Here is a 113,075-nt window from a genome sequence, read left to right as displayed (position 1 = left end):
CCGCGGTCTCCCTCGTTCCCGGGGCCACGGCCGACGACCGGTTCGCCAAGATCCACGAGTTCTATTCGACGTTCGCGGGCCGCGAACTCGCCGTCGATCACGGGGTCTACACCTCGGAGCAAGCGAGCGGCAGCCGCAACCGCGCGATCGCCTATATGCTGCAGAGTTTCGGCGTTCTCGACGGTGACCCGGACGAGATTCTGGACGTCTACTTCCGGCAGTGCTCGATCGAGGTGACGAGCACGGATCTGGCCAGGATGGCCGCGACTCTGGCGCGTGGTGGCGTCGAACCGGTGACGGGCCGACGCGTGACCACCGCGGCGGTCGTGCAGCGCACGCTGAGCGTGATGACCACCTGCGGCATGTACGACGCCACGGGCGACTGGGTGAGCGCCGTCGGCATGCCCGCGAAGAGCGGTGTCGGCGGCGGCATCGCGGCCGTGCTCCCCGGACAGCTCGGCATCGGGGTGTACTCACCGCTGCTGGACGCCAAGGGCAACAGCGTGCGGGGCGTACAGGTGTGCCGCAGTATGTCGGCGAACCTGGGGCTGCACTTCTTAGCGCACACCCGCGAGTCCCGCTCCACGATCCGCAATGCGTACGACGTCGCCGCGGGCGTGCGGATCTTCGAGCTGCACGGCGACCTGCTGTTCGCGGGGGCCGAGCAGGTGCTGCGCAGGGTGGAACGCGAACGCGACGCGTTCGACGTCGCCATCCTCGAGTTGTCGCGGGTCGACGACATCGACGACGCCGCGCGTCGCATGTTCGCCGGCATGCGCGAGTCGCTCGTCGCCGCGGGCAAGGAGGGATTCGTCGTCGATCCCGACCGGGTTCTGGAGGAGACTCCGACGGAAGGCACGGTCGCCCGGGTGTTCGGGAGCCTCGACGAGGCGCTCCGCGCCGCGGCGACCGCGCCCGGGGTGTCAGGCGGGTAGGGCCAACCGCGTCGGCTCGTCGTGCCCGCGCAGTGTCACCTCGTCACCCAATCGCCAATGTGCACACTCGCTTTCGCCGGCACCGGATATCGCGTCCGCGCTGGCGAGGACGTGACCCGGTGTCTCCTTGGCCAGTTCGCACAGCCGGGCCGCCTCGTTGACGGGCTCGCCGATCACGGTGTACTCGAAGCGTTCCCTGGCCCCGACATTGCCCGCCACCGCCTCGCCTGCGGCCACCCCGATGCCGGCGTCGAACTCGGGCACCTCCTCGTGAATGCGGCGGGCGATCGCCCTGGCGGCGGCCAGCGCCGAATCCTCGGGGTTCTCCAGCCGCACCGGGGCGCCGAACACCGCGAGCGCACCGTCACCTTCGAACTTGTTGACGAAGCCGTGGTGGCGGTCGACCTCCTCGACGACCACCGCGAAGAACCGGTTGAGCAGGTCGACGACCTCGGTGGCGCGTTTGGCCGTGACCAACTTCGTCGACCCGATGATGTCGACGAAGATCACCGCGACGTGACGCTCCTCGCCGCCGAGTTTGGGCCGCTGCTTTTCCGCCTCGGCGGCGACCTCGCGTCCGACGTGGCGTCCGAAGATGTCGCGCAGGCGCTCGCGTTCCTTCAGCCCCTGCACCATCGAGTTGAATCCCCGTTGCAGCTCACCGAGTTCGGTGCCGTCGAAAACGACCAGATCGCAGTTCATGTCGCCGCGCTCGACGTGTTTGAGCGCGGCGCGCACGGTCCGTAGCGGCGTCGCGGTCAACCACGACAGGATCCACATCAGCACGAAACCGAATGCCAACGCGAACAGTGCCAGGATGATCACGGCGACGGTGAACTGCGTCGGGGTCACATTGCGCAGAGCCAGGGTGAGGATCGCTGCCAGCAGGATGCCGAGCACCGGGACCCCGGATCCCAACGCCCACACCAACATCGTGCGGCCCATGATCCCCGCGGCGAACCGGCGCGGCGGGCGGCCCGCCTCGAGCGCCTGGGCGGCCACGGGCCGAAGCGCGAACTCGGTGAAGAGGTAACAGCTCGCCGACACCACGATGCCGGGAAAGCTGATGCCGAGCGCGACCTTCGGGATGAAGTTCACGTCCACCAACCCGTACAGCAGGGTGATCAGCGCGGTGCCCACGCCCCACAGCGCGAGCAGCACCCGCGTGAGCCGCCATGGCGCGTAGAACGTGTTGCGCTGATCGCGCAGGGTTGGTGTGCGCTCCTCGATGGCCCAACGCACGTTGTTCATCACCCGGAGGGTCGCCCAGATGACGCCGACCACGAGCGCGGCCAGGATGTAGGCGGGCGCCACGATCGCGGTGATCCAGCGGACGTCGGGGTCGAAGACGCTGGGAACCGGGAACGTCACGGTGACAACGAGGACCGCGACGCCGATGCCGATCAGGTTGGCGATCACCACGATCGTCGTCAGGATGATCTGGATCCTGATGCGACGCCGATGCTGGCTTTCGGATTCCTTGCCCAGCAGCCATGACCCGTAGTCCGGGGCGTCGGTCAGCCGTCCACTCTGGCGCGTGACCTTCTCCAGGACGCGACCCAGCCTGTGTGCGACGCTCCTATTGGCGGTCATCGTCCCCTCAGCCTAAATTGCCGATCGGCCACCTAAGGTGGTCGGGTGCGTCTCGTGATCGCCCAGTGCAGCGTCGACTACGTCGGACGCCTGACCGCACACCTGCCTTCGGCGCGGCGGCTGCTGCTGATCAAGGCGGATGGTTCGGTGAGCGTGCACGCCGACGACCGTGCCTACAAGCCGTTGAACTGGATGACCCCGCCGTGTCGGCTCACCGAGGACACCTCGGGGCCCGAGACCGTCTGGGTGGTCGAAAACAAGGCCGGGGAGCAGTTGCGGATCACCGTCGAGGACATCGAGCACGACTCCACGCACGAGCTCGGAGTCGATCCCGGTCTGGTCAAGGACGGCGTGGAGGCCCACCTTCAGGAGCTGCTGGCCGAGCACGTCGAGCTGCTCGGTGAGGGTTACACGCTGGTCCGCCGCGAGTACATGACCGCGATCGGCCCGGTCGACCTGTTGTGCCGCGACCCGAACGGCGGGTCCGTCGCGGTCGAGATCAAGCGCCGCGGCGAGATCGACGGGGTGGAACAGCTCACCCGCTACCTCGAGCTGCTCAACCGCGACAGCCTGCTGGCCCCGGTCAGCGGCGTCTTCGCAGCCCAGCAGATCAAGCCGCAGGCGCGCACGCTGGCCACCGACCGCGGCATCCGCTGCCTCACGCTCGACTACGACAAGATGCGCGGCATGGACAGCGACGAGTTCCGGCTGTTCTGATGCCCCGCAAGCGCCCTCATCGGCGTTCCGAGCGTCCGCCGCCGTTGCCGGCGCCCCGCCGGATCGAGATCGGGCCGGACGGCTACGAATACGAGGTGCGCCCGATCGCCGCCGCGCGCGCTACGAAAACGTACCGGTGCCCGGGATGTGACCATGAAATCCGGCCCGGGACAGCGCATCTCGTGGTGTTACCGGCCGAGGAGGGGGAGCGGGCGCTCGACGAGCGTCGACACTGGCACACGCCGTGCTGGGCGCACCGGGGCACACGAGGCCCGACTCGCAAGTGGTCTTAGTGCTCCGCGTCCGCCGCGGGCTCGACGAGCTCGACGAGCACTCCGCCGGCGTCCTTGGGATGGATGAAGTTGATCCGCGAGTTGGCGGTGCCACGGCGCGGCGCGTCGTAGAGCAGCCGCACGCCGTCGGCGCGAAGGCGCTCGCTGAGCGCGTCGATGTCGCTGACGCGATAGGCGAGCTGCTGAAGGCCGGGGCCGCGCTTGTCGAGGAACTTGGCGATGGTCGAGGTCTCGTCGAGCGGCGCCATCAATTGGATCTGGGCGCTGCCGACCGGGGCGCCACGCACCGAGAGCATGGCCTCGCGCACGCCCTGGTCCTCGTTGATCTCCTCGTGCAGCACGATCATCCCGAGATGGTCGTGGTACCACTTGATCGCGGCGTCGAGGTCCGGCACTGCGATCCCCACGTGATCGATCGCCGTCACGAGCGCGCTCGCGAGCGCGGGACGTGCGTCTACGTGTTCGGTGGTCATAACGTAACGGTAACCTTGAGACAGATGTTTGCGGAATGTGTCATGAAACACACATGGCTATACCCACTCTTTGGAGGTAGTAAATGACCACGTCGGTGATCGTTGCTGGAGCGCGCACGCCCGTCGGCAAGTTGATGGGTTCGTTGAAGGATTTCTCGGGCAGCGATCTCGGCGCGATCGCGATCAAGGGGGCCCTCGAGAAGGCCAACGTGCCCGCCTCCGCCGTCGAGTACGTGATCATGGGCCAGGTCCTGACCGCGGGCGCCGGGCAGATGCCCGCCCGCCAGGCGGCCGTCGCGGCGGGTATCGGCTGGGACGTCCCCTCGCTGACCATCAACAAGATGTGCCTCTCGGGAATCGACGCGATCGCCCTGGCCGACCAGTTGATCCGCGCCGGCGAGTTCGACGTCGTCGTGGCCGGCGGCCAGGAGTCCATGACACAGGCGCCGCACCTGCTGATGAACAGCCGCGCGGGTTACAAGTACGGCGACGTCACCGTGCTGGACCACATGGCCTACGACGGTCTGCACGACGTGTTCACCGATCAGCCGATGGGCGCGCTCACCGAGCAGCGCAACGACGTCGACCAGTTCACCCGCGCCGAACAGGACGAGTTCGCCGCGCGCTCGCACCAAAAGGCCGCTGCCGCATGGAAAGACGGCGTCTACGCCGACGAGGTGGTGCCCGTACAGATTCCGCAGCGCAAGGGTGACCCGCTGGAGTTCTCCGAGGACGAGGGCATCCGTGCCAACACCACCGTCGAGTCGCTGGCCGGCCTGAAGCCGGCGTTCCGCAAGGACGGAACCATCACCGCCGGCTCGGCGTCGCAGATCTCCGACGGTGCCTGCGCCGTCGTGGTGATGAACAAGGCCAAGGCGCAGGAACTCGGGCTCTCCTGGCTCTGCGAGATCGGTGCCCACGGCGTCGTCGCCGGCCCGGACTCCACGCTGCAATCGCAGCCGGCGAACGCCATCAAGAAGGCCGTTGCGCGCGAGGGCATCTCCGTCGATCAGCTTGACGTCCTCGAGATCAACGAGGCGTTCTCCGCCGTCGCGCTGGCCTCGACCAAGGAGTTGGGCGTCGATCCCGAGAAGGTCAACGTCAACGGCGGCGCAATCGCCATCGGCCACCCGATCGGCATGTCCGGCGCCCGCATCACGTTGCACGCCGCGCTCGAGCTGTCCCGGCGGGGCTCTGGCTACGCCGTGGCGGCGCTGTGCGGGGCGGGCGGACAGGGCGACGCGCTGATCCTCCGCGCACCGTAAGACCTACGACACCGCGTAGTAATCGGCCCGGCTTTCGGGCACAATGGCGGCCATGACTCGCCTGCTGAACCAGCGCACCGTCGCCGGGTGGTTTCGTTTCGTCGCCCTGCTCGAGGCCGTGAGCTGGGTCGGACTGCTGATCGGCATGTACTTCAAGTACGTCGGCACGCCGCGCACCGAGCTCGGCGTCAAGGTGTTCGGGCCGGTGCACGGGGCGGTTTTCGTGGCCTTCGTCGTGTTCGGAATTCTGGCGGCGATCGCGTTCCGGTGGGCGGCGGGCACCTGGTTGCTGGGGATTGTCGCGAGCATCGTGCCCCTGGCCAGTGTGATCTTCCTCATGTGGGCGGATCGCACCGGCCGGTTGGGGGCCCCCGCGGTCGCGGCCGTCGCGCAACCGGGGCGGCCGGTGCCCGAAACGACGTGACAAACTTATGGACGTGAGTCGTCCACGCCCCTCTATCGCGGCCTCCATGGCCGGTGCGGTTGATCTGTCCGCCCTCAAACAGCGGCCCTCGACGGGTGACGGCGGTGCGTCGGCGCCCTCGGGTGGAGTGGAGGTCACCGAGGCCAATCTCGAAAACGAGGTGCTGGTCCGGTCGAACCAGGTTCCCGTCGTGGTGCTGCTCTGGTCACCGCGCAGCGACGCCAGCGTCCAGCTGGGTGATGCCCTCGGCCAACTGGCTTCCGCCGACGGCGGTAAGTGGTCGCTGGCGACGGTCAACGTCGACGTCGTCCCGCGCGTCGCGCAGATGTTCGGCGTTCAGGCGATCCCGACCGTCGTGGCGCTGGCCGCCGGTCAACCCCTGGCGAGCTTCCAGGGCATGCAGCCGCCGGAGCAGTTGCGCCGCTGGGTCGACTCGCTGCTGAACGCGGTCGCGGGCAAGTTGCCCGGCAGCGGTGAGGCGGAGGAGGCCGAAGAGGTCGATCCCGAACTCGCCCAGGCGCGTTCGTATCTGGACGAAGGCGACTTCGATGCCGCGCGCACCGCGTACCAGGCGATCCTCGATGCGAACCCCAATCACGTCGAGGCCAAGGGCGCCGTCCGTCAGATCGAGTTCCTGCAGCGCGCGACCTCGCAGACGCCCGATGCGATCGCCGCCGCCGACGCGGCCCCCGACGACATCGAGTTGGCGTTCGCCGCCGCCGACGTCGAGGTGCTGCAGCAGAACGTCGCCGCGGCCTTCGATCGGCTCATCGGGCTGGTCAAGCGGACCACCGGCGACGACCGCACCAAGGTGCGGACCCGCCTCATCGAGCTGTTCGACCTGTTCGACCCGGCCGATCCGGAGGTAATCGCCGGCCGTCGCAACCTGGCCAACGCGCTCTATTAGCTCGCGGGAGAACGCTAGTCGGGCGTGTACTCGAACCACAGCGCGGACAGCGGCGGCAGCACCATGACCGCCGACGCCGGTCGACCGTGCCACGGCTCGTCGGTCGCCTCGACGGCGCCGTAGTTGCCGATGCCCGACCCGTTGTAGATGTCGGCGTCGGTGTTGAGCACCTCACGCCAGGTGCCCGCGTGCGGTAGGCCCAGGCGATAGTGCGTGTGCTCGGTGCCGGAGAAGTTGAACACGCACGCCAGCACGGAGCCATCGTCGCCGTAGCGAAGGAAGCTCAGCACGTTGTTGGCAGAGTCGTTGGCGTCGATCCAGCTGTAGCCCTCGGGGCGGGTGTCCTGCGACCACAGCGCGCGCCTGCTGCGGTAGATGGTGTTCATGTCGTGCACCATGCGTTGGATGCCGGTCGAGAAGCTGTTCTCGTCGAGCTGGTACCAGTCGACGCCGCGTTCCTCGGACCACTCGGCGCGCTGGCCGAACTCCTGACCCATGAACAGCAGCTGCTTACCCGGGTGCGCCCACTGGTAGGCCAGCAGGCTGCGCAGGCCGGCGGCCTTGTTGTGGTCGTTACCCGGCATGCGGCCCCACAGCGTGCCCTTGCCGTGCACGACCTCGTCGTGGCTGATCGGCAACACGTAGTTCTCGCTGAACGCGTAGAGCATCGAGAACGTGATCTCGTGGTGGTGGTAGCTGCGGTGGATCGGATCGCGCTTGATGAACTCCAGCGTGTCGTTCATCCAGCCCATGTTCCACTTCATCGAGAAGCCAAGGCCGCCAAGGTTTGTTGGCCTCGTCACGCCGGGCCACGATGTGGACTCCTCGGCGATCGTCACGATGCCGGGGGCGACCTTGTGCACGGTCGCGTTCATCTCCTGTAGGAACTGCACGGCCTCGAGGTTCTCGCGACCGCCGTAGATGTTCGGCGTCCAGCCGCCCTCGGGGCGTGAATAGTCCAGGTAGAGCATCGAGGCGACCGCGTCTACTCGCAGGCCGTCGATGTGGAATTCCTGCAGCCAGTACAGCGCGTTGGCCACCAGGAAGTTGCGCACCTCGGCGCGGCCGAAGTCGAAGACGTAAGTGCCCCAGTCCAATTGTTCGCCGCGGCGCGGGTCGGAGTGCTCGTAGAGCGCGGTGCCGTCGAAACGGCCGAGCGCCCAGGCGTCCTTCGGGAAGTGGGCGGGCACCCAGTCCATGATCACGCCGATGCCGGCCTGGTGCAGCGTGTCGACCACGTGCCGGAACTCGTCGGGTGAGCCCAGCCGTGACGTCGGCGCGTAGTAGGACGTGACCTGGTACCCCCACGAGCCACCGAACGGATGCTCGGCCACCGGCATCAACTCGACGTGGGTGAAGCCGTTCTCGACGACGTATTCGGTGAGCTGCGTGGCGAGTTCGCGGTAGCTCAGGCCCGGCCGCCACGACATCAGGTGGACCTCGAGCGTGCTCATCGCCTCGAAGACCGGGTTCTGCGCGGCACGGCGCGCCATCCACTCGTCGTCCGCCCATGTGTAGCTGCTCTTGGTCACCTTCGAGGCGGTCTTCGGCGGAACCTCGGTGGCGAACGCCATGGGGTCGGCGCGCTCGCTGACCGAACCGTCGGCGCCGTGGATGCGGAACTTGTACAACCCGCCGACCTCGAAACCCGGCCAGAACACCTCCCAGACGCCCGTCGAACCGAGCACACGCAGCTGCGCCTCGTTGGTGTCCCAGTGGTTGAACTCGCCGATGAGGCTGACGCCCTTGGCGTTCGGCGCCCACACCGCGAACGAGACGCCCTCGACGTCGCCGTCAGGCGTGGTGTAGCGGCGCGGGTGAGCACCGAGGATCTCCCACAGTCGCTCGTGGCGACCTTCGGAGAACAGATGCAGATCCATCTCGCCGAGCGTGGGCAGGAAGCGGTACGCGTCGGCCACGGTGTGCACGTGCGTCGCGCCGTCGCCGCCAGGATAGTGCACCTCGAGGCGGTAGTCGGCCAGATCGGTGAACGGCAACGCCACCGCGAACAGCCCGGATTCGATGTGCTGGAAGCTGTATCGCTCACCGCCGACGACGGCGACGACCTCGACGGCGTGCGGCCGATAGGCCCGGATCACGGTGTGGTCGTCGTACTCGTGCGCACCGAGCACCGAATGTGGGTCGTGGTGTTCGCCGGCCAGCAGCCGGTTGAGGTCGGCGGTGTGCGGCCGCAGATGTGGGCTGCTCGCCTGTCGGGTCTGCGTCATCTCGTCACTCCCTACGCAGCAGATTGAGTCGTTGGTCGGCGGGCACCTGCGGCATGTTCAAGACGTGTGCCACCGCGCGCACCGGGTCCAGACGCACGTAATTGGCCTGGCCCCACTGGTATTCGTCACCGGTGATCTCGTCACGCACCCAGAAACGGTCGTAGGGCTCCATCCCGAGCGCGGGCATGTCGAGCCACAGCGTGGCCTCCTCTGGCCCGAACGGGTTGAGCGTGACCACCACCAGCACCTGATCCCCGGTCACGGGATCGAACTTGCTGTACGCCAGCAGCGCGTCGTTGTCGGCGTGATGGAACTTGATCGTCCGCAACTGGTGCAGTGCCGGGTGCAGCTTGCGGATCTCGTTGAGCCGGGTGATGAACGGCTCCAACGATTCACCGTCGGCCAGCGCGGCGTCGAAGTCACGGGGTCGCAGTTCGTACTTCTCGGAGTTGAGGTATTCCTCGCTGCCCTCGCGGACCGGGCGGTGTTCGTAGAGTTCGAAACCCGAGTACACCCCCCAGGCCGAACTCATCGTCGCCGCAAGCACCGCGCGGATCGCGAACATCCCTGGGCCACCGTGTTGCAGGCTCTCGTGCAGGATGTCGGGCGTGTTGACGAACAGGTTCGGGCACGCATAGTCGGCGTGCTCGGCGATCTGCTCCCCGAACTCGGTGATCTCCCACTTCGCGGTGCGCCAGGTGAAATATGAATACGACTGGGTGAAGCCGAGTTTGGCCAATCCGTACAGCCGTGCCGGACGGGTGAACGCTTCCGACAGGAACAGGACGTCGGGGTGCTCGTTCTTCACCTGGCCGATCAGCCAGGCCCAGAAGTTCGGTGGCTTCGTGTGCGGGTTGTCGACCCGGAAGATCTTGACGCCGTGCGCGATCCAGTGCCGAACGACCCGCAGCACCTCTTCGTAGAGCCCGGCCGGGTCGTTGTCGAAGTTCAGCGGGTAGATGTCCTGGTACTTCTTCGGTGGATTCTCCGCATAGGCGATCGCGCCGTCGGGCAGCACGGTGAACCACTCGGGATGTTCCTTGGCCCACGGGTGGTCGGGCGCGCACTGCAGCGCGAGGTCGAGCGCCACCTCCATGCCGTCGTCGCGCGCCGCGGCCACGAACTCGTCGAAGTCCTCGATCGTGCCCAGGTCGGGGTGGACCGCGTCGTGCCCGCCCTCATCGCTGCCGATCGCCCACGGCGAGCCGACGTCATTGGGTGCGGCGGTGACGCTGTTGTTGCGGCCCTTGCGGTGCACCTTGCCGATCGGATGAATCGGCGGAAGGTAGACGACGTCGAAGCCCATGCGCGCGATGCGCGGCAACGCCTTGGTGGCGGTCGCGAACGTGCCGTGCACCGGGTTGCCCTTGGCGTCCCAGCCACCGGTGGAGCGGGGGAAGAACTCGTACCACGCGCTGAACCGCGCCTCCGGACGATCCACCCAGATGCCGTACTGCTCGCCGCGGGTGACCAACTCGCGCAGCGGATACTCGTCGAGCAGGCTGGTGACCTCCGGTGCGAGCGCGGCGCCGGCGCGGGTGAACGGGTCCCCGGGTTGGCGCAGCCGCGCCGCCGCCTCGATGAGCGGATAGCGGTGCTGGCGGGGCACGCCGGCCGAGGCGCGCTCCAGCAGCCGGGCCCCGATCAACAGATCGTTGGACAGCTCCGATTCGCTCTGACCCGCGTCCAGCTTGGCGGTCACGTTCTTGCGCCAGGTCGCGACCGGATCGCCCCAACCGTCCACGCGGAACGTCCACAGACCCGCGCAATCAGGGGCGAACGCACCGTGGAAGACGTCGGGGGTCCGACCGGTCGACATCGGCAGGTGTTGCGGCTTCTTGCGGGGTCCGGCCGTGAGCACGGTCTCGATCGGCACCGCCTCGGTGGTCTTGGCCAGCCCCGGCGGGTCGTCGGCGAGCCGAGGGTAGGCCGTGCCGTGATAGCGCACCACCAAGGTCGCGGCGACCGCGTCGTGGCCCTCGCGCCAGACCGTGGCCGCGACCGGAACGATCTCTCCGACGACCGCCTTGGCCGGATACCGCCCCCCGGAGACGACAGGCGCGACGTCATCGATTTCGATTCGACCGGCCACCTACCACTCCTTCTTCTGGCGCGGCCACCGAAGTGCTCCGCCGGCACCGCCGACGTGGCCGCTGTTCTTCTCGGTCGTGTTCAAGTCAAGTTCAATAAGCCTCGTCGCGCCCTATACCCACGTTAGTGCGCGACCCAACCCGAAGCGGGCGAAGCAGTCCGGCCGCGGACCCTGCGCAACGGCGGATTGTCAGTAATGTTGGGTCGCGTGATGGCCCGATGAAAGCCCTGAGAAGGTTCACCGTCCGCGCGCATCTGCCCGATCGATTGGCAGCGCTCGAGCGGTTGTCGGTCAACCTGCGCTGGTCGTGGGATCGGCCGACGCAGGATCTGTTCGAGGCGATCGACCCCGAGCTGTGGAAGCGGGTCGGATGCGATCCGGTGGGTCTGCTGGGTCAGGTCAGCCCGCAGCGCCTGGACGCGCTCGCCGACGACGAGGGGTTTCTGCACCGCCTCGACGGCCTGGCCGCTGATCTCGACGACTACCTCAGCCGCCCGCTGTGGTACCAGCAGGAGGTCGAGAACGGCGCACAGCTGCCCAACGGCATCGCGTACTTCTCGATGGAGTTCGGGGTCGCCGAGTCGCTGCCGAACTACTCGGGCGGACTCGGTATCCTGGCCGGCGACCACCTCAAGGCCGCATCGGATCTCGGGCTGCCGTTGATCGCCGTCGGACTGCTCTACCGCTCGGGCTACTTCCGGCAGTCCCTGACCGCCGACGGCTGGCAGCACGAGAGTTACCCGGCCATCGACCCGCAGGGTCTGCCGCTGCGACTGCTCACCGACCGCGACGGGCACCCGGTGCTGGTCTCGGTGGCGATGCCCAGCGAACAGGGCCTCGACAACCAGCTGCGGGCCCGGGTCTGGATCGCCCCGGTGGGCCGAATTCCGTTGCTGCTGCTGGACTCCGACGTCCCGGAGAACGACCACGAACTGCGCGGCGTGACCGACCGGCTCTACGGCGGCGACCAGGAGCACCGCATCAAGCAGGAGATCCTCGCCGGCATCGGCGGCGTCCGCGCGATCCGGGCGTTCATCGAGCTCGAGGGCCGGCCCTCGCCCGAGGTGTTCCACATGAACGAGGGGCATGCCGGTTTCCTCGGTGTCGAGCGCATCCGCGAACTCATCGACGCCGGGCTCGATTTCGACACCGCGCTGACCGTGGTGCGTTCGTCGACGGTGTTCACCACGCACACCCCTGTGCCCGCCGGTATCGACCGGTTCCCGGAGGAGATGGTGCGGCGGTACTTCGGCGGCTCCACCGACGGCCCATCGGGGGAGATGTCGCGGCTGCTGCCGGGCCTTCCCGTCGATCGCATCGTCGCGTTCGGCGAAGAGGACGATCCGACCAAGTTCAACATGGCCCATATGGGCCTGCGCCTGGCGCAGCGTGCCAACGGCGTCTCGCTGCTGCACGGCAACGTCAGCCGGCACATGTTCAACGAGCTTTGGCCGGGGTTCGATCCCGAAGAGGTGCCGATCGGGTCGATCACCAACGGTGTGCACGCACCGACCTGGGCGGCGCCGCAGTGGATGGAACTCGGGCGCGAACTGCTCGGCAGCGAGGACCTCAGCAGTGCGCGAGAGCCCGCGGTGTGGGGCCGGCTGCAGCAGGTCGACACCGGGCACCTGTGGTGGATCCGCTCGCAGCTGCGCGAGCAGCTCGTCGAGGACGTGCGCGCGCGGTTGCGTCGTTCCTATCTGGAGCGCGGTGCGGCCGAGGCCGAGCTGGGTTGGATCGCAACGGCTTTCGACCCGAACGTCCTGACGATCGGATTCGCCCGGCGGGTGCCGACCTACAAGCGTCTGACCCTGATGCTGCGCGACCCCGAACGCCTGGAACGGCTGCTGCTCAACGACGAACGACCGATCCAGCTCATCGTCGCCGGTAAGTCACACCCCGCCGACGACGGCGGCAAGGCGCTGATCCAGCAAGTGGTGCGGTTCGCCGACCGGCCCGAGGTCCGGCACCGGATCGCGTTCCTGCCCGACTACGACATGTCGATGGCCCGCCAGCTGTACTGGGGATGCGATGTGTGGCTGAACAATCCGCTGCGTCCGCTGGAGGCCTGCGGCACATCGGGCATGAAGAGCGCGCTCAACGGCGGGCTGAACCTGTCGATCCGCGACGGGTGGTGGGACGAGTGGTACGACGGCGAGAACGGCTGGGAGATCCCGACCGCCGACGGCCTGGCCGACGAGAACCGGCGCGACGACCTCGAGGCGGCCGCCCTCTACGACCTGCTCGAGACCTCGGTGGCGCCGAAGTTCTACGACCGCGACGAGCGCGGCGTCCCGGCGAGGTGGGTCGAGATGGTGCGGCACACGTTGATCGTGCTCGGGCCCAAGGTGCTGGCCTCGCGGATGGTGCGTGACTACACGGAGAAGTACTACGCGCCGGCGGCGCAGTCGCTGCGGCGGACCGTCGAACCGGGTGGTGATGGTGAACCATTCGGCGCCGCAAGGGATCTGGCGCACTATCGGCTGCGCGTCCAGGAGTCGTGGCCCAAGCTTCAGATCACCGACGTCGACAGCTACGGGCTGCCCGACACCCCGCTGCTTGGCTCGGAGCTGACGCTGACCGCCACCGTGTACCTGGCCGGTCTGCGGCCCGACGAGGTCGCGGTGCAAGCGGTGCTCGGCCGCGTCGACGCCGGCGATCACCTGGTCGATCCGGTGACCGTGCCGATGGCGCACACCGGGCCCGCCGACGGCGGCAAAGACGTGTTCTCGGCCACCGCGCCGTTGCCGGTCGCGGGACCGGTGGGCTACACGGTCCGGGTGCTGCCGCATCATCCGCTGTTGGCGGGTGACAACGAGCTCGGCCTCGTCACGCTCGCGTGACGGCATGACGCAAGCGCTCAAGGTCGCCGTCGACGGCCGTCCGTACGGGATCGCGGCCGGGCCCGACGGTGCGATGTGGGTGACGCTGGCCCAGGCACACGAGATCGCCCGGGTGACGGCGACCGGCGAGGTCACGCGGTACCCGGTCGGGCCCGACAGCCGCCCGATGGTCATCACCGCGGGCCCGGACGGCGCGCTGTGGTTCACCCGCAACGACGACAGGATCGGCCGCGTCACCACCGCCGGCGAGCTCAGCGCCGTCGATCTGCCCGACGGCAGCGACCCCTACGGCATCACCGTCGGACCCGACGGTGCGCTCTGGTTCACCGCGATGACGTCCGGGGTCGTCGGGCGAGTCTCGGTCGACGGTGAGCTGACGGAAACCCATCCGGTCGGCGGCGCCCCGTCGATGATCGTCTCCGGCCCCGACAACGCGCTGTGGTTCACCATGAACCAGGCCGGTGCAATCGGCCGGCTGACCCTGTCCGGTGAACTGACCGTGCGCGAAACCCCCACCGCCGCTTCGGGTCCCGTTGGCATCACCGCCACGCACGACGATGCGGTGTGGTTCACCGAGATCCTCGCCGAACGACTCGGCCGGATACCGATGGACGACGCGATCCAGGAGATCGAACTGCCCGGGAAGCCGCACGCGGTGATCGCCGATCCCAGCGACGGCGTGTGGGTGACCCTCTGGGGTTCGAGCCAGCTCGCCCGTGTCGGGGGAGACGGTGACGTCGTGACCATCGACCTGCCGCCTGGCAGCGAACCGCACGGGCTCGCGGTCGACGCCGAAGGCGCCGTGTGGGTCGCGCTGGAGGCAGGTCACGTCCTACGCATGCCCTCCTGACCGGGTGATCGGACCGATTCTGGGAGCATCCGCCCGCGGCTCACATCTCGCGCGGTAGGTTCCGAAGCGTTGCTAACGATGGAGGGTGGGCAGTGGCGGTTGGAATTGTGGTGCGACGAGGTATGACGCTGGTCGCGGTCGCGGGTGTCCTGGGCACTTTGGGGGTTGCACCCGCCTCGGCCGATCCGGAGGTCGAGCCGGTCGTCGCCGAGGTGCCCGCCGAGGGTGCACCGCCTCCGCCTCCGCCCGACGGGGCCGTCGAGTCGACGCCGCCCGCGGTGACCGACACCCCGAACGGGTGGACGTTGACGTTGTCGGCCAGAGAGGAGACGCAGGCGCCGATACCGCCGCTGACGACCGCCCTGTCGTCCCGCGAGTACGTCGTCGGCGGCACGTACCAGGGGTCGCTGGTCGGCTCGGAAGACGGTGAAGCGCCCCAGGGCACGCTCGAGGTCGGCTACGAAATCGGTTGCGGCATCGACATGAGCACGTCGAACGGTGTCTCGCTGACCGGCACCGCCGGTATCAACCCGTCGATCGGCTTGCTCGGCCTCACCGTCGCTCAGGGTTCAGACTTCGGAATCCTGCCGAGCCTCGGCAACAACTTCGGCGGCGGCATCACCGTCGGCCTCAAGCCGGGCCTGGTGAACGTGGTTCCGGTGACGAAGAAGGAGTTCACCGGCACCGACCCGTGGGTGATGGTCAGCGGTTTTCGGGTGAAGATCGACGGCTGCGTCGGCGAGTCGTTCATCCGGTCCTACGCCTATCTGGTGCACTCCACCGACCAGTCCGACGCGGTGCTGGCCTGGTACGGCGTGACCAAAAAGATCTGAGTGCCGCCTAGTCGAAGCGTTTGAAGCAGCGTTCGGTGTCGCCCAGGACACCGACGCGGAAGGCGTCGATGCGGGAGAACCCCGACGGCACCGATTCACCGTTGACATCGCTGGCCACCAAGCCGTTGGTGAGGATGCCCGACACGGCCTCGTCGACGTCGCCGGCCGTGAGCGCCACGGTGTTGCCGTCAGGGGTTGTCACGCTCTTGGACAGTTTGGTGGTCGCCACCCCGGTCAGGCACGCCGTGCGCAGCGCGGCCTCGGCGTTGTCCAGTGCGACGCCGCCGTGTTCGTTCTGAATCGCCTGCATGTAGCGCGACACCAGCACCGAGTAGGCGGTGTTGTCGCCGCTGGCCAGGCCGACCGGATCCTCGATGTCGGGCTGGGCGCCCATCTCTGCGAGCTCATCGAGATCGACCGCGATCGTGTTCGTGGCCGGACAGTAGGACACCGGCGGGCTCGGCCGCGCGTCGGTGCACTCGGCGCGTTCGAAGCTGAGCTGCGGCGGGTTCGCGGGTTTGAAGAGGATGCCCATCGCGTCCATGACCGATCGCACCGACTCTTCGGAGACGGGCCACTCGCCGGTCTCGTCCTCTTCCAGCAGCACCGGCAGATTGCCTCGGCGCTGGCCGATCTCGCGCATGTCGATGCTCGCACACGCCGAGGGCCCGTCGGTGAAGCCGAACTGGAAGGCCGATAGGCGTTCGAACGCCGAACCGTGTTCGTCGACACCCACTTCAGGGTCGTCCTCGCTCAGCAGCGGATCGCGGAAAGCGATGACGGCCGCCAACACGTTGTTGAGCCCGTCGCCTGTCGACAGTGTGAAGCGCGGCGAGTCGCCTTCGGCGACCCAGCGCATGTAGCCACCCGCGAGGCAATCGGCCTGTTGTTCGGAGACCAGAGTCGGGGTGTCGTCATTGGCCAGGCCTGCCAGCTTCTGCACCGCGTGCCCGTACTCGTGGGCGAGCACCATCGTCACGCCCATGTCGCCGAACTCCTGCCGCAGGCTCGGAAGAAGTTCGCCGCGATCCCATCCGATCGTGTTGTCGGTGTTGCAGTAGCCGGCGTTGACCAGACCATAGGTGTCGGTGTCGCAGAATCCGGTGCTGTCGAATCCGTTGGCGTCCCAGGAGTAGACGCGATCGACCGGCTCGAACTGGCCGTCGAAGGCGCTGCCGTAGGCGCCTTCCCAGAATTCCTCGATGTCGCTGATCGCCTGGCGGCCGAGCTCGTCGATCTCGCTGCCGTCGGTGCCCACCACCACGCGTGACGGGCCGCGTGCGTCCGGCCGTAAACCGGTGGGGCCGTCGGTCGCCGGCATGCCCGCGACGCGGAACGGATCGCTGAACACCGAAACGGGTTCGCCCCGTAGCGTGGTCGTGCACCCGGCCATCACAAGCACCGCCGAGAACACCGCCACGGCGCGGACTGGTTTCATGGACGCCGCCTTTCGCGTCGAGGCGGCCTGGGGCGCGCACAATGAAGCGTTTGACAGAATAAGAAAGAATCAGCCCGCGCGTAGACGTTCGAGCGCGGCCCGGACGCGGTGCGAGTCGGTCGTCGCCCAGAACGGCGGCAGCGAGGCCCGCAGGAATCCGCCGTAGCGGGCGGTGGCTATCCGGGAATCCAGCACGGCGACCACACCGCGATCGTCGACGGTGCGCAGCAGTCGTCCCGCCCCTTGTGCCAACAGCAGCGCGGCATGGCTGGCCGCGACGGCCATAAATCCGTTGCCCCCGCGGGCGGCCACCGCCCGCTGCCGGGCCGTCAGCAGCGGGTCGTCGGGGCGGGGGAACGGAATGCGGTCGATGAGCACGAGCGACAGCGACGGACCGGGCACGTCGACGCCCTGCCACAGCGACAACGTGCCGAACAGCGACGTCTCCGGGTCGTCGGCGAACCGCTTCACCAACGCCGATGTGGTGTCCTCGCCCTGGCACAGCACCGGGGTGTCGAGACGGTCGCGCATGATCTCGGCGGCGGCCTTGGCCGCGCGCATCGAGGAGAACAACCCAAGCGTCCGACCGCCGGCCGCGGCGATCAGGCCGGCGATCTCGTCGAGTTGTTCCGCCGATCCCGTGCCGTCGCGTCCCGGCGGCGGCAGATGCGCTGCGACGTAGAGGATCCCGGACTTCGCGTGCTCGAACGGCGATCCGACGTCGATGCCCCGCCACCGGAGCCGCTCTGGCGGCGGCGTCGAACACGGGGCGTCCTCACCTTTCAACCCCCACGCCGAGGCCATCGCGTCGAACGTGCCGCCGATGGTCAACGTCGCCGATGTCAGCACGGTCGTCGCGTTCTCAAAGAGCCTGGCGCGCAACAACCCTGACACCGAAAGCGGCGCGACCCGCAAGACCGTCCGCACGGACCCGCGCGTCTCCTCGCGTTCGATCCACACCACGTCCGTGCGGTCGGGGATGGCCGGGACGAAGGAGTCGATGATGCGCGAGGCGGTGTCGCCGATGTCGGTCAACGCCGTCACGGCTTCGGTCCGCGCGGAGGCGGCCGCCGGGTCGCTGGGCGCGGTGTCGATCGCCGAGCGGGCCCGATGCGCGGCGTCCCGCACCGCGGTCAGGTAGGTCGCCAATTCGTCGTCGAGCACGTCGATGCGGCCCGGTTCGGTGTCGTGGATGGCCGACGACAGCGTCGCCGTCGCCGCCTCCAACCGCTGGGAGAGCTCCTCGTCGATCAGGCGCGCGGCCCGGCGGTGGGCGACGCCGAGCGACGTCGCCGACAGCTCGCCGGTGGCCACCGACGTCACCCGGTCGACCAACTCGTGCGCCTCGTCGACGACGAGCAGGTGGTGCTCGGGAAGCACCGCGGCATCGGAGATCGCGTCGATGGCCAGGAGCGCATGGTTGGTCACGACGACATCAGCGTGGCCGGCTTTCTCCCGAGCTTTCTCAGCGAAGCAGTCAGTGCCGAACGGGCAGCGCGCCACGCCGATGCATTCGCGCGCCGACACGCTGACCTGAGACCAGGACCGGTCTCCGACACCGGGTGTCAACTCGTCACGGTCGCCGGTCTCGGTGTCCGAAGACCAGGCGATGAGTCGCTTGACGTCGCGGCCCAGGGCGCTGCTGGCCACGGGTTCGAACAGCTCCTCCTGCGGGCGGTCCTCGGGCTCAGTGGCGGTCCCGTTGTGGATCTTGTTCAGGCACAGGTAATTTGCGCGGCCCTTCAATAGCGCGAACTCCGGGGCGCGGGGCAGCGCGTGGGACAGCGACTCGGCCAGCCGCGGTAGGTCGCGGTCGACGAGTTGGCGTTGCAGCGCGATGGTCGCGGTCGACACCACGATCGGTTCGTCGGCGTCGACCGCGCGTGCGATCGCGGGCACCAGGTAGGCCAGCGATTTCCCGGTTCCGGTCCCGGCTTGAACGGCCAAGTGCTCGCCGGTGTCGAAGGCGTTGGCGACGGCCTTGGCCATCTCGATCTGGCCTTCGCGTTCGCGGCCGCCCAGACCCGCGACGGCTGTGGCCAGTAGTTCGGTGATGTCCGGCGTGTCTGACGTGATGACCCCCCTACGCGCCGGGCGGGATCAGCCGCGTCGGCACCGCCGGCTCGCCACGCGACAGTTTCAACCCGTCCCAGGGAAGGCTCGTCAGGCCGGCGCGGACCCGGTCGCGGGCCGCATCGAGGGACGGTTCACCTACGGGTTCGCCGCGCTCCACCAAGGGCACCGTCAGCGGTCGCGAGGTGAGCCCGTCGGTGTCGGCGGGCGGGCGGCCGAAGGGGTAGACGACCTCCTCGACGATCGTGCCGGTCTTCTTCGCCAGCCGCATCGCCTGTTTGCGACCGCCGTGCGACTGTTTGTGGCTGCTGCGTTTCTCCACCGGCAGACCGTCCACCTCGGCCAACTTGTAGACCATGCCCGCGGTGGGAGCGCCGGAACCGGTGACGAGCGACGTTCCAACGCCATAGATGTCGACGGGTTCGGCGCGCAACGCGGCGATCGCGAACTCATCGAGATCTCCCGACACGACGATCTGCGTCTTGGTGGCGCCGAGGTCGTCGAGCTGCGTGCGAACCTGACGCGCCAGCACCCCCAGATCACCGGAATCGATGCGCACCGCACCGAGTTCCGGACCGGCGACGTCGACGGCCGCCGCCACCCCCTCGGTGATGTCGTAGGTGTCGACGAGCAGCGTCGTACCCGCCCCGAGTGCGTCGACCTGCGCGCGGAAGGCGGCCCGTTCGTCGGGGCCGTCGGGGGTGGTGTGCAGCAGCGTGAACGCGTGCGCGCTGGTGCCCAGCGCCGGAACGCCGTAGTCGCGTTGGGCCGCCAGGTTGGACGATCCGGCGAAACCTGCGAGGTAGGCGGCGCGGGCCGCGGCGACGGCGGCTCGTTCGTGGGTGCGCCGCGAGCCCATCTCGATCAGTGGGCTTCCCTGGGCCGCGCTGACCATGCGGGCGGCGGCGGAGGCGATCGCGGTGTCGTGGTTGAAGATCGACAACGCCAGGGTCTCCAACACGACACATTCGCCGAACGTGCCGTGCACCGAGAGCACCGGCGAGCCCGGGAAGTACAGCTCGCCCTCGGCGTATCCGTCGACATCTCCTCCGAACCGGTAGTCGGCCAGATAGGCGAGTGTCTTCTCGTCGAGGAAGTCCGCGAGCGCCGAGAGCGTCGCATCGTCGAATTCGAACTGCGCCAAAGCATCAACAAACCGTGCGGTCCCTGCCACGACGCCGTAGCGACGCCCTTCGGGCAGTCGGCGCGCGAAGAGCTCGAAGGTCGTGCGTCGGTGCGCGGTGCCGTCGCGCAGGGCGGCCGCGAGCATCGTCAGCTCATACTTGTCGGTGAGCAGGGCCGGGGATGCGGCGGTCACAGGTGTCACCGTAGTAGCTCGAAGTGCCGGTTATGCGTTGGCTATCCTGAACAACATGGTTACGCCGGCGAAGGCTCGACCGGGGACTCGCGAGGAGCGGGGCGTCAAGTCCGTCGCGACGGAAGACGCCGCCACCGACACTCCGTGGGTGACCATCGTGTGGGACGACCCGGTGAACCTGATGACCTACGTGACCTACGTCTTCCAGAAGCTGTTCGGCTACCCCGAAGCGCACGCGACCAAATTGATGCTTCAGGTGCACAACGAGGGCAAGGCGGTGGTCTCGGCGGGCAGCCGCGAGGCGATGGAGGTCGACGTGTCCAAGCTCCACGCCGCCGGGTTGTGGGCGACCATGCAGCAGGACCGCTGACAGACAAGTGCGTAAATGGAAGCGGGTGGAGACCGCCGATGGCGCACGCTTCCGGTCGGCCATCGCGCCACACGAGGCCGCATTGTTGCGAAGCCTGGCCACCTCGGTCGTGGGGATGCTCGAGGAGCGCGAATCATCCGCGCCCGCAGATGAACTCGAAGAGATCACCGGTATGCGCACCGGTAACTCGACGCCGCCCGACGACGACACGATGAAACGTCTGCTGCCCGACTTCTACCGGCCGCAGCGCGACCACCCGGCCGGCTCCAATGCCACCGAGAGCCTCAACAGCGCACTGCGAAGCCTGCATGAGCCCGAAATTATCGACGCGAAACGTCAAGCAGCGCAGACACTTCTGGATACCATGCCCGTGCAGGGCGGCAAGTTCGAGTTGACCGAGGATGACGCGCACGCTTGGGCCGCGGCGGTCAACGACATGCGCCTGGCCCTGGGCACCATGCTCGCGATCTCACCGGACGGGCCCGACGAACTGCCGCCCGACCATCCGATGGCCGGGCATCTCGACGTCTACCAGTGGCTGACCGTGCTGCAGGAGTATCTGGTGCTGGGATTGATGGGGAAGTCGAGATGAGTTCGATCACCGACGTCGCGGGCATCCGGGTGGGCCAGCACCATCGCCTCGACCCTGACGTGACGCTGGGTTCGGGCTGGGCGAGCGGCACCACGGTCGTGCTCACACCGCCGGGCACCGTCGGCGGCGTCGACGGCAGGGGCGGGGCGCCCGGCACCCGCGAGACCGATCTGCTCGACCCGATCAACTCCGTTCGCCACGTCGACGCCGTGGTGTTGACCGGTGGCAGCGCCTACGGTCTGGCCGCCGCGGACGGGGTGATGCGCTGGCTCGAGGAACAGGGTCGCGGCGTCGCCCTGGAGGGCGGCGTGGTACCGATCGTGCCCGCCGCGGTGGTGTTCGACCTTCCGGTCGGCGGATGGCAGTGCCGGCCCACCGCGGAGTTCGGGTACGCCGCGGCCGCCAACGCCGGAACCGAGGTGGCGCTCGGCACCGTGGGCGCGGGCACCGGCGCGCGTGTGGGCGTGCTCAAGGGCGGCGTGGGCACCGCGTCGACGGTCCTGGACTGCGGCGCGACCGTCGGTGCGCTCGTGGTGGTCAACGCCGCCGGGGATGCGGTCGACACCGCGACCGGCCTGCCGTGGCTGGCGTACCAGATCGAGGAGTTCGGTCTGGTCGCCCCGCCGGCCGACCAGATCGCGGCGTACGCCGACCGGCACCAGGAGTACAGCCCGCTCAACACGACCATCGCCGTCGTCGCCACCGACGCCGCGCTGAGTCCGGCGGGGTGCCGACGGGTCGCCGTCGCCGCGCACGACGGGCTGGCACGCACCATCCGGCCGTGTCACACGCCGCTCGACGGGGACACCGTCTTCGCGCTGGCTACCGGTGCCGTCGAGGTGCCTCCCGATCCCACCACGCCGGCGTCGATGTCGCCGGAGGTGCCGCTGATCACTCAGGTGGGCGCCGCCGCCGCGGACTGCCTGGCCCGCGCGGTGATGGTCGGTGTGCTGGCCGCCTCGTCGGTGGCCGGAATACCCGCGTACCGGGACCTGTTGCCCGGAGCGTTCGAGTAATCGCGAAACTGCATTCCAGCAGCCGTTTACTCGATGTTTCGCTGCTGGAATACAGTTTCGTGCAGAAAGGGGTAGTTGCTGTGCTGGTCATCCGAGCGGATCTGGTCGACGCCATGGTCGCCCACGCCCGCGCCGATCATCCCGACGAGGCCTGCGGCGTGATCGCGGGTCCCGAGGGCTCGGACCGCCCGGAGCGCTTCATCGCGATGACCAACGCGGAGCGGTCGCCGACGTTCTACCGGTTCGACTCGGGGGAACAGCTCAAGGTGTGGCGGGCATTGGAAGACGCAGGTGAGGCGCCCATAATCATCTACCACTCGCACACCGCGACCGAGGCGTACCCCAGCCGCACCGACATCGCATACGCATCCGAACCCGACGCCCACTACGTGCTTGTGTCGACCCGCGACCCGGAGAAACACGAACTGCGGAGCTACCGCATCGTCGACGGCGTCGTCACCGAGGAACCCGTCAAGATCGTCGAGCAGTACTGAAAAGACCTGAGCCCCAAAGGAGTCGTCGCATGTCTGTTTCCGTGTCCATCCCGACCATCCTGCGCACCCACACCGGTGGGGAGAAGCGCGTCACCGCGTCCGGCGAGACCCTCGCGGCGGTGATCAGTGACCTGGAGGCCAACTACTCCGGCATCTCCGAGCGCCTGATGGACAAGGACAACCCCGGCAAGCTGAACCGCTTCGTCAACATCTACGTCAATGACGAGGACGTGCGGTTCTCGGGCGGGCTCGACACCACGATCGCCGACGGCGACTCGGTGACGATCCTGCCCGCGGTGGCAGGCGGCTGATCTTGGCGCGATACGACTCACTGCTCGAAGCGCTGGGCAAGACGCCGCTTGTGGGCCTGCGCCGGCTCTCGCCCCGCTGGGACGAGGAGCCCCATGTGCGGCTATGGGCCAAGCTCGAGGACCGCAATCCGACCGGCTCCATCAAGGACCGTCCGGCGCTGCGGATGATCGAGGAGGCCGAGCGGCAGGGCCGGCTGCAACCCGGCGCGACGATCCTGGAGCCGACGAGCGGCAACACCGGCATCTCGCTGGCGATGGCGGCGCTGCTCAAGGGCTACCAGATGATCTGCGTGATGCCGGAGAACACCTCGATCGAACGCCGTCAGCTGCTCGAGCTCTACGGTGCGCGAATCATCTACTCACCCGCCGAGGGCGGCTCGAACACCGCCGTCGCGCATGCGAAAGAGCTTGCGCTGCAGAACCCTTCGTGGGTGATGCTCTACCAGTACGGCAACGAGGCCAACTCCCTGTCGCACTACGAGGGCACCGGCCCCGAGCTCCTCGCCGACCTTCCGGAGATCACCCACTTCGTCGCGGGCCTCGGCACCACCGGAACTCTGATGGGGACCGGACGGTTCCTGCGCGAACGCAAGCCGGACGTGAAGATCGTCGCCGCCGAACCGCGGTACGGCGAGGGCGTCTACGCGTTGCGCAACATCGACGAGGGGTTCATTCCCGAGCTCTACGACCCGGATGTGCTCACCACGCGGTACTCCGTCGGTTCGTACGACGCGGTCAAACGCACCCGCGACCTGGTCCAGGTGGAAGGGATCTTCGCGGGCATCTCCACCGGCGCGGTGCTGCACGCGGCGCTGGGCATGGCAGCCAAGGCGGTCAAGGCGGGGGAGCAGGCCGACATCGCGTTCGTCGTCGCCGACGCGGGGTGGAAGTATCTGTCGACCGGTGCGTACGCCGGTAGCCTTGATGACGCCGAAGACGCGCTTGAAGGGCAGCTATGGGCATGACCGGGTACCCGGGGACCACACCGTCGCAACCGAGGAAGCGGCCCGCGTGGGTGATCGGCGCCGTCGCGGTCTTCAGCTTCGTCGTGCTGCTGTGGGTCATCGAGCTGTTCGACTCGCTGTCGAACCACCGGCTCGACGACAACGGCATCCGGCCGCTGGAGTCCGACGGCCTGCTGGGCATCCTGTTCGCTCCGTTGTTGCACTCGAACTGGGACCACCTGATCGCCAACACCGTGCCCGCGTTGATACTCGGCTTCCTGATGACGCTGGCGGGCATGTCGCGGTTCATCTTCGCGACGGCCATCGTGTGGATCGTCGGCGGGCTGGGCACCTGGCTGATCGGCAACATCGGCATGCACTGCCCGTACGTCGGGGTGCGGTGCGAGGCCAACCACATCGGCGCTTCTGGGCTGATCTTCGGCTGGCTGGCGTTCCTCATCGTGTTCGGGTTCTTCACCCGGAAGGCGTGGGAGATCGTCGTCGGCGTGATCGTGCTGCTCGTCTACGGCAGCGTTCTGCTCGGCGTGCTGCCGGGCACGCCGGGGGTCTCGTGGCAGGGCCATCTCAGCGGTGCCGTCGCGGGCGTCATCGCGGCGTATCTGTTGTCCGGTCCGGAGCGCAAGGCACGCGAGAAGCGCAAGAGCGTGGCGACGAACCCGTACCTGACGTCGTGAGTCCGGCAGTGTCTGCGGACGCGCCCGTCGGCATATTCGATTCGGGAGTCGGCGGGCTCACGGTCGCCCGCGCGATCATCGACCAGTTGTCCGACGAGAACATCGTCTATGTCGGCGACACCGGCAACGGGCCGTACGGGCCGCTGACCATCCCGGAAGTTCGCGCCCACGCGCTGGCGATCGGGGACGATCTCGTTTCGCGCGGGATCAAGGCGCTCGTCATCGCCTGCAACACGGCGTCGTCGGCGTGCCTGCGCGACGCCCGCGAACGCTACGCCCCGGTGCCCGTCGTCGAGGTGATCCTGCCCGCCGTGCGCAGGGCCGTCGCCGCCACCCGCAACGGCCGGATCGGCGTCATCGGCACCGAGGCGACGATCGCGTCCGGCGCCTACCAGGACGCGTTCGCGGCGGCCCGCGACACCGAGGTGATCGGGGTGGCCTGCCCACGCTTCGTCGACTTCGTCGAGCGCGGCGTGACCAGCGGGCGGCAGGTGCTGGGCCTCGCCGAGGGGTACCTGGAACCGCTTCAGCGCGCACAGGTCGACACGCTCGTTCTGGGCTGCACGCATTACCCGATGCTGTCCGGGCTGATCCAGTTGGCAATGGGCGACAACGTCACGTTGGTGTCGAGCGCCGAGGAGACCGCCAAGGACTTGCTGAAGGTGCTCACCGAACTCGATTTGCTGCGCCCGCACGACGGTCCTCCGGTGCGGCGAATCTTCGAGGCGACGGGCGATCCAGACGCGTTCACCGCCCTGGCCGCACGGTTTCTCGGGCCCACACTCGACGGCGTTCGACCTGTTCAACGTCACGTCGGCGCGCCAAGATGATTTCGGTCGCTCAAACCGGCCATGTTTTCGTCACAGGCCTATCGGGCATGGCAAGCTAGTGAGTGTGCGAATCACCGTTCTCGGTTGCTCCGGCAGTGTTGTCGGACCTGATTCGCCAGCGTCCGGATATCTAGTCTCCGCACCCGATACCCCGCCATTGGTGCTCGACTTCGGCGGCGGAGTGCTCGGCGCGCTGCAGCGCCATGCCGATCCCAACGACGTGCACGTGCTGCTGTCCCATCTCCATGCCGACCACTGCCTCGATCTGCCGGGGCTGTTCGTGTGGCGGCGCTATCACCCGTCCCCCGCGCAGGAGCGCGGGATCATGTACGGCCCCGCCAACACCTGGGCGCGGCTCGGCGCGGCGTCGTCGCCCGAAGGTGGGGAGGTCGACGACTTCTCCGACATCTTCGAGATCCGGCACTGGGTTGACAACGAGGCGGTCACCATCGGCTCGCTGAGCGTGACGCCGAAGCTCGTCTGCCACCCCACCGAGTCCTACGGGATGCGCATCACCGATCAGGACGGTGCGACGTTGGTCTACAGCGGGGACACCGGTTACTGCGACGCCCTCATCGATCTGGCGCGCGGCGCCGACGTGTTCCTGTGCGAGGCGTCCTGGACGCACTCGCCGGAACGGCCCCCGCGGCTGCACTTGTCGGGCACCGAGGCGGGCCGGGCCGCCGCCGAGGCCGGTGTCGGGGAACTCCTGCTGACCCACATCCCGCCGTGGACGTCGCGCGAGGACGTCATCAGCGAGGCCAAGGCCGAGTTCGACGGTCCGGTGCACGCGGTGGTGTGCAACGAGACGTTCGACGTCGTCCGCGCGGCCTGACGGTCTCAAGCGATGGGGTCCGAACCGACCGATAGGGTTGGTTCGTGTCCCAGAGAGAAGACGGCCGGCTTGACGACGAGCTGAGGCCGGTTCGCATCACCCGCGGTTTCACCACCCATCCCGCTGGTTCCGTGCTGGTGGAATTCGGCCAGACGCGCGTCATGTGCACGGCGAGCGTCACCGAGGGGGTGCCGCGTTGGCGTAAGGGCTCCGGAAAAGGTTGGCTGACAGCCGAATACGCGATGCTGCCCGCCGCCACTCACGACCGGTCCGACCGAGAGTCCGTCAAGGGCCGCGTCGGCGGCCGCACCCAGGAGATCAGCCGGCTGGTCGGAAGGTCGCTGAGGGCGTGCATCGACCTCGCGGCGTTGGGCGAGAACACGATCGCGATCGACTGCGACGTGTTGCAGGCCGACGGGGGCACCCGCACCGCGGCGATCACCGGGGCCTACGTCGCGTTGGCTGACGCGGTGACCTACCTGGGCGCCGCTGGCAAGCTGTCCGACCCGCGCCCGCTGTCGTGTGCGATCGCCGCCGTCAGCGTCGGCGTGGTCGACGGCCGGGTCCGCGTCGACCTGCCCTACAGCGAGGACTCGCGCGCCGAGGTCGACATGAACGTCGTCGCCACCGATACCGGAACCCTCGTCGAGATCCAGGGCACCGGTGAGGGCGCGACGTTCCCCCGCTCGACGCTGGACAAGATGCTCGACGCCGCGATGGGTGCGTGCGAGCAGATCTTCGAGATCCAGCGCCAGGCCCTGGAGCTGCCGTATCCCGGAGTGTTGCCGGAGTCGAAAGAGCCGCCGAAGAAGGCGTTCGGAAGCTGACCGAGCTGCTGGTGGCCAGCCGCAACCCGAAGAAGCTGGCCGAGTTGCACCGCGTGCTGACGGCGGCAGGGGTGTCGGGGTTGACGCTGCGCTCACTCGACGACGTGCCCGCGTTCGACGAGGCGCCCGAGACCGGCGCGACGTTCGAGGAGAACGCATTGGCCAAGGCGCGCGACGCGTTTCGGGCGACGGGTCTTGCGACGGTCGCTGACGACTCCGGGCTGGAGGTCGCCGCGTTGAACCGGATGCCGGGGGTGCTGTCGGCGCGGTGGGCGGGTCGGCACGGCGACGACGGGGCGAACACGTCGCTTCTCCTGGCGCAATTGGCCGACGTGCCCGACGACCGGCGCGGCGCGGCGTTCGTGTCGGCGTGCGCGCTGGTGCACGGCGCCGGCGAGGTCGTCGTGCGGGGCGAGTGGCCGGGCAGCATCGTCCGCGAACCGCGCGGTGACGGCGGTTTCGGCTACGACCCGGTGTTCCTGCCGGAGGGCTCTACGCGCACGGCCGCCGAACTCGATCCCGCCGAGAAGGACGCGGCGTCGCATCGTGGGCGGGCGCTGACGGCCCTGCTTCCCGCGTTACGCGAATTGGCCCTGCGAACGTGAGCTTGTGCGCGAGATTCGGCGGGTATTTCGAGCACAAGCTCACGTTCGGCGCTGAAATTTTGTATAGCTCCTCTAAGCGGTAGCATCCCGGGGGTGCCCCGCTCCTCCGTCGAATCCGAAGTCGGCAGGACGCGGCACCCGGCGATCGTCGTGGCGGTGCTCGCCGCCGCGGGCATCAGCGTGTCGCTGATGCAGACGCTCGTCATCCCGCTGATCCCCGAATTGCCCACGCTGCTGAACACCAGCGCATCCAACGCGTCGTGGGTGATCACCGCGACGCTGCTGACGGCGGCCGTCGCGACGCCGATGTTCGGCAGGCTCGGCGACATGTACGGGCCCAAGCCCATCCTGATCATCTGCGCCGTACTGCTCACCGTGGGATCGCTGATCGCGGCGACGACGACTGCGTTGGTCCCCGTCATCGTGGGCCGCGGGCTCCAGGGCTTCGGCATGCCGATCATTCCGCTGGGCATCAGCGTGATGCGTGCCTCGGTGCCGGCGCATCGGGTCGGCACCGCGATGGGGCTGATGAGTGCCTCGCTGGGCGTCGGTGGTGCGTTGGGGCTTCCGCTGTCGGCGATGATCGCCGATCGCTTCGACTGGCACGCGTTGTTCTGGTTCGGCGCCGGGCTCGGGGTGGTGGCGGCGGTGTCGTTCGCCGCGCTGGTGCCACGCCTTCCGTCGGTTTCCGGCGATCGCTTCGACGCGCTGGGCGCGATCGGTCTGGCGGGCGGGCTCGTCACGCTGCTGCTGGGCATCTCCAAGGGCGGGGATTGGGGTTGGACGAGCGGGATGACCGTGACGATGTTCGCCACGTCGATGGTGGTCTTCGCGCTGTTCGCGCTGTGGCAGTTCCGGACGACCGCGCCGATCGTCGACCTGCGGACCACGCTGAAGCGCCCGGTGCTGACGACGAATCTGGCCTCGATCGCGGTCGGTTTCTCGTTGTTCGCGATGTCGTTGATCGGCCCGCAGATTCTCGAGATGCCGTCGGGGGTGGATTACGGGCTCGGGCAGTCGATGCTGCAGACCGGTCTGTGGATGGCGCCCGGCGGTCTGGCGATGATGCTGACGTCCCCGGTGGCCGCGCGGATCGCCGGCGTGCACGGTCCGCGGTTCACGCTGTTCGTGGGGTCGGCGGTGGTGGCCGTCGGCTACCTGTCGGGGCTGTTGCTGATGAACAGCGCGTGGCAGCTGTGCGTGTTCAACGTGATGGTCAGCGTCGGTGTCGGATTCGCGTTCTCGTCGCTGCCCGCGCTGATCAACGCGGCGGTGCCCGTGTCGGAAACGGCGGCCGCCAACGGTATCAACGCGCTGGCGCGTTCGCTGGGCACGTCGATCTCGAGCGCGGTCATCGGCGCGGTGCTCACGGTGATGACCACGACCGTGGCGGGGCAGCAGGTGCCGTCGCTGGGCGGGTTGCGCGTGGCGCTGCTGATCGCAGCCGGTGCGGCCGTCATCGCCGCCCTCACGGCGCTCGCGATTCCGAACGCCGAAGAATCTGAGGAGTCAGAGCCGGACCTGGCGCTGACTACAGACCGTAGCGTTCCTTGATCTCGCGGGTCTGAACCTGCTCGACGATGATGCCGACGAGCGGAATGGTGCCTGCCAGCAGGACACCGACGGTCTTTCCGATCGGCCAGCGCACCTTGACCGCGAGGTTGGCGGTGAAGAGCAGATACACGAAGTACACCCAGCCGTGAACCACCGCGATCCAGTTCAGGCCCTCGACGTGGTAGACGTACTTCATCACCATTTCGTAGCAGAGCGCGATGAGCCAGATGCCCGTCGTCCAGGCCAGCACCCGGTAACCCAGGAGCGCCTTGCGGATGTTTTCGGCGGAGGTGATCGACGGTTCGGTCATGTGGCCGGATGTTCCTTGTCTTTCTTCGCGAGCTCGGCCAGGTAGGCGTTGTACTCGCGTAGTGCGGGGTCGTCGACGTCGTCGTCGAAGCGGGTTGACGCTGCGGGCTTTTGGGGGAGCAGGTCCTCAGGGATCTGGGTGATGTCGCGATTCGTGGGCTGGGGTGGTGCCTCCTCGTAGCGCACGAACTTGTAATACGCGTACACGACGAAACCCGCGAACAGCGGCCACTGCATCGCATAGCCGAGGTTTTGGAAGCTGCCCGAGGCCGACTCGAAGCGAGTCCACTGCCACCACGCCAATGCCAGACAGCCGGCGGCGCCGACGATCACCAGTGCGATGAGCGCCGGCCTCCTACGCCGTGTAGTGGACACCTTCCAACGGTACCGCGCTACCCTTGGACGGCCCATGCGCGAGTGGCGGAATGGAAGACGCGATGGTTTTAGGTGCCATTGTCCTGTGGACGTGGGGGTTCGAGTCCCCCCTCGCGCACTCAAGCCGATCGGCGGTGTCGGCGCCACGATCGTGATCCACGCCTGCGGGTTCAGCCGACGAAGTACTTCTGCCCGCCGCTGGGAATGCGGCCGAATCCGGCTCGCAGCAGTGGCGACAGGATCGCAACCGGCAGGCTCGTCGCCCTCTTCGGCTCGATCGCGAGCACCCATGTGAACCGCGTCTGGCGGCCCTCCGGTTCGACGATGTAATCCTCGGCGAACCGTTTGAACAGCGGCAGCGTCGCCTCGTAAACGTAGAACGACTTCTGATGGCCTTCGTCCCAGTGGAAGAAGCGCTCACGCAGGACGGCGCCGCCTGGGGCGGTGACGTCGCGGGTGGTGCCGACACCGAAGGGGCGTGGTGATGTCCACGTGACGTCCTTGATCGACGGTCCCCACGCGGCGAGCGACTCGTCGGAGGTCAGCGAGCCCCACACCCGCTCCGGTGTCGCTGCGAAGAGCTTTTCGTAGCGGAAGACGTGCGGGGCCGAGACCAGGAAGTCAGCGTCGGCGGAGACGAGGGGATACCAGCGGGCCATAGCTGGCCATCATCGCAGGCGAGCGCCGGAGCGGCTCAATCGTCTCTGCTCTGCTTGCCGAAGCAGACGAGGCTTGCGGTGAAGCTGAACACGGCGACCACACCGGCGGTGGCGGCCAGCGGCGCATCCGAGGCGCCCCAGCTCGCCAGGCCGACCGCGACCGCGATGATCGCGGTGAAGATCAGGAAGAGGCCGGTCGTAGCGAGCGCTTCGGCGGCCGGGTTGTCAGCGGGGGCGAGGGCGCGCTCGCGCATCGAGGTCTCCTGTTGGCTCGCGGGTTACGGTTGCGCAGAGGTTGCCCACTGGCAACCCCCGCGAAACCCGCGCCCGAAAAGACCCGGTTCAGCCCGCCCTTCGGACCGTGAACCCGTTGAGTTCGGCCAGTGATTGCAGTTGCCGCAACGCGAACTGGCGTGACCGGCCGGTGTCGGGGATGTGGATGCCGGCCCACACCCCGACGGCCCCAGGCGTCTCGCACGCCTCCCGCGCACAGAGCCAGCGTCGCGGACATGTCCGGCACACCTCTTTGGCCCCGTCGTCGGCCCCGAGAGCCCATCGGTCGGGGTCCTGGGCGCAGGCGCCGATCGGAGCGTTCTGCAATGCGCCGACCGAAAAGGGGCGAGCCGTCCTGCCGGTCGGCCGTTCGTCGACGGGCATCTTGGTCTCCTCTCGGTCGTGCGGTCCCCGACTCGGCCGACAATACACGTGTATCGTTGCTGGCGACACTTTCGCACTGGCTAGGGTGTGGGGGTGAACTCTCTCGCCTGCGGGTATCGATGACGGCGGTACGGATGGATCGGTACGCCTCCGGTGGTGATCAGCGTCCGAGCGTCGAACGGATCCGTGACGCGGCGCTGAGATGCTTCGCGGACCGGGGCACGTCGGCGACGTCACTGCGCGCGGTCGCTGCGGAAGCGGGTGTTTCGCTCGGATTAGTGCAACACCACTTCGACACCAAGGCGAATTTGATCAAGGTCGTCGACGACCATGTGCTCGGAGTGATGGCCTCCGCACTCGCGAAACCCATTCCCGAACCGCCGGCAGATTCCATCGCCGACATCGGTAACAGGGTGACGTCGCTCGTCGCCGACGAGCCGGATGTGGTGGCGTACGTCGGCCGCGCGCTCACCGACGGCAGCGCGCTCGGGCGAGAGGTATTCGATGCGTTGGCGGACATCGGTGCCGAGCGGTGGCGGGTGCGCGCCGAGCAGAATCTGACCCGACCGGATCTCGATCCGATCTGGGGCACGCTGAATCCGCTGGTGCTGGCGCTCGGGGCGTGGGTGCTGCGCGCCCACATCGAGCGCCATCTTCCCGAACCGCTCGAGACGCCGACACAATTGCGGCGGTGGCAAGAGGCCACTGACTCGCTCCTGCGTGATGGGCAGATGCGCCACCAATCCTGACGTCTACAGCGAGGCACCGCCTACTCGTTTGCGGTAGCTGGTCGGCGTCTCCCCGCAGAACTGCGCGAAGGCCCGGGTGAACGAACTGAGGCTGTCGAAGCCGACGGCCGACGACGTCTCCTGAACCGACTGCCCCGGTGCGGCGAGCAACGCCATGGCCTTGAGCATCCGGGCGTGGAGAAGGTATGTGCGCCAAGATATTCCGACCGAATCCTGAAACAGTCGCCGCAGTGTCCGTTCCGAAACGGAAACCGCCCGGCTCACCTCGTCGGCGCTCACGCCGTCGAGATGCTCCTTGGTGTACGCCATCGCGGCGGCGACGATGGGATGCTCCGAAGTCGGCAGGCTCAGCGGCGCCTCGTGGTCGAGCGCCTCGGCCACCAGGTTGGCCAGTGTCCTGAAGAAGGCGTCGGAAACCTCGTCGCCCCGCGGCCGGTCGATCGGCCAGCGCAACGCGTAGATCATCATCTCGCGGATCAGTGGTGACACTGCGAGGATGCGCGCGCGGTCGCCCGCCTGGGGGATCAACTCGGGATCGAACATCACCGCGACGGTCCGGACGTCAGGGTTCATGGTGGCCTGGTGCTCGAGTCCGACCGGGATCCACGCGGCCTGCTGGGGCGGTAACAGGTAGTGCGCCGAGTCGGTTTCGACTTCGACGACCCCGCCGAGTGCGTATTCGATCTGGTGCACGTCGTGCGAGTGCCAGCCGGTGATGAGCGCGTCGCCTTCGTAGAGGTAGCTGCCGCCGAGGGCTCGGCCGCCCCGCCGAAGATCGATGACGCGTCGACTCGGCCGGGCGATCAGGTTGGCCGGTTCGGTCAAACCTCTGTCCGATAGCGCAGAGACGGTCACGGCGATAGACGGTACTACTGAGGTATGAACGTTGACGACCTGATCCTGGTGAGCATCGACGACCACGTGGTGGAACCGCCCGACATGTTCCTCCGGCATGTCCCGGCGAAGTACAAGGACGAGGCGCCGATCGTGGTCACCGATGACAAGGGCGTCGACCAGTGGATGTATCAGGGCCGTCCGCAAGGCGTCAGCGGGCTGAACGCCGTGGTGTCCTGGCCGGCCGAGGAGTGGGGCCGTGACCCGGCGGGCTTTGCCGAGATGCGTCCCGGCGTGTACGACGTGCACGAGCGCGTCCGCGACATGAACCGCAACGGCATCCTCGCGTCGATGTGCTTCCCCACGTTCACCGGGTTCTCCGCGCGTCATCTCAACATGCACCGCGAGGATGCCACGCTGGTGATGGTGTCGGCCTACAACGACTGGCACATCGACGAGTGGGCGGGCTCCTACCCGGACCGCTTCATCCCGATCGCCATCCTGCCGACATGGAATCCCGAAGCGATGTGCGCCGAGATCCGCCGCGTCGCGGCGAAGGGTTGCCGCGCGGTGACGATGCCGGAACTGCCGCACCTCGAAGGACTTCCGAGCTATCACGACGAGGACTACTGGGGCCCGGTGTTTCGCACGCTCTCCGAGGAGAACGTCGTGATGTGCCTGCACATCGGCACCGGCTTCGGCGCGATCAGCATGGCGCCCAACGCCCCGATCGACAACCTGATCATCCTGGCCACCCAGGTGTCGGCGATGTGCGCGCAGGATCTGTTGTGGGGTCCGGCGATGCGCAACTATCCCGACCTGAAATTCGCGTTCTCCGAAGGCGGTATCGGCTGGATCCCGTTCTACCTGGACCGCAGCGACCGCCACTACACGAATCAGAAGTGGCTGCGGCGCGACTTCGGGGACAAGCTGCCGTCCGACGTGTTCCGTGCGCACTCACTGGCCTGCTACGTCACCGACAAGACGTCGCTCAAGCTGCGCCACGAGATCGGCATCGACATCATCGCCTGGGAATGCGACTACCCGCACTCGGACTGCTTCTGGCCCGATGCTCCCGAGCAGGTGCTCGCCGAACTCAACGCGGCGGGTGCGTCGGATTCCGACATCAACAAGATCACGTGGGAGAACTCCTGCCGGTTCTTCAGCTGGGATCCGTTCAAGCTCACCCCGAGGGAGCAGGCGACCGCAGGAGCGTTGCGCGCCAAGGCCACCGACGTCGACGTGTCGATCCGGCCGCGCAAGGAATGGGCGCGACTCTACGAGCAGAAGCAGCTCGCCGAGGCATAGGTTCGGCCGGCGCGGCTGCCGCGGCATAGGTTCGGCCGGCGTCCTTTTCGCGAGTTCTACGCCAGGGTCGTTACCGCGTGGGTATTCGCGACCCTGGTGTACGTCTCGCAGTGCCGACTGTCCTCACCACATCAGGCCGCGAGCCATTTCCGATGGCGGGATCTGCTCCATCGAGATCAGGCCCGCGGGAGCGCGGCACACCCAGTCGATGACGTTGACGACGCGGGCGGCGGTGGAGACGCAGCCCGCCTCGGTGACGTCGAGGATCGGGTGCGACAGCAGGGTGTCGACCTCGACGCGCGGTTCACCCTCGATGATCACCTTGTGCACGCCGGAGTGGCCCTCCGGCGGATACTCCCAGTCCGGTGCGGCCTCGGGGGTGAGCCGGGTGGTGTGCTCGACGGTGATAACCGGTGAGCCACCGCGGAATCCCTCGGCCGCGAAGCGCACACCGGCCATCCCCCCGGGTTCGACCGTCATCATCTTGCATTCGATGCGACGATCGGTGTACCACGGCTCGAAACGCTCGGTGACATCGTCGAGTTCGACGCACAGGTGTGCGGCGATGTTGCGAACCAAGCCCCCGAACATGGTCGTGATGACCCCCGGCAGGAAGGCCATCGCCGGGTCATCACCCGGCTTGCTGCCGAATCCCATTGCCGTGCCGGTGTATTCGTAATCGTCGTAGTTGCTGTAGTCGAAGACTTCGCGGACGATGACCGACTCTGCCCGCGTCACGAGGCTCAGCGCCGCGAGCACCGCGGTGTCACCGGAGTAGCCCGGGTCGATCCCGTTGACATACAGCGACGAATTGCCCGCAGTACAGGCTTCTTCCAGCGGCCCCCGCAGCCAGTCGTCGGCCTGGCGCGGCGTCACCAGCCATACCATCGATGTCCCGACGACGTTGATCCCGGCGGACAGAAAGCGCGACATCTGCTCCAGGGCCTCCATCGGACGCGTCTCGCCGAGGGCGGTGTAGACGACGCAGTCCGGCTTCGAGGCGATCAGCGCGTCGATGTCATCGGTTGCGATGACGCCGGTAAGCTCGGTCAGCCCACACAATTCGGCGGCGTCGCGCCCGATCTTCTCCGGACTGGCGGCGTGCACTCCCACGAGTTCCATGTCGGGACGACCGATGAGCGCGCGAAGCGCGTGCTGACCCACATTGCCGGTGGAAAACTGGACCACTCTTCGCATTTCAAGCCTCGATCAGTAGTCGGGTATGGGCAGCGGCAGGTTATTCGAGTCGATCCCGCCATCGACGTGGAAGATGGCGTTGGTGGCGTAGCAGTCCTTGGTCGACAGGTAAACGCAGAGCCTACCGAGATCCTCGACGTTGCCGAGTCGATGCAGCGGCGTGAGCGAGAGCATCGTGTCCAGTGCCCCCGGCATCATATCGAGGCCGCTTTGCAGTCCCTCGGTGGCGAACGAGCCGAGTGCGATGGCATTGACGCGGATCTTCGGCGCCAACTCCTGGGCCATCGCCCGGGTGAGCGCTTCGAGCCCACCCTTCGCGACGCAGTACGCGGTCAGCGCGCGGATGCCGAAACGTGCTGATCCCGAGGAGATGTTGACGATGTTGCCGTGTCCGGCCTCGATCATGTGACGGGCGACGAGTTGACTCATGATGAACGCTGACGTGACACACCAGTCGAAGGTGTGCCGGAAGTCCTCGTCGGTGATGTCGAGAAACGACCCGAACGTCGAACCACCCACATTGTTGATCAGGATGTCAATGCGGCCGAAGCGGTCCATCGTCGTGTTGACGACGCGCTCACCGTCCGGTCGGCTGATCGCATCGGCCACCAGGGCAAGTCCCTTACCGCCCGATTCCTCGATGCCCTTGATCGTTGCGACGATGTCGGATTCGGTGCGGGCCGTACCGACGACGGTGGCGCCCGCCTCCGCGAGGACCCTCGCGATACCCTGCCCGACACCCTTGCCCGCACCGGTGACGATGGCCACCTGCCCGTCGAGATTGAATTGTTCCAGCGCCATCGGACTCCTTCCGAAATTGACTGCAGTCAATCACACGTGTCAATACCCGGTCGGTGTTGCTATCGTCGGGTCATGGCCGTGGTGGACAAACCCTCAGCGCGCGAGGCGAAACGCCTACAGACACGCGAGCGATTGATGGGCGCGGCCATTGCCGAGTTCAAGCGTTCGGGGATGGCCGAGGCGGACGTGGGTGCGATCGTCGCCGCCGCGGGGGTCGCGCACGGCACGTTCTTCTTCCACTTTCCGACCAAGCAACACGTACTGCTCGAGCTGGAGCGGCGCGAGGAAGAGCGCATCGCCAAGCAGCTCGGCCGGTATGCCGATTCCACTCGCGGCCTGCCGTCCGTGCTTCAAGAGGCTGTGCGACTGGTCCTGGGACTGGAGCGCCGCCTCGGCGCAATCCTGTTCAAGGACTTTCTTGCTCTGCACTTTTCACAGAGCCGCCCCGCGGACGAGAGTAACGAGCACCCGGTCATCGTCCGAGTCGCGCAGGAGATCGAGCGTGCACAGGAAATGGGACGGGTCGCGCCCGACGTCAACCCCATGAACAGCGCCGTGTTCTTCCTGCTTGGGCTCTATGCGCTGTTGACAACCACGCACGAGTGGCCGACACAGAGCTCCATGCTCGACGACTACGTGGCGCGAACCCTGCGAGGGATCGAAGCCCGCTAGTTGGTTGACTGAGGTCAGTCTTCCTGCGATGCTCGGGAGGCCGACTCTCAGGAGGGTGCCTTGACTCTGCGCACAGATCCCGTCGCGGGCAGCGGTCTGGACGAGCACATGGAGCGCTCCCGGCTGGCCCAGCGCCAGGCGGACAAGTGGTTGATATCCGGAAGCCTGCTTATCGGCACCGCCGCGCTCGGGATCTTCGGTCTCCCGCTCTTCCTGCGGGGCGTATGGCTGCTGCGCAAGGCCCAGCGCGAGGGCCTGTCGGTGCGTCCGATGATCGTCACGCTCATCGGCTATCTGGTGATCATCGACGCCGCCATCAACACGGTGGGCTGGGCGCTCGATCTCGTGGCGAGCCACACCATCCTGGCGCGAATCCTGTTGAACGGCTGGGGCGCGATGTTCGACGCCGGCTACTTCTGGCACTACAACGAGCTGTGGCTCGGCGGCGCCGCCGGACCGGGGGAGAAGGCGATGGAAGTCGGGATGATCCTCACCGTCTTCACGATGCGGATCGCCGCCGGGATCGGCTTCCTGCAGATGAAGCGGTGGGGGCATCAGTGGATGATCGTCACCTGCTGGATGGGCGTGCTCATCTGGTGCCTGTACGTGTTCAACATGACGATGTACGCCGACGTGCGGTACGCGGGCACGATCTTCCCGGTCATCGGATGGTGGCTCTACGACATCTTCTACATCACGCCGTTCTTGGCGATCCCGTACCTGCACACGGTCAACCGCGAAATCTTTTCAGACTGACTCAACTCATTGACTGCAGTCAGCAGATGGACTACAAAGGGGCTTACCATGACCGCTCAGGCCACGCAGTTGGCGCGCGGACAAGGCCGGCACGGGGTGCCGACCGCGGGCGACGCCGTGATCGTTGATTCGATGCCGACCCGACCGGTCGCACGGCGCCACGAGTTCCGCTGACAGTCAACCCGCTCGAGGAGGCGCATACGTGGACTGGATTTGGGAGATACTTCGCTACGTCGCCGCTTGGGGCGGCACCGGACTGATCATCTGGTTCTGGTACTGGATGTTCTCGAACATCGGGACCTTCTGAGGGTTTCGAATCGATGGCCGAACTCTCCGACTCTCACGCCATGGCGGTCGAGCGCAGCTGCGCGGTGACGGCCGTGGCCTTGAGCGGGCAACGCCGCCAAGGCGTGCGCCTCGTCTCCGGGGAGCATCGCGTCTTCGGGCTCAACGCGGCGCTGGATTTCGTCCACGTGCCCTACCCGATCCACCGCGGCTGGACCCGCAGAACCATCACGTGCGGGATTGCGTTGCAGTGCTCGCCGTCGAAGGACAGGATTCTCGGATTCCGGCTGAACGAACTGTCGACGCGCGAACTGCGCGCGCTGACAAGGGTGGAGGGTGGTGTCGCCCTGGGGTGGGTGTCCGAGCGCTGGCCCGGCCTGCTGCCCGAGTTCCGGCGCGTGCTCGGTGATGTCGACATCCTCGACGGTGATCTCGACGCGACCGCGATGCTGGATCGGGCGATCGCGTTGGCACGCACAACAGAACCGCTCGGCGTCGATCCGCTGTTCGGCCGGCTCCCGGTGGTCTACACCGCGCCGCAGAGCGTTTCGGACAGGCTGCGCCGCACGCTCGGCAGGATGCCTTGGACGACATCGGAGAAGCGCTTACCGCGGCCCTATTCCATACCCGTCGGCGGAGACGGCGGGATCCGCAACCCCAACCTCCCGCCGCCGAGTCGGCCACAGGACAACGACCTCGACATCACGCCCGACCATCGGCCCGGCATCCCGTACCCCGAATGGAACGCGTGGACGAAGAGTTTCATGCGCGATCACGTCGCGGTGCTCGAGAAGGCGCACGCGTCGCGCACCCGCCAACCGGAATCGGTATCCACCGAGCTACGCAGGTGGTTCGAGGAGCACACCCATCGCACGATGAAGAACCGGTTGGAAGACGGCTCCGACCTCGACGTCGAGCAGTACGTCAACCACTACATCGACCTGGCCACCGGCGAGGCGATCGAGCCGCGCATCTTTCGCGAGCTGCTGCCCACCAACCGGGATGTCACCACGGCGCTTCTGCTCGACGGCAGTTCGTCGCTCGGCGTGCACGGTGGCCGGATCTTCAAGCTCGAATTGGCCTGCGCCGACGCCCTTTCGCGGGCGATGACACTGGCCCGTGAACGGCACGGCATCTTCGTGTTCACCGGAAACACTCGCCACCGCGTGGAGGTCAGCTGCCTCAAGGACTTCGAGGACCGCAGGTTCGTGCCGCCCGGCCGGCTCGGGTTGGCCACCGGCGGTTACACCCGGCTCGGCGCACCGCTGCGCCATCTGACCAGCCGGCTGCTCGCCCAACCGTCCGAGCGGCGACTGCTCATCGTGATCGGTGACGGCCTGATCTCCGACGAGGGATACGAGGGCCGTTACGCCTGGGCCGACGCTGCGCACGCCGTCGAAGAGGCGAACGACGCCGGCGTGAGCATCTACTACGTCGGTGTCGGGCCCACCCGTGTCGATCCACTGCCGGAGGTTTTCGGTCCCCGGCGCTCACAACGCATCCGACGAATCGAGGAGTTGCCCCGAGTGCTTGCCCACGTCCATCGCGAACTGGTGGCCGCATGAGCGACGCCAGCCAGCGGATAGAGCGGACAGTCAACGGCGATTATTACGCGAACGGCAACGAGATTCAGCTGTTCGAGCAGGCGTATCGGCAACGCCTGCCCGTGATGCTGACCGGGCCGACCGGCTGCGGCAAGACCCGCCTCGTCGAACACATGGGGGTGCTGTTGCAACGACCGGTCGTGACGATCAGCTGCCACGACGACCTGACCAGTTCGGACCTGGTCGGGCGATTCATGGTCACCGGCGGTGACGTGGTGTGGACCGACGGCCCGCTGACGCGGGCGGTGAAGGACGGTGCGATCTGCTATCTCGACGAAGTGGTGGAGGCGCGCCACGACTCGCTGGCGATCCTGCACTCGCTGACCGACCACCGCCGCGCGTTGTACCTCGACCGCGCGGGTGAGGTGGTCAAGGCGCCCGACACCTTCATGCTGGTGTGTTCGTACAACCCGGCCTACCGCAGTTCGCTCAAGGAACTCAAACCCTCCTTTCGTCAACGCTTCGTCACACTGCCCATGAAGTACCTTCCGCCCGAGCGCGAAGGGGAGGTCGTCGTCTCGGAAACGGGTGTCAATCCAGCGACCGCGGCACGGCTCGTGCGGTGCGCCACGGCCATCCGCACCGCCGATGAGGCATTCCACTTCGAGCCGCCGTCGACTCGCGTCCTTGTGACGGCCGCGCAGTTGATCGTCGCGGGCGCAACCGAATTGGCGGCCGCCGAGGCCTGCATCCTCGCACCCCTGTCCACCGACGGTGCCATCACCGACGGTTTGCGTGAAGTCGCCGTGGCCAGCCTGGCCGCCGACGCCCCGAGCACCTCCGGTTAGGAAGGAACCGCCGCCATGGACCAAAAAGAGCGGAAGCGCAAGAAGGCGCTGATCATCCTGCAGATAGTCATCTACGGCTACCTGTTCACGATGTTCGCCATCCAGCTCTACATGTCGTTCGCACGCGGATGGTGGGAATTGTGAATCTGCCGCTGTTGAACCGTCGGTCCAGCGCACCGAAGTCGTCCGACGCGAGCGTCAGCCTCGAGGAACACCACGAGGAGTCGCGGCTGGCCCAGCGCCGTGCCGACAAGTGGATGATCGTCGGCGCCGCGCTGATGGGCATGTGGGCGCCCGGCCTGATCGGCTTCCCCATCTTCATGCGCGGTGTGTGGCTACAACGTCAGGCAGCGCGGGCCGGACTGTCGATGCGGCCGATGATCGTCACGCTGATCGGCTATCTCGTGCTGATCGACGGAATGCTCAACAGCCTCGGCTGGGCGCTCGACCTGGTCGCCAACCACACGTTGATCAACCGCGTGCTGATGGTCGGCTGGGGCGCGATGTTCGACGCTGGATACTTCTGGCACTACAACGAGTTCTGGGTCGGTGGTGCGGCCGGACCGGGCGAGAAGTCGATGGTTTTCGGCATGATCCTGACGGTCTTCGCGATGCGGTGCGCCGCGGCGATCGGTTTCCTCCAGATGAAGCGCTGGGGTCACCAGTGGATGATCATCACGTGCTGGATGGGTGTCCTCATCTGGTGCCTGTACGTGTTCAACATGACGATGTACGCCGACGTCCGCTTCGCCGGGGTCGTCTTCCCGGTCATCGGCTGGTGGCTCTACGACATCTTCTACATCACACCCTTCCTGGCCATCCCGTATCTCCACACGGTCAACCGTGAAATCTTCACCGACTGAACAGGTTTAGGAGCCGAGCCATGACATCGTCTTCGCTCACCCCCGACAGCACCGAAAAAGACAAGGCCGACGATCTGCCACCGGGCACCACGCCCTACTACGCCCGCATGCACCTCTACATCAAGAGGGCGGTGCTGGTCTGCCTGGTCGCATTGGTCATCGAGGGCGCGTTCACGCTGCCCTTCATGGCCGTCTACTACGGCTATCCGACCCTCAGCCTCACCGAGATCTGCAGCGAGCTCCTCAAGGTGCGCTACTCGGATGACACGCTCGAGTGCAAGGTGCCGTACCCGCCGCTGGGTTCCCCTGAGGGTGCGGAGGGCAAGGACACCGCTCGGGACGAATGGGGCATTCAACCGGTGCCGAAGTACAACCGGATCGGCTGGCGCGAGTTGGTTCGCATCCACGAGGAACGGGAAGCGCGCCAAGCCGCGCAGTCGCAAGGGGATCCGGCTCCGTGACTCGAAAACCGCCGGAGGAACACGCAGAGAACTGGGATCTTCGGCACGGGGATTTCAACGACACCGACTTCCTCTACGATGTCTACGACGTGATGCGGCGGCAGGCGCCGTTCGTCCACACCGACACCCCGTTTCTCACCACGATGCCGGACAGTGCATGGGTGGCGGTGCGCTACGCCGAGTGCTACCGCATCCTGCAGGACTGGGAACACTTCTCCAGCAATCCCACTCCGGATGCGGCCGAGGCTTTCGGCGGCGATCTGGTGATCACGTTGGACCCGCCCCGGCAGCAGAAGTTTCGCAAGGTGCTCAACCCGTACTTCTCGCCGGCGCGGATGAAGGCTTTACGGCCCCAGATCCGCGACGAAACCGACCGGCTGATCGACGATTTCATCAGTACCGGTCGGGGTGACCTCGCTCAGGTCGCGTGGCGTCAGCCCGGCATCGTGTTCTTCAAGTACCTGCTGGGGATGCCGGTCGTAGACGTCCCGTTGTGCATCGAACTCACCGACACCGCCCTCAACGGCGCCACCGAGGAAGAGCGCGGACCGGCGTGGGGCGGGCTGTACCAGCACATCCACGACACCGTGAGCGCACGCAGTGACGCGCCGCCCCGCGACGACATGATCGACGTGCTGCTGGGCGCCGAAATCGATGGACAGCCGCTGCCGTTCAACGACGTGGTCGCGAACGCGATGCTGCTGGTGCAGGCCGGACTCGAGACGACGGCCAGCGCGATGTCGTGGGCCTTCCACTATCTCGCCACGCACCCAGACGAACGGGATCGGCTGATCCGTGAACCCGAGATTCTGCCGCGCGCGGTGGAGGAGTTCATTCGCTTCGGCGGTTCGATTCACGGGATCCCGCGCACCGTCGCCAGAGAAGTCGAACTCGGCGGGCGCACCTTCTGCCCCGGACAGTCGGTGATCGTGAACTACGCCTCGGCCAACCGCGACGAGGAGATGTTCGTCGACGCACACCGGTGCATCCTGGACCGCAAGGACAACCGCCATCTGGGCTTCGGCGCCGGTGTGCACCGCTGTCTGGGCTCGAACCTCGCCCGGCTCGAACTGCAGGTGGGCCTGGAACAGGTGCTGACCCGGATGCCGAAACTCGCACTGGATCCGGAGAAACCTCCGGTGTTCGTCGGCAACTCGATCACCCGGGGCTTCCGTTCGCTTCCCGTCGTGTTCGACCCGGCCGAAAATTCCGCGGCATGACATACCGCATCGTCCAGTGGACCACCGGCAACGTCGGCAAGCGCTCGGTGCGCGCGATCGCACTCAACCCGCAGCTCGAGCTGGTCGGCTGCTACGCGTGGTCGAAAGACAAGGTCGGTCGTGATGTGGGGGAGTTGTGCGGTATCGACCCGTTGGGCGTGACCGCGACCAACAACGTCGATGCCCTGCTGACGTTGGAACCGGATTGCGTCGTCTACAACCCGATGTTCGCCGACGTCGACGATATGGTGCGGATACTGGGCGCGGGTGTCAACATCGTCTCGACATCCGAATTCATCACCGGGCATTTCTTCGGCGAGGACCGTGACCGCATCGTCGAGGCCTGCCACCACGGCGGGTCGACCATCTTCGGCAGCGGGATCAACCCCGGCTTCATCCAACTGTTCGCCATCGTGTCGGCCGGCCTGTCCGAGAGCGTGGAGAAGGTGTCGGTGGTGGAGGCGATCGACACCACGATCTACAACTCGCCCGACACCGAAAAGCCCATGGGCTTCGGCTATCCCATCGACCACCCGGAGCTGGAGTCGATCACCGAGAAGGGTTCCGCCATCTTCCGCGACGGTGTTCTTCTCGTCGCCGACGCCCTCGGCGTCCGCCTCGACGAAGTCCGCTGCGACGTCGCCTACGCCCAGACCACCACGGACCTCCATCTTCCCGGAGACTGGCTGATCGAGAAGGGCTGCGTCGCGGGGGTGGACGTCGGGTGGAAGGGGGTCGCGGGTGGCAAGGAGGTCATCGAGATCCGCGGCCGGTGGCGCAAAGGCCAGACACTCGAACCCGACTGGGAACTGGACATGGGTTACACCGTCGAGGTCCGGGGCACGCCGACGATCAAGACCACGCTGAGTTTCCTTCCGCCCGAGGGCTTCGTCGGCGAGACCATCGACGACTACATCATGCTGGGGCTGTCGATCGTCGCGATGCCCGCGATCACCGCGATCCCGGCGGTCGTGGCGGCGCCGCCGGGCATCGCGACGTACAACGATCTGCCGCTGCTACTTCCGCGGGGAGTCCTCAATGTCTGAGCGGACGTCCGAGAAGACCTACCGGGTCATCCAGTGGATGACCGGAGACGTCGGTCAGGCCGGCATCCGGCATTTCGCGCAGTGCCCAATGTTCGACCTCGTCGGTGTGCTGGTGCACAGCAAGGAGAAGGTCGGCAAGGACGCCGGCGAGATCACAGGCATCGGGTCCACCGGCGTGATCGCGACCGACGACGTGGACGCGATCAGCGCGCTGGACGCCGACTGCGTGTTCTACACGCCCGTGATCATGGACATCGACACCGTCTGCGGACTCCTGCGTTCGGGCAAGAACATCGTCACGACCAGCGGCTTCTTCCATCCCACAGACGATTTCCGCGACGGCGGCGACAAGATCCGGGCCGCCTGCGCCGACGGCGGCACGTCGTTTCACGCCGGCGGCATCCATCCCGGCTACGCGGGCGACATCCTGCCTCTCACCCTCGCGCGCGTCGCCAGCAGGATCGACAAGATCGAGGTGTGGGAGGTCGTCGACGTGCTGAGAGACGCCCCGATGGATCACATCGACTGGATGGGTTTCGGCAAGGACAAGGACAATTTCCTCACCGAGCCAACGATTCTCGGGCTCGGGGTACCCTTTTTCGCCCAGTCGATGCACATGGTCGCCGACGGACTCGGTGTAAGTATCGACGACGTGAGCGCAGAGGTCGAGGCGGCTGTCGCCACCCGAGACATCCCGCACGACGAAGGTGCGATACCGCGGGGAACCGTTGCCGCACAACACCACACGTGGTCCGCACGGGTCAACGGCGAACCACTGATCGTGTACCACGCGATCTACGTAACCGGTGGACCCGACCAGCTCGACCCGCCGTGGGACTGGGGTCGAACGCGGTACCGCATCGTCATCGAGGGTGATCCGCCCACCGAACTGACCATGCACGGCCTGGTGAAGCCCGACGGCACCATGGATCATCCGGGTTACACGTGGACCGCGATGGGCGCCATCAACGCCATCCCCGATGTGTGCGACGGCCCGCCGGGCTGGTTGACCCACCTGGACCTCGGCCTGGTGCAACCGCGCGGATTGGTACGGCGATGAGCACCGATCAGTCCACGCTGGGGCTACATCACGTCGTGTTCGCGGTGGCGCCGGAACGGCGGGAAACGACGGTGGCAATGTTCACCGACCTCGGGTTCGACTTCGAAGAGGCCGAACTAGCCGAACTCGGGGTGCGCGTCCATCTGGACTGGAACCGGGGAATCGAGCTGATCAGCCCGGTGCCCGGCTCGACGGCCTCGGTCGCAACCTACGTCAACGAGTTCCTCGACCGCCATGGGGACGGCGTGTACACCGTCGTGCTCAGGGTGCCGGACGCCTCGGCGGCGGAATCCGTCACACAGCGCTACGGCTCGACGACCCGCTTCCGCCAGGGGTTCTCGGGCGAGGGCTCCTACCTCGATGAGATCGATCTGTCGGCCCTCGGGCTCCCACTGACGTTCCTGGCCACCAACGTGCCATGACCGAGACGCTGGGGCTGCCGCACGTCCTGTACGAGGACCTGCCGATGGCAGGGGACCGCGGCGCGGGCTGGGCAAAGCTGCGCGAGCTCGGGCCGGTGCTCTACGGCGACGGCTGGTACTACTTCACGCGCCGCGACGACGTGCTCGCCGCGCTGAGGGATCCGGAGACGTACTCGTCGAAGACCGACTACGACGACATGATCAGCCCCGTGCCGCTGGTGCCGCTGGGATTCGACCCTCCCGAGCACACCCGCTACCGCCGGCTCCTGCATCCCTACTTCAGCCCCCAGACGCTCAGCGCGCTGCTGCCGTCGCTACTGGCGCAGGTGGTCGACATCATCGACGAGATCGCCACCCGCCCCGGCTGCGAGGTGATGGCCGACCTCGCGATCCCGTATCCGTCACAGGTGTTCCTGACTTTGTTCGGCCTCCCGCTCGAGGACCGCGAACGCCTGATCGCGTGGAAGGACGCGATCATCGCCGTCAGCTTGGCGACCGATCCCAACAGCGTGGACCTGACCCCGGCAGCAGAGTTGTTCGGATATCTCACCGAAGCCGTTCGCGCACAGCGGGAAGCGCCACAGACGGGCATACTGTCCGATGTCCTGCACAGCGAGGATGCGCTCACCGACGCCGAAGCGACGGGAATGTCGCTCGTATTCGTCCTCGCCGGCCTCGACACCGTCACCGCCTCGATCGGCGCCGCCATGCTGGAGCTGGCCCGCCGTCCGGACCTGCGCCGGCAACTCCGGGTGGAACCCGAGCACGTCGGCGCCTTCGTCGAGGAGGTGATCCGGCTTGAACCCGCGGCGCCGGTACTCGGCCGCGTGGCCACCCGAGAGGTCACGGTCGCCGGCGTAACCCTGCCCGCCGGTTCCCAAGTGCGGCTCTGCGTCGGCGCGATCAACCGGGATGGAAGCGATCCGCACTCGGGCGACGACCTGGTGATGGACGGCAAGCTGCACAAGCACTGGGGTTTCGGCGGCGGGCCGCACCGGTGCCTGGGCGCCCACCTGGCCCGGATGGAGTTGCGGCTCGTCGTGAGCGAATGGCTCGCGCGCATACCGGATTTCGAGCTCGTTCCCGGCTACTTCCCCGAGATCACGTGGCCGTCGGCAACCTGTTCGCTGCGTGAGCTTCCGCTGAGGTTCGGGTCGGAGAACACCCGATGAGCGTCGGAGCTGCGAGACCGAGCGTCTTCGATGTTGGCCTGCCGACCCTGACCTACGACGTCACCGCGACGCCCCAGGAGATCTATCCGCAGTTCCGGGCGGCCCAGCAGCAGGCACCGATCGCGCTCGGTCCGATCGGACCGGAGGTGCTGTCGTACGAACTGGCGAGGGTCGTCCTGCGCGACCCGCGCTTCGGAATCCCGCAGGGCATCCATTTGTCCGCCCATGGCATCACCTCAGGTGAGCTGTGGGACAGGGTGACTCGCAGCATCCTCAACATGGAGGGGGAGGAGCACCGCCGGTTGCGCGGACTGGTGTCGAAGGCCTTCACGCCACGGGCGACGGCGCGGATGGATCCGACGATCCACACCGTCGTCAACGAACTCATCGACCGCGTCGCCGACCGTGGCCGCTGCGAGTTCGTCGACGACATCGCACGGCCATACCCCATCCCGGTCATCTGTGCCCTGCTTGGCGCGCCGAGGCAGGACTGGCAACGGTTTTCGCGATGGGCCGAGGACATCTTCAAGATCGTAAGCTTCGACTGCGATCTCGCCGCTGAAGAGGCGGCGGTGCTTGCGGCCTGGGACGACTTCGACGGCTACATCGACGAGATGATCGCCCGTCGCCGCGAGGACCTCACCGAGGATCTGCTCTCCGCACTGATCCGGGCCGAGGACGACGGCGACCGACTCGACGCGGGCGAGCTGCGCATGCTGGCCTTCAGCGTGCTCATCGCCGGAACGGACACCACCCGAAGCCAACTCGCGGCGTCCATGCAGGTGCTCAGCGAGCACCCCGACCAATGGGTGCTGTTGCGCGATGAGCCCGGCCTCGCGATGCGCGCGGTCGAAGAGACCATGCGCCACTCACCGTCGATGTGTAGCACGGTGCGCACCGTCGCAGAGGACGTGGCTGTCGGCGAATACACGTTCCCCGCCGCATCGTTCATCATCGTCAACACCTATGCGGCCAACCGGGATCCGGCCGTCTACGACGACCCGACCCGCTTCGACATCACCCGAGACGACCCGCCGCCGATCCTGACCTTCGGCGGTGGCGCCCACTACTGCCTGGGGGCCAACCTCGCACGGCGTGAGCTCTGCGAGGCCTTGACCATCATCGCGCGACGAATGCCGAACCCGCGGGTCGTCGGACCGGCGCCGTGGAAACCGCTGCTCGGTATGAGCGGGCCGACCAGCCTGCCGATTGAGTTCGGCTGATGCGCTACAAGATCGACCCCGACGTGGTGCACGACATCGCGCGTCAGGTGGTCGGACTGTCTGCCGAAGGTGACGAGCTCAGCTCGCGCGCCATCGAACTGCTGGCCGACGCGTACCCCGACCTGATCGATGCCACGCCTGGGCGGTGGGTCGCGAGCAGGGCGGGCGGAATCCTCGGCAAGGTCCGGTTCGTCTACTTCAGCCCGCGGGAGTACATCGTGATCTTCGGCTCTCCGACCGGCACCCAGGGCTTCTCCGGCCGCTACAAGCGGGTGCAGATCCACAAGTTCCTGTTGGCCGGGCGGATCGATTCCTACGACCTCGAATCCGACGACAACACGGCGATGACGCTGCTGCCCGGTGAGCGAACGTGCCTCGGGAGGGGGCAGGCGCGAGGCATGACCATCCACCCCGGCTCGTGGCACATCGAGTACGGGCGCGGCGCAGTGGTCACCACCCTGCCCTTCGCGATGGTCGACACGCTTCTGGTGTCACTCGAACTGGAGTCGGTCCGCCGTTCGACGGTCGAGTTCGCGCGGCTGCTCCGACGACGACCGCGTTTACGCTCCCGGTAGGAAGCAGGCCGATATCGCCGAGATCACCGAAACCGCAACGAGACAGGCGGCGCGCCGCCCGATTCCCCTCCGGCCGCGAAACCCTGTGTGAGCCGCAATGTCGTCAGCAGGAGCGGTGCCACGAGGCCGATCTGCGCATAGGTCGGCAGCAGCCCCATGAGCACCGTCGCGGGGGACACGGCAGGAAAGAACAGCCTCGGAAACACCAACGCCGCCGCGATGCCGTAGATGAAAAATCGTAGAACTCGACCGTTGTTCCGATGAAGCTGTCCAGCCCCACGCGTAACGGGGGACCCGCGAAGTCACCGTCGCTATGCACCGATTGTGTGCCATGCACGACTGCGGTGCACCCGGTTGCGTTGAGTACGACCGCAATCGCCGATGTGGTGTGCGCTATGTGTGGACCGTGGTGCGCAGTGGCTGTCGGGCGGTTTCCCGCATGGTCAGAAGCGTCGCCACGCTGACAGCGGCCGCGGCGATCACATAGTAGGCCGGTGCGATCTGGTTGCCCGTGCGGTCGACCAGCCAGGTCGCGACATACGGCGCGGTGCCGCCGAAAACGGCGACCGACACGTTGTAGCCGATGCTGTAGCCGCTGGAACGCACTCTCGTGGCGAACAACTCGGCGCCGGCGGCCAACGACGCCGACACGAACACCGACTCGAGTGCCGCCAACGCGGCGTGGGCGGCAACCGCAGCGGTGAGCGAGCCCGAATTCAGCAGCAGGAACAGGGGATAGGCGAAGACCGCGAACCCGATCCCGCCCGCGTACAGCAGAGGCTTGCGCCCGATCCGGTCGGACAGCGCGCCGAGAGGCGGTATCAGGATCATCGCCACCATGCTGGCGACAGCGATCGACACGAAGGCATCGACCTTGCTGGAATCGAGTGTTTCAGTGAAATAGGTTGGCAGGTAGGTGAAGACGATGTAGAAGCCCACGTTGTGAATGACCACCAGGCCGGCGATCTGCAGGATGGGCCGCCATGATGTACGGAACGCCTCGCGTAACGGCGAGGACGCGACCTCGCCGTGCTCGCGCAGGTTCTCGAACTCCGGTGTGTCTCTCAGCTGCAGGCGGATGTACAGGCCGACGACGCCGAGCACACCGGCGATCAGGAAGGGGATCCGCCAGCCGTAGGAGTCCATCGCGGGCTCGGACAACACAGTCTCGAGTCCGGTGACCGTCAGCGCACCGAGAAGAAAACCGACGACCACCGACCACACCAGGAACGACACAATGAACCCGCGATGCCGGTCGGTGGCGTATTCGGCGAGGAAGCATGCGCCGCTGCCGTACTCGCCGCCGGCCGAGAAGCCCTGCAGGCACCGCAGGAACAGCAGCAGCAGCGGCGCCCCCACGCCGATCGATTCGTAGCTGGGAACCAGGCCGATGGCCAGTGTCGAGGCCGACATCAGCAGGATCACCAGCGCGAGTACACGTTGGCGGCCGATCCGGTCGCCGAGTGGGCCGAAGAAGAACCCGCCCAACGGCCGCATGAAGAACGCGGCGGCGAAGACGGCGAAAGTGCTCAGCAGCGCGGCGGTCTCGTCGCCCGGCGGGAAGAACATTTCGGCGATATACGTCGCCAACAGCCCGTAGATGGCGAAGTCGAACCACTCGACGGCGTTGCCGATCGACGCGCCGGTAACCGCCGTGCGAATGGTCTGGGAGTCCGCGGTGCGCACAGCCATGCCGCTGTATTCCCCGACGGTTCGCGTCTCTAACCAGCGTCGGTGGCCGGCGCCCATATCTCCGTGGGCGCAGACCGGCCGCGCAGCGTCTCCGACCCCTGCAGCACCCAGCACCGTCGTTCCGCATCGCAGGCACGTTCGAGCGCGGTGCCCGAACACAGCGCCCGCGCGCGGAACTCCTTGGCGCGGTCGGCGAGCCGGGCCGCCTCGTTGACCGCGTCCCCGACGACGGTGTATTCGTACCGGTTCTCCGCGCCGATGTTGCCTGCGAACGCGGGCCCGGCCGACACCCCGATACCGAAGTCGAGCTGCAGGCGCTGCAGGTCGGTGACGAGTGAGCGTGCGGTGGTCAGCGCGGCCGTCGCCGGTTCGTCGACGCGAAGGGGAGCGCCGAACACGGCCAGCGCCGCATCGCCCTGGAACTTGTTGATCAGGCCGTGCCGCAGGTCGACGGCCGCGACGACGATGCGGAAGAAGTCGTTGAGGAGTTCGGCGACCTCGGCCGGCTGGTGGGTGACCGCCAACCTGGTCGACCCGACCAGATCGATGAACAGCACTGCCACGTCGCGTTCGTCGCCCGACAGCGACTCGTTTTCCTCGACCGCGCGGCGGACCACATCCTCGCCGACGTGGCGCCCGAACAGGTCGCGTAGCCTGTCGCGCTCGCGCAGCCCGGCGACCATGCTGTTGAAACCGCGCTGGAGGCGGCCGATCTCGGACCACTCGTACACTTCGACGCTTCGGTCGATTTGTCCGCGCTCGACGTCGGCCATCGCCTGAACGACTTCGCCAACGGGGTCGGAGATCGACATGGAGGTCAGGATCAGCGAGCGCAGGCCGAGCACGACCGCGACCAACGCGAGCACGATCAACGCCAGCTCGATCGCGGCGGTCTTTTCGACGAGCCAGCCGTTGTTCCGCATGATCAACAGCGAGGCGATCGCCACGCCCGGCAGAGCCGTGCACACGGTCCACATCAGCAACAGCCGGGCCCGGACGCCGGGCGCCGTCAATCGCGGCGTGGTGGAATCCGGTGCGACGCTGGCCAATACGGGTCGCAGCGTCCGCAGCGTGAACAAGAACCCGGTGCAGACGGTGGCGATCGCCCCGAAGAGCATGGCGGACCCGATCACCGCGAGCGCTTCGGATCCGGAGTCGAGGTTCAGCGGTACCAGGACGGCGGCGGTGAGGATCCAGGGTGCCAGCGTGGCCGCGGCCTGGCGGCGCATCATCATCAGCGTCGAGCGCCGTTCGGCGGCGGTGGGTTCGCGCCCGGCGCGCAGGTGACGCAGTGGCTGCAGCAGAATGTACGCGGCGCTGAGGCCGACGGTTGCAGTACCGACCGCGAGCAGTGCCGCCGCGGTGAGCACGTTCTCGAGCGTGACGACGCTACGCCCGGCGAGGAGTCCGACGATAGCGATGACCTCGACGGCCGTCAGCAGGTAGGCCGACGCGAGGCCGGCCACATACCGGGTGAGCAGGCGGCGTGGCCTCACCCGGTGAAAGGTATCAGTCGCTCGCCGGTAGCGGCTTGGCTTCCTTGAGAGACAGCGGCGTGGTGCCCACGCTCAGCGTTCCGGCCCCGGCCTTGGTCACCAGGACTTCGGCGCCGTTGTCGTCGACGTAGCGTTTGCCCATCGCGTTGCCGCCGGAGAATTCCGGGTCGATCTGGGCGTCGGCGGACTTCTCGGCGTCCAGGGGCACCATCGGAACACCGCCCGCACGCAGATCGTCGAGGCTGTCCGAGCTGCGCACGACGATGACCTGGGTGTCGCACACTTGGCTCTGCAGTCGCGTGCCGTTCTTGATCATGCTGGGCTCCTTGCTAATTGGTGGCTGTCAACTCCGCGATCAGTTCTCGACGCAGTACCTTGCCGGTCGCGTTTGTCGGCAACTCGTCACGGAACACGATGCGGTCGGGTGTGCGCGACCCGCGTAGCTGCCGCCGCACGTGTTCGCGCAGTTCGTCGGCGTCCGGGGTGGCCGGGCCGTCCGGAGTGTCGGCCGGAACCACCACCGCGACGATGATCTGACCCCACTGCGGGTCCTCGGGCCCCACCACGGCGCAGTCGCGCACCGCCGGATGTTCTACGAGGACGTCCTCGATCTCGGCGGGGGCGATGTTCTCCCCGCCGCGGATGATCGTGTCGTCCGAGCGCCCACCGATGAACAGGTAACCGTCCTCGTCGAGCATCGCGATGTCCTTGGTGGGGAACCAACCGTCGGCGTCGAGCACCGACCCGATCTCGGCATAGCGGCCCGACACCTGGTCGCCGCGCACGAACAGCTCCCCGGTCTCGCCTGCGCCGAGCACCTCGCCGTCGGCATTGCGGATCTGCACCTCGACGCCCGGCACCGGCTGGCCGACCGAGCCGAGCCTGCGCAGGACGGCCTCGTCGGAGGAGGCCAGCGCCTCGCGGTGGTCCTCGGGTCCGAGCACCGCGATGGTCGAACTGGTCTCGGTCAACCCGTAGGCGTTGACGAATCCGACCTCGGGCAACAGCGAAAGCGCCTTGCGCACCAACGGAAGTGGCACCTTCGAGCCGCCGTACGCAAGACTGCGCAGGGTGGGCAGCGACGCGTTCTCCGTCTCGAGGGCGGTGACGATGCGGTCCAGCATCGTCGGCACGACCGTCGCCGACGTGACGCCTTCGTCGCGAACCAACCGAATCCACTCCCTGGCGTCGAACTGTGGCAGGTACACCATCTTTCGGCCGGCATAGAGATTGGACAGCGCGGCGCTGACACCCGCGATGTGATACGGCGGGACGCAAATCAACGCGGCGTCGCCGGATTCGGCGGAATCGAACTCGACCGTGCCGGTGATGTAGCTGGTGAGGTTGTTGTGCGTCAGCTCAACGGCTTTCGGACGCGACGTCGTGCCCGAGGTGAACAGCACGACCCCGACGTCCTCAGGGTCGGCGAACACAGGGACATCGGGGCTGGGCTCGGCCGTGCGCGCGGCGTCGAGGAATTCGTCGGAACCGATGACCTGCTTGCCCGCGCCCGCGACCATCTCGCGGTACTCGGCGTCGGCGACGACGAGCGGCTGGGGGAGGCGATCGATGAGCTCGCGGAGGCCGTCGGCGCTGAGCCGGTAGTTCAGCGGCGTCACCGCGACGCCGCCCCGCGCTGAGGAGAACAACAGCAGCGGCAGCATCGCGCCACCCGTGCCGACGTACGCCACATGGGACGCGCCGGACGCGGCGATGACACCCGCCCCGCCGTCGGCCAACGCACTCAACTCACCAGTGGTCAGCCGCAATTCGCCCGACACCACGGCGGTGCGGTCCGGATTGCTCGAGGCCATCTCGAGCAGCAGTGAGATGCTCATGACTTGTCGACGAAGATATCAAGGATGGGGTCATCCCCACCGCCGTAGCGCGACAGGTCCGTCACGCCGGATTCGGCAAGCAGATCCGAATCGATGAAGCACCTGCCGTTCACGTCGGCCGCGGGGCGCGACAGGACCAACGCGGCGGCGTCACCCATGATCTGCGGATCGCGGGACCGCTCGAGCATCTCCTTGAAGCCGGGTGCGTTGGCGACGGCCGAGGTGGCGATGTAGGTCTCGGGCCACAGGCAGCTGAATCCGATGCCGGTGTCCGCGTATTCGGCGGCCCACCCGAGCGAGAGCAACGTCATCCCGTACTTAGACAACGTGTAGGAGGGATGGGCACCCAGCCAGTGCGGGTTCAGGTTCAGGGGCGGTGCCAGCGTGATCACGTGCGCTCCCGCCGCCTCCGCGCCCTCGGTGCGCGCGGCCGACTTGCGCAGGTACGGCAGCGCCGCCTTGGTGAGCAGGAACGTGCCGCGCACGTTGATGTCCATCATCAGGTCGAACTTCTTGGCGGCCAGTTGTTCGGTGGGCTCCGTGGCGATGGCGCTGGCGTTGTTGACCACGACGTCCACCCCGCCGAAATTCTCGACGGCCGCGTCGACCGCGCGCTGCACGTCCTCTTCCTTGCGCACGTCGCCGACCACCGCGACACCCTTGCCGCCGGCGGCCTCGACCTCCGCGACGGCGGTGTGCACGGTGCCGGGGAGCTTTGGGTGCGGTTCGGCCGTCTTGGCCAGCAGCACGACGTTGGCGCCGCGCCTGGCCGCGGCCAGAGCGATCGCGAGACCGATGCCGCGACTGCCGCCGGAGACGACGAGCGTGCGGTCAGTGAAGGCGGACATGGACCTCCTTTGGCTGCGACCTGAGTCGCCCCACGATGCTAGCGGACCCGGGATGCGATCGGTATTGGCGTTCTCATTTTACGCAAGTGCCATATTCGCTGTGTACCGGGTCTTCGCGGGGTTTCGGTGCGTCCGGACGCCCCCTGCTCGGTGCACGTTTCCGGCGTGCGGTATTGGCATTCTCATTTTTTGCAAGTACGTTATCCGTGATGAGCGAGCCAGTACAGACCCCGTCGGGGCTCCCGCTCGAGCCGGTCTATGGACCAGCGGACAGGGTGACGGAGCCGCCTCCGCCCGGCACCTATCCGTTCACGCGCGGAAACTTCGCGACGGGATACCGCGGGAAGACGTGGACATTCCGCCAGTACTCCGGGTTCGGTACCCCCGAGGAGTCCAACCGGCGCTACCGCTACCTGCTCGATCAGGGCGGTACCGGGCTGTCGGTGGCACTCGATCTGCCCACCCAATGCGGCTACGACTCCGACGACCCCGAGTACGGCGAGGAGGTGGGCCGCGTCGGTGTCGCGGTCGACACGCTGGCCGATGCGGAGATCCTCTTCGACGGCATCCCGCTGGACAAGATCAGCACCAGCTTCACCATCAACGGCACCGCCGCGATCCTGCTCGCCTTCTACGTCGCGGCAGCGGAGAAGAAGGGTGTGCCGCGGGCCAAGCTCACCGGCACCATCCAGAACGACATCCTCAAGGAGTATGCGTCGCGCGGCACCTGGATCTGGCCGCCGGAGCCGTCGCTGCGCCTGATCGCCGACACCATCGAGTTCTGCGCCGCCGAGGTGCCCAAGTTCAACGCGATCTCCGTCGCGGGCGCGCATTTCCGCGATGCCGGGGCCAACGCGATCCAGGAGATGGCGTTCACCCTCGCCGACGGCGTCACCTACTGCGACACGGTCGTCGAACGCGGCCGCATGACCATCGACCAGTTCGCACCCCAGATTTCGTTCTTCTTCTACACCCATGGCGACTTCTTCGAGGAGATCGCCAAGTACCGGGCCGGCCGGCGGCGCTGGGCGACGATCGTGCGAGAGCGCTACGGCGCGACGTCGGACAAGGCGTCGATGTTCCGGTTCGGGTGTGTGGCCGGCGGTGCGTCGCTGTTCGCGCCGCAGGCCCAGAACAACCTGGTGCGGGTCGCCTACGAGGCGATGGCCGCGGTGCTCGGCGGCGTGCAGTCGATGTTCACCGCTGCGTGGGACGAGCCGTTCGCGTTGCCGAGTGAGGAATCGGCGACCCTGGCACTGCGCACCCAACAGATCCTGGCCTACGAAACCGGCGTGACCAAGGTCGCCGACCCCCTGGGCGGTTCGTACTTCGTCGAGGCGCTCACCGACGCGACGGAGGAGAAGATCATCGAGATCATGCACGATCTCGAGACCCACGGCGGGATGGTCCGCGCCATCGAGGACGGCTACCTGCAGGGCCTGATCGCCGACGAGGCGTTCAAGATCCACCAGGAGATCGAGTCGGGCGAGCGGCCGGTCGTCGGGGTCAACAAGTTCGTCTCCGACGAGCCGCCGCCGGAGATCGCAACCTACGAACTCGACGCCGAGGGCCGCGATCTGCAACTCAAACGGCTCTCGAAGGTCAAGGCCGAGCGTGACGCCACCGCGGTCTCCGAATCGCTGGCGGCCCTGGCGCGCGCGGCGGAAGGCGATGACAACCTGATGCACAAGCTGATCGACTGCGCCAACGCCTACTGCACTGTGGGAGAGATGGTTTCGACACTCAAGTCAGTGTGGGGCGAGTTCCAGCAGCCGGTGGTGTTCTGATGGCGGACGCTTCTGCCGCCGGCCCGGTGCGGGTGCTCGTCGCCAAACCCGGCCTCGACGGTCACGACCGCGGCGCGAAGATCGTCGCGCGAACGCTGCGTGATGCCGGCTTCGAGGTGATCTACACCGGGATCCGCCAGCGCATCGAGGACATCGTGTCGATCGCCCTGCAGGAAGACGTTGCGCTGGTCGGGCTTTCGATCCTGTCCGGCGCACACGTGGCGCTCACGACGCGAACGGTCGAGGCCCTGCGTGCGGCCGACGCGGGTGACATCGCCGTCGTCGTCGGCGGCACCATCCCGCAGGGCGATGTGCCCAAGCTGCTGTCCGCCGGTGCGGCCGCGGTGTTCCCGACGGGCACTCCGCTCGACACCTTGGTCGACGAGGTGCGCAAGCTGACGGTGAGCGGGCAGTGACTCGCTCGGCGCCGAACTCTCGAAGGAAGAACTGACATGCGCCTTGGCGTGATGATCGGGGCCGAGCGCGGCGATATGGCGCGCAAGGTCAACAAGCTGGTGTCCGATATCGAGTGGGCCGAGTCCGCGGGGCTGGACACTGCGTGGATGCCGCAGGTGCCCAACGACTTCGACTGTCTGACCATGGTGGCGCTGATGGCCGCGCACACCTCGAAGATCGAACTCGGGACCGCGGTGGTGCCCCTGCAGGCGCAGCACCCGATCGCGCTCGCGCGTCAGGCCCTGTCCGTGCACGCGATGGCCGGCGGACGGCTCGCGCTGGGCGTGGGGCCGTCCCATCACTGGATCGTGCGTGACATGCTCGGCATTCCCTATGAGAAGCCGGCGGGCTACACCCGCGACTATCTCGAGGTGCTCAACGCGGCGCTCGCGGGCCCGGGCGACGTCGACGTCGAGAACGACACCTTCACGGTGCACAACCCGACGGTGCTCGGCGCGGAGAGCCCGCTGCCGGTGTTGGTGGCCGCGCTCGGCCCCGTGATGCTCCAGATCGCCGGGGAGCGCGCCGACGGCACCGTCTTGTGGATGGCAGACGAGAAGGCGATCGGTGAGCACATCGCCCCCAAGATCAACAAGGCCGCCGCCGAGGCGGGCAGGGCTGCGCCGCGCATCGTCGCCGGAATTCCGGTGTGTCTGTGCGCGAATTCGGAGATCGAGGCGGCCAAGGAGCGGGCGAACCGCATCCTCGCCGAGGCCGAGACGTCGCCGAACTATCAGCGGCTGCTGGACCGCGGCGATGCGCGCGACGTCGGCGATCTGTGCGCCGCCGGCGACGAGGACGCGATCCTGGCCCGTTTCCAGCGGTTCGCCGACGCAGGAGTGACCGACCTCTCGGTCCGCCTGTTGCCGATCGGTGACAACCGGGACGAGCTGATCGCATCGAAGTACCGCACGCGCGAGGTCATCGCCGAACTGGCCAAGGCGGTGCGGTGAGCGCTGGCGCACCGCTGGGTTCGATTAGCGGCCCGCCGCTGGCCGGCATCCGGATCATCGAGGTCGGAGTCATGCTGGCCGGCCCGTACGCCACCATGCTCCTGGCCGACCTGGGCGCGGAGGTCATCAAGATCGAGCCGCCGGGTGGTGAGATCTCACGGCAGGTCGGTGACAGCTACTTCGCGAGCCTGAACCGCAACAAGAAAAGCGTCGTCCTTGACCTGCGGTCCGACGACGGCCGACGGCGGCTCGGCGAACTCGTCGCGGAATCCCATGCGCTGCTGGTGAACATGAAGCCGTCGGCGATCAAGAAGCTCGGCCTCACATACGAATCGCTTCGGCGGTTCAACGAACGCATCGTCTGTGTCGCGATGACGGGCTTCGGACTCGAGGGCGGCGACGATCCCGCGTTCGACTACGTCATTCAGGCCGCGACCGGGGTGGCGGCGATGACCGGTCATCCGGATGAACCGCCGACCCTGCCGGGATACTCGTCGGCCGACAACTCGACCGGCCTGGCCGCGGCGCTCGGTCTGCTGGCGCAGATCGTGTCCGGCCGCGGTGGTCAGGTCGACGTGTCCCTGCGCGACGTGATGTTCTCGCAGCTGAACTACCGCGCCTCGGCGTACCTGAACGACGGCGCGGCGCCGTTGCGCTATCCGTTCGGCGCGCACTCGTATTACGTTCCGGCGCAACTGTTTGCGACGGCGGAGGGCTACCTGGCGCTGTTCATCACCCACGACGGGTTCTGGCGCGCGTTCGCGGCCGAAGCGGGCATCGAGGGCTTTCCGACGATGGCGGAGCGCGCGGCCAAGCGCGACGAGGTCTTGGAGGTGGTGGCCGCCGCGCTGGCCACCGACACCGCCGCGAGCTGGGAGGCGCGCTTGCGCCCCTTGGGTATCCCGGTCGCCGCGGTGCGCACGCTGCCTGAGGCGTTGGAGCAGACGCCCGAGGTGATCGTGCAGGCGGGAGATTTCCGGTTGGTGCGCAGCCCGATTCAGATCGTCGGCTATGAGCCGGAATACCGGCCGGCCCCCCGCGTCGATGAGCACGGCGACATCGCGGCTCAGTCGTCGTAGGTCACGCAGATCGTGTCGGTGTCCGGGATCGCTTGGCAGGTGAGGATGTATCCCTCGTCGACCTCGTCCTCGTCGAGAGCGTCGTTGACCCGCATGGTGGCGCGACCCTCGGTGAGCTTGCCCATGCAGGTGCCGCAGTTGCCCGCTTCGCACGAGAAGGGCGGCGACAACCCGGCCCGCCTGGCGCTCTCCAGGAGCGTCTCGTCGGCGACGCGCGTCACCGACACCTTCTTGCGGTCGAGCACGATCGTCACCTGTCCGCCTTGTGCTGGCTGGTCAGGCATCGGATCCGCCGTCATCAACAACTCTCCTGGCATATCGGTTCTAACTGGGCGAGAATATCATTCTCGTTAAATGATACGCTATTCTCAAAGCGAAATCCGTCGCGGACACTAGTGAGGACAGGGTGTGAGTGAGGCGATCGCGCTCGCCTTCGAGCAGCGTGAATACACGCTGTCGCAGCTTGACGCGCTGAGCGCCGGGATGGCCGCCACCCTGAAGTCCCGCGGCGTACGCGCCGGCGACCGGGTCGCGCTGATGTCGTCGAACCGACCCGAGTTCGTCGTGGCGCTGCGCGCCGTCTGGCGGCTGGGCGCCTCGGCGGTCTTGCTCAGCCCGGCGTGGCGGCGCACGGAGATCGAGCACGCGCTGGCGCTGACCCGTCCGGCGCACGCGGTGGGCGATCATCCCTTGCTGGCCGAGATCATGCCGATGCTCTCGCTCGACGATCCGATCGAACCCGGGCAGCGGGAGGTCACCGCACCCGATCCTCAGGCCGACGCGCTGTTCGTGTTCAGTTCGGGTACCACCGGCATGCCGAAGGCCGTGCGCCACACCCACGCCGCGTTCGACGTCGCGGTTCGGCACTGGCGCGATGCTCTTCAGCTGTCGTCGTCGGACCGCCTGCAGATCATGACGCCGCCCTCGCACATCCTGGGTCTGCTCAACATCGTGATGGCGCTCGAGACGGGGACGTGGATCCGGTTGCATCGGCGCTTCGACATCGACACCATGCTCCGGCATATCGAAAGCGACCGGATCACCATCGAGATGGCCGTGGCCCCAATCGCTTTGGCGTTGGCCGCACACCCGGATCTGGAGTCCCACGATCTGTCGTCGCTGCGCTACATCATGTGGTGTGCGACGCCGGTGACCCAGAGCGTCGCGGAGGCCGTGACGGCCAGGACCGGGGTGAAGTGGGCGACGGCGTACGGCGCCAGCGAGCTGCCGGTCATCTCATGCAACGACGTCGACGGCCGACACCTCGACACCGTGGGCCGCGCCGTGCCCGGTGTGCGGGTGCGGGTGGTGTCACTGGACAGCGGTTCGGTCCTCGAGACGGGGCAGGCCGGCGAGATCGAGGTGCAGTCGGATTCGGTGATGGCGGGCTACCTGCCGGAGTCGGCGACGGCGTCGGCATTCGACGACGGGTGGTACCGGACCGGCGACGTCGGCTATCTGGACGACGATGGCTGGCTGCGAATCACCGACCGGTCGAAGGAGATGATCAAGGTGCGCGGCTTCCAGGTCGCGCCCGCCGAGGTCGAGGCGGTGCTGCACGGGCATCCCGCGGTCGACGACTGCGCAGTTTTCGGTGTGCCCGACACGGCCAACGGCGAAGCCATCGTCGCCGCCGTGAAGATGAATGCTTCAGTGCCTGAAGACGAGTTGGCGTCGTGGGTAGGGGAGCGACTGGCGTCGTACAAGGGGCCCAGCCGGGTGATTGTCGTGCCCGAGATCCCGCGGCTGCCGTCGGGAAAGGTTCTTCGTCGAGTGTTGAAGGAGCGTCTGTGGACGTCCGTCTGACCAGTGAACAACAACAGTTGCGGGCCGCCGCGGCGAGCCTGGCCGACGACCTGGGTCCCGGGTCGGTGGCCGACCTCGAGGACGCCACCAGGGTCGCCAGGCTGGAGAAGGCGGTGGACGCCACCGGTTTTCGCACGCTGCGCTCGGACGGGGCCTCCGGTGTCGAGGTGGCGATCGTGGCCGAGGAGTTCGCCCGTGGCCTGGTCGACGTGCCGTTCATCCGGCCGGTGCTCGCCGACGACCTGCGGGCACGTAGCGGGCATGAACCGGCCGTCGCCGAGTCGCCCGAGTCGGTCGATCTGACCAAAAGCCTTGCCGGGGTCGTCGAATCGCCCGCGGAACTCGACGACTTGTCGGAGGAGGACGCCGGTCGGTGGCGGGCGTTGGCGCTGACGGTCACGTGTGCCGATCTGGTCGGGTCGGCCAGGGGAGCACAGGACCTGGCCGTCGAATACGCCAAGGTTCGTGAGCAGTACGGTGCAACCGTCGGCTCATACCAGGCGGTCGGCCACCTGCTGGCCGAGGGCATCGCGCTGATCGAGGGTTCGATCAGCGTGTCGCGGCACGCCGCATGGGCGGTCGACGAACTCCCGGCCGCCGAGGCGATCGAGGCGGCCCGAGTGGCCAAGATCTACTGTGCGCGAGCGGCTTTGACCGTCTGCGAGACATCGATTCAGGTGCACGGCGGCATCGGCAACACCTGGGAGTGCCTGGCCCACGTCTACCTGCGCCGGGTGTTGGCCGCCACCGAGACCTGGCCCGTGAAGTTGGAGGAGTTGTCCATTGGACTTTCGTGACTCACCGGACGAAGCCGCATTTCGCGAGCGGTTGCGCGGCTGGCTGACCGAGCAGAAGGGGAAGTTCCCGACATCGGGCGACGAGTACTGGGCCGCGCAGGGCGCATGGCATCAGGCACTCTACAAAGCCGGGTTCTTCGGCACATCGTGGCCGAAAGAGTATGGCGGACAGGATCTGCCGCCTGTCTACGATGTGATCGTCGACGAGGAGATCGCCAAGGCCGGGGCGCCGGCGCGGCCCAGCCTGGGATACTTGGTGGTCGGGCTGTCGCATCACGGCAGCGAAGAGCTTCGCCAACGGTTCCTGCCCGGAATGATCAACGGCACCGAGCGGTGGTGTCAGGGCTTCTCCGAGCCCGGGGCGGGTTCGGATCTGGCGTCGCTGACCACGACGGCGACCTGTGAGGGTGACGAGTACGTCATCCACGGGCACAAGATCTGGACCAGCTATTCCGATGTGGCCGACTGGTGTCTGCTGTTGGCCCGCACCGACAAGAATGTGCCGAAGCACAAGGGCATCTCGGCGTTCATCGTGCCGATGCACCAGACCGGGATCGAACAGCGGCCGTTGAAGATGATCAGCGGCGTCACCAAGGAATTCGGCCAGGTGCTGTTCGACGGTGCCCGGGTGCCCGCCGAGAACATGGTCGGCGCGCCCGGCGAGGGCTGGAAGCTGGCGATGACCGTCGTCAGCCACGAGCGGGAACCCTCGACGCTGGGCTTCTCGGCGCGCTACGGAAAGCTGGTGCGGCAGTTGGCATCCCGGGTAGACGGATCGGCTCCCGAGGAGCTGGCATGGGCGTGGGTGCAGACCGAGATGCTGAGGCTGCATGTGCGCAGGAGGCTCTCCGAACAGCTCGACGGGTTGACCCACGGGCCGCAGGGGTCGCTGGACAAACTGTTGATGACGTGGGTCGAGCAGTCCGTGGGGCATGCTGCGTTGGCCACCGTGGGCACGAGCGATCCCGAACTGTTCGGCGCCTACATGTACAGCCGCGCGCAGAGCGTGATGGGCGGCACGTCGCAGATTCAGAAGAACATCATCGCTTCGCGCATTCTCGGATTAGGAGTTTGAGTTGTACGACCTACCCCCGGAGATCGACGTCCAGGCCGACGGTGCGCTCCGCATCATCACGCTGAACCGACCGGACTCGCTGAACTCGGTCAACGACGACCTGCACTGCGGGCTCGCCTGGCTGTGGCCGCGGCTGGCCGAGGACCGCGAGGCGCGCGCCGCGGTGATCACCGGTGCGGGACGGGCCTTTTCGGCCGGCGGCGACTTCGGTTACCTTGAGGAGTTGCGCCAGGACGCCGACCTGCGGGCCAAGACGATCCTGCACGGCCGCGAGATCGTGCTCGGCATGGCACGCTGCCGTATTCCCGTGGTGGCGGCCGTCAACGGCCCCGCGATGGGCCTGGGCTGCAGCCTGGTGGCGCTGTCGGACATCGTCTACATCAAAGAGGACGCCTACCTGGCCGATCCGCATGTCCAGGTCGGCCTGGTCGCCGCCGACGGCGGACCGTTGGTGTGGCCGCTGGAGATGAGCCTGCTGCACGCCAAGGAGTACGCGCTGACCGGTGCGCGTATTTCGGCGCAGCGCGCCGCCGAACTGGGGTTGGCGAACCACGTCGTCGAAGACCCGCTGAGCGAGGCGATCGCCTGCGCGAAGAAGATCATGGAGCTGCCTCGCCAAGCGGTCGAAAGCACCAAGCGGCTGTTGAACATTCACCTCGAGCGGTCGGTGCTGGCGGTTCTCGACTACGCGAACACCGCAGAGGAGCAGTCGTTCAAGACCGACGACTTCCGCGAAATCGTCACGCGACTCAACGCGAAGAAAAAGTAGCGCGCGCTCGGCTTGGCGCGAGCGTGCGTGTCTGCTGCGCGACACGCCGGTCATTCTCGGCATTATGTGCACGTTCGGGGAGCTCGAGCGTGCACACGATGTCGCCACCTGGCGCCCTGCTTTACACAGGCACGGCTGGTCATATGCAAACGCGCACCGTCGCGGTGGCGCGACGGTGCGCGAAGTGCTGAACTTTCGCGGCGTGTCGTGTGCAAACACGCACGCTCGCGGATGAAGGGGAAGGGAGTTACTTGGGCGGGAAGCGCAGCGCTCCGTCGAGGCGGATGATTTCGCCGTTGAGATAGTCGTTTTCGACGATGCTCTGCGCCAGCTGCGCATACTCCGTCGACCGGCCCATCCGCTTCGGGAACGGCACTTGCGGACCCCAGTACTGCTCGAGCTGATCGGCGGCCCGCCCATACGCGGGGGTGTTGATGGTGCCCGGCGCGATGGTGACCACACGAATGCCCAGCGGCGAAAGATCGCGTGCGGCATTGAGAGTCATGCCGATCACGCCGCCCTTGGCCGCGGCGTACGGCAGCTGTCCGATCTGGCCCTCGTAACCGGCGATCGACGCGGTGTTGACGATGACGCCACGGGCGCCCTCATCGAGCGGCTCGGACTTCGCGATCTCTGCGGCCGCCAGCCGCATCACGTTGAAGACCGCCGTGAGGTAGAACTCGATCGTCGTCTTGAACCCGTCGAGGGCCAGCGGTGAGCCGTCCTTGCCGATGAGCCGGCCGCCGCTCGCCGGTCCGCCGTGGGTGTCGACCGAGATGCGCAGGGGAGCCAGCGAGGAGGCCTCGGCGATCGCTGCGTTGACGGACTCCTCCGACGTCGCATCGGTGCGGACATAGCGCACGCCGAGTTCGCTTTCGAGCTTCTTGCCCTTGTCATCGGCCATGTCCGCGACCACGACCTTGGCTCCGGCGCCGTGCAGACGCCGAACCGTCGCCTCGCCGAGGCCACCGGCCCCGCCGACCACGATTGCCGAGCTACCCGCGATTTGCATGTGGTTCCCCTTCTTGCAACTGGCACTCTCGGCTTGAGAGAATAGCATTCTCATACTGTCGAGACGGAGTAACCCATGCCTGAAGCCGCGATCGTCACCGCCCTGCGCACCCCCATCGGTACTGCGATGAAGGGGACGTTGCGAGACACCGACGCCTATCAGCTGGCCGAACACGTCGTCGACGCGGCGGCGGGTGAGATCGACGGGTTGACGATCGACGATGTCGTCCTCGGCGAGGGCCTCTACGGCGGCGGCGTGATCGCCCGCCACGCCGCAATCACCGCGGGCCTGCCCTCGGTGCCCGGGCTGTCGAACAACCGGCACTGCGCGGCAGGACAGGCCGCCGTGCAGAGTGCCGCCGCGAGCATCCGCGCCGGCATGGACCAGGTGGTGATCGCCGGCGGCGTGAATTCCGCGTCCACCACACCGCGCTTCACCCGCCGCGCCAGCAGCGCCAAGGACGCCGCGATGCTCGACTGGTTCCCGCCCACCCATCCCGACCGCGCCGACGCGCCCAACATGGACATGTCGATCACCGTCGGCTGGAACGCCGCCGTCCGCGCGGGCGTCAGCCGCGAGGAGATGGACGAGTGGGCGCTCGGCTCGCATCGCAAGGCGATCCAGGCGATCGACGAGGGCCGCTTCAAGGACGAGATCGTCGGCATCGAGACGCCGTACGGAATGTTCGACACCGACGAGCATCCGCGCCGCGACACCAGCATCGAGAAGCTCGCCGCGCTCAAACCGCTGCATCCCGAGATCGAGGGCTTCTCCATCACCGCGGGCAATGCGTGTGGCGCCAACGACGGTGCCGCGGTGCTGACACTGGCCAGCGACCGGCTGGGCCTGCCCTCGCTGGGCACCGTCAAGGCCTGGGCGTCGGTCGGCGTCGACCCCGCCTTCACCGGGCTCGCGCCCGTCGAGGCGATCCCGAAAGCGCTCAAGCGCGCGGGCATTTCGATGGCCGACGTCGACCTGTTCGAGATCAACGAGGCGTTCGCGGCGATGTGCGTGGCGACCGTCAAATTGCTCGACATCGATCCCGATCGCGTCAACGTCAGCGGAAGTGGCTGTTCACTCGGCCATCCGGTCGCGGCCACCGGCGCGCGGATGCTCGTCACCCTCGTACACGAGCTGCGCAGGCGTGGCGGCGGGATCGGGGTCGCGGCGATGTGCGCCGGCGGCGGGATGGGATCGGCCACGGTCATCGAGGTGCCGGCTCCGTAGACTGCCAATCGATGACCAGCTCAGACCGCTTCGCCGAGCTCATCGAGGCGGCGCGCAACGGATCGGCCCGCGCGACCGGCCGGCTGCTCAGCGTTGTCGAAAGCCCCCGGCGCAGCGAGCTTCTCGAAGCGCTCGGACCTGTCGACCTGCCGCGGGTCGTGGGCGTGACGGGTCCGCCGGGAGCGGGGAAGTCGACGACGGTCGGGGCGCTCGTGGGCGCATATCGGGAACGCGGTGAACGTGTCGCGGTGCTGGCGGTCGACCCGTCGTCGCCGTACAGCGGCGGAGCGTTGCTCGGCGACCGGATCCGGATGGCCGCCCACATCAACGACCCCGACGTGCTGATCCGGTCCGTGGCCGCGCGCGGACACCTCGGTGGACTGGCCGCGGCCGTGCCCGCGGCGATCCGGGTGCTCGCGGCGCTGTCCTACGGGTTGGTGGTGCTGGAGACCGTCGGCGTCGGACAGTCCGAAATCGAGATCGCGGCCGTCGCCGATCCCACCGTCGTCATCCTCAATCCCGGCGCCGGCGATGCCGTGCAGGCGGCCAAGGCCGGCCTGTTGGAAGTGGCCGACATCGTGGTGGTGAACAAGGCCGACCGCGAAGGGGCCGACCAGACCGTGCGCGATCTGCGTGCCGAGACCATGGCGCCGGTCCTGAAACTCGTTGCGGCGCAGGGTGAGGGCCTGCCCGAACTCGTCGACGCGATCGAGGCGCATCACCGCTCCGACAGCCCGGAACGGCGCGCAGCGCGGGCCAGGTCCCAAATTTTGTCGCTGGCGCAGACGCTGCTGCGCACCCATCCCGAACTCGACCGGTTGGCCGCGGCGGTGGCCGACGGCGACGACGACCCCTACACCGCCGCCGAGCGCCTCTTCGCCGTACGCGACGAATCCTGAGCCGGCTCGGGTATGTCGAGCATCCGGCGCGACATCCGAATCAGTTGGGCACGAAGGGTTTCGGCGTCGAGATCGGATACGAGCGGGTGCATGACGGCGACGCTGATCGCGCTCGACAGCACTGCGGCGTGCAGGCGCGCCTCCGGTCCGGCGTGCGTGCCCAGCAGCGTGGCGTAGAGCCGTTCGATGAATCGTTGGAACGGCTCGTGTTCGCCCTGCAGCCGGATGATCACGGGGTCGAATTGCAGCGCGCTGACGACGCCACGGCGTTCGATGGCCTGGTCGATCATCCGGTCGAGCAGGATCTCCCGGGATTTGAGCCCGTGGCCGGCCGCCTCGGCGGCTTCCAACGCGTCCTCGAGTCGGCCCATCTCCCGCTCGGTGATCGCGATGACGATATCTTCCTTCGTCTTGAACTGCCGGTACACGGCGGCCTTGGTCACGCCGATCTCGTCCGCGATCATCTGCAGCGAGGTGCCGCTCACGCCGTGCTCGGCGATCAATTTGAGCGCAGCGTCCAGGACTCTGGTCTGCGCAGCGGTGCGGGTGATCGCACTGAATTTCTGCTCCGCCGTGGCCACATCCACGAGGGTAGCCGAGCATTGACCGCTTGGTTGCCGATCGGCTACCGTGCGAGTAGCCGATCGGCAACTAACGTGGAGTGGACGATGAGACGAACTGACGGTGAGTTGATCATGTTGTGGGCGCTGCCCGCGATGCTGATCATCTGGGTGTCCGCGTTCTTCCTGTTTCCCGGTTTTCTGCACCCGATGTCGCCGACCATGTCGGCCGAGGAAGTGGCGGCGTTCTACCGCGACGAGACCGCACGGATCCGTTACAGCATGATCCTGTTCAACTGGTTCGGCGTCGGTTTGATCCCGACGGTGGTCCTCCTGGCGATGCAGGTACGCAAGATGGCCCACCGCACGCCGATCCTGTCCTACTGCCTGATCGCCTGTGCGGGCGGTCCGCCGACGCTGTTCCTGATCGCGAATATGTTCTGGCTGCTGGGGTCCTTCCGGCCCGAGCGGTCGCCCGAGCTCACCCAGCTGCTCAACGATCTGGCCTGGGTCACCTTCACCGTGTTGGTGCCGTACCTCATCGCGCAATGCCTGGTGCTGGCGTTGGCGATCTACTGGGATCGCCAGGAGCGGCCTGTTTTCCGCTCGTGGGTGGCCCACTTCAACCTGCTCATCGCCCTCGCCCTCATGCCGGCGGCCTTCGGGGCGGTGACGTTCGAGGGCCCGGTGGCGTGGGACGGAGTGCTGTCGTTTTGGGTCAAGAACATCGCGATCGCCGTGTGGATCGCGGTGATGGGAATCGTTCTCGCCCAAAACATCCGCCGCCAACGAGCGGAAGTCGCTGTCGCCCCATGAGGACCTCGACAGTGGCGACGACGACGCCACCCGACGCACCGACCGATTCGCGGGTGCGCCGCTTGATCTGGAATTTCCGCTACCACCCCAAGCGGGAGCTGTGGTTCGCGTGGTGGGTGATGGTGGTCTTCTATCAGCTGTACGGCGTGCTGTTCTTCCTCGTCACGCGGGTGCAACCGCCGCCGAGCCCGGACTGGGACACCCCGTTGATCGTCCAGTGGTTCGAGGCGCGCCATCTGGGCCTGCTGACGGGCTTCGGTGTCGTGTTCCTGATCTCGGGCATGTGCGCGCCGATGAACGCCCTTCTGGCGTACTCGATGTGGCGGATGTCGGTGAGCCGCGTGTTCGCCTACTCGTACCTGATCATGTATTCGCTCGCCGCCCTGCCCGGCATGCTGGTGATGGCCATCGCGATGACCGTCGGTGCTTTGCGGCCGGACCGCGACCCCGAACTGATCGTGTGGATGTATGACTTCGCGTTCCTATCGTTCAGCGGAACGATGGGGGTCTTCCTGGTCGGATCGGTGGTCTGGCTGGTCGCGATTCTGCTGGACAAGAACAACGTGTTCCCGAAGTGGTTCGCATATCTGGGGCTGTGCAACGCGCTGACCGAAGTCGTCGTCGCGCCGGCCTGGATCTTTCAGCGCGGTGCCTTCGCCTGGAACGGTGCGATCGCGTGGTGGATCAACATGGTCGTGTTCATCCTCTACACCGCGGCGTTCATCATGTTGCTGCGAAAGATGATCGAGCGGGAGGACTTCGGCACGGGTCCGCTGCCTGATCTTGCACCGAAGGCCACGGCCGAACCGTCCGAGTCCGCGGAGGCGCTTCGATGACCGATCTCGTTGGCGCGGAATCGAAGACGCTAGGGGAAAAGCCGCAACGGCACGTTCCCGGTCAGCCGGACATGTGGCTGTTCGTCCTGTTCGAGGCCATGCTCTTCACCGGCTACTTCTCCGTCTACCTGGCACTGCGCACGCAGAACGCGGATCTTTTCCTGGAGTCCCAAGCGGATCTCGATCTGCGGATTGGAGTGTTCAACACCATTGTCCTGCTGACGAGTTCGTGGGCGATCGCTCGATGTGTTCGCGCCGCACGCGAGGGCTCCTACCGCTCGGCGATGACGTTCGCCTGGGTGACAGTCGGTCTCGGTGCGACGTTCGTCATCTCGAAGGTGTGCGAATGGATCCTGGAGATCCGGATGGGGAACACGTTCACCAGCGACGAGTTCTTCCAGCACTACTTCTTCCTCACGTCGCTGCACTGCATTCACGTGCTCATCGGCTTCATCGTGTTGGGCGTGGTCGTGTACCAGTTACGCAGTCCGGCGCGACGCTCGCAGGAACTCGTGGAAACCGGCGCAACATACTGGCACACAGTGGATTTCCTGTGGGTGCTGATCTTCGCAATGCTCTACGTGGTGAGGTGATCGGTGACCAACGCAGCGAACAAGAGGCTCGTGATCGCGTGGGCGGTCCTGACATTGCTGACGCTGGCCTACGTCTGGATGGACGAAGCGGTCGACCAGAACGGCACGCTGCAGGCGAGTACCGTTGTGACCGTCAGCGCGATCGCCATCGCACTGATCAAGGTGCGCATCATCTTCCGGGAGTTCATGGAGGTGCGCCACGCCCCGGCCTGGCTGTGCCGCCTCACCGACGGCTGGGTGGTTCTCGTCGCGACCTGCCTGTTGAGCAGCTACTTCATCGGTATGGCGGTCGCCTGACTCCTTCGCGAGCAGACGCAAAACTGCCCAATTTCCGCGTGAAATAGGCAGTTTTGCGTCTGCTCGCGAGGGAAAGGGAGGGGGTTACACGCGGGCGGAGATCGCGAGACCCGCGCGGTATCCGAAGACCATGGCCGGGCCGATCGTCCCGCCGGCGCCGCCGTACGCCTTACCGGTCGCGCCCGCCATGGCGTTGCCCGCGGCGAACAGCCCCGGTATCGCCGACCCGCTGACGTGCAGCACCCGACCGTCGGCGTCGGTACGGGGGCCGCCCTTGGTGCCCATCGCCCCGATCGACACCGGCACGGCGTAGTACGGCGGCGTGTCGATCGGGCCGAGGGTGCGACGGGCGGGCGTCGGCGCCTTGTCGTCGCCCCAGTAGCCGTCGTACGCGCTCGAGCCGCGCCCGAAGTCGGGGTCGGCGTCGTCGGCCACGCTGTCGTTCCACGTCCGCAGCGTGCGCGCCAGCCCGTCGGGATCGATGCCGGTCTTCTCGCCGAGCTCATCCAGATCCTTCGACGGCGAAAACCAATCCGGTGCAGGGCCGTCCGGCTCGATGCCCAGGAACCCGTACTTCTTCAGGTGCAGCGAGTCGAACACGATCCACGCCGGGTCGTTGGCGTACCCGATCTTCGGGTCGAGATAGTGGAACGGGCCCGCCATCGAGTTGTATTCGCCGGCCTCGTTGAGGAACCGCTTGCCCGCCCGGTTGACGATGATGCTGCGCGGTCGTGTCCGTTCCAGCCGCACGCTGCGGCTGCGCGGCTGACCCTGGAACTTGTCGCCGGGAAGCTGCACGATCGGCACCCACCACGCCTCGCCCATGTTGGCCAGATCGGCGCCGTGCGCCATGGCCATGCGCAGGCCGTCGCCGGTGTTGTTCGGCGGCGAGACGGGTCCGCGCATCGGCCCCCGCAGGTACGCCTCCACCAGCTTGCGGTCCCACTCGAACCCACCGGTTCCCAGCACCACACCGCGGCGGGCGCGAACATTAGAGTTCTTGTCGCCCTGCGAGATTCGCACACCGGTGATGCCGAGCGGATCGGCGAGCAGTTCGACCGCACGCGCGTTGGTGTGCGGTACCACGCCGAGGTCGAGCAGGCCCTTGAGCAGTCCGGCGATCAGGGCCGTGCCCGCCACGCAGTAGTCACCGGACTCGTCGTCGACCGAGGCGTGGATGCGCGCGCGGGTCTCGGCGTCGATGCCGACGTTGCTGAAATCGGCCGGAAACGAGGTGATGCGGTCACGCCACTCACCGAGCCGACCCAAGTCGAACGGTTTGGCGTTGAGTGACCGCCCGCCCGCCGGGCGTCCACCGGGAAGCTCGGGTTTGTAGTCCGGGAACCCCTCGGCGACCTCAAACCGCAGATCACTGTGTGCCTCAACGAAATCGAGCATTTCCGGCCCGGTGCGTACGAATGTCTCGACGAGGTCGTCGTCCATGTAGCCCAGCGACTGTGCCCGCAGGTAGGCCATCGCGTCCTCGACGGTCAACTCACCCTCGGCGGCCCGATTGTGCGCCGGAATCCAGATGATCCCCCCCGACACCGCCGTCGTTCCTCCGACGGTGGCGGCCTTCTCGTAGACCTCCACCGACGCGCCGTTGGCGGCGGCGGCCAGCGCGGAGGTCAGACCGGCTCCGCCGCTGCCGAGTACGACCACGTCGACGTCATGATCCCATTCGGTCACGTGCTGCTCCTTCCGGCTGGACTGATATCTAGCTGAGGATCGCGGACAATTCGTTGGCCGCCCGGACGACCGCGTCTTTACCGCGCATCAGGACGTCTTCACGATGCGAGATGAGGTTGATACACGTCGGCGGCGCCGGCGCCCGCCGGCGCACCGGGACCGCGAGCCCGTAGGTGTTCGGCTCGATCTCACCGTGCGTGATCACCCAGCCCTGCTCCCGGGTCACCGGAACCAGGTCACGCTCGCCGGGGCGCGGCGGCATGCTCGACAGCAGCGCGATCCCCGCGGCGCCGCGGTCCAGCGGATAACGGCTGCCCTCGTGAAACGACAGTTGGTAGAAGACGTTCGTCGGCACGATGACGGCGATTGCCACCTGCTGATCGCCCTCGGCGACGAGAAGCGACACCGTGCTCGACAGTTCGTCGGCGAGCGCGCGCAGCGTCGGGATGCTCAGCTGGCGCACGTTGTTGTCGAACGACGCCCCGAGCACCGCCAGCGCCGCCGCCGACCGGTAACGGCCGTCCTCACCCTTGAGCACCAACCGGAACTGCGACAGCGTCGAGAGCATCCGATACGCGATGGTCCGGTGGACACCGATGTCGTCGGCGACCTGCTGGGCGGTGAGGCCGGTCCGAGAGCTGGCCACCAGCTGCAACGCGGCCAAGCCTCTGGCCAGCGTCTGCGAGCCGGGCGCTCCGTTGGGCACGGCGCTGGTCGGATCCGTCCCCTGCCGGGTTCGATCGTGCTCGACCCGATGTCGGGCTCCGCCCTGCTCGACCCGATGTCGGGCTCCGCCCTCCGAAGGCATGGCGTCCCTTCCTCGACTTCCCTTGACATCAAGCTGTCACGAGAGTGATGCTCTGACTATAGTGCACGTGGATGTGCGATAAATGAGCAAAGTGCTTACAGAATATGAGAATTCAATTCTCACGGTCAAGAGAGGGTGAGCGTGTCTGAGCCGGATTCGCTGGTGGCGTCCGCGGCGGCCGACGGGCGTTCCGCCTCGGCCGAATTCGAGTCCGTCTGGAGCGATCTGCAGGGCGTCGCGTTCTCCCAGGGCTATCTCGACGCCGGCGGAATCCGCACCCGGTATCTGCATGCCGGCGACGCCGACAAGCCGGTGCTCGTCTTCCTTCACGGGTCCGGCGGACATGCGGAGGCATACGTGCGCAACCTCGAGGCGCACGCCGAATACTTCTCGGTCTGGTCGATCGACATGCTCGGCCATGGCTACACCGACAAGCCCGGGCACCCACTCGAAGTCCGCCACTATGTCGACCACCTGGTGGCGTTCCTCGATGCCGTCGGCGCCGAGCGTGCCCACATCAGCGGCGAGTCGCTCGGCGGTTGGGTCGCCGCCCGAGCCGCCGTCGACCATCCCGACCGGTTGGATCGGCTGGTGCTCAACACCGCGGGTGGATCGCAGGCCGATCCCGAGGTGATGAAGCGGATCATCACCCTGTCGATGGCCGCCGCCGAGAACCCGACATGGGAGACGGTGCAGGCCCGCATCAAGTGGCTGATGGCCGACAAGACAAAGGATTACGACGACATCGTCGCCAGCAGGCAGCGGGTGTACCGCCAGCCCGGCTTCGTGGCGGCGATGCGCGACATCATGGCGCTGCAGGATCCGCAGATCCGGGCCCGCAACCTGCTCGGGCCCCAGGAATACGGATCGATCACCGCGCCGACGCTGGTGGTGTGGACCAGTGACGATCCCACGGCCGACGTCGCCGAGGGGCGGCGCATCGCCTCGATGATTCCGGGTTCCCGCTTCGAGCTGATGCCGGGTTGCGGTCACTGGCCCCAGTACGAGGATCCCAAGACGTTCAATCGCCTGCACCTGGACTTCCTGCTGGGGCGGCGATGACGGCGACCGACGTCGACGTCGTCATCGTGGGCGCAGGTCCGTCGGGCCTGACGCTGGCCAACATCCTTGGCCTGCATCGGGTTCGGACGCTGGTGGTCGAGGAGCGCGACACGCTCATCGACTATCCGCGTGGTGTCGGTCTCGACGACGAGGCGCTGCGGACGTTCCAGGCGATCGGCCTGGTCGACCGGGTGCTACCGCACACTGTGCCGAATCAGATCCTGCGGTTCTTCGACGCCAAGCGACGACTGCTCGCCGAGATGGCACCACCCGACGCCCGATTCGGCTGGCCCAAGCGCAACGGCTTCGTACAACCCATGGTCGATGCCGAATTGTTCAGCGGCCTGGACCGATTCGACCATGTGGAGGTCCGGTTCGGATGCCGGATGGAGAACTGCGACCAGACCGACGACGCGGTGACGGTGCAGTTCGCCGACGGCAACCCACCGGTGACGGCCCGATACGTGGTCGGATGCGACGGCGGCCGCAGCGTCACCCGGCGGTTGATGGGAGTGTCGTTCGACGGCACCACATCCTCCACCCGATGGCTGGTCGTCGACGTTGCCAACGACCCGCTTGGTCACCCCAACAGCGAGGTCGGCGCGGACCCCGCACGTCCCTATGTGTCGATCTCGATCGCCCACGGCATCCGCCGCTTCGAGTTCCTGATCCATCCGCACGAGACCGATGCGCAGGCCGACGACCCAGCCTTCGTCAGAAAGATGTTGGCGCAACGGGTTTCGTACCCCGAACGGGTCGACATGATCCGGCACCGGGTCTACACGCATCACTCGCGCATCGCCGGGTCGTTCCGCAAGGGCCGGATGCTGCTGGCCGGTGACGCCGCCCACCTGATGCCGGTCTGGCAGGGGCAGGGGTACAACAGCGGCATCCGCGACGCGGCCAACCTGGGGTGGAAGCTCGCCGCGGTGGTGACCGGTCAGGCCGAGGCTGCCCTGTTGGACACCTACGATGTCGAGCGGCGCAAGCACGCCCGCGCCATGATCGATCTGTCCACGATGGTCGGCCGCGTCATCTCGCCGACAAACCGCCGGGTCGCGGCGTTGCGGGACAAGGTCATTCACGCCGCGTCCGTGGTGCCGTCCCTGAAACGCTACATCCTCGAGATGCGTTTCAAGCCGATGCCGCGCTACCAGCAGGGCGCTGTGTTCCACTCCGCGCCCGGCGCGGGTGCCACCGGGGCGGTGTCGCCGACGGGCACGCTGTTCATCCAACCCCGCGTCGACACCCGCACCGAGCAGAACCTGCTGCTCGACGACGTCCTTGGCCCGGGCTTCGCGGTGCTGTGCTGGAGCAACAATCTGCGCGCGATTCTGGGTGAGAGCGCGTTCAACCGATGGAAAGCGTTGGGCGCGGAGTTCATCGAGGCCCGCCCGATGACCCAGCTGCGCTGGCCCGGCCACGACGACGACGATGTCGTGGTGGTCGGCGACAAGACCGGTGCGCTCAAGTCGTGGTTCGACACCTACACCGACTCGGTGCTGTTCCTGCGGCCCGATCGCTGCATCGCGGGGGCCTGCATCGCCCAGCGCGCCGCCGACGTCAGCGAAGCGCTCTTCGACGTCCTTTGTCTGACCCAGGAAGGAGGCACCGGTTCTCATGGGCACACTGGCCCTGTGCTGCATGTCGCACAGCCCGCTACTGAACCTTCCGGGACCGTCACGGGAACTCCTTGACGACATCGAGACGGCGATATCCGGTGCACGCCGGTTCGTCAGCGAGTACGACCCCGAACTCGTCGTCATCTTCTCCCCGGACCACTACAACGGGTTCTTCTATCGGACGATGCCGCCGTTCTGCATCGGCACGGCCGCCCAGGGCGTCGGCGACTACGGCTCACACTCGGGGCCGTTGAACGTGCCCGAAGACATCGCGACCGACTGTGCGCGAGCGGTTCTCGAGTCCGGTATCGACGTCGCGATCTCGGCGAGCATGGACGTCGACCATGGAACCGTCCAACCGCTGCAGAACCTGTTCGGTGATGTGACCGCCGTGCCGGTGATTCCCGTCTTCATCAACTCGGTTGCCACCCCGCTCGGCCCGGTGCGCCGCGTGCGGGCGCTGGGCGCGGCGCTCGGCACCTTCCTCGCGACGCTGGACAAGCGGGTTCTCGTGGTGGGATCCGGTGGGCTGTCGCATGATCCGCCAGTGCCGACGTTGGCCACCGCGCCACCGGCCGCGCTGGATCGGATCGTGCACGGCGTGGCGATGACACCGGAACAGCGGCAGGCTAGGCAGACCGCGGTGATGGACGCCGCGCAGGCCTTCGCACACGGCGACAGCCCGCTGCAGCCGCTGAACCCCGACTGGGACGCCGCCTTCCTCGAGTTGATCGACAACAACCGACTGGCCGAAGTGGACGGCTGGTCGAACGACTGGATAGAGCGGGAAGCCGGTCACTCCGCCCACGAGGTCCGCACGTGGATCGCGGCGTTCGCCGCACTGGCAGCGCATGGGCCGTACCGCACCGAGCAACGGTTCTACCGGGCGGTGCCGGAATTGATCGCAGGGTTCGCAGTCAGGACGGCGGTTTTGGATGTCTGACAAGTTCGACCACAGCGTCGACGTGCTCGTCGTCGGCTCCGGCGGAGGCGGGATGACCGCGGCGCTCGCCGCCGATGCGTTCGGTCTCGACACGCTCGTCGTCGAGAAGTCCTCGCACTTCGGGGGGTCCACCGCGTTGTCCGGTGGTGGCATCTGGGTGCCCGGCGCTCCGGCGCAGCGCAAGGCCGGGTGCGTCCCGGATCCCGACGGCGTCGTGGAGTACCTGCGCCAGATCACTGGCGGTCTGGTCAGCGACGCGCGTTTGCGCCAGTACGTCGGCACCGCGCCCGAGATGATGGAGTTCCTCGAAAAGCTCAGCCCCTGGTTCGAATTCGTGTGGAAGCCGGGGTACGCCGACTACTACCCAGAGGTGCCGGGCGGGTCCGCGCAGGGCAGCACCATCAACGTGCCCGCCATCGACCTGCGCAAACTGGGTGACGAGGAGCAGCACCTGCTGCAGCCGCTCGCGTTGGCGCCGAAGGGAATCTGGTTCGCGCCCAAAGACCTTCGGCTGTTCTATCAGGTTCGGCAGAACTGGCGAGGCAAAGCCGTTCTGGTCAAGCTGATCTGGCGGATGTTCCGCGCGCGGGTTTTCGGCGACCGGATGGCGGCCATCGGCCAGTCGCTGGCCGCTCGCATGCGGCTCGCGCTCAAACAGCAGAACATCCCGCTGTGGCTCGACGCCCCGATGACCGAGTTGATCACCGACGTCGCCGGGGCAGTCGTCGGTGCGGTCGTCGAGCGTGACGGCCGTCAGCAGCGGATCGAGGCGCGCCACGGCGTCATCCTCGCCGCGGGCGGCTTCGACCACGACATGGAATGGCGCCGCCAACACCTTCCAGTGCTCGAAAAGGATTGGAGCTTCGGCAATCCCGCATCGATGGGTGACGCCATCCGGGCCGGGGAGAAGGTGGGCGGTTCGACCGATCTCCTCGACGAGGCGTGGTGGTTTCCCGCGATCTGCTGGCCCGACGGACGGCTGCAGTTCATGCTCAACGAACGCATGATGCCATCGCAGTTCGTGGTGAACGGCGAGGGTAAGCGGTTCATCAACGAGGCCGCGCCCTACATGGACTTCGCGCACGCGATGATCGAAGGCCAGAACAGCGGGGTCACCCACATACCGTGCTGGCTGATCACCGACATCCGGTCGTTCCACCGGTACGTCGTCGCCGGGCACCTGCCAATTCCGAAGATCCCGTTCGCGCCCGTGCCGACCGGCTGGAAGGTGCCCAAGGCATGGCTGGAATCTGGTGTCGTGCAGGAGGGGAGCAGCTTCGAGGAACTCGCGGGCAAGATCGGCGTGCCGCCGGACCAACTGCGCCGGACCGCCGAGCGTTTCAACGAACTGGCGGGCAAGGGTCACGACGACGATTTCAACCGGGGAGATTCGGCCTACGACAACTATTACGGCGATCCAACGCTGCCGAACCCGAATCTGCACCCGTTGGGCGAACCGCCGTATTACGCGTTCCAGATCATTCTCGGCGACCTGGGCACCTCGGGCGGCCTGCGCACCGACGAGTACGCCAGGGTGCTGCGCGCCGACGACGGGATCATCAAGGGTCTCTACGCCGTCGGCAACACCTCGGCCGCGGTGATGGGCCGTAGCTATGCGGGCGCCGGCGCCACCATCGGGCCCGCCATGACTTTCGGCTATGTCGCGGCCAAGCACATCGCCGAGCAGCTGTCCGGGTCTGGTGTTCAGACCGGCACTAGTACCGATTCGTCACTCGATACACATCGAAAGGTAACGAAATGAAGATCTCGCTGTTCTACGAATTCCCACTGCCTCGGCCGTGGAGCGAAGACGACGAGCACAAGCTTTTCCAGGACGGCCTCGACGAGGTGGAGCTCGCCGACAAGGCCGGGTTCTCGACGGTATGGCTGACCGAGCACCACTTCCTCGAGGAGTACTGCCACTCCACCGCCCCGGAGATTTTCCTGTCGGCGGCCAGCCAACGGACCGAGAACATCCGGCTGGGCTTCGGCATCATGCATCTGCCGCCGGTTGTCAACCACCCGGCACGCGTCGCGGAGCGGGTCTCGACCCTGGACCTGATCTCCAATGGCCGAGTCGAATTCGGCACGGGCGAGTCGTCGTCGGTCGGTGAACTCGGCGGCTTCGGTGTGGACCCCGCCGATAAGCGCGCGCAGTGGGAGGAAGCGCTCGAGGTTTCGATCCGATGCATGACCGAGGAGCCGTTCACCGGCTTCAAGGGACAGCACATCGAGATGCCGCCGCGCAACGTGGTGCCCAAACCGCTGCAGAAGCCGCACCCACCGGTGTGGGTGGCGTGCACCCGGCCCGCATCGGTCGCCATGGCCGCCCAGAAGGGGCTCGGCGCACTGAGTTTCGCCTATACCGGGCCGGGGCCGCTGAAGGAGCGGGTGGACGGCTACTACAAGGAATTCGAGGACAACGGGGCGCCGGTCACCCCGCAGATGAACCCGAACATCCTGGCCATCGGCGGCGACCTGTCGATGATGGTGGCCCCCACCGACGAACAGGCCATCGAACGGCTCGGCAAGGGCGGCGGCTTCTTCGCGTTCGGCATCATGCACTACTACATGACCGGCATGCACACGCCGGGCCGGACCGGGGTGTGGAAGCGTCACCTCGAGGAGATCGAGAAGGATCCCAGCATCGTCTACGGGCCCGACCGCGGTCCCATCGGCAGCCCGGATACGGTGCGCAACTTCCTCCGCGGCTACGAGGAAAGCGGTGTCGACGAGCTGATCCTGTTGCTGACGCCACGCAGGCACGAGGAGACAATGGAGTCCATCGAGCTGATGGGCAAGGAGGTGCTGCCCGAATTCATCGAACGCGATGAGAAGGCGCGGGCGGAGAAGGCCAAGCGACTGGAACCGGTCATCGAGAAGGTCGAAGCGCGTCGGCCACCGTCGCAGGCGCCGGTCTTCGACGAGAGCTACGCATTCGGCGGGTTGCCCACCGGCCGCCAGAACTACACCGCCAACGAGGTGTCGCTGGCCATGGACGAGATGAACGCGGGCATCGAGGCGGCGGCCGCGAAACTCAAGTCAGGAGAAGGGTGGACGAGCCGCAACCCCGACGCGGACGCCAAGACCGCGAAGTGATCGGGGCCGGCCAGAGATGAGCCATGGGCCGAACTGAGGAACTGTGGCGCTATGACGGGCGCCGTGTGGTCGTCACCGGATGCGCCTCGGGCATCGGTGCCCATGTCGCCCGTCAGGTCGACGATCTCGGCGGTGAGGTGATCGGACTCGACATCAAGCCGCCGACCGAAAGCGCGGGCGAGTTCGTCCAACTCGATCTGTCGGATCAGGCGTCGATCGACCGGGCCGCCGACGCGATCGGTGGCCCGGTCGACGCGCTGTTCAACGTCGCCGGCGTCTCGTCGGGGATCGGAGACCCGCTGCGCGTGGTGACGATCAACTTCCTGGGCACCCGGCGGTTCACCGAGGCGCTGGTGCCCCGGATGCGGACCGGATCCGCGATCGCCAACGTGTCGTCGCTGGCGGCGTCGGCGTACCGGCAGAACGCCCCCGTCACCGCGGGGCTGGTGGATACGGACTCGATCGAGGCTGGAATCGAATGGTGCGAACGCCATCCCGAGGCGCTCGCCGACGGCGGCGGTTACCGGCTGTCCAAGGAGGCGATCATCCTCTACGGCATGGCTCAGGTCAGCGCGTTGGGGGCCAGGGGGATTCGCATCAACTGCACCGCACCCGGTGTAACCGACACGCCGATCCTCGACCAGTTGCGCAGCGCGTACGGCCAAGAATTCCTCGACTCGTTCCGGACTCCGTTGGGCCGGGCCGCCAAGCCCGAGGAGCAGGCCGGCGTGCTGACCTTCCTCAACAGCAGCGCGGCCAGTTATCTTACCGGACAGGTGATCTGGGTGGACGGCGGCACAACGGGGGAGACGGACCTGGCGGATTCGGTGCGGCGACGGTGAAGGGGAGATCGGCACGGTGAAAGGCAATTCATGGCCAGCATGAAAGAGTTCCGTCGCGTCGCCGACGACGTGCGCAACTGGGGCCGTTGGGGCGACGACGACGAGCTGGGCACGCTGAACTTCATCACGTCCGAGAAGGTCGCCGAGGCGGCGTCACTGGTGAAGAAGGGAACCGTGATCCCGCTCGGCGGCGACTTCGGCTCCAACGGTCCGCAGGGGGCGTTTCAGTTTCGGCCGAACCCGACCCATGTGATGACGGTCGACGGCGGTGATGCGAACACACTTGTGCAGTACGGGCCCCAGTGGCTGCGAAACTCCGTGGCGCACCAACTGAGCGAGTTCTTCGTCGACAACCCGTTCCGCTTCAACGACGACATGATCGTGATGCCCCTGCAGGCGGCGACGCAGTGGGACGCGATCTCGCACGTCTACTACGAGGACAAGCTCTACAACGGCTTCCCCGCGGACTCGGTGACCAGTTTCGGCGCGTTCCATCTCGGGATCGAGAAGGTCGACGTCAAAGGCATCACCTCCCGCGGTGTGCTGCTCGATGCGGTCAAGCACCGCGGTGCCGACGTCTTCCTCGAACCCGGAAATCCGGTCACCCCAGCCGAACTCGACGATATCGCCAAGGCCCAGGGCGTGACGATCACGGCGGGGGACATCGTCGTGGTCCACACTGGTTGGTGGACGAGATTCCTGTCGACCGGAGACGGTGCCGAGCCGGGATCCGGTCTGGACTGGACGTGCGCACAGTGGCTGCACGACCACGACGTCGCGGCGGTCGCGGCCGACAATCTGATGGTCGAGGACCCCGATCCGGCCAACGGTGTGGAGGGCACGTTTCTGCCCATGCACATGGTCTGCCTGCGTGACATGGGCCTGATGTTCGGTGAGTACTGGGACCTCACCGGGCTGACGGCCGACTGTGCCGCCGACGGCGTCTACGAGTTCCAGCTGATCGCCCCGCCGCTGAAAGTCGTTGGCGCGGTGGGCGCTCCCGTCAGTCCGATCGCAATCAAGTAGTAGGTGAGGACATGACCGCAAGCACCACAACCGGCGGTGCGCCGTTCGTCGTCGGACTCGGCGGCACCCTGCGAGCGAACTCGTCGACCGAACGCGCGCTGCGATACTGCCTGGCATCGGTCGAGCAGCAAGGCGGGCGGACGAGGCTGTTCGCGGGCCCCGATCTGGACTTACCGATGTACGCGCCGCACTCGCTGGAGCGCACGCCCGCTGCCCTCGAACTCGTCGGCGCGCTGCGCGATGCGGACGCCGTCGTCGTCGGCTCGCCCGGATACCACGGGGCGATCTCCGGTTTGGTCAAGAACGCGCTCGACTACATCGAGGACCTGCGCGAGGATCCACGCGTCTATCTGGACAACACACCCTGGGGATGCATCAGCTGCGCCTACGGCTGGCAGGCCGCGGTCGGCACCCTCGGGCAGTTGCGGTCGATCGGGCACGCCTTGCGCGCGTGGCCGACCCCGCTCGGGGTCGCGATCAACTCCGCCGACGAGATCTGGGACGCAGCAGGGGAATTGGTCCACGACGCCACCAAGAATCAGCTCGATATGCTCGCCACGCAGGTGCTCTTCTTCGCCAAGACCGCCCGGGAGACCGCGTGACGCAGGCCGAACGCAAATCGGTGCTCGTCGACGGCCACGTCACCGGCTATCTCGAAGCGGGCGATGGCGATCCGGTGGTCCTGCTGCACGGCGGTGAATTCGGCGCCGGCGCAGAGATCGGATGGGAACACAACATCGCCGCGCTCGCGACGCACTACCGCGTGCTCGCGCTCGACATGCTCGGGTTCGGCGAGTCGGCGAAGGTCATCGACTTCAACGACGGCCGCGGCATGCGGATCCGGCACATCGCCCGGTTCTGCGAGGTCGTCGGCGTCGACTCGGCGCATTTCGTGGGTAATTCGATGGGCGCGGTCAACCTCTTCGTCGACGCCACCTCGGAAGCGCCAGTGCTGCCGGCACGAAGCCTGGTGGCCATCTGCGGCGGCGGCGAGATCCAGCGCAACGAGCACTCGGCCGCGCTCTACGACTACGACGCGACGATCGCCGGGATGCGCCGGATCGTGACAGCGCTGTTCTACGACACGTCCTATCCCGCCGACGACGCATACGTCCAACGTCGCTACGAGGCGAGCATCGCGCCCGGGGCGTGGGAAGCGCTGGCGGCCGCCCGGTTTCGGCGACCGGGCCTGGAGGCCCCGCCGCTGCCGTCGAGCACCCGGGCCTACGATCGCATCACGGTGCCCACCTTGGTCGTCGAGGGCGGCGGTGACAAACTGCTGCCCCCTGGGTGGGCGGCCGAGATCGCGGGACAGATCCGCGGCGGCCGGTCGACGGTGATCGACGCGGCCGGGCACTGCCCGCAGATCGAACAGCCCGACGCGGTCAACGAACTACTGCTCGGCTTCCTGGCCGACTTACACGAAGGGGCGGCATGAGCGGCGAACTCGAGGGCAAGGTTGCGGTCGTCACGGGCGGCGCATCCGGGCTCGGCGAAGGGCTGGTGCGAAGGTTCTGCGCCGAGGGCGCGAAGGTTGTCGTCGGTGACATCGACCGCGAGGGCGGCGCCCAACTCGTGGCCGACCTCGGCGATTCCATCCGCTTCGTCGAAACCGATGTGGCCGAGATCGATCAGGTGACCCGGTTGGTGACGACGGCGGTCGAGGAGTTCGACGGCCTGCACGTGATGGTCAACAACGCGGGCGTGTCGGGCAAGATGTTCCCCAAGTTCCTCGACGACGACCTGGCCGATTTTCATCAGGTGATGGCGATCAATGTGCTTGCCGTCATGGCCGGAACACGCGACGCGGCCCGGCACATGTCGAAACACGGTGGTGGGTCCATCATCAACCTCACCTCGATCGGTGGCATCCAGGCCGGCGGCGGAGTGATGACATACCGGGCGTCCAAGGCAGCCGTCATTCAGTTCACCAAGTCGGCGGCGATCGACTTGGCGCACTACGAGATTCGCGTGAACGCACTCGCGCCCGGCAACATCCGGACCGCGATCGTGCGCAAGTCGGCGACGGGGGAAGACCTCGAACGGCTCGAGGCGTTCGAGGCCAAGATTCGCGAACAGATGCGCAACGACCGGCCCTTGAAACGCGAGGGCACCGTCGATGACGTCGCCGAGGCCGCGCTGTACCTCGCCGGGGACCGTTCCCGGTATGTCACCGGAACCGTCCTTCCCATCGACGGCGGCACCAGTGCCGGGAAGGTGATCGTCCGTAAACCGAAGTCATGACGGCCATGACAACTTTAAATCAGTCGCTTGACTTAAGGGCCGGGGAGCGGTTGACTGTGACGGTGACCACTGCCAGAAGCGTGCGCACCGAACGAGCCAGCACCACGCGGGAAGCGATCTTGGCCGCCGCCGAGCGACTGTTCGCCGAGCACGGTGTCTATGCGGTATCGAACCGTCAGGTCAGTGAGGCCGCCGGTCAGGGCAACAATGCCGCGGTCGGCTACCACTTCGGCACGAAGGCCGACCTGGTGCGGGCCATCGAGCAGAAGCACCGCGTGTCGACCGAGCGTCTGCTGTCGCGGATGGTCGGCGAGATCGGCGACTCGACCGATCTGCGCGACTGGGTCGCCTGCCTGGTGCGTTCGCTCACCGAACACCTGGCCCAGATCGGGACCCCGACGTGGTACGCGCGCTTCGCCGCGCAGGCCCTGGCCGACCCCGAGTATCACAAGATCGTGGTGAAGGGCGCTCTAGAGTCGCCGTCGGTGCAACGCGTCGTCGTCGGCATCACCCGTTGCCTGCCGGACCTGCCGCCCGCGGTGGTCACCGAACGAAACATCATGGCTCGCAACCTGATGATGCACACCTGCGCCGATTTCGAACGTGCCTTCGCCGAGGGGGCCGACATGCCGCGCACCACCTGGAACTCCGCGGCGTCCGGGCTCATCGACGCGATCGTCGGGTTGTGGCAGGCGCCTGTCACGGAGCACCCGACATCATGAAACTGACTGTCGATCAAGACAAGTGTGTGTCATCCGGTCAGTGCGTGCTCAACGCAAGCGAAATCTTTGATCAGCGCGACGACGACGGTGTCGTGGTCCTGCTGAACGCCAGCCCGGCGGACGACCAGGCCGACGACGCCCGCAAGGCGGCGGCGGCCTGCCCCGCACTCGCCATCCACATCGAGGAATGAGAAGGACTGAATGTCTGAGACCTTGACCGGAACCCCCGACGTCTCCGCGGATATCCCCGAATACCCGATGGAGCGCGACGCCCGCTGCCCGTTCGCCCCGCCGCCGCAGATGCTCGAGATGGGTGAGGTGAAACCGCTTTCGCGGGTGCGGATCTGGAACGGCACCACTCCGTGGCTGATCACCGGGCACGCGGTGGCCCGCGAGTTGTTCGCCGATTCCCGGGTCAGTGTCGACGACCGGATCGAGGGCTTCCCGCACTGGAACGAGCACATGCTGTCCACGGTGTACAAACGGCCGCGCTCGGTGTTCACCTCCGACGCCGAGGAGCACACCCGGTTCCGCCGGATGCTGTCCAAGCCGTTCACCTTCAAACGGGTGGAAGGGTTGCGGTCCGCCATCCAGGCGGTCACCGACGAGTGCATCGACAACATCCTCGCCGGCCCGCAACCGGCCGACATCGTCGCGAAGCTCGCACTGCCGGTGCCCACGCGGGTCATCAGCGAGATGCTCGGCGTGCCTTATGAAGACCACGAGTTCTTCCAGCACCACGCCAACGTCGGCCTGGCCCGCTACGCCTCCGCCGAGGACGGCCAGAAGGGTGCGATGGGCCTGGCGAAGTACCTCAGCGACCTGGTCAAGGCGAAGATGGAGAACCCGTCGGAGGACGCCGTCTCCGACCTGGCCGAGCGAGTGAACGCCGGCGAGATCAGCGTCAAGGAGGCCGCGCAGCTCGGTACCGGCCTGCTCATCGCCGGCCACGAAACCACCGCCAACATGATCGGAATCGGTGTGTTGGCGCTGCTCGAGAACCCCGAACAGGCGGCGCTCCTGCGGGATTCGGACGACCCGAAGTTCATCGCGAACGCGGTCGAGGAATTGATGCGCTACCTGTCGATCATCCAGAACGGCCAGCGGCGCGTCGCGATCGAGGACATCGAGATCGCCGGTGAGACCATCCGCGCGGGCGAGGGCATCATCCTCGACCTGGCCCCGGCGAACTGGGACGCGAGCGCCTATCCCGAACCCGACAAACTCGACCTCGGTCGGGACGCCGGGCAGCAGCTCGGCTTCGGTTACGGCAGGCATCAATGCGTCGGGCAGCAGCTCGCCCGCGCCGAACTGCAGATCGTGTTCCACACCCTGTTGCGGCGCATCCCGACGCTGCAACTGGCCGTGCCGCTCGAGGATGTGCCGTTCAAACACGACCGGCTCGCCTACGGCGTCTACGAACTTCCGGTGACCTGGTAGTCAGGTCCGTTCCCCAGCCCGATTGGAGTGTCAACGATGTCAGCACCAAGTACCGCAACCCTGTATCCCCCCGAGGGGTTCGGCGCACCCAAGCACCGCAAGGGCCACGCCACAGGCGATTTCGGATTACCCACCGGCACCGAGATCTTCTCCGCCGACAATCACATCTCGGTGGCCGACGACATCTTCTACGACCGCTTCCCCGAGGAGCTCAAGGGCGCGGCGCCGCGCATCTGGTACGAGGACGGCGCCTATATGGTCGGCATGAAGGGCAAAGCCTGGACCGGTGGTGACTTCGGCCGCGTGCTGATGCAGTACGACGACCTGGCAGGCGCGGCGTCGAACAACATCGAGGCCCGGGTCCGCGAGCTCAAAGAGGACGGCATCGACAAAGAGCTCGCGTTCCCGAACGCGGTGCTGGCGCTGTTCCACTATCCGGACAAGGCGTTGCGCGAGCGGGTCTTCCGGATCTACAACGAGCACATCGCCGATCTGCAGGAGCGCAGCAAGGGTCACTTCTACGGCGTCGGGCTGATCAACTGGTGGGACCCCAAGGGCACCAGGAGCACGCTCGAGGAGCTGAAGGCGCTCGGGCTGCGGACATTTCTGCTGCCGCTCAATCCCGGTAAGGACGACGACGGCAACATCTACGACTACGGCAGCACCGACATGGACGCGGTGTGGGACGAGATCGAGGCCTCAGGCGTGCCGGTCAGCCACCACATCGGTGAGACGCCGCCGAAGACGCCGTGCCAGCACAACAGCGTCGTGGTCGGCATGATGGTCAACGTCGACTCGTTCCGCGAACAGTTCGCCAAGTACGTGTTCTCCGGCATCCTCGACCGTCACCCGTCACTGAAGATCGGTTGGTTCGAGGGCGGTATCGCCTGGGTGCCAACGGCTCTGCAGGACGCCGAGCACATGCTCGCGTCGTACCGGCACATGTTCAACCATCAGCTCGAACATCCGGTCCGGCACTACTGGGACAACCACATGTGCGCGTCGTTCATGGTCGACCCGCTCGGCCTGGAGCTGATCGACAAGATCGGCGTCGACAACGTGATGTGGTCGTCGGACTATCCGCACAACGAGTCGACGTTCGGCTATTCGGAGAAGTCGCTGAAGACGGTCGTCGACGCGGTCGGACCCGAGAAGGCGGTGAAGATCGTCAGCACCAACATCAAGAACTTCCTGGGGATCTCGTGACCGCATTCGCTCCGCACGCGGCGCAGTTCGACATTCCGGACCTTCCCGACCTCGCCCGCATGTACCGCGAGTGCGGTGCCCGGCTGCGCGATTCGATGAGGGACAAGGGTGTCGACGCGCTCGTCCTGCTCGGCAACGGCAATGTCGTGTATGCGACCGGCGTTAGCTGGCCGCTGCTCGACGCCGGGCTCTCACACGTGGAACGCCCGGTGGCGATCGTGCTCGCCGACGACCCGCATCCGCACCTGTTCATGCCGTTGCGGGAGGGGTCGTCATGGCAGTGCGAGGTACCGGAGGACCATGTGCACGGGCCGCTGTACCTCGAATTCGACGAGGGCGTCGAACAATTCGCCAAGGTGCTGGCCGATCTGGTTCCTGCCGGAGGCAAGGTCGCGGTCGACGAGCTCACCGGCGCCATGCGCCGAGCGTCGGCGACGTTGTTCCCGTCGGGTCCACCGTCGGACGCCGCGCAGGTCGTCGGGCCGGCCAAGCTGGTCAAGACGCCCGATCAGATCTCATGCGTCCGAACCGCCTGCCGTATCACCGAAGAGGCGATGGTCGATGTACAGAAGGCGCTTGCCCCCGGCGTTCGGCAGGTCGACCTTTCGGCGGCGTTCGTCCGGCGCGCGTTCGAACTCGGCGCGACGGCCAACATGCTCGAGGCCATCTGGCAGGTGATGCCCACGACGAAGACCAGCGGTTCGGTCTGGACCACCACCGGAGACCTGGCGCTGCCCTTGCTGACCACCGAACGCGAACTTGAACGCGGCGACGTGTTGTGGACCGACGTTAGCATCACCTACAAGGGATACTGCTCCGACTTCGGCCGCACCTGGCTGGTCGGCGACGAATCGGACGACCGTCAGCAGGCGCAGTATGAGAAGTGGCGGGAAATCCTGTCGGCCGTGCTGTCGGTCACCAAGGCCGGCGCCACGAGCGGTGACCTGGCCCGCGCGGGGATCGCCGCCAACGGCGGAGCCAAGCCGTGGCTACCGCACTTCTACCTCGGTCACGGCATCGGCACCAACGCCGCCGAAATGCCGATGATCGGAACGGATCTGGGTGAGGAATTCGACGACAACTTCGTGTTCCCGGCCGGGATGCTGCTCGTGCTCGAACCCGTGGTGTGGGAGGACGGCACCGGTGGCTATCGAAGCGAGGAGATCGTGGTCATCACCGACGACGGTTATCAGTCCATCACCGATTACCCCTACGCCCCCTACGGACGGAACTGAACTGAATGGCACTCGAGATTCTGCCTGACGCAGCCGATCTGCGGCGCGGTCGCCGTGAGCGCGCGCTGGCCCAGATGGAAGAACGCGACATCGACATCCTGGTGCTGGGCCGGCAGGCCAATGTGCGCTATGTGACCGGTGCCCCGCAGTTGTGGGTGGCGGGCACCCGGCCGTTCGGACCGATCTGCGAGGTCGTCCGCTCGACCGGCGAAATACACCTCAACAGCACCTGGGACGAGGGCATCCCCGACGAGATTCCTCACGACCACCTCTACGGGCTGGCGTGGAATCCGATGACACTCGTCGAGGTGCTCAAGGCGCTGCCCGGAGCCGCCACCGCCAAGCGGGTGGGAACCGATTCGCTGACACCGACATTCGCGCAACTGCTGCCGATGGCGTTTCCCAACGCTGAACTCGTCGACGCCGAGCCGGCGCTGCGGGCGGCCCGGCGGATCAAGACTCCCGACGAGATCGCGGTGCTCCGCGGCGCGCTCACCGTGGCCGAAGCGGCGCTGGACGCGGCCCGAGCCGAGTTGGCGGCCGGAACGACCGAGAAGTCGCTGACCGGTGCGCTGATGGAAGCGATGGCCGCCGGCGGGGTCACCACGCCCGCCACCCAGGACGGCGCCTGGGTGACCAGCAAGGAACACCCGTGGCGGCGTGCCCGCAGCGACGGCCGTATCGAAGACGGCGATCTGGTGGCGTTCTCTGCCGGTACCCTGGCCGACGGCTACGTCGGCGAAGTCGGCCGCACGTGGCCCGTCGGTGAGGTGGAAGGATCGGCGGTCCCGCGGCTTTACGATCGTTGGAACCGGCTGTGGGACAACCTCTTGGACGCGTGCCGGGCGGGTCGCCCCGCGAGTGGGCTGCTCACCGCCTACGAGGCGGCCGGCGAGCCGCTGCCCTCGATGCCCGTCGCCCATGGCCTCGGCCTGGGCTACGACTCGCCCGTCGTGACCCCGGCCCTGCGGTCCACCATCGCCGACGAACTGCTCGAACCCGGCATGGTGCTCGCGGTCAGCGGCTACGTCTGGCAGGAGGGTGTGGGTGCGGTGTTCAGCCGCGACGCCGTGCACGTCACCGCCGACGGGGCCGAGGTGCTTACCTCCAGCCCGCTGTGGAGTGGTGCGGGCGTCGGAATCGGTTGACATGTCGGACTCCGGGAGTCGGCCCGCCCCCGAGGACATCGTCCTCTACGAGAAGGATCCGGCGACCAAGATCGCGACGATCACGTTCAACCGGCCGGAGTACCTGAACGCGCCGACGTCGGCCGCGCGGTTGCGCTACGCCGACCTGTTACGCGGCGCCAGCGTCGATGACGACGTGAAGGTGGTCGTGATCCGCGGTGTCGGGGAGAATCTCGGCAGCGGTGCGGACCTACCCGAGTTCATGGAGGGTGACGACGCCGCGCGGCTGGCCGAGCTGCGCGTCGACGATCCGAACGTCACCTATCCGCCGAAGGGGTCGTTCCGGCACGGCGCGACAATGGGGCAGTGGTACGCCAACGTCGCGGCGGGCAACCGGGCGTTGCAGGAACTCAAGAAGATCAGCATCGTCGAGGCCAAGGGGTACTGCTACGGCTGGCACTTCTACCAGTGCGCCGACGCGGACCTGGTGATCTCGAGCGATGATGCGTTGTTCGGCCATCCCTCGTTCCGGTACTTCGGGTGGGGCCCGCGGATGTGGACGTGGGTGATGACCATGGGGCTGCGGCCGTTCCAGGAGATGGTGTTCACCGGTCGGCCGTTCACCGCCTCGGAGATGAAAGAGTGCAACTTTCTCAACAAGGTGGTGCCGCGTGACCAGCTCGAGGCCGAGGTCGCCAAGTACGCCCACGCGTGTGCGCGGAACCGGCCGGTGGACAGCGTCTTTCAGCAGAAGGTGTTCTTCGAGGTGGTCAAGCAGTTCCAGGGCGAGTACCTGGGCAGCCTGCTGTCGGCGATGTTCGAGTCGATGGGCGGTGCGGCGCGATCCGACGGCGACGACTTCATGCTCGGCGATGCGATCGATGCGGGCCTCGCCGACGCCGTCAACGACAACGACGACAAGTTCCCGCCGGAGTTCCGGTTGAGCAAGACGAACCGCAGAAAGAAGGACTAGTGCCGGCGCTGGACGAGTACACCGTCGTTGACCTGTCGAGCGGCATCGCCGGCGGATACGCCACCAAGCTGCTCGCCGACGGTGGCGCCACGGTGATCAAAGTCGAGTCACCGCAAGGCGATCCGCTGCGGATGTGGTCGGCGTCCGGTGCTCGCATCGAACCCGGCGGTGACGGCGCGCTGTTCAGTTTTCTGGCCTGCTCGAAACAGAGCGTCGTTGTCGACCCGCAGCGCGCCGACGATCTCGACGTGCTGCGCGCGCTGTTGAGGTCGGCCGACGCGGTGGTGTGGTCGCGCGGATCACAGGTGGCGGAACTCGGCGAGTTCGCCCCGGCCGCGCTCGCGGACGCCTACGGTCACCTGACGGTCACCGCAATCACCCCGTTCGGGCTCGACGGACCCTGGGCCGACAAACCCGCCACGGAGTTCACCCTGCAGGCGTGGTCGGGCGGCGTGATCGGGTTGGGCCGGGGTGCCCCGGATCGCGCGCCGGTGTTCGTCGGGGGTCAGATCGGTGAGTGGCTCGCCGGTGCCTATGCGGCCGCGGGCACCACGGCCACCGCGTCGGGTCTGGTGGATGTCGCGATACTCGAAGCCCAGATACTGTGTCTGACCTACTATTCGGTGTCGTTCAACGATGCGTTGGGGCGACCGTTCCGTGATCGCCGCCGGCTGACCGTCCCCGGTGTCGCGTCGGCCGCCGACGGGTTAGTGGCGTTGGGGTGCGGCACCGCGCAGCAGTGGTTCGACCTGTGCGCCATGGTCGGCCACGACGAGTGGATCGACGAGGGCGGCGACCTGTCGATCACCGAACAGGCCAACATCCACGCCGAGCAGATCTACGAGTGGGTGCGCGAGAACCGCGTCGAGGACATCCTCGAGCTGTCCAGCGCCTTCCGGATTCCGAACGCCCCGGTCGGAAACGGGGCCACCGTAACGGGTTTCGATCAGTTCGTGGAACGCGGCACTTTCGTCACCAACCCCCGCGACGGATTCACCCAGCCCGGCGCCCCGTACCGCACCACGCCGTCGCTGCTACGCGACCCGCAGCCCGCCCCTCGGCTCGGTGAGCACACCGAGCAGTATCGTTCGCGAACGGTACCCCTGGGTCGCGATTCTGCCGAGATCACGACCCTGGGCGGGGTTTCGCGAACACCGTTGGAGGGTCTTCGCGTGCTCGACATGACGAGCTTCTGGGCGGGGCCGTCGTGCACCCACATGCTGGCGCTGCTCGGCGCCGAAGTGATCCACGTCGAGTCGGCAGCGCGGCCCGACGGGACCCGGCTCATCGCCGGGGTGCCGATCACCGAGGAGCAGTGGTGGGAACGCTCGCCGATCTTCTCCGGCCTGAACACCAACAAGAAGAGCGTCACGCTCGACATCCGCTCCGAGCGTGGCGTCGAACTGTTGCGCCGGCTGATCACGACCTGCGATGTCATCGTCGAGAACTACACCCCGCGGGTCCTCGACCAGATCGGCCTCGACTTCGACGCGGTGCACCGGTTGCGTCCCGATGCGATCGTGATGCGCATGCCGGGCTTCGGGCTCGACGGCCCGTGGCGCGACAAGCCGGCGTTCGCCTACGTGATCGAGGACTGCTCCGGAATCACCTGGCTCACCGGGCATCCCGATCAGAATCCGGTCGAGCCGTATTCGGTCGGTGACCCCAACGCCGGCGTGCACGGCCTCAACGCGTTGCTGCTCGCGCTCGCCCATCGCAGGCGGACGGGGGAGGGGGTTCGGATCGAGGCCGCGATGGTCGACGCCGCGCTCAACGTCGCCGCCGAACAGGTCATCGAGTGCTCGGCGTACGGAAACCTGCTGCAGCGGCAGGGGAATCGCGGACCGACCGCGGCGCCGCAGAACCTGTACCGCACCGGTGAGCTCGACGAATTCGGCCGCTCCGACGACTGGGTCGCCATCGCGGTGGCCAGCGACGAGCAGTGGGCGGGCCTGCTCGACGCCCTCGGGCGACCGGCATGGGCCACCGACGAGATGGCCACGGTCGACGGGCGGCGCCGCCACCACGACGCCATCGACGAGCAGCTGAGCGACTGGTGCGCCGAGCGGACCGGCGACGAGATCGTCGAAACCCTATGGGCGGCAGGCGTACCGGTGGCCAGGGTGATGCAACCGCACCGCGTCGGCGACCTTCCGCAGCTGGTGCACCGCGGCTTCTACGAGACAGTCGACCACCCGGTCAACCCTCCGGCGCGCCACAGCACGCTGCCCATGCGCATCGCGTCGATGCGCAAGTTCCATCACAGCCCCGCACCGCTGCTGGGACAACACAACCGCGAGGTGCTGAGCGGGCTCGGCCTCGGCGACCACGAGATCGCCGAGCTGGAGGATCAGGGGGTCATCGGGTCGGCTCCCGCGGGTCTCACCATTCGCACCACCAAAACTGGTTGACTCGAGCCGTGGCCATCGATCCGTCGAACATCCTGCTGACCGGGCGCGTGGCGGTCGTCACGGGTGGTGGCGCGGGCATCGGCAGGGGAATCGCCGAAGGGCTCGCGGCCTTCGGGGCGTCCGTCGCGATCTGGGAACGTGATCCAGCGACCTGCGCCGCGACCGCCGAAAGCCTCAACAGCTCGGCCGGCGGAAGCGCGCTGGGCGTCGTCACCGATGTACGCGACAGTGCGCAGGTCGACGCCGCGCTGGCCACCACCGTCGGCGCACTCGGCGAGGTCTCGATCCTGGTCAACAACGCCGGTGGAGTGTTCTACTCGCCGATGCTCGAGACGACTGAGAACGGATGGGATGCGCTGTACAAGGCCAACCTTCGGCATGTGCTGCTGTGCACCCAGCGGGTGGCCCGTCGGCTCGTCGAGGCGGGCAGGCCCGGCAGCGTCATCAACGTGACCTCGATCGAGGGTGCGCGCGCCGCACCGGGATACGCCGCATACTCCGCGGCCAAGGCCGGCGTCATCAACTACACGCAGACCGCGGCGTTCGAGCTCTCACCGCACGGCATACGGGTCAACGCGCTCGCCCCGGACCTCACGCTGACCGAGGGGTTGATGCAGATCTCCGGCGGCGCGCTGCGAGCCGACGCCGCGCCCGGCATACCGATGGGCAGGCCCGGGCATGTCGACGAGATCGCAGGCGCCGCGGTCTTTCTCGCATCCGATATGGCCAGTTACATCACCGGCCAGACGATTCACGTGGACGGCGGTACCCACGCCGCGGGCGGCTGGTATCACCATCCCCAGACGGGCAGGCCGACGCTGGGCCCTCCGGGGTGATTTCGTGCACTGCTGTTCGCTCAGCGACTGATAGTGCACCGAAATCGCCCCCCCTCCGGGGTCAGTGCGTCCAGCCGGCGGCAGCCTGCTCGTCGAAGGTGCGGTCGATGCGCTCGAAGCGGCGACGGATCGAACCGCGAGCCGCGCTGTGCGGCAACACGTAGAGCCGGTTGGCCTCGATCGCGTCGGCGGTCAGGCGGGCGACCTCGTCGACGTCGAGCACGGATTCGTCGCTCGGATCCGACGCCAGCTGCTGCACCGAGTCCGCCGCCGACGCCGTGGCTGGGCCGTAGTCGTCGCTGCGCACGCGCTCTGTATTGGCCAGCAGGTTGGTGTCGACGATCATCGGGCACAGCACCGTCACACCGATGCCGTTGCCGCGCACCTCGCGCGACAACGTCTCCGCCAAGGCGACAACGCCGTACTTGGCGACGCAGTAGGGACCCAGCCCGACATTGGGGATCAGCCCGGCGAACGACGACGTGAACGCGATGTGGCTGTCGGCCTCCTGCGCGATCAGCCGCGGCAGGAACGCCTCGACGCCGTGGATCGGGCCCCACAGGTCGACGTCGATGACGAATCGCCAGTCGTCGTGGCTGGTCTGCGCGATCGGTCCGGCGTACGCGATACCGGCGTTGTTGAACACCAGGTGCACGTCACCGAACACGCCGAAAGCCTCGTCGGCCAACCGGCTGACGTCGTCGAGCTTGCGCACATCGCAGACGACGCCATGGGCGTCGACGCCGCCGGCGCGCAGTTCGGCCACCGCACGGTCGAGCGCTGCCGAGTCGATGTCGCTGAGCATGACGCGCGCCCCGCGCCGGGCGAACTCCTGTGCGGCCGCGAAACCGATACCGCTCGCGCCGCCGGTGATGACCGCCGCGCGTCCATTGAACGTCTCCACCCGCCGAAGACTAGGCGGTCACGACAGCTCGCGGGGTTGATCCCACGCGGGCTCGCCGAGGCGGGCGCGGATCGCGGTCCACGGATCCGCGTACTGACCGGGGGTGTTGCGGTAGGCGCCGCGGCGTTCGAGGATCGCGCGCAGCAGCGGCGCGATCGGCGTCAGCAAGCGCATCAGGTAGCGCGTCCAGCCGGCGTTCTTGGCGGCCTCGGCTTGCATGTCGGGCCACGAGTAGTGCTGGAACTGCAAGGCCTCCTGCGCCCGAGCCGTGTCCATCCAGTCGGTGACGAACCAGGCGTCGTCGCGGTTCGGGTCACCGGGCCGGCCGGGCGGCAGCACCCCGGGAAGGCCGCGGGCAGCGGCCAGCGCCACGCCGACCTCACCCTGACGGATTCGATGCGAATCGTCGCCGGCGATCAGCAGGATCTCCCCGACGACATCGGCCGTGGTGGCGGCGGCGAACGCCCAGGCGACGTCGCGGACGTCGACGCTGTGCAGGCGGCCGTCCGTCGGCAGCAGGCTCTCGAAGTACAGCGCGTCGGCGCTCAGCGGCATCGCGTTGGGGTCGGTGCTCAACACCCCACCCAGCCGCAGCACGACCCATGGCAGTTTCGACGCCCGCACGATCGCTTCGGCCTCGGCCTTGGTGCCGCTGTACAGATCGCATGGCCGCATCGGATCGTCGGCGCGCACGGGCGCGGTGGCCGTGTGCGGATTGCGGGCACCGTAGACAGCGTTGCTCGAGGCCTGGATGAAGCGCGGCGGGTTCGGCTGCTGCTCGGCGATGCGCACCAGGGTGGCGGTGGCGTCGACGTTCACGCGGTGGGCGAGCTTCGGGTTCTTGTAGATGGGCGGCGGGATGACGGCAGCGAGATGAATGATCGCGTCAGGCGCGACCTCCGAGACCAGGCGCTGCACGGCCGCCTCGTCGGTCAGGTCGGTCCACCGAACGGTGACGCCCCGCGGGAGCTTCGCCTGTGCTTTCCTGTTGTCGGGGGTGTCCAAGTCGGCCACCACGACGGGGCGTTCGAGTTCGGTCAGCCGGCGCACGGTCGCCGAACCCACCAGGCCGAAGCCGCCGGTCACTAATACCGTCCCCGCCATTACGCCTCCCACCTGCGAATATGACATTCTCTTTTTCCGAAATTAGCATATTCACGTGGCGGGGAGGGCAGGCGCGGGTATGACTGGTGCGGCATGAGTAGCAATGGGGGCGAGAAGCCCGAAGTCGCGAAGTGGGACCCCGCGTTCACGCGCGGCATCGTCAATACCGTCGGCCCACTCATCAAGCGGTACTTCCGCGCCGAGGTGCGCGACCTGGACACCATGCCCGCCGCAGGTGGAGCGCTGCTGGTGTCCAACCACTCGGGCGGCATGCTCACCCCCGACGTTCTCGTCTTCGCGCCGGCCTTCTACGCCAAGTTCGGCTTCGACCGTCCCGTGTACACGCTCGGACACGACGCCATCTTCGTCGGGCCCGTCGGCACGCTGCTGCGTCGCGCCGGGGTGATCGGCGCCAACCGCGAGAACGCGGCCAAGGCGTTGCGCGAGGGCGCGGTCGTCCTGGTCTTCCCCGGCGGCGACTACGACTCCTACCGCCCGACATTCACCGAGAACGTGATCGACTTCGCCGGCCGCACGGGCTATGTCCGCACCGCGATCGACGCTGGTGTTCCGATCGTGCCGATGGTCTCGATCGGCGCCCAGGAGACGCAACTGTTCCTCGCGCGCGGCGACTCGATCGCCCGACGCATCGGGCTCAAACGGTTGCGCGCCGAGATCCTGCCGATCAGTGTCGGGTTCCCGTTCGGGGTGTCGGTGTTCTTCCCGCCGAACCTCCCGCTGCCCGCCAAGATCACCACGCGGGTGCTGCCGCCGATTAATGTGGTCGAGCAGTTCGGGAAGGACCCGGACGTGAAGGAGGTCGACGCGCACGTGCGCTCGGTGATGCAGTCCGCGCTCGACGAGTTGGCCGCCGAACGCCGGTTCCCGGTTCTGGGCTGAGTCATGGCTGACGTTGTCGGACTGGTGCAGACGTTGTGGCGGGCCGGCCTGATCGCGCCGTTGCGCCCCGACAAGTATCTGCGCATGGGCGCGGCGATGCGCCGCGTGGGGATGACGGCGACGGTCGGCTTCGCCGCGGCCGCGCAGCGCTGTCCGGACCGGCCCGGACTGGTCGACGAACGCGGCACCCTCACCTGGAAGCAGATCGACGACCGCTGTGACGCGGTGGCCACCGGGCTGCAGAACCTGCCCGGCGGTACGCCGAAAACCGTTGCCGTGATGTGCCGTAACCACCGCGGGTTCATCGAGTCCCTGGTGGCGTCGAACCGCGTCGGCGCCGACGTGTTGCTCCTCAACACCTCGTTCGCCGGGCCGGCGCTGGCCGAGGTGGTCGATCGGGAGGGCGCCGACGTCGTCATCTACGACGAGGAGTTCTCCGCGATCGTCGAGCGGGCGATGGCCGACAAGCCGGACGCGACACGCATTCTCGCCTGGACCGACGAACTCACCGACGGCTTGACGCTCGATCGGCTCGTCGAAACCAATCTCGGCAAGCGGCCCGCCCCCGTCGAACGCAAGAGTGACATCATCCTGCTGACGTCGGGCACCACCGGAACCCCGAAGGGTGCCAAGCGTGGTGAAGGCAGCGGCGGCGCAGGCGATCTCAAGGCGGTGCTGGACCGGACACCCTGGCGTGTCGAGGAGGCGACCGTCATCGTCGCGCCGATGTTCCACGCGTGGGGCTTCTCCCAGCTTCTGTTCTCTGCGCTGTTGGCCTGCACCATCGTGACGCGACGAAAGTTCGACCCCGAAGCGACGCTGGAGTTGGTCGATCGCTACAAGGCGACGGGCCTTGTCGTCGTGCCGGTGATGTTCGACCGGATCATGGACCTTCCCGACGACGTGTTGAACCGCTACAGCGGCAAGTCGCTGCGCTTCGCGACGGCGTCGGGTTCGCGGATGCGTCCCGACGTGGTGATCAAGTTCATGGACCGGTTCGGCGACGTGATCTACAACAACTACAACGCGACCGAAGCGGGCATGATCGCCACCGCCACCCCGACCGATCTGCGGGCGGCACCGGAAACGGCCGGAACGCCCGCCGACGGCACCGAGATCCGCATCTACGACCCGGAGTTCAACGAATTGCCCGCCGGGCAGACCGGGTCGATCTTCGTGCGCAGCGGAACGTTGTTCGATGGCTACACCTCCGGCAGCACCAAAGACTTCCACGACGGGTTCATGGCCTCGGGGGACGTCGGGTATCTCGATGAGGCCGGGCGGTTGTTCGTTGTCGGCCGCGACGACGAGATGATCGTCTCCGGCGGGGAGAACGTCTACCCCATCGAGGTCGAGAAGACGTTGACCCGGCACTCCGACGTCAAGGAGGCGGTGGTGCTGGGCGTCGACGACGAGCAGTACGGTCAGCGCCTCGTCGCCTTCGTCGTACTCAACGACGGGGGGAGCGCCACCCCCGACGATCTCAAACAGCACGTCCGCGACAATCTCGCGAACTACAAGGTGCCCCGGCAGATCACCGTGCTCGACGAACTGCCCCGCGGCAGCACCGGCAAGGTCGTGCGCAAGGACCTGCTGGGCCTGCTCGACTAGCCGATCGCCCGCGCCGGCGCCATCGCCGTGTCCACCATGGACAGGGCGGGAAGCCCGGCCGCCGAGCGGATTTCGTCGAGGCCGTGCACCATCGCGTCAGTGGCCTCGTGGATGTCGCTGAAGGTGCGGTCGTCGGACAGGATTGAGATGTCGACCTGGTCGACGTAGCTCCACACCGTCATGTTGAACGCACTGCCCGCCGACAGCACGCCGATCGAATAGATCTCGCTCACCGGCGCGCCGCCGATGTGACCGCGCCGGCGTGGCCCCGGCACACTCGACACGGCGACGTTCATCAGCGGGTTGTGCTTGGCGCGTTGGCTCTGCCATCGCAGCAGCGCCGGGGTCAGCGGGGGAGGCAGGTACTCCATCAGCTGGCCCTGCAATTTCGGCCCGAGAAGCTCGTAGTTCTCTTTCGCCCGCGTGGTGGCCAGGGAGGTCAACCGGACGCGCTCGAGCGGATCGTCGATGTGAACCGGGAGGGAGACCGACAGGCCACCGATCTCGTTCCCGGTGATCCTGTCCGGTGACAGATCCGTGCTCACCGGGACCGACGCCATCAACGGTCGGTCCGCGCGTCCGTCATAGCGCAACAGCAGTTCGCGTAGCCCGCCCGCCGCGGTTGCCAGCACGATGTCGTTGAACGTCACCATCAGGTGTTTGGCCGTCTCCTTGACCTCGGCCAGCGACACCGACGCCGTGGCGAAGGTACGGCCCGGCGATACGACGTGGTTGAGGAAGGTCGGCGGGGTGCGGAACATCTTCGCCAGGTCCGGTTGTTCGGTGCGCTCCTTGGCCCGTCGGCGCAAGTTGGTGAAGCCGCGGACCGCGTCGCGGGTGAGCGAGGGCAACGCGGCGGCGTTCGAGGCGTGATCGCGCATCGCGGCCTTCACCAGTTCGGTCCGATTCGGCGCCTCACAGGTGTCGTAGTCCTCGCGCTCGTCGCTCGTGCCGTCCGCCAGATCCATAAGCCGCGCAAGCAGATTCGCCGATGCCACACCGTCGGCCAGGGTGTGGTGCACCTTGCCGATGAGCGCGAACCGGTCGTCTGCCATGCCCTCGGCGAAGTGGAACTCCCACAGCGGGCGGCTGCGGTCCAGCGGGGTGCTGGCAATCCGGCCGATGACCTCGTCGAGCTCGCGGCGGCCGCCAGGGCTCGGCACCCGGACTTGGCGCAGGTGGTAGTCGAGGTCGACCGGGCAGTCCTCGAGCCACATCGGATGGTGCAACCTGAACGGGATGTCGACGAGCCGGTAGCGCAGCGGGTCGAGCAGATGCAGCCGTCGAGCGATGGTCCGCCGGAAGTGGTTGAAGGTGAATTCGCCGTCGAACTCGGCGGCGTTGATGATCGCGACCTTGAGCGTGTGCGTGTGCAGGTTGGGCGTCTCGCTGTAGAGGAGCATGGCGTCCATACCGTTTAGTCGCTTCACATCCCCACCCCTGCGGACCGTCGGTGTCCAAGGGCTCCATCGAACCACTCGGAGGGCCATGATCGGGGGGTTTCGGTCAGCACGAACGCTGGTCCTGACCCTGACTATTGTTAGGTGGCCGAATGATTGGAGTGTGCCGATGAGGGCCATCGTGTGCCGCGAGTACTGTCAACCCGAGGACCTCGTGCTGGACGAACTCCCCGACCCGACACCGCAACCCGGCCAGGTCGTCATCCGGGTGCGTGCCGCCGCGGTGAACTATCCGGACGTGCTGCTGATCGGCGGCAACTATCAGGTCAAGGTGCCGCCGCCGTTCAGTCCGGGCAGCGAGATGGCCGGTGATGTGGTCGCCGTCGGGGACGGGGGCGACGTCCGAGTTGGTGATCGAGTGACTGCGACGACGTTCGTCGGCGCCTTCGCCGAGCAGGCGGTCGTCGACGCGCGGGCGGTGTCGCCGATCCCGGACGGGGTCGACTATGCCGAGGCCGCCGCCTTCGGGGTCACGTATCGGACCGCGTACTACACGTTGCGTACGGTTGCGCCGGTGCAGTCCGGCGACTGGGTCGTCGTGCTCGGCGCCGCGGGCGGCGTCGGCCTCGCCGCGCTCGACATCGCGACGCTCCTCGGGGGAAGGGTGATTGCGGCGGCATCCGGCCGGGACAAGCTCGATCTGTGCCACGAGCGCGGCGCTGAGGTGGTCGTCGACTACGACCGCGAGGATCTGCGGGACCGTATCAAGGAGATCACCGGCAAGGCCGGCGCCCAGATCGTCGTCGACCCGGTGGGCGGTCCGTACTCGCTGCGTGCGCTACGGGGGCTCGGGCGGGGCGGAACCTTCGTCACGCTCGGATACGCCGCGGGTGAGATTCCGTCGGTTCCGTTGAATCTCGTTTTGCTCAAGGGGATCACCGTGCGCGGTATGGAGATTCGCACTTTCGCCTCCGACTACCCGCCTGAGGTGGTGCGCGACGACGAAGAACTGGACGCGCTCTTCGCCGAGGGTAAGCTGCGCCCGCACATCGGTGCGCGCTTTCCGCTCGCCGATGCCGCGACCGCCCTACGGCACGTCGCCGAGCGCAAGGCGCTGGGCAAGGTCGTCATCGAGATCTAGAGGCGCCAGGCTAGTCCAGCGCCGCCAGCGCGGCGCGGGTGTCGAGGTCGATGAACGCGGCCGAATACCGCTGGGCCAACGCCAAACAGATGTCGGCACCTTGCCAGGCGTCACCGCCGGAGAGCGTGGCCATCCAGATGGCCAGCCCGTGCGCGACCGAGGCGCGGTAGCGCAGCCACACCTCCTCGGCCGACGGAAGTTCGGCGGCGGGCAGGGTGAGCGCGTTCCGGTATTCGTCGAGCAGGTCCCGCTCGGCCCGCCTGCGATCCTCGATCGTCAACGCACCCTGCAGGAAGTAGCCGAGATCGAGCGACCAGTTGCCGCGTCGGGCCATCTGCCAGTCGAGGAACCCGACATCGTCATTGGGCAGAACATAGGTGTTGCCGATGTGGGGATCGCCGTGCAGCAGCGTCTGCGGCGAGGTCGTGAGCGTGCCGATGTAGCGGGCCCAGATGTCGACGAACAGGTCTGTGCCGCTGAGGCCGAGGATCTCGGAGGAGACCGTGTTGCCCAGTCGCTCGCGGGCGATGTCCAGCGGGGCATACTCGAGGCCTTCGAAGGCGACGAACGGCTCGAGCCAGCTCAGCGCCTGGTTCGTGCTCAGCCGCTCACCCCAGAACTGGCTGTGCATTCGCGCCAGCCCGCGAACTCCGTTGGCGACCTGCGAGACCGTCATCGGCCGGGTGGAGTCGCGGGGGTCCGCGCCGCGTGCGACGACGTCTTCCATGATCATCACGAAGTTCGAGCCGGGCTCGTCGATCAGCGCGGCGTAAACGGTCGGATGGTCCAGCGGCAGCGACACTCCCGAGCTGAAGAGCCGGGGTTCGTGGAACAGGCCGCTGGTGAGCGCGACGAGCTCGGCGTGGTCCGGGTCGACGGCCTTGGCGAACACCGTCGCCGGACCCGAGCCCGCCGAATACGACAATGCAAGGCGCGCACGGCGATTCGTACCGTCGTCACGCAGCGCGACGGTGACGCCGTCGACGGTGGCGCCCGGAAAGTGTTTTCCGAGCGCCGCCGTCATCCAGCCCGGTGTGATCTCCTCCCAGCTGCGCGGAAGCGACAGCTCGGCAGCGGTCATCTGGGCGCGCCGCTATTTGAGGCAGCTGCCGCCGTCGACCGGCAGCGTCACGCCGGTGATGTAGCGGCTCTCGTCGGAGGCCAGGAACAGCACGGCGTTCGCGATGTCCTCGGGCTCCACCCAGCCGATCGGCAGAGTGTGCATCAGCTGTGCCACGACCTTCATGTCGTCGGGGCCCGGGTTCTCGAGGTCGGGACGGAACAGCTTCATCGTCCCCTCGTTCATGTACAGCGGCGTGTTGACGTTGGTCGGATGCACGGAGTTGACGCGGATGTTCTGCGCGCCGAGCTCGACCGCGAACGTCCGCATCAGGCCGACCACACCGTGTTTCGCTGCGACGTAGTGGCCCGTGTGCGGGTAGGCCTTCAGGCCGCCGACCGAGCTGGTGAGGATGATGGAGCCGCCGCGGCCGCCGGCCAGGATGTGGGGGACACCGGCCTTGACGGTCTTCCAGACGCCACCGAGGTTGACGTCGATCATGTCGGTCCAATCGCCCTCGCTGGTCTTGTCCAGCGTGGCGCCGCCGTTACCGATGCCGGCATTGGCGACGATGATGTCGAGCCTGCCGAGCTGCTCGACACCGGCGTCGACGGCCGACTTGAGCGCATCGAAGTCGCGGACATCGACCTCGGCGGTGTAAATGCGCCGGTTGAGGCCCTTCACCAGATCCGCGGTCTCTGCAAGGTCTTCCGGGGTCGACAGCGGGATCTGCACGCTGTCGATCTGCCTGCAGATGTCGACGGCGATGATGTCGGCGCCTTCCTGGGCCAGCCGCACGGCATGGGCGCGGCCCTGGCCGCGGGCGGCGCCGGTGATGAAAGCGACCTTGCCTTCGACACGTCCGGTCATCGGGTACCTCAATTCGTTGTGGTTACAGGGGTTTCGGTGTTATTTCGGGCTGATGAAGGTCGGCATCGACTCCCAGCCGCGGACGGCGGTGGTCTGCGACGGGCGGGCGTTGGGCCAGTCGACCTCCCACGTCGGGAATCTCTTCAGGATTTCCTCGAGCGCGATCCGGCCCTCCAGGCGCGCCAGCGCATTGCCCATGCAGAAGTGGGTCCCGGCGCCGAACGTCATGTGGGAGTGCAGTTCTCGATGGATGTCGAAGACGTCACCATTCGGCGGGAAGCGGCGATGGTCGCGGTTGGCCGCGCCGACCAGCATCAGCATCGCCGAACCCGCGGGGACCGTCTGGCCGTAGTACTCAACGTCGCGGGTCACGTATCGGGCGATCTGCAGTGCCGGCGGCTCCCAGCGCAGGATCTCCTCGATCGCCTGGGGGATGAGGCTTGGGTCCGCGGCCAGTTCCGCGCGCTGGTCCGGGTAATCGGCGAGTGTCTTTCCCGCCCAACCGATCAAGCGGGTGGTGGTCTCGCTGCCCGCGGTGGCGATGACCGTCAGGTACATCAGCAGTTCTTCCCGGCGCAGTCTGCGACGGGTGCCGGTCTCGTCCTCGAACTCGGCGTTCAGCAGGTCGGTCATGATGTCATCGGAGGGATGCTCGGTGCGGTAGTCGATGAACTCGGCGAACACCTCGCCGGTGGCCATCAGGTCGACCGAATCGCTCTGCAACGTCGCTTCACCGTGCTCGGTGACGCGGCGTTGGTCGGCTTCCGGAATGCCCAAGAGCATTCCGATGACCCTCATCGGCATCTGTGCGCCGAGATCGTTGACGAAGTCGAACTTCTCGGCGCCGACCAACGGGTCCAGACAGCGGCACGTGAACTCGCGGATCTGGGGTTCGAGCGCCTGAACCTTGCGCGGGGTGAACACTCGCGAGAGCAGATTGCGGTGGATGTTGTGGATCGGCGGATCCTCGAAAATCAATGTGCCCGGCGGGATCTCCATTCCCGATTTGATCACCTCGAGCAAGGCGCCACGCCCCGAGATGAAGGTCTGGTGGTCGATCACGGCCTTGTTGACATCTTCGAATCGGCTCAACGCATAGAAGTCGTGCTTGTCGTTGTAGTACAGCGGGGCCTCTTCGCGCAGACGCGCGAAGACCGCATACGGGTTCATGTTGAGATCGACGCTGTACGGGTCGTAGTACAGCTTCTCTTGCGTCGCATCGTGTACGTCGGGATTTTCGGCGCTGATCGTCACCGGATCGCCTCTCACCGGTCAGGTCGCATAAGACATGGGGCTGGCATTTGTCTCACAACTCTGGCATTCGCCACGAAGGGGTGTCAACAACGGATTCAAATCGGAACATTTAAGCTCTTCGCTCAGAAGAATATGATTCTCCGGATGGTGCGGGAACGGCCGCAAGAGATGCTTCAAGGAGACGAGAATGTGATTCTCGCCTCGGATGTGAGAACGGAGTTCTCCGACTAGCCGGCGGCGAACCCGTGCGAGACGAAGTCCCAGACCTCGTCGGCGGTGATGGGGTGAGTCGTGCCGTCTTCGGCGCCATTGGACTGGGCGACGAACATGACCGTCTGCATGGTCATCGCCGCCATCCGCTTCGGGTTGATGCCCTCACGCAGCTGGCCCGCGGCGCCGGCCTCTTCCATCAACTCGGTCAGCAGCGCCAGCAGCGGCGCATGCGCGACCTTGACCTCGGCAGGGTGCGAGAGCAGCAGCCGGGGCGCGAAGTCGGTGAACAGCGGCCGCTTGGCAGTGGGGTCCGGACGCGAGGATTCGAACAGCAACTGCACCGCGACCTTGAGCCGTTCGATGGGCTCGTCGGCCGTGGTCGTGGCGGCGCGGATCTGGTCGGCCGACCGGCTCAGGGCGTCCTCGAACAACGCCAGCAACAGCTCGTGCTTACCGTCGAACTGTAGGTAGAAGCTGCGCAGCGACTGCCGCGAGCGGTCGACGACCTCCTGCACGGTGAAGTCGGTGCTGCCCTTTTCGATGATGATGGCCTGCGCGGCATCGAGGAAGCGCTGCACTCGCTGCGCGGCCCGGAGCTTCGCGGTTTTGATGGAGCGTTCGACCGCGCGCTGCTTCCAGGCAGGCTCTTCACTCGGACTTGTCACCGGCGGCTCAGACGCTGGCCGGGCGGGGAGAACATGAACTGACTGTACCGGAGAACGTCTCGCCATTGCGGTCCTCGACCCCCTCGCGGCCAACGTGTCAGAGATTGTAACTTTCTCACGATGAGAATAGTATTCTCATTTTGGAGATAACAATAGTCCTACCAAAGATTTGATCCGGCGGGAGTTCCGTGCAGCTCACCTTCGATGCCGACGTCGAGGCGTTTCGCGCCGAGTTCAACGCCTTCCTCGACGATCATCTTCCCTCCGACGCCGTCGCTCTCGAGCGGTCGCATTCGAGCAGTGACGTGCCGGGCTGGGCGCGGGACTGGCAGCGGCTGATGTTCGACCACGGCTGGCTGCTGCCCGGCTACCCGCCCGAGTTCGGCGGCCGCAACGCCACGATCCTGCAGCAGTACGTGCACCAGGAGGAACTGGCACGTCGGCGCGTGTATCTGACCTACAACCCGCAGGGCGTCGGCATCATCTCGGCCTCGTTGATCTCGTTCGGCACGCCCGAGCAGCAGCGCCGCTGGGCCATCCCGATTCTGCGCGCAGAGATCACCGCGTCGTTGGGGATGAGCGAGCCGGGCGCCGGCTCGGACCTGGCGTCGCTGCGCACCAGCGCGGTCCCCGACCGTGACCATTTCGTCGTCAGCGGCCAGAAGGTGTGGACCTCAGGGGCCCACGACGCCGATGTCCTGCTGACTTTCGTTCGCACCGATCCGAAAGCGCCGAAGCACAAGGGCATCAGCGTGCTGATGATCCCGACGGACCTCCCGGGTGTGGTGCGCCGGCCGTTCGCCTCGCTGTGTGACGCCGATGACCTGGATTTCAACGAGGTCTTCTTCAACGACGTACGGGTGCCCGCGGAGAATCTGGTCGGGCCGTTGAACGAGGGCTGGCGGGTCGCCAATGGCTCGCTCGGGCACGAACGAAACATGTTGTGGCTCAGCTATGCAGACCGCCTGCAAGAGCTGGTCGAGGACTTCCGTCCCGCCTCGGCCCTCGACCGCGACCGGTATGCCCGCCTGGTGATGGACAATCAGGCGCTTCGCCTGCTCGGCTCGGTGGCACTGGCCCGCGCCGAGCGTGGCGACGAGGACGCGGCCGCGCTATCGGTGCTCAAACTGTTCGGCTCGGAGGCGTCGCAGGTTGCGGCCGAGTACGCACTGGGAGCTGCGGGTGCCGACGCGCTGGACCATCCCACGTTCTCCGGGCCGTACAGCGCGCAGCATCTCGAGCTGTACCGGTGCGGGTGGTTCGAGCGCTATGTCCGCACGTTCGGCGGCACCATCGCCGGTGGCACTTCAGAGATCCAACGCAACATCATCGCCCAGCGATTGCTGGGACTGCCTCGAAACTAGAAGGACTGCAACATGTACATCGAGTACGAGGTCGCCGACCGCATCGCGACCATCACGCTGAACCGGCCCGAGGCCGCCAACGCGCAGAACACGGAGTTGCTCGACGAGCTCGACGGCGCGTGGACCCGGGCGGCGGAGGATCCCGAGGTATCGGTGATCGTGTTGCGGGCCAACGGAAAGCACTTCTCGGCCGGCCACGATCTGCGGGGCGGGGGACCGGTGCCGGACAAGATCACGCTGGACTTCATCATCCAGCACGAGGCGAAGCGCTATCTGGAGTACACGCTGCGCTGGCGCAATGTGCCCAAGCCGTCGATCGCGGCGGTGCAGGGGCGCTGTATCTCCGGCGGGTTGCTGTTGTGCTGGCCGTGCGACCTGATCATCGCCGCCGACGATGCCCAGTTCTCCGATCCGGTGGTGCTCATGGGTTTCGGCGGCGTCGAATACCACGGCCATACTTGGGAACTCGGGCCGCGTAAGGCCAAGGAGATTCTTTTCACCGGTCGCGCGATGACCGCCGACGAGGTGGCCGCCACTGGCATGGTGAACAAGGTGGTGCCTCGGGACCAGCTCGATGCGGAGACCAGGGCGCTGGCCGAACAGATCGCGAAGATGCCGCCGTTCGCGCTACGGCAGGCCAAGCGTGCCGTCAACCAGACCCTCGACGTGCAGGGTTTCTACGCGGCCATTCAGTCGGTATTCGACATCCACCAGACCGGCCATGGCAACGCTTTGAGCGTCGGGGGCTGGCCGGTGCTGGTGAACCTCGACGAGATGAAGGCCAGCATCCAGTAGCTGCTTTCCCTTTGTGGCGCGAGCGTGCGTGTTTGCACACGACACGCCGCCTCTTTTCGACGGTTTGCGCACGCTCACGCGGCGCGAGCGCGACGAAGTTCTCGGTCCACCCTCGACACGAATTCCCACGTCCGGTGCCGCACATCGTCGGAGACGATCGCGATGACCGTCCATCCGACATCCTGCAGGGCCAGTCGGCGTCGACGGTCGTTGCGCAACGCCTCGGGTTCGGTGTGCCAATCGACGCCGTCGTACTCGACGGCAAGGCGGGCGCCGGGCCACGCGAAGTCCAGGCGGCGTCGCTCGCCGTTGCCGTCGACGACCTCGTACTGCAGTTCCGGTATCGGCAACCCGCCGTCGATAATCGCGAGCCGCGCTTCACTCTCCATTGGGGACTCGGCGCGGGCGTCGGCGAGAGGAAGTAGGTCGCGCACCGCGACGATGCCGCGGCGGCCGGCCTGTTTGACTGCCGCACGCCACAATTCGGCCCGGGTGCATGCGCCCGACCGTAGGGCGGCGTCGAGCGTAGCCAGCGCCCGCGGCGGACGCAGCGCGCGGGCGACTTCGACCGCGGTCCACGCCGGTGCTGTCGCAGTGCGACCGGCCACCTGTATCAGCGGTGCGCTGTAGCGGCGATGGACGACCGGACCGTCGGCCGACCGCAACTGATGACCGTCCGGGTTGAGGACATGGAGGTCGGCGGGTTGTTCGGTGTCGAACCCGTACAGCGCTGCGGCGGTCGACAGGCATACCGGAACCGTTGTGCCGCAGGACAGGTCCAGGCCGCGCAGCCTCACATCGTCCGTCGGCTCACCGACGCAGTAGACCCCGTGCCAGAGGCGCTCCAGATCGTTGGCCTTCAACACCGTTTCGAACGTGTACCGAGGGACGAGCGCCAGGATCTGGCTGCTGGTCGCCACCCCGCCTTGGTCGTCGAACAACTGCTTGAGCGCGGTATCCATGTCGGCCATCGTCTAGCCGCGCAGACGACGCTCCGCCCGTCAATAGGGCTGCCTGTGGATGGATCTGGCCTTGTGCACGGTCGGTGAGGCCGAGCGTGCACAAGGTGCTGAAAATCCGCGGCGTGTCGTGTGCAAACACGCACGCTCACGGAACAAGAGGTCAGAGGTGGGCCAACCTCGGGACCGAGCCTCGGGCACGCAGGCCCGCGCCGGCCCTCTTCGTGAGTTCGCGTGAGCTGCCGAGCAATCCGTCGAGCACGAGTGCTCGCTTGATGTGGCGATGCAGATCGTGCTCGGCGGTGAAGCCGATGCCGCCGAGCACCTGCTGACAGTGCTTGGCCGCCGTCAGCGCCGCCTTACCCGCGGCGGCCTTGGCCAACATCGCCGTCAGGTCCGCGCTTTCCGTGCCGGGCAGGCCCAGCGTCGCCTCGGCGCCCTCGATCGCCACCAGCGTCTCGGCCAACCGGTGCCGGATCGCCTGGAATGAGGCGATCGGCTTGCCGAACTGCACCCGATCGAGCGCATGCTGACGCGCCAGCGCCAGCATTGCCCGAGCCGACCCGACCAGCCACCAGCCGACCGCTCGACGCGCTTCGCCCATCCGCATCAGCTCGCCGTCCGGTACGCGGCGTAGGGGCAGGCCGCCGAGCGTCGGCTCGCTGTTGGCGTTGCGTTCCCACACGACCCAGCTGCCGCCGGTATAGGGCATTGGCGGGGTGCCCCCCGGCAAACCGCCGATGGTCTCGAGCAGCACGTCGTTGAGAACCGAGGCGTGCGAACCGGTTTCGCCCAGCAGGCGGAACACCAGCGGGATCGCCTGGTCGGGTGTGTCCGCCAGCATCTCCGCCCAGCCGAGTTCGGCGAGCGCCGCGTCGAGCTCGGCGCCCGAGGTCGACAGCATCGTCTTTCGCAGGGTGTCTTCGAGCATCACCAGCGATTCGGCATCCAAACCGGATTCCACTCCTCACTCCTTACCCAGATCGAGCAGACGACGGGCGATGATGTTGCGCTGCACCTCGGCGGTGCCGCCGTAGATGGTCGCCGCGCGCGAATACAGGTACTCGGTGCGCCAAGGGTTGTCCTCGAGTTCGATGCGGCCGGGCAGCAGATCGCGCACGGTGTCGTAGAGCCGCTGTTCGGCGCCCGCCAGCAGCACCTTGTCGATCGACGTGTCTGCACCCAGCCTCTGTCCGTCGCCCAGCCGATGCTGGGTGGCGCGAGAACGGCAGCGCAACGTGTGCAGCGCCAAGTACACCTCGCCCAGATCTGAATCCGACGCCGTGCCAAGGCCTTTGACCTCGTTCACGAGCTCGTCGAACCGCGAGTACAGGTAGGCGATGCGTTGCCAGAAGCAGGTGGAGCGCTCGTAGGGGAGAAGGTCCATCGCAACCTTCCACCCGTCGCCGGGGTTGCCCAGCATACGGTCCGCCGGCACCACCACGTCGTCGAAGTACACCTCACAGAATTCGTCGACATCGTGCATGGTTCGCAACGGACGCACCGATACACCCGGCGAATCGAGGTCGACGAAGAACGCGGTGATCGCCTCGTGGTTGGGCGTGTTCGCGTCGCCGGTGCGGGTGAGCAGGATGCACCGCTTCGCGTACTGCGCGAAGCTGGTCCACACCTTCTGGCCGTTGACCACCCAGTCGTCGCCTTGGGGCACCGCACGGGTTTTCAGCGAGGCCAGATCGCTACCGGAGCCGGGCTCGGAGAAACCCTGGCACCACGACTCCTCTCCGGACAACAGCCGCGGCACCATCTCCGCCGCGAGTTCTGGTCGTGCGTAGTCGATCATGGTTGGCGTCAGCACGTCGAGCATCGAATACGGCCCGGGGTGGTCGAGTCCGCGCCCGACCACCTCCTCGCCGACGATGGCCCGCAGGATGTCCGGACCGCCAAGGCCGCCGGCCGATTCCGGCCAGCCGTAGCGCATCCAATCGGCGTCGTACAGCGCCTTGAGCACCCGCAGGTGCTGGGCCTGATGGGCGTCGAGTGAGTGGTCGTCGGGAGGGCTCAGGTCGTTGGTGTCGAGCCATTCCCGCAGCTTGGCGCGGAAGGTGGCGGGTTCGAGGAGGTCGTCGCTCATCCAGCTTCGGGCCTTCCGATGGCGTGCGGACGGCCGGAGTCGTGGTCGCCGCTGCGCCGGATGAACGTCATGGCACGGGTTTTCAGCCGCCAGCCGTCGTCGGTGCGGACATAGGTGTCGTTGTAGTAGCCGATCCGCATGTCGTGTTTGGAATGCTCGATGAAGCACAGCGGCTGCGTCCCCGTCGCCTTGTCCGGATCGTTCTCATCGAGGTGCACCAGCGACGTGCCGGTCATGAACAGGCCCTTCGGCGCGGCGTCGACGAGCTCGGGGAAGCGGTTCAGCGTGTACGTGGAGCCGAACGCGCTGTACGTCCCGTCCGGGGTGAACACCGAGATCAGCCCCTCGATGTCGCCCTGGGTGATGGTGACGGCGTACTTGGCCAGCAGCTGCTGGATCTCGACCAGATCGTCAGTTCGAGTCATGTCGGAAGACCTTACCGCCCTTCATTACAAAGCTGACATCCCGTGTAACGCCGATATCGGCGAGCGGGTCACTGGGCACCGCGATGATGTCGGCGAGGTACCCCTCGGCGATGCGGCCCAGGTCGGGTTTGTCGATCAGATCCGCGGCGACGACGGTGGCCGCGCGCAACACGGCGGCGGCAGGCATGCCCCATTCCACCAGCGTGACCAACTCGTCGGCGTTCTTGCCGTGGGGGATAGCGGGGGCGTCGGTGCCGACCGCGATCTTCACCCCCGCCTCGTAGGCGGCCTTTATCGACGTGCGGGCTTTCGGGAACATCTCGGCGGCCTTGTCCTGCAACGCCTTCGGTGCCCTCGATACATCCATGGCTTCGGCCAGCCGGCGCGTGGTGACCAGCCACCGGTCGTTGTCGACCAGCATCTGGATTGCTTCGTCGTCCATCAGGAAGCCGTGCTCGATGCAGTCGATGCCGCACGCGACGGCGTGCTTGACGGCCTCGGCGCCGTGCGTGTGCGCGGCCACCTTCAGGCCGCGTCGGTGCGCCTCGTCGACGATGGCCCGCAGTTCCTCGTCTGAATAGTGTTGCGCGCCAGCCTCGCCGGTCAGCGACATCACGCCGCCGGAGACGCAGACTTTGATCAGTTGAGCGCCGTGCTTGATCTGGTAGCGCACCGCCTTGCGGATCTCGTCGATGCCGTTGGCGATGCCCTCTTCGACCGTCAGCTCCAGCGCGCCCGGCATGAAGGCCGCGAACATCGTCGGATCGAGGTGGCCCCCGGTCGGGGTGATCGCGTGACCGGCCGGAATGACCCGCGGACCGTCGATCCATCCGGCGTCGATCGCCTTGCCCAGCGCGACGTCGAGCAGGTAGCCGCCGGTCTTGACGAACAGCCCGAGATTGCGCACGGTCGTGAAACCGGCCCGCAATGTGCGGCGCGCGTTGCCCACCGCGCGCAGCACCCGGGTCGCGGGGTCGTCCTGAACCTGGGAAAGGCCGGGGTTTTCACCCCGGCCACCCATCAGGAGGTTGACCTCCATGTCCATCAACCCGGGCAACAGGATCGCGTCACCGAGATCGATGACCTCACCGTCGCCTTCGGCCGCACCGCCGAGACCGACGATCCGGTCGTCATCGATTCGTACGATGCCCGGCCGGACGATCTCACCGGCATCGACGTCGAGCAGACCCGCCGCTTTGAGGGTCAGCTGCGATGTGGGGGCACCTCCCGCTTGCGGGGGACCGCTTGCGCGAAGAGCATCTGGCACCGTTAGACCACCGGCTCCCGGATACAGGTGATGTAGGTGGCGCCGCTGTCGAGCACCCGCGGCTGCTTCCACACCTCGATCGGGAATGACACGTTCACCAGCGACTGCATCATGTGGATGAGAGCCTTTGCGTCATCGGGCATCCCGTCCAGCGGGAAGCGGGCGTCGCAGTACTCCATGACGGCCTCGAGGCGCTCCATACCGGCGTCGTAGAACTCCTGCATCTCCTCCATCGTCGAGGACAGTCGCTTCTGGTAGCGCTCCTCTTCGGTGGGCAGGCACCAGTCGGTGAACCGCTCCAGGTCGGCGAATTCTTCCGGCAACTTAGGCATTGATCGCGTCCTTCTCGCTCGCGCTGGCGGAGGTCTGGCCGTTGGAGAGGCCTTTCTCCTTCTTATAGGCGTTCACGTGATCCCACGCGGTCTTGTGCAGGTGACGCAGCAGGACCTCCTGGTCACACAACGGGAATTCCTTGACCACACGGGTGTTGATCATCGTCTGGGTTGCCTCGAGTGTGTTGGCGTCTTGGAACGCGTACTCCTTGAACGTCACTGCGGCGAGTTCGTGAGCAAGCCGCTCGCGGGTGTTGGTGGCGGGCACGAAGTACAGAGTGCACTCGAAGATGTGCTTGTCCACATCGGTCGGCCAGTAGTGGTACGTCAGGTACCAGCCCGGCGCCCACAGCAGAAGCGTGAAGTTCGGGAAGAACTCGAAGGAGTCCTGACCCCACGCGTGGTGCCGGGACGGGTTGACCGCCGGCGGCAGCTCGTCCGGGAGGATGCCCTTGATCTTGGGCCGGTCCCACGGTCCGAACAGCCCGCTGTGCAGGATGCGTTCGATGGGCTTGACCATGTTGATGTCCTTCGGCGGGCTCATGCCGCCCCAGGAGGACACCATGGAATGCCTGCCCTTGATGTCGTAAGCCAGAGCCTCAAAGCCGTAGCTCGCCAGCTTCTCGGCCTCCTCCTTGACCGCCTGCTTCATGTGCAGGATCGGCGCGTGGTAGAACTCGACGAACGCGTCGATGAACAGCTTCCAGTTCGAGTTGACCTCGGCCCGATAGGAATACGTCTCGGTCATCTCGTGGAACGGGTAGCCTTCGAGGCCCTTCGCGAAGTCGCCCAGGTAGTCGATCAGCGGTTCGGCGTCGTCGTCGAAGTTGATGAAGATGAAGCCTTCCCACACCTCGCAGCGCACGGGCACCAACCCGTAGTCGGCCTTGTCGACATCGAAGAACTCGCCCTCCTGCTGGATGAACGTCAGATCACCCTTCAGGTTGTAGCGCCAGGCGTGGTACTTGCACGTGAATTGGCGGCACGTGCCCGAGACCTCTTCGCCGGGATAGTCGTTCCACACCAGCTTGTTTCCTCGATGGCGGCACATGTTGTGGAACGCACGCACCGTGTTGTCGCCGTCCTTGACGATGATCACCGACGTACCGGCACCCGCCGACGGCATCTCGCGAGTGAAGTAGCTGCCCTTCTTGGGGAGCCGCTCCACGCGTCCCACGTTGAGCCAGCACTTGCGGAAGATGGCCTGCTGCTCGAGCTTCCACTGCTCCGGGTCGATGGAGTCGGTGTAATCGACCGGTGCGGTGCCGAGTTCGGGCCAGTGCTCCGTCCAGCTACCCTCTTCTGGTTTCGGGAAAAATGCCACGGTGTCTTACCTCTCTGCGAGATTTTCGGAGTCTGGTTCCACGCCGAAAGTGTTGATGGCCATGGCCAGTGCGCCATAGCAGCCGATGGTGAAGACGAGGTCCATCAGCTGACGTTCCTCGAGGTGTTCGGACAAGGCGGCCCACGTTGCGTCGGAAACGTTGGCGTTGTCCTGTAGTTCGTCGACCGCCTGCAGCACGGCGCGGTCGAGCTCGTCTAGGGCCTCACCGCGTTGCAGGGCATCGATGACCTCGTCCGTCAGCCCCTCCTCGCGGCCCATCTTGACGTGGTGGCGCCACTCGTATTCGCACTTGGTCAGGTGCGCCACGCGCAGGACCGCCAACTCGCGCAGCCGCGGCGACAGCGTCGATCCGTACAGCAGGTGGAAGTTGAACCGCAGAAAGGCGCGGGTCAGCTTCGGATGGCGGACCAACGTCGCCAGCAGGTTGCCCGCCAACTCGGGATTCCGCCGTTCGGGAGACATGCTCGACAGAGCTTGGTCGACGGCGTCGTCCCACTCTGCTGCGGGCAGCGGCGGCACGCGCAAGGCGCCTCCCTTCGGTGTGCTCTCGGTGATGAGAATCAGGTTCTCATATTTCGCCAATAGATTTCCACCTTTCTCGCCGATGGTCAACGCGGGAGGTCATCCGGGGAGGTCACGAGGGTGCTCGCGGAGAGGTGATCGCCCTGACAGGAGGCCCTAGGGTGGTTTTCGGACGTTGATTCTCGTAGGGTGAGAAGATAGTTTCCTCACATCGAGAACTGCTCTGATGGATAGCCTCGGGGGACGCGACGAAAGGAACGGGCATGAACAAGGACGACATGATCTTGATCAGCGTCGATGATCACATCGTCGAGCCGCCCGATATGTTCAAAAATCATCT

At 66.9% G+C, this 113,075-nt stretch carries 116 protein-coding genes, 1 tRNA gene and 1 pseudogene (1 of these 118 running past the window's edge); 77 read left to right on the top strand and 41 right to left on the bottom strand.

Annotated features, from left to right (window positions below; all coding sequences use genetic code 11):
• On the top strand, positions 1-935 hold the 3' portion of the coding sequence (gene glsA, locus A5650_RS11110; protein ID WP_067290528.1) for a glutaminase A. The gene continues 355 nt to the left of window position 1, outside the view; 935 of the gene's 1,290 nt are visible here — the last part of the coding sequence; its start codon lies beyond the left edge, outside the window; its stop codon occupies positions 933-935.
• On the opposite strand, the gene A5650_RS11105 is transcribed toward glsA, so the two are convergent.
• Complete coding sequence (locus A5650_RS11105; RefSeq protein ID WP_067290525.1) at positions 924-2,528, bottom strand: adenylate/guanylate cyclase domain-containing protein; 1,605 nt, start codon at positions 2,526-2,528, stop codon at positions 924-926. The genes glsA and A5650_RS11105 overlap by 12 nt on opposite strands.
• Before the next feature lie 45 nt (positions 2,529-2,573).
• Here A5650_RS11105 and nucS point away from each other — a divergent pair, with 45 nt between their 5' ends.
• Both nucS and A5650_RS27320 read left to right on the top strand, forming a co-directional pair.
• Complete coding sequence (gene nucS, locus A5650_RS11100) at positions 2,574-3,245, top strand: endonuclease NucS (RefSeq protein ID WP_067290522.1); 672 nt, start codon at positions 2,574-2,576, stop codon at positions 3,243-3,245.
• Positions 3,245-3,538, top strand: a complete 294-nt coding sequence (locus A5650_RS27320) for an Rv1322 family protein (RefSeq protein ID WP_082950718.1) — start codon at positions 3,245-3,247, stop codon at positions 3,536-3,538. Before nucS ends, A5650_RS27320 begins: the two co-directional genes overlap by 1 nt.
• On the opposite strand, the gene mce is transcribed toward A5650_RS27320, so the two are convergent.
• Positions 3,535-4,011: a methylmalonyl-CoA epimerase gene (gene mce, locus A5650_RS11095; RefSeq protein ID WP_067290519.1), complete on the bottom strand. Its 477-nt coding sequence runs from the start codon at positions 4,009-4,011 to the stop codon at positions 3,535-3,537. The genes A5650_RS27320 and mce overlap by 4 nt on opposite strands.
• Positions 4,012-4,094: 83 nt before the next feature.
• Between mce and A5650_RS11090 the strand changes: the two genes are divergently transcribed.
• The 3 genes from A5650_RS11090 to A5650_RS11080 are packed head-to-tail and all read left to right on the top strand — an operon-like array spanning position 4,095 to position 6,607.
• Entirely contained in the window at positions 4,095-5,276 is a 1,182-nt protein-coding gene (locus A5650_RS11090) for an acetyl-CoA C-acetyltransferase (protein WP_067290516.1), read from the top strand.
• A 43-nt stretch (positions 5,277-5,319) separates the two neighbouring features.
• Positions 5,320-5,700: a DUF3817 domain-containing protein gene (locus A5650_RS11085; RefSeq protein ID WP_156744085.1), complete on the top strand. Its 381-nt coding sequence runs from the start codon at positions 5,320-5,322 to the stop codon at positions 5,698-5,700.
• Between the two features lie 13 nt (positions 5,701-5,713).
• Positions 5,714-6,607, top strand: coding sequence for a tetratricopeptide repeat protein (locus A5650_RS11080; RefSeq protein ID WP_197501837.1), 894 nt, complete (start codon positions 5,714-5,716; stop codon positions 6,605-6,607).
• 14 nt (positions 6,608-6,621) lie between these two features.
• On the opposite strand, the gene glgB is transcribed toward A5650_RS11080, so the two are convergent.
• Both glgB and A5650_RS11070 read right to left on the bottom strand, forming a co-directional pair.
• Positions 6,622-8,835, bottom strand: coding sequence for a 1,4-alpha-glucan branching protein GlgB (gene glgB / locus A5650_RS11075; RefSeq protein ID WP_067290509.1), 2,214 nt, complete (start codon positions 8,833-8,835; stop codon positions 6,622-6,624).
• A gap of 4 nt (positions 8,836-8,839) precedes the next feature.
• A complete protein-coding gene (locus A5650_RS11070; RefSeq protein WP_067290505.1) occupies positions 8,840-10,927 on the bottom strand; it encodes an alpha-1,4-glucan--maltose-1-phosphate maltosyltransferase in 2,088 nt (695 codons plus the stop codon).
• Between the two features lie 218 nt (positions 10,928-11,145).
• Here A5650_RS11070 and A5650_RS11065 point away from each other — a divergent pair, with 218 nt between their 5' ends.
• The 3 genes from A5650_RS11065 to A5650_RS11055 all read left to right on the top strand — a co-directional run bounded on the left by A5650_RS11065 (position 11,146) and on the right by A5650_RS11055 (position 15,453).
• Positions 11,146-13,770 (top strand): glycosyltransferase family 1 protein, encoded by a 2,625-nt coding sequence (locus A5650_RS11065; RefSeq protein WP_067290501.1) that lies wholly within the window; start codon positions 11,146-11,148, stop codon positions 13,768-13,770.
• Between the two features lie 4 nt (positions 13,771-13,774).
• Positions 13,775-14,620 (top strand): virginiamycin B lyase family protein, encoded by an 846-nt coding sequence (locus A5650_RS11060; protein WP_067290498.1) that lies wholly within the window; start codon positions 13,775-13,777, stop codon positions 14,618-14,620.
• 104 nt (positions 14,621-14,724) lie between these two features.
• On the top strand, positions 14,725-15,453 hold the full coding sequence (locus A5650_RS11055; RefSeq protein WP_231992597.1) for an MspA family porin: 729 nt from the start codon (positions 14,725-14,727) through the stop codon (positions 15,451-15,453).
• A gap of 7 nt (positions 15,454-15,460) precedes the next feature.
• Here A5650_RS11055 and A5650_RS11050 read toward each other — a convergent pair whose 3' ends face one another.
• From A5650_RS11050 to A5650_RS11040, 3 genes are all read right to left on the bottom strand, one after another.
• Entirely contained in the window at positions 15,461-16,891 is a 1,431-nt protein-coding gene (locus A5650_RS11050; RefSeq protein ID WP_067290491.1) for a neutral zinc metallopeptidase, read from the bottom strand.
• Positions 16,892-16,960: 69 nt separating this feature from the next.
• Positions 16,961-18,967 (bottom strand): ATP-dependent DNA helicase, encoded by a 2,007-nt coding sequence (locus A5650_RS11045; RefSeq protein ID WP_067290489.1) that lies wholly within the window; start codon positions 18,965-18,967, stop codon positions 16,961-16,963.
• Positions 18,968-18,974: 7 nt separating this feature from the next.
• Entirely contained in the window at positions 18,975-20,234 is a 1,260-nt protein-coding gene (locus A5650_RS11040) for a nicotinate phosphoribosyltransferase (protein WP_067290584.1), read from the bottom strand.
• 103 nt (positions 20,235-20,337) lie between these two features.
• Here A5650_RS11040 and clpS point away from each other — a divergent pair, with 103 nt between their 5' ends.
• The 12 genes from clpS to A5650_RS10980 all read left to right on the top strand — a co-directional run bounded on the left by clpS (position 20,338) and on the right by A5650_RS10980 (position 29,355).
• Entirely contained in the window at positions 20,338-20,652 is a 315-nt protein-coding gene (clpS, locus tag A5650_RS11035) for an ATP-dependent Clp protease adapter ClpS (protein ID WP_067084911.1), read from the top strand.
• Positions 20,653-20,659: 7 nt separating this feature from the next.
• Positions 20,660-21,244, top strand: a complete 585-nt coding sequence (gene aosR / locus A5650_RS11030) for an oxidative stress transcriptional regulator AosR (RefSeq protein ID WP_067290486.1) — start codon at positions 20,660-20,662, stop codon at positions 21,242-21,244.
• Entirely contained in the window at positions 21,241-22,260 is a 1,020-nt protein-coding gene (locus A5650_RS11025) for a P1 family peptidase (RefSeq protein ID WP_067290482.1), read from the top strand. Before aosR ends, A5650_RS11025 begins: the two co-directional genes overlap by 4 nt.
• A gap of 59 nt (positions 22,261-22,319) precedes the next feature.
• Positions 22,320-22,754: a M67 family metallopeptidase gene (locus A5650_RS11020; RefSeq protein WP_286150371.1), complete on the top strand. Its 435-nt coding sequence runs from the start codon at positions 22,320-22,322 to the stop codon at positions 22,752-22,754.
• A 29-nt stretch (positions 22,755-22,783) separates the two neighbouring features.
• A complete protein-coding gene (locus A5650_RS11015; protein WP_067084905.1) occupies positions 22,784-23,065 on the top strand; it encodes a MoaD/ThiS family protein in 282 nt (93 codons plus the stop codon).
• Between the two features lie 2 nt (positions 23,066-23,067).
• Positions 23,068-24,030, top strand: a complete 963-nt coding sequence (locus tag A5650_RS11010) for a cysteine synthase (protein ID WP_067290479.1) — start codon at positions 23,068-23,070, stop codon at positions 24,028-24,030.
• Positions 24,021-24,704, top strand: coding sequence for a rhomboid family intramembrane serine protease (locus tag A5650_RS11005; protein WP_067290475.1), 684 nt, complete (start codon positions 24,021-24,023; stop codon positions 24,702-24,704). Before A5650_RS11010 ends, A5650_RS11005 begins: the two co-directional genes overlap by 10 nt.
• Positions 24,705-24,712: 8 nt before the next feature.
• Positions 24,713-25,534, top strand: a complete 822-nt coding sequence (gene murI / locus A5650_RS11000; protein WP_067290472.1) for a glutamate racemase — start codon at positions 24,713-24,715, stop codon at positions 25,532-25,534.
• 58 nt (positions 25,535-25,592) lie between these two features.
• Entirely contained in the window at positions 25,593-26,369 is a 777-nt protein-coding gene (locus A5650_RS10995; protein WP_067290469.1) for a cyclic nucleotide-degrading phosphodiesterase, read from the top strand.
• Between the two features lie 44 nt (positions 26,370-26,413).
• Positions 26,414-27,196, top strand: a complete 783-nt coding sequence (gene rph, locus A5650_RS10990; RefSeq protein ID WP_067084896.1) for a ribonuclease PH — start codon at positions 26,414-26,416, stop codon at positions 27,194-27,196.
• Positions 27,193-27,801: an RdgB/HAM1 family non-canonical purine NTP pyrophosphatase gene (rdgB, locus tag A5650_RS10985; RefSeq protein ID WP_067290581.1), complete on the top strand. Its 609-nt coding sequence runs from the start codon at positions 27,193-27,195 to the stop codon at positions 27,799-27,801. The genes rph and rdgB overlap by 4 nt, the downstream gene beginning before the upstream one ends.
• Positions 27,802-27,894: 93 nt before the next feature.
• Positions 27,895-29,355, top strand: a complete 1,461-nt coding sequence (locus A5650_RS10980) for an MFS transporter (protein WP_286150370.1) — start codon at positions 27,895-27,897, stop codon at positions 29,353-29,355.
• Here A5650_RS10980 and A5650_RS10975 read toward each other — a convergent pair.
• Entirely contained in the window at positions 29,333-29,665 is a 333-nt protein-coding gene (locus A5650_RS10975) for a DUF3817 domain-containing protein (protein WP_067290463.1), read from the bottom strand. The two genes, A5650_RS10980 and A5650_RS10975, sit on opposite strands and share 23 nt — an antisense overlap.
• The gene (locus A5650_RS10970; protein WP_067290459.1) at positions 29,662-30,039 is read right to left on the bottom strand and encodes a hypothetical protein; all 378 of its coding nucleotides are present in this window, start codon (positions 30,037-30,039) and stop codon (positions 29,662-29,664) included. Before A5650_RS10970 ends, A5650_RS10975 begins: the two co-directional genes overlap by 4 nt.
• A 36-nt stretch (positions 30,040-30,075) precedes the next feature.
• Here A5650_RS10970 and A5650_RS10965 point away from each other — a divergent pair.
• Positions 30,076-30,157, top strand: a tRNA-Leu gene (locus A5650_RS10965).
• 52 nt (positions 30,158-30,209) lie between these two features.
• Here the strand turns inward: A5650_RS10965 and A5650_RS10960 are convergent.
• From A5650_RS10960 to A5650_RS10950, 3 genes are all read right to left on the bottom strand, one after another.
• The gene (locus A5650_RS10960; RefSeq protein WP_067290456.1) at positions 30,210-30,698 is read right to left on the bottom strand and encodes an SRPBCC family protein; all 489 of its coding nucleotides are present in this window, start codon (positions 30,696-30,698) and stop codon (positions 30,210-30,212) included.
• Between the two features lie 35 nt (positions 30,699-30,733).
• Complete coding sequence (locus A5650_RS10955) at positions 30,734-30,952, bottom strand: hypothetical protein (protein ID WP_067290454.1); 219 nt, start codon at positions 30,950-30,952, stop codon at positions 30,734-30,736.
• Positions 30,953-31,040: 88 nt separating this feature from the next.
• Entirely contained in the window at positions 31,041-31,355 is a 315-nt protein-coding gene (locus A5650_RS10950; protein ID WP_082950716.1) for a WhiB family transcriptional regulator, read from the bottom strand.
• A 134-nt stretch (positions 31,356-31,489) separates the two neighbouring features.
• Between A5650_RS10950 and A5650_RS10945 the strand changes: the two genes are divergently transcribed.
• Positions 31,490-32,104: a TetR/AcrR family transcriptional regulator gene (locus A5650_RS10945; protein ID WP_231992595.1), complete on the top strand. Its 615-nt coding sequence runs from the start codon at positions 31,490-31,492 to the stop codon at positions 32,102-32,104.
• A 3-nt stretch (positions 32,105-32,107) separates the two neighbouring features.
• Here the strand turns inward: A5650_RS10945 and A5650_RS10940 are convergent, their stop codons facing one another.
• Positions 32,108-32,959, bottom strand: a complete 852-nt coding sequence (locus tag A5650_RS10940) for an AraC family transcriptional regulator (RefSeq protein WP_067290448.1) — start codon at positions 32,957-32,959, stop codon at positions 32,108-32,110.
• A 24-nt stretch (positions 32,960-32,983) separates the two neighbouring features.
• Here A5650_RS10940 and A5650_RS10935 point away from each other — a divergent pair, with 24 nt between their 5' ends.
• Complete coding sequence (locus tag A5650_RS10935) at positions 32,984-34,246, top strand: amidohydrolase family protein (RefSeq protein WP_067290444.1); 1,263 nt, start codon at positions 32,984-32,986, stop codon at positions 34,244-34,246.
• 123 nt (positions 34,247-34,369) lie between these two features.
• Here the strand turns inward: A5650_RS10935 and A5650_RS10930 are convergent, their stop codons facing one another.
• Both A5650_RS10930 and A5650_RS10925 read right to left on the bottom strand, forming a co-directional pair.
• A complete protein-coding gene (locus A5650_RS10930; RefSeq protein WP_067290441.1) occupies positions 34,370-35,443 on the bottom strand; it encodes an NAD(P)H-dependent amine dehydrogenase family protein in 1,074 nt (357 codons plus the stop codon).
• A 12-nt stretch (positions 35,444-35,455) separates the two neighbouring features.
• Positions 35,456-36,244 carry an SDR family NAD(P)-dependent oxidoreductase gene (locus tag A5650_RS10925; protein ID WP_067290438.1) on the bottom strand — a complete coding sequence of 263 codons (789 nt, stop codon included), beginning with the start codon at positions 36,242-36,244 and terminating at the stop codon, positions 35,456-35,458.
• A 72-nt stretch (positions 36,245-36,316) separates the two neighbouring features.
• Here A5650_RS10925 and A5650_RS10920 point away from each other — a divergent pair, with 72 nt between their 5' ends.
• The 15 genes from A5650_RS10920 (at position 36,317) to A5650_RS10860 (ending at position 48,391) form a co-directional block, all read left to right on the top strand.
• A complete protein-coding gene (locus A5650_RS10920; protein ID WP_067290436.1) occupies positions 36,317-36,916 on the top strand; it encodes a TetR family transcriptional regulator in 600 nt (199 codons plus the stop codon).
• Between the two features lie 108 nt (positions 36,917-37,024).
• A complete protein-coding gene (locus A5650_RS10915; RefSeq protein ID WP_197501841.1) occupies positions 37,025-37,672 on the top strand; it encodes a hypothetical protein in 648 nt (215 codons plus the stop codon).
• 48 nt (positions 37,673-37,720) lie between these two features.
• Entirely contained in the window at positions 37,721-37,846 is a 126-nt protein-coding gene (locus A5650_RS27520; protein WP_286150369.1) for a hypothetical protein, read from the top strand.
• Between the two features lie 146 nt (positions 37,847-37,992).
• Positions 37,993-39,522 (top strand): nitric oxide reductase activation protein NorD, encoded by a 1,530-nt coding sequence (locus A5650_RS10910; RefSeq protein ID WP_067290428.1) that lies wholly within the window; start codon positions 37,993-37,995, stop codon positions 39,520-39,522.
• Complete coding sequence (locus tag A5650_RS10905; protein WP_067290424.1) at positions 39,519-40,349, top strand: CbbQ/NirQ/NorQ/GpvN family protein; 831 nt, start codon at positions 39,519-39,521, stop codon at positions 40,347-40,349. The genes A5650_RS10910 and A5650_RS10905 overlap by 4 nt, the downstream gene beginning before the upstream one ends.
• Before the next feature lie 15 nt (positions 40,350-40,364).
• Positions 40,365-40,493 carry a hypothetical protein gene (locus A5650_RS27515; RefSeq protein WP_256364342.1) on the top strand — a complete coding sequence of 43 codons (129 nt, stop codon included), beginning with the start codon at positions 40,365-40,367 and terminating at the stop codon, positions 40,491-40,493.
• Positions 40,490-41,212 (top strand): hypothetical protein, encoded by a 723-nt coding sequence (locus tag A5650_RS10900; RefSeq protein ID WP_156744084.1) that lies wholly within the window; start codon positions 40,490-40,492, stop codon positions 41,210-41,212. The genes A5650_RS27515 and A5650_RS10900 overlap by 4 nt, the downstream gene beginning before the upstream one ends.
• A gap of 20 nt (positions 41,213-41,232) precedes the next feature.
• Positions 41,233-41,673: a hypothetical protein gene (locus A5650_RS10895; protein ID WP_067290417.1), complete on the top strand. Its 441-nt coding sequence runs from the start codon at positions 41,233-41,235 to the stop codon at positions 41,671-41,673.
• Positions 41,670-42,893: a cytochrome P450 gene (locus tag A5650_RS10890; RefSeq protein ID WP_067290414.1), complete on the top strand. Its 1,224-nt coding sequence runs from the start codon at positions 41,670-41,672 to the stop codon at positions 42,891-42,893. Before A5650_RS10895 ends, A5650_RS10890 begins: the two co-directional genes overlap by 4 nt.
• Complete coding sequence (locus A5650_RS10885; RefSeq protein WP_067290411.1) at positions 42,890-43,939, top strand: NAD(P)H-dependent amine dehydrogenase family protein; 1,050 nt, start codon at positions 42,890-42,892, stop codon at positions 43,937-43,939. The genes A5650_RS10890 and A5650_RS10885 overlap by 4 nt, the downstream gene beginning before the upstream one ends.
• Positions 43,932-44,999: an NAD(P)H-dependent amine dehydrogenase family protein gene (locus tag A5650_RS10880; protein ID WP_067290407.1), complete on the top strand. Its 1,068-nt coding sequence runs from the start codon at positions 43,932-43,934 to the stop codon at positions 44,997-44,999. Before A5650_RS10885 ends, A5650_RS10880 begins: the two co-directional genes overlap by 8 nt.
• Positions 44,996-45,421 carry a VOC family protein gene (locus tag A5650_RS10875; RefSeq protein WP_067290404.1) on the top strand — a complete coding sequence of 142 codons (426 nt, stop codon included), beginning with the start codon at positions 44,996-44,998 and terminating at the stop codon, positions 45,419-45,421. The genes A5650_RS10880 and A5650_RS10875 overlap by 4 nt, the downstream gene beginning before the upstream one ends.
• Positions 45,418-46,593 carry a cytochrome P450 gene (locus A5650_RS10870; protein ID WP_067290400.1) on the top strand — a complete coding sequence of 392 codons (1,176 nt, stop codon included), beginning with the start codon at positions 45,418-45,420 and terminating at the stop codon, positions 46,591-46,593. Before A5650_RS10875 ends, A5650_RS10870 begins: the two co-directional genes overlap by 4 nt.
• Complete coding sequence (locus A5650_RS10865) at positions 46,590-47,816, top strand: cytochrome P450 (RefSeq protein WP_067290397.1); 1,227 nt, start codon at positions 46,590-46,592, stop codon at positions 47,814-47,816. The genes A5650_RS10870 and A5650_RS10865 overlap by 4 nt, the downstream gene beginning before the upstream one ends.
• On the top strand, positions 47,816-48,391 hold the full coding sequence (locus tag A5650_RS10860; RefSeq protein ID WP_067290393.1) for an isomerase: 576 nt from the start codon (positions 47,816-47,818) through the stop codon (positions 48,389-48,391). Before A5650_RS10865 ends, A5650_RS10860 begins: the two co-directional genes overlap by 1 nt.
• Positions 48,392-48,441: 50 nt before the next feature.
• Here A5650_RS10860 and A5650_RS26370 read toward each other — a convergent pair.
• From A5650_RS26370 to A5650_RS10830, 6 genes and pseudogenes are all read right to left on the bottom strand, one after another.
• Positions 48,442-48,710: pseudogene (locus A5650_RS26370) on the bottom strand (MFS transporter); the annotation flags it as partial.
• Positions 48,711-48,784: 74 nt separating this feature from the next.
• Complete coding sequence (locus tag A5650_RS10850) at positions 48,785-50,083, bottom strand: MFS transporter (RefSeq protein ID WP_067290575.1); 1,299 nt, start codon at positions 50,081-50,083, stop codon at positions 48,785-48,787.
• A gap of 29 nt (positions 50,084-50,112) precedes the next feature.
• Complete coding sequence (locus tag A5650_RS10845) at positions 50,113-51,579, bottom strand: adenylate/guanylate cyclase domain-containing protein (protein WP_067290387.1); 1,467 nt, start codon at positions 51,577-51,579, stop codon at positions 50,113-50,115.
• A gap of 13 nt (positions 51,580-51,592) precedes the next feature.
• Positions 51,593-51,895, bottom strand: coding sequence for a hypothetical protein (locus tag A5650_RS10840; protein WP_067290385.1), 303 nt, complete (start codon positions 51,893-51,895; stop codon positions 51,593-51,595).
• 13 nt (positions 51,896-51,908) lie between these two features.
• Positions 51,909-53,417 (bottom strand): class I adenylate-forming enzyme family protein, encoded by a 1,509-nt coding sequence (locus A5650_RS10835; RefSeq protein WP_067290382.1) that lies wholly within the window; start codon positions 53,415-53,417, stop codon positions 51,909-51,911.
• Positions 53,414-54,265, bottom strand: coding sequence for an SDR family oxidoreductase (locus A5650_RS10830; RefSeq protein WP_067290380.1), 852 nt, complete (start codon positions 54,263-54,265; stop codon positions 53,414-53,416). The genes A5650_RS10835 and A5650_RS10830 overlap by 4 nt, the downstream gene beginning before the upstream one ends.
• 209 nt (positions 54,266-54,474) lie before the next feature.
• Here A5650_RS10830 and A5650_RS10825 point away from each other — a divergent pair, with 209 nt between their 5' ends.
• From A5650_RS10825 to A5650_RS10810, 4 genes are read left to right on the top strand one after another with little or no spacing between them, the layout of a single operon-like run.
• Positions 54,475-56,052 carry a methylmalonyl-CoA mutase family protein gene (locus A5650_RS10825; protein ID WP_067290377.1) on the top strand — a complete coding sequence of 526 codons (1,578 nt, stop codon included), beginning with the start codon at positions 54,475-54,477 and terminating at the stop codon, positions 56,050-56,052.
• Complete coding sequence (locus A5650_RS10820; protein ID WP_067290375.1) at positions 56,052-56,468, top strand: cobalamin B12-binding domain-containing protein; 417 nt, start codon at positions 56,052-56,054, stop codon at positions 56,466-56,468. The genes A5650_RS10825 and A5650_RS10820 overlap by 1 nt, the downstream gene beginning before the upstream one ends.
• Positions 56,469-56,504: 36 nt before the next feature.
• A complete protein-coding gene (locus tag A5650_RS10815; protein ID WP_067290373.1) occupies positions 56,505-57,461 on the top strand; it encodes an LLM class F420-dependent oxidoreductase in 957 nt (318 codons plus the stop codon).
• Positions 57,462-57,484: 23 nt separating this feature from the next.
• A complete protein-coding gene (locus A5650_RS10810; RefSeq protein WP_082950720.1) occupies positions 57,485-58,540 on the top strand; it encodes a CaiB/BaiF CoA transferase family protein in 1,056 nt (351 codons plus the stop codon).
• On the opposite strand, the gene A5650_RS10805 is transcribed toward A5650_RS10810, so the two are convergent.
• Positions 58,528-58,839, bottom strand: coding sequence for a 2Fe-2S iron-sulfur cluster-binding protein (locus A5650_RS10805; RefSeq protein WP_067084842.1), 312 nt, complete (start codon positions 58,837-58,839; stop codon positions 58,528-58,530). The genes A5650_RS10810 and A5650_RS10805 overlap by 13 nt on opposite strands.
• A gap of 109 nt (positions 58,840-58,948) precedes the next feature.
• Here A5650_RS10805 and A5650_RS10800 point away from each other — a divergent pair, with 109 nt between their 5' ends.
• From A5650_RS10800 to A5650_RS10785, 4 genes are read left to right on the top strand one after another with little or no spacing between them, the layout of a single operon-like run.
• The gene (locus A5650_RS10800) at positions 58,949-60,346 is read left to right on the top strand and encodes a class I adenylate-forming enzyme family protein (RefSeq protein ID WP_067290367.1); all 1,398 of its coding nucleotides are present in this window, start codon (positions 58,949-58,951) and stop codon (positions 60,344-60,346) included.
• Complete coding sequence (locus A5650_RS10795; protein WP_067290364.1) at positions 60,331-61,143, top strand: acyl-CoA dehydrogenase family protein; 813 nt, start codon at positions 60,331-60,333, stop codon at positions 61,141-61,143. The genes A5650_RS10800 and A5650_RS10795 overlap by 16 nt, the downstream gene beginning before the upstream one ends.
• Positions 61,130-62,218: an acyl-CoA dehydrogenase family protein gene (locus tag A5650_RS10790; RefSeq protein ID WP_067084837.1), complete on the top strand. Its 1,089-nt coding sequence runs from the start codon at positions 61,130-61,132 to the stop codon at positions 62,216-62,218. Before A5650_RS10795 ends, A5650_RS10790 begins: the two co-directional genes overlap by 14 nt.
• A 1-nt stretch (position 62,219) precedes the next feature.
• Complete coding sequence (locus A5650_RS10785; protein ID WP_067290361.1) at positions 62,220-62,987, top strand: enoyl-CoA hydratase/isomerase family protein; 768 nt, start codon at positions 62,220-62,222, stop codon at positions 62,985-62,987.
• 247 nt (positions 62,988-63,234) lie between these two features.
• On the opposite strand, the gene A5650_RS10780 is transcribed toward A5650_RS10785, so the two are convergent.
• On the bottom strand, positions 63,235-63,999 hold the full coding sequence (locus A5650_RS10780; RefSeq protein WP_067290356.1) for an SDR family NAD(P)-dependent oxidoreductase: 765 nt from the start codon (positions 63,997-63,999) through the stop codon (positions 63,235-63,237).
• Positions 64,000-64,074: 75 nt separating this feature from the next.
• On the opposite strand from A5650_RS10780, the gene A5650_RS10775 reads away from it, so the two are divergent.
• A complete protein-coding gene (locus tag A5650_RS10775; protein WP_067290353.1) occupies positions 64,075-65,226 on the top strand; it encodes a thiolase family protein in 1,152 nt (383 codons plus the stop codon).
• Between the two features lie 11 nt (positions 65,227-65,237).
• A complete protein-coding gene (meaB, locus tag A5650_RS10770) occupies positions 65,238-66,125 on the top strand; it encodes a methylmalonyl Co-A mutase-associated GTPase MeaB (protein WP_067290350.1) in 888 nt (295 codons plus the stop codon).
• Here meaB and A5650_RS10765 read toward each other — a convergent pair.
• Positions 66,080-66,706: a TetR/AcrR family transcriptional regulator gene (locus A5650_RS10765; RefSeq protein WP_067290571.1), complete on the bottom strand. Its 627-nt coding sequence runs from the start codon at positions 66,704-66,706 to the stop codon at positions 66,080-66,082. The genes meaB and A5650_RS10765 overlap by 46 nt on opposite strands.
• An 87-nt stretch (positions 66,707-66,793) precedes the next feature.
• On the opposite strand from A5650_RS10765, the gene A5650_RS10760 reads away from it, so the two are divergent.
• From A5650_RS10760 to A5650_RS10745, 4 genes are read left to right on the top strand one after another with little or no spacing between them, the layout of a single operon-like run.
• Positions 66,794-67,501, top strand: coding sequence for a hypothetical protein (locus A5650_RS10760; protein ID WP_067290568.1), 708 nt, complete (start codon positions 66,794-66,796; stop codon positions 67,499-67,501).
• Positions 67,498-68,337 (top strand): hypothetical protein, encoded by an 840-nt coding sequence (locus A5650_RS10755; protein WP_067290346.1) that lies wholly within the window; start codon positions 67,498-67,500, stop codon positions 68,335-68,337. Before A5650_RS10760 ends, A5650_RS10755 begins: the two co-directional genes overlap by 4 nt.
• Entirely contained in the window at positions 68,334-68,930 is a 597-nt protein-coding gene (locus A5650_RS10750; RefSeq protein ID WP_067290343.1) for a cytochrome c oxidase subunit 3, read from the top strand. Before A5650_RS10755 ends, A5650_RS10750 begins: the two co-directional genes overlap by 4 nt.
• Before the next feature lie 3 nt (positions 68,931-68,933).
• A complete protein-coding gene (locus A5650_RS10745; RefSeq protein WP_067290340.1) occupies positions 68,934-69,227 on the top strand; it encodes a cytochrome C oxidase subunit IV family protein in 294 nt (97 codons plus the stop codon).
• An 84-nt stretch (positions 69,228-69,311) separates the two neighbouring features.
• Here A5650_RS10745 and A5650_RS10740 read toward each other — a convergent pair whose 3' ends face one another.
• Positions 69,312-70,916 (bottom strand): FAD-dependent oxidoreductase, encoded by a 1,605-nt coding sequence (locus A5650_RS10740; protein ID WP_067290336.1) that lies wholly within the window; start codon positions 70,914-70,916, stop codon positions 69,312-69,314.
• Between the two features lie 28 nt (positions 70,917-70,944).
• Positions 70,945-71,724 (bottom strand): IclR family transcriptional regulator, encoded by a 780-nt coding sequence (locus A5650_RS10735; protein ID WP_082950713.1) that lies wholly within the window; start codon positions 71,722-71,724, stop codon positions 70,945-70,947.
• 141 nt (positions 71,725-71,865) lie between these two features.
• Here A5650_RS10735 and A5650_RS10730 point away from each other — a divergent pair, with 141 nt between their 5' ends.
• From A5650_RS10730 to A5650_RS10640, 19 genes are read left to right on the top strand one after another with little or no spacing between them, the layout of a single operon-like run.
• Positions 71,866-72,786, top strand: coding sequence for an alpha/beta fold hydrolase (locus A5650_RS10730; RefSeq protein ID WP_231992594.1), 921 nt, complete (start codon positions 71,866-71,868; stop codon positions 72,784-72,786).
• Positions 72,783-74,483 carry a bifunctional 3-(3-hydroxy-phenyl)propionate/3-hydroxycinnamic acid hydroxylase gene (locus A5650_RS10725; RefSeq protein WP_067290327.1) on the top strand — a complete coding sequence of 567 codons (1,701 nt, stop codon included), beginning with the start codon at positions 72,783-72,785 and terminating at the stop codon, positions 74,481-74,483. Before A5650_RS10730 ends, A5650_RS10725 begins: the two co-directional genes overlap by 4 nt.
• Entirely contained in the window at positions 74,407-75,351 is a 945-nt protein-coding gene (locus A5650_RS10720; protein ID WP_082950712.1) for a 3-carboxyethylcatechol 2,3-dioxygenase, read from the top strand. Before A5650_RS10725 ends, A5650_RS10720 begins: the two co-directional genes overlap by 77 nt.
• On the top strand, positions 75,344-77,113 hold the full coding sequence (locus A5650_RS10715) for an FAD-binding protein (RefSeq protein WP_067290322.1): 1,770 nt from the start codon (positions 75,344-75,346) through the stop codon (positions 77,111-77,113). Before A5650_RS10720 ends, A5650_RS10715 begins: the two co-directional genes overlap by 8 nt.
• On the top strand, positions 77,110-78,450 hold the full coding sequence (locus A5650_RS10710) for an LLM class flavin-dependent oxidoreductase (protein ID WP_067290319.1): 1,341 nt from the start codon (positions 77,110-77,112) through the stop codon (positions 78,448-78,450). The genes A5650_RS10715 and A5650_RS10710 overlap by 4 nt, the downstream gene beginning before the upstream one ends.
• Before the next feature lie 23 nt (positions 78,451-78,473).
• Positions 78,474-79,292 (top strand): coniferyl-alcohol dehydrogenase, encoded by an 819-nt coding sequence (locus tag A5650_RS10705; RefSeq protein WP_067290316.1) that lies wholly within the window; start codon positions 78,474-78,476, stop codon positions 79,290-79,292.
• Between the two features lie 30 nt (positions 79,293-79,322).
• Positions 79,323-80,318 (top strand): cyclase family protein, encoded by a 996-nt coding sequence (locus A5650_RS10700; RefSeq protein ID WP_067290313.1) that lies wholly within the window; start codon positions 79,323-79,325, stop codon positions 80,316-80,318.
• An 11-nt stretch (positions 80,319-80,329) separates the two neighbouring features.
• Positions 80,330-80,920 carry an NADPH-dependent FMN reductase gene (locus A5650_RS10695; protein WP_067290310.1) on the top strand — a complete coding sequence of 197 codons (591 nt, stop codon included), beginning with the start codon at positions 80,330-80,332 and terminating at the stop codon, positions 80,918-80,920.
• Positions 80,917-81,756: an alpha/beta fold hydrolase gene (locus A5650_RS10690; protein ID WP_067290307.1), complete on the top strand. Its 840-nt coding sequence runs from the start codon at positions 80,917-80,919 to the stop codon at positions 81,754-81,756. The genes A5650_RS10695 and A5650_RS10690 overlap by 4 nt, the downstream gene beginning before the upstream one ends.
• A complete protein-coding gene (locus A5650_RS10685) occupies positions 81,753-82,562 on the top strand; it encodes an SDR family NAD(P)-dependent oxidoreductase (protein ID WP_067290303.1) in 810 nt (269 codons plus the stop codon). Before A5650_RS10690 ends, A5650_RS10685 begins: the two co-directional genes overlap by 4 nt.
• 5 nt (positions 82,563-82,567) lie before the next feature.
• Positions 82,568-83,284 (top strand): TetR/AcrR family transcriptional regulator, encoded by a 717-nt coding sequence (locus A5650_RS10680; RefSeq protein WP_067290565.1) that lies wholly within the window; start codon positions 82,568-82,570, stop codon positions 83,282-83,284.
• A complete protein-coding gene (locus A5650_RS10675; protein WP_064346517.1) occupies positions 83,281-83,475 on the top strand; it encodes a ferredoxin in 195 nt (64 codons plus the stop codon). Before A5650_RS10680 ends, A5650_RS10675 begins: the two co-directional genes overlap by 4 nt.
• Positions 83,476-83,485: 10 nt before the next feature.
• Positions 83,486-84,724: a cytochrome P450 gene (locus tag A5650_RS10670; RefSeq protein WP_067290300.1), complete on the top strand. Its 1,239-nt coding sequence runs from the start codon at positions 83,486-83,488 to the stop codon at positions 84,722-84,724.
• Between the two features lie 36 nt (positions 84,725-84,760).
• Positions 84,761-85,930 carry an amidohydrolase family protein gene (locus A5650_RS10665; protein WP_067290296.1) on the top strand — a complete coding sequence of 390 codons (1,170 nt, stop codon included), beginning with the start codon at positions 84,761-84,763 and terminating at the stop codon, positions 85,928-85,930.
• Positions 85,927-87,165, top strand: a complete 1,239-nt coding sequence (locus tag A5650_RS10660) for a M24 family metallopeptidase (RefSeq protein WP_067290292.1) — start codon at positions 85,927-85,929, stop codon at positions 87,163-87,165. Before A5650_RS10665 ends, A5650_RS10660 begins: the two co-directional genes overlap by 4 nt.
• A gap of 5 nt (positions 87,166-87,170) precedes the next feature.
• The gene (locus A5650_RS10655) at positions 87,171-88,313 is read left to right on the top strand and encodes a M24 family metallopeptidase (protein WP_067290290.1); all 1,143 of its coding nucleotides are present in this window, start codon (positions 87,171-87,173) and stop codon (positions 88,311-88,313) included.
• Between the two features lies 1 nt (position 88,314).
• Positions 88,315-89,265: an enoyl-CoA hydratase/isomerase family protein gene (locus A5650_RS10650; RefSeq protein WP_067290287.1), complete on the top strand. Its 951-nt coding sequence runs from the start codon at positions 88,315-88,317 to the stop codon at positions 89,263-89,265.
• Complete coding sequence (locus tag A5650_RS10645; RefSeq protein WP_067290283.1) at positions 89,265-91,676, top strand: CaiB/BaiF CoA-transferase family protein; 2,412 nt, start codon at positions 89,265-89,267, stop codon at positions 91,674-91,676. Before A5650_RS10650 ends, A5650_RS10645 begins: the two co-directional genes overlap by 1 nt.
• A gap of 8 nt (positions 91,677-91,684) precedes the next feature.
• Entirely contained in the window at positions 91,685-92,512 is an 828-nt protein-coding gene (locus tag A5650_RS10640; protein WP_067290279.1) for an SDR family NAD(P)-dependent oxidoreductase, read from the top strand.
• A 61-nt stretch (positions 92,513-92,573) separates the two neighbouring features.
• On the opposite strand, the gene A5650_RS10635 is transcribed toward A5650_RS10640, so the two are convergent.
• On the bottom strand, positions 92,574-93,416 hold the full coding sequence (locus A5650_RS10635) for an SDR family NAD(P)-dependent oxidoreductase (protein WP_067290276.1): 843 nt from the start codon (positions 93,414-93,416) through the stop codon (positions 92,574-92,576).
• Between the two features lie 18 nt (positions 93,417-93,434).
• Positions 93,435-94,520 carry an NAD-dependent epimerase/dehydratase family protein gene (locus A5650_RS10630; protein ID WP_067290272.1) on the bottom strand — a complete coding sequence of 362 codons (1,086 nt, stop codon included), beginning with the start codon at positions 94,518-94,520 and terminating at the stop codon, positions 93,435-93,437.
• A 93-nt stretch (positions 94,521-94,613) separates the two neighbouring features.
• Between A5650_RS10630 and A5650_RS10625 the strand changes: the two genes are divergently transcribed.
• The gene (locus A5650_RS10625) at positions 94,614-95,420 is read left to right on the top strand and encodes a lysophospholipid acyltransferase family protein (RefSeq protein ID WP_067290269.1); all 807 of its coding nucleotides are present in this window, start codon (positions 94,614-94,616) and stop codon (positions 95,418-95,420) included.
• A 3-nt stretch (positions 95,421-95,423) separates the two neighbouring features.
• The gene (gene fadD12 / locus A5650_RS10620) at positions 95,424-97,031 is read left to right on the top strand and encodes an acyl-CoA ligase FadD12 (protein WP_067290265.1); all 1,608 of its coding nucleotides are present in this window, start codon (positions 95,424-95,426) and stop codon (positions 97,029-97,031) included.
• Here the strand turns inward: fadD12 and A5650_RS10615 are convergent.
• Complete coding sequence (locus tag A5650_RS10615) at positions 97,028-98,461, bottom strand: WS/DGAT/MGAT family O-acyltransferase (RefSeq protein ID WP_067290261.1); 1,434 nt, start codon at positions 98,459-98,461, stop codon at positions 97,028-97,030. The genes fadD12 and A5650_RS10615 overlap by 4 nt on opposite strands.
• A 139-nt stretch (positions 98,462-98,600) precedes the next feature.
• Here A5650_RS10615 and A5650_RS10610 point away from each other — a divergent pair, with 139 nt between their 5' ends.
• Positions 98,601-99,572: an NADPH:quinone oxidoreductase family protein gene (locus A5650_RS10610; protein WP_067290258.1), complete on the top strand. Its 972-nt coding sequence runs from the start codon at positions 98,601-98,603 to the stop codon at positions 99,570-99,572.
• Between the two features lie 10 nt (positions 99,573-99,582).
• Here A5650_RS10610 and A5650_RS10605 read toward each other — a convergent pair whose 3' ends face one another.
• The 4 genes from A5650_RS10605 to A5650_RS10590 all read right to left on the bottom strand — a co-directional run bounded on the left by A5650_RS10605 (position 99,583) and on the right by A5650_RS10590 (position 103,700).
• Entirely contained in the window at positions 99,583-100,653 is a 1,071-nt protein-coding gene (locus A5650_RS10605; RefSeq protein WP_067290254.1) for a phosphotransferase, read from the bottom strand.
• Between the two features lie 12 nt (positions 100,654-100,665).
• Positions 100,666-101,502, bottom strand: a complete 837-nt coding sequence (locus A5650_RS10600; RefSeq protein WP_067290251.1) for a mycofactocin-coupled SDR family oxidoreductase — start codon at positions 101,500-101,502, stop codon at positions 100,666-100,668.
• Positions 101,503-101,541: 39 nt separating this feature from the next.
• Entirely contained in the window at positions 101,542-102,672 is a 1,131-nt protein-coding gene (locus tag A5650_RS10595) for a cytochrome P450 (RefSeq protein ID WP_502687063.1), read from the bottom strand.
• A 311-nt stretch (positions 102,673-102,983) separates the two neighbouring features.
• Positions 102,984-103,700 (bottom strand): TetR/AcrR family transcriptional regulator, encoded by a 717-nt coding sequence (locus A5650_RS10590; RefSeq protein WP_082950711.1) that lies wholly within the window; start codon positions 103,698-103,700, stop codon positions 102,984-102,986.
• 122 nt (positions 103,701-103,822) lie between these two features.
• Here A5650_RS10590 and A5650_RS10585 point away from each other — a divergent pair, with 122 nt between their 5' ends.
• Complete coding sequence (locus A5650_RS10585; RefSeq protein ID WP_067290242.1) at positions 103,823-104,998, top strand: acyl-CoA dehydrogenase family protein; 1,176 nt, start codon at positions 103,823-103,825, stop codon at positions 104,996-104,998.
• Positions 104,999-105,010: 12 nt separating this feature from the next.
• Entirely contained in the window at positions 105,011-105,793 is a 783-nt protein-coding gene (locus A5650_RS10580) for an enoyl-CoA hydratase (protein ID WP_067290239.1), read from the top strand.
• Positions 105,794-105,867: 74 nt separating this feature from the next.
• Here the strand turns inward: A5650_RS10580 and A5650_RS10575 are convergent, their stop codons facing one another.
• The 8 genes from A5650_RS10575 to A5650_RS10540 all read right to left on the bottom strand — a co-directional run bounded on the left by A5650_RS10575 (position 105,868) and on the right by A5650_RS10540 (position 112,738).
• The gene (locus A5650_RS10575; protein WP_067290562.1) at positions 105,868-106,755 is read right to left on the bottom strand and encodes a type IV toxin-antitoxin system AbiEi family antitoxin domain-containing protein; all 888 of its coding nucleotides are present in this window, start codon (positions 106,753-106,755) and stop codon (positions 105,868-105,870) included.
• 160 nt (positions 106,756-106,915) lie between these two features.
• The gene (locus A5650_RS10570; protein WP_067290560.1) at positions 106,916-107,683 is read right to left on the bottom strand and encodes an acyl-CoA dehydrogenase family protein; all 768 of its coding nucleotides are present in this window, start codon (positions 107,681-107,683) and stop codon (positions 106,916-106,918) included.
• A gap of 36 nt (positions 107,684-107,719) precedes the next feature.
• A complete protein-coding gene (locus A5650_RS10565; RefSeq protein WP_067290235.1) occupies positions 107,720-108,844 on the bottom strand; it encodes an acyl-CoA dehydrogenase family protein in 1,125 nt (374 codons plus the stop codon).
• Entirely contained in the window at positions 108,841-109,269 is a 429-nt protein-coding gene (locus A5650_RS10560; protein ID WP_067084939.1) for a nuclear transport factor 2 family protein, read from the bottom strand. Before A5650_RS10560 ends, A5650_RS10565 begins: the two co-directional genes overlap by 4 nt.
• The gene (locus tag A5650_RS10555; protein ID WP_067290232.1) at positions 109,256-110,536 is read right to left on the bottom strand and encodes a metal-dependent hydrolase family protein; all 1,281 of its coding nucleotides are present in this window, start codon (positions 110,534-110,536) and stop codon (positions 109,256-109,258) included. The genes A5650_RS10560 and A5650_RS10555 overlap by 14 nt, the downstream gene beginning before the upstream one ends.
• A 2-nt stretch (positions 110,537-110,538) precedes the next feature.
• On the bottom strand, positions 110,539-110,868 hold the full coding sequence (locus A5650_RS10550; RefSeq protein ID WP_064346540.1) for a hypothetical protein: 330 nt from the start codon (positions 110,866-110,868) through the stop codon (positions 110,539-110,541).
• Entirely contained in the window at positions 110,861-112,192 is a 1,332-nt protein-coding gene (locus A5650_RS10545; RefSeq protein WP_067290229.1) for an aromatic ring-hydroxylating oxygenase subunit alpha, read from the bottom strand. The genes A5650_RS10550 and A5650_RS10545 overlap by 8 nt, the downstream gene beginning before the upstream one ends.
• Before the next feature lie 6 nt (positions 112,193-112,198).
• The gene (locus A5650_RS10540) at positions 112,199-112,738 is read right to left on the bottom strand and encodes a carboxymuconolactone decarboxylase family protein (RefSeq protein ID WP_067290559.1); all 540 of its coding nucleotides are present in this window, start codon (positions 112,736-112,738) and stop codon (positions 112,199-112,201) included.
• Positions 112,739-113,075 lie beyond the last annotated feature (337 nt).

Source organism: Mycobacterium sp. 1164985.4 (genome assembly GCF_001668575.1).
Taxonomy (GTDB): Bacteria; Actinomycetota; Actinomycetes; order Mycobacteriales; family Mycobacteriaceae; genus Mycobacterium.
Note: the sequence above shows the minus strand (reverse complement) of the source record. Positions and strands in the feature narration are given on the sequence as shown.

What these genes read in the sequence shown, in the direction of transcription:
- A5650_RS10775 (WP_067290353.1), top strand. Translation starts at nt 64,075, where the DNA reads ATGCCTGAAGCCGCGATCGTCACCGCCCTGCGCACCCCCATCGGTACT.
- A5650_RS10885 (WP_067290411.1), top strand. Translation starts at nt 42,890, where the DNA reads ATGACATACCGCATCGTCCAGTGGACCACCGGCAACGTCGGCAAGCGC.
- A5650_RS27320 (WP_082950718.1), top strand. Translation starts at nt 3,245, where the DNA reads ATGCCCCGCAAGCGCCCTCATCGGCGTTCCGAGCGTCCGCCGCCGTTG.
- A5650_RS11040 (WP_067290584.1), bottom strand. Translation starts at nt 20,234, where the DNA reads ATGCTCGCGGCCGCCCTGCGCGACGGCACCGCGCACCGACGCACGACC.
- A5650_RS10670 (WP_067290300.1), top strand. Translation starts at nt 83,486, where the DNA reads ATGTCTGAGACCTTGACCGGAACCCCCGACGTCTCCGCGGATATCCCC.
- A5650_RS27515 (WP_256364342.1), top strand. Translation starts at nt 40,365, where the DNA reads ATGGACCAAAAAGAGCGGAAGCGCAAGAAGGCGCTGATCATCCTGCAG.
- mce (WP_067290519.1), bottom strand. Translation starts at nt 4,011, where the DNA reads ATGACCACCGAACACGTAGACGCACGTCCCGCGCTCGCGAGCGCGCTC.
- A5650_RS10675 (WP_064346517.1), top strand. Translation starts at nt 83,281, where the DNA reads ATGAAACTGACTGTCGATCAAGACAAGTGTGTGTCATCCGGTCAGTGC.
- A5650_RS10895 (WP_067290417.1), top strand. Translation starts at nt 41,233, where the DNA reads ATGACATCGTCTTCGCTCACCCCCGACAGCACCGAAAAAGACAAGGCC.
- A5650_RS10870 (WP_067290400.1), top strand. Translation starts at nt 45,418, where the DNA reads ATGACCGAGACGCTGGGGCTGCCGCACGTCCTGTACGAGGACCTGCCG.
- A5650_RS10805 (WP_067084842.1), bottom strand. Translation starts at nt 58,839, where the DNA reads ATGACGGCGGATCCGATGCCTGACCAGCCAGCACAAGGCGGACAGGTG.
- A5650_RS10875 (WP_067290404.1), top strand. Translation starts at nt 44,996, where the DNA reads ATGAGCACCGATCAGTCCACGCTGGGGCTACATCACGTCGTGTTCGCG.
- A5650_RS10575 (WP_067290562.1), bottom strand. Translation starts at nt 106,755, where the DNA reads ATGGATACCGCGCTCAAGCAGTTGTTCGACGACCAAGGCGGGGTGGCG.
- A5650_RS11025 (WP_067290482.1), top strand. Translation starts at nt 21,241, where the DNA reads ATGAGTTCGATCACCGACGTCGCGGGCATCCGGGTGGGCCAGCACCAT.
- A5650_RS10920 (WP_067290436.1), top strand. Translation starts at nt 36,317, where the DNA reads ATGGCCGTGGTGGACAAACCCTCAGCGCGCGAGGCGAAACGCCTACAG.
- A5650_RS10880 (WP_067290407.1), top strand. Translation starts at nt 43,932, where the DNA reads ATGTCTGAGCGGACGTCCGAGAAGACCTACCGGGTCATCCAGTGGATG.
- A5650_RS10835 (WP_067290382.1), bottom strand. Translation starts at nt 53,417, where the DNA reads ATGAGCATCTCACTGCTGCTCGAGATGGCCTCGAGCAATCCGGACCGC.
- A5650_RS10935 (WP_067290444.1), top strand. Translation starts at nt 32,984, where the DNA reads ATGAACGTTGACGACCTGATCCTGGTGAGCATCGACGACCACGTGGTG.
- A5650_RS10960 (WP_067290456.1), bottom strand. Translation starts at nt 30,698, where the DNA reads ATGGCCCGCTGGTATCCCCTCGTCTCCGCCGACGCTGACTTCCTGGTC.
- A5650_RS11085 (WP_156744085.1), top strand. Translation starts at nt 5,320, where the DNA reads ATGGCGGCCATGACTCGCCTGCTGAACCAGCGCACCGTCGCCGGGTGG.
- A5650_RS10735 (WP_082950713.1), bottom strand. Translation starts at nt 71,724, where the DNA reads ATGCCTTCGGAGGGCGGAGCCCGACATCGGGTCGAGCAGGGCGGAGCC.
- A5650_RS10695 (WP_067290310.1), top strand. Translation starts at nt 80,330, where the DNA reads ATGACCGCAAGCACCACAACCGGCGGTGCGCCGTTCGTCGTCGGACTC.
- A5650_RS10815 (WP_067290373.1), top strand. Translation starts at nt 56,505, where the DNA reads ATGCGCCTTGGCGTGATGATCGGGGCCGAGCGCGGCGATATGGCGCGC.
- A5650_RS10925 (WP_067290438.1), bottom strand. Translation starts at nt 36,244, where the DNA reads ATGGCGCTGGAACAATTCAATCTCGACGGGCAGGTGGCCATCGTCACC.
- A5650_RS10975 (WP_067290463.1), bottom strand. Translation starts at nt 29,665, where the DNA reads ATGACCGAACCGTCGATCACCTCCGCCGAAAACATCCGCAAGGCGCTC.
- A5650_RS10860 (WP_067290393.1), top strand. Translation starts at nt 47,816, where the DNA reads ATGCGCTACAAGATCGACCCCGACGTGGTGCACGACATCGCGCGTCAG.
- A5650_RS10560 (WP_067084939.1), bottom strand. Translation starts at nt 109,269, where the DNA reads ATGACTCGAACTGACGATCTGGTCGAGATCCAGCAGCTGCTGGCCAAG.
- A5650_RS10680 (WP_067290565.1), top strand. Translation starts at nt 82,568, where the DNA reads ATGACAACTTTAAATCAGTCGCTTGACTTAAGGGCCGGGGAGCGGTTG.
- A5650_RS10685 (WP_067290303.1), top strand. Translation starts at nt 81,753, where the DNA reads ATGAGCGGCGAACTCGAGGGCAAGGTTGCGGTCGTCACGGGCGGCGCA.
- A5650_RS10780 (WP_067290356.1), bottom strand. Translation starts at nt 63,999, where the DNA reads ATGCAAATCGCGGGTAGCTCGGCAATCGTGGTCGGCGGGGCCGGTGGC.
- A5650_RS10865 (WP_067290397.1), top strand. Translation starts at nt 46,590, where the DNA reads ATGAGCGTCGGAGCTGCGAGACCGAGCGTCTTCGATGTTGGCCTGCCG.
- A5650_RS10750 (WP_067290343.1), top strand. Translation starts at nt 68,334, where the DNA reads ATGACCGATCTCGTTGGCGCGGAATCGAAGACGCTAGGGGAAAAGCCG.
- A5650_RS10915 (WP_197501841.1), top strand. Translation starts at nt 37,025, where the DNA reads ATGGAGCGCTCCCGGCTGGCCCAGCGCCAGGCGGACAAGTGGTTGATA.
- A5650_RS10840 (WP_067290385.1), bottom strand. Translation starts at nt 51,895, where the DNA reads ATGATCAAGAACGGCACGCGACTGCAGAGCCAAGTGTGCGACACCCAG.
- A5650_RS10710 (WP_067290319.1), top strand. Translation starts at nt 77,110, where the DNA reads ATGAAGATCTCGCTGTTCTACGAATTCCCACTGCCTCGGCCGTGGAGC.
- A5650_RS10955 (WP_067290454.1), bottom strand. Translation starts at nt 30,952, where the DNA reads ATGCGCGAGCGCGCCCTCGCCCCCGCTGACAACCCGGCCGCCGAAGCG.
- A5650_RS10930 (WP_067290441.1), bottom strand. Translation starts at nt 35,443, where the DNA reads ATGCGAAGAGTGGTCCAGTTTTCCACCGGCAATGTGGGTCAGCACGCG.
- glgB (WP_067290509.1), bottom strand. Translation starts at nt 8,835, where the DNA reads ATGACGCAGACCCGACAGGCGAGCAGCCCACATCTGCGGCCGCACACC.
- A5650_RS10725 (WP_067290327.1), top strand. Translation starts at nt 72,783, where the DNA reads ATGACGGCGACCGACGTCGACGTCGTCATCGTGGGCGCAGGTCCGTCG.
- A5650_RS10565 (WP_067290235.1), bottom strand. Translation starts at nt 108,844, where the DNA reads ATGAGCGACGACCTCCTCGAACCCGCCACCTTCCGCGCCAAGCTGCGG.
- A5650_RS10700 (WP_067290313.1), top strand. Translation starts at nt 79,323, where the DNA reads ATGGCCAGCATGAAAGAGTTCCGTCGCGTCGCCGACGACGTGCGCAAC.
- A5650_RS10715 (WP_067290322.1), top strand. Translation starts at nt 75,344, where the DNA reads ATGTCTGACAAGTTCGACCACAGCGTCGACGTGCTCGTCGTCGGCTCC.
- A5650_RS10760 (WP_067290568.1), top strand. Translation starts at nt 66,794, where the DNA reads ATGAGACGAACTGACGGTGAGTTGATCATGTTGTGGGCGCTGCCCGCG.
- A5650_RS10905 (WP_067290424.1), top strand. Translation starts at nt 39,519, where the DNA reads ATGAGCGACGCCAGCCAGCGGATAGAGCGGACAGTCAACGGCGATTAT.
- A5650_RS10820 (WP_067290375.1), top strand. Translation starts at nt 56,052, where the DNA reads ATGGCGGACGCTTCTGCCGCCGGCCCGGTGCGGGTGCTCGTCGCCAAA.
- A5650_RS10830 (WP_067290380.1), bottom strand. Translation starts at nt 54,265, where the DNA reads ATGTCCGCCTTCACTGACCGCACGCTCGTCGTCTCCGGCGGCAGTCGC.
- A5650_RS10590 (WP_082950711.1), bottom strand. Translation starts at nt 103,700, where the DNA reads ATGGCGAGACGTTCTCCGGTACAGTCAGTTCATGTTCTCCCCGCCCGG.
- A5650_RS10825 (WP_067290377.1), top strand. Translation starts at nt 54,475, where the DNA reads ATGAGCGAGCCAGTACAGACCCCGTCGGGGCTCCCGCTCGAGCCGGTC.
- A5650_RS10580 (WP_067290239.1), top strand. Translation starts at nt 105,011, where the DNA reads ATGTACATCGAGTACGAGGTCGCCGACCGCATCGCGACCATCACGCTG.
- A5650_RS10655 (WP_067290290.1), top strand. Translation starts at nt 87,171, where the DNA reads ATGGCACTCGAGATTCTGCCTGACGCAGCCGATCTGCGGCGCGGTCGC.
- meaB (WP_067290350.1), top strand. Translation starts at nt 65,238, where the DNA reads ATGACCAGCTCAGACCGCTTCGCCGAGCTCATCGAGGCGGCGCGCAAC.
- A5650_RS10910 (WP_067290428.1), top strand. Translation starts at nt 37,993, where the DNA reads ATGGCCGAACTCTCCGACTCTCACGCCATGGCGGTCGAGCGCAGCTGC.
- A5650_RS10605 (WP_067290254.1), bottom strand. Translation starts at nt 100,653, where the DNA reads ATGACCGCTGCCGAGCTGTCGCTTCCGCGCAGCTGGGAGGAGATCACA.
- A5650_RS10630 (WP_067290272.1), bottom strand. Translation starts at nt 94,520, where the DNA reads ATGGCGGGGACGGTATTAGTGACCGGCGGCTTCGGCCTGGTGGGTTCG.
- A5650_RS11065 (WP_067290501.1), top strand. Translation starts at nt 11,146, where the DNA reads ATGAAAGCCCTGAGAAGGTTCACCGTCCGCGCGCATCTGCCCGATCGA.
- fadD12 (WP_067290265.1), top strand. Translation starts at nt 95,424, where the DNA reads ATGGCTGACGTTGTCGGACTGGTGCAGACGTTGTGGCGGGCCGGCCTG.
- A5650_RS11060 (WP_067290498.1), top strand. Translation starts at nt 13,775, where the DNA reads ATGACGCAAGCGCTCAAGGTCGCCGTCGACGGCCGTCCGTACGGGATC.
- A5650_RS10610 (WP_067290258.1), top strand. Translation starts at nt 98,601, where the DNA reads ATGAGGGCCATCGTGTGCCGCGAGTACTGTCAACCCGAGGACCTCGTG.
- A5650_RS10665 (WP_067290296.1), top strand. Translation starts at nt 84,761, where the DNA reads ATGTCAGCACCAAGTACCGCAACCCTGTATCCCCCCGAGGGGTTCGGC.
- A5650_RS10755 (WP_067290346.1), top strand. Translation starts at nt 67,498, where the DNA reads ATGAGGACCTCGACAGTGGCGACGACGACGCCACCCGACGCACCGACC.
- A5650_RS11015 (WP_067084905.1), top strand. Translation starts at nt 22,784, where the DNA reads ATGTCTGTTTCCGTGTCCATCCCGACCATCCTGCGCACCCACACCGGT.
- A5650_RS10570 (WP_067290560.1), bottom strand. Translation starts at nt 107,683, where the DNA reads ATGCTCGAAGACACCCTGCGAAAGACGATGCTGTCGACCTCGGGCGCC.
- A5650_RS11105 (WP_067290525.1), bottom strand. Translation starts at nt 2,528, where the DNA reads ATGACCGCCAATAGGAGCGTCGCACACAGGCTGGGTCGCGTCCTGGAG.
- A5650_RS27520 (WP_286150369.1), top strand. Translation starts at nt 37,721, where the DNA reads ATGACCGCTCAGGCCACGCAGTTGGCGCGCGGACAAGGCCGGCACGGG.
- A5650_RS10705 (WP_067290316.1), top strand. Translation starts at nt 78,474, where the DNA reads ATGGGCCGAACTGAGGAACTGTGGCGCTATGACGGGCGCCGTGTGGTC.
- A5650_RS11050 (WP_067290491.1), bottom strand. Translation starts at nt 16,891, where the DNA reads ATGAAACCAGTCCGCGCCGTGGCGGTGTTCTCGGCGGTGCTTGTGATG.
- A5650_RS10625 (WP_067290269.1), top strand. Translation starts at nt 94,614, where the DNA reads ATGAGTAGCAATGGGGGCGAGAAGCCCGAAGTCGCGAAGTGGGACCCC.
- A5650_RS11090 (WP_067290516.1), top strand. Translation starts at nt 4,095, where the DNA reads ATGACCACGTCGGTGATCGTTGCTGGAGCGCGCACGCCCGTCGGCAAG.
- A5650_RS10595 (WP_502687063.1), bottom strand. Translation starts at nt 102,672, where the DNA reads ATGAACCCGTATGCGGTCTTCGCGCGTCTGCGCGAAGAGGCCCCGCTG.
- A5650_RS10650 (WP_067290287.1), top strand. Translation starts at nt 88,315, where the DNA reads ATGTCGGACTCCGGGAGTCGGCCCGCCCCCGAGGACATCGTCCTCTAC.
- clpS (WP_067084911.1), top strand. Translation starts at nt 20,338, where the DNA reads ATGGTTACGCCGGCGAAGGCTCGACCGGGGACTCGCGAGGAGCGGGGC.
- A5650_RS10550 (WP_064346540.1), bottom strand. Translation starts at nt 110,868, where the DNA reads ATGCCTAAGTTGCCGGAAGAATTCGCCGACCTGGAGCGGTTCACCGAC.
- A5650_RS10850 (WP_067290575.1), bottom strand. Translation starts at nt 50,083, where the DNA reads ATGGCTGTGCGCACCGCGGACTCCCAGACCATTCGCACGGCGGTTACC.
- A5650_RS10945 (WP_231992595.1), top strand. Translation starts at nt 31,490, where the DNA reads ATGGATCGGTACGCCTCCGGTGGTGATCAGCGTCCGAGCGTCGAACGG.
- A5650_RS10950 (WP_082950716.1), bottom strand. Translation starts at nt 31,355, where the DNA reads ATGCCCGTCGACGAACGGCCGACCGGCAGGACGGCTCGCCCCTTTTCG.
- A5650_RS11005 (WP_067290475.1), top strand. Translation starts at nt 24,021, where the DNA reads ATGGGCATGACCGGGTACCCGGGGACCACACCGTCGCAACCGAGGAAG.
- A5650_RS10600 (WP_067290251.1), bottom strand. Translation starts at nt 101,502, where the DNA reads ATGACCGGACGTGTCGAAGGCAAGGTCGCTTTCATCACCGGCGCCGCC.
- A5650_RS10720 (WP_082950712.1), top strand. Translation starts at nt 74,407, where the DNA reads ATGGGCACACTGGCCCTGTGCTGCATGTCGCACAGCCCGCTACTGAAC.